The sequence below is a fragment of the Corynebacterium epidermidicanis genome (genome assembly GCF_001021025.1).
Taxonomy (GTDB): Bacteria; Actinomycetota; Actinomycetes; order Mycobacteriales; family Mycobacteriaceae; genus Corynebacterium; species Corynebacterium epidermidicanis.
On the sequence record NZ_CP011541.1, the window covers coordinates 804253 to 919595 of the forward strand.

The window sequence follows — 115343 nt, forward strand, 5'->3', positions numbered from 1 at the left end:
TCGACGTGTATGCCGACGTCTCCTTCACCTACGAACGGTTCTACAACCGGGTCCTGCGGCTAGCCAGCGAGCTGATTCGTCGTGGCTACCGCAAGGGCGATCGCATCGGGATCTGGTCCACCAACCGCTGGGAGTGGTTGGTTGTCCAGTGGACCTGCCATCATCTCGGCCTGGTTCTGGTGAACATCAACCCTGCGTATCGCCAGTCTGAGCTCAACTACGTTTTGGAAAAGGCAGGGGTGAAGTTGGTCTTCGCTGCCCGTCGATTCAAAGACTCGGAATACCGCACCATGCTCAACGAGGCCCGCAAGCAGCGGGGATCCCAGCTCAAGGAAGTCATCTACTTCGGCGGTTCGGAGTGGTACGACGCCATGCACGGCCAAATCGACGACCTGTCCGAGTACGTCGCTGAGGTAAAGAACACCGACCCGATCAACATTCAGTTCACCTCCGGAACCACCGGCTTCCCCAAGGGCGCGACCCTGTCGCACCGCAACATCTTGAACAACGGGTTCTTCGTGGGGGAGATGCTGGGCTACACCGAAGAAGACCGCGTCTGTGCACCGGTCCCGTTCTTCCACTGCTTTGGTATGGTGATGGCCACCATCGGCATCTTCAGCCACGGCGGTTGCTTGATTGTACCTGCTCCGTCGTTCAAGCCACGCGAGACGTTGATGGCAGTGCAAGCCGCGAAGGCCACCTCGCTCTATGGCGTGCCCACCATGTTCATCAAGGAACTGGAGGAGGCTCATGACCACGAAGAATACGGCTCCCCATATGGGCTGTCCACCCTGCGCACGGGCATCATGTCCGGTACTTCGTGCCCATCGAAGACCATGCGCGAGGTGATGGACAAATTCAATATGCAGGCCATCTCCATCTGCTACGGCATGACGGAAACCTCGCCGGTATCCTTCCAGACCCGCGCCGATGCGCCACTGGAAAAGCGCGTGAACACCGTGGGACAAATCATGCCGCACATCGAGTGCAAGCTTGTCGACGAAGACGGAAACACCGTCCCGGTGGGCACCCAAGGCGAAATCTACGTGCGCGGATACTCGGTGATGCAGGGTTACTGGGCGCACCCGGAGAAAACAGCAGAGGCTATCGACGAAGACGGTTGGATGCGCTCCGGCGACCTCGGCACCTTCGACGAGGACGGCTACCTGATGGTGACGGGTCGCTTGAAGGATATGCTGATCCGCGGCGGGGAAAACATCTACCCACGCGAAATCGAGGAGTTCCTCTTCACCCACCCAGACGTGGTGGACGCCCAGGTTATCGGCGTCCCGGACGACAAATACGGCGAAGAAATCATGGCCTGGATCATTCTGCAAGACGGCGTGGAATCCCTCACCGCCGAAGACATCGCCGAGTTCGCCCAAGGTAAGCTGTCTCGGCACAAGATCCCTAAGTACGTCCAGATCGTGGATTCCTACCCGATGACGGTGTCCGGAAAGGTCCGCAAGGTGGAGTTGCGCGAAATGGCCCCACGTGTATTGGGGTGGGTGTAAATGGATAAGGTGCGTGCAGATGTTCGCGAACTCATCGCGGACGTCATCGAAGACGGCATGACCATCGCCGTGGGCGGATTCGGGCTGTGCGGCGTGCCATTCCTGCTGATCGAGGCGCTTCGCGACGTGGGACGTCGCGACCTCACCGTCGTGAGCAACAACATGGGTATCGACGGCCAAGGCCTCGGCTTGCTGCTGGAAAACGGCCAGGTTAAGAAAGTACTTTCCTCCTACGTTGGCGAAAACAAGGAGTTTGCCCGACAGTTCCTCGCCGGCGAACTCGAAGTGGAATTTAACCCGCAGGGCACCTTGGCGGAGCGCCTCCGTGCCGGCGGAGCCGGAATCCCGGCTTTTTACACCGCTACCGGCGTAGGAACACTTGTTGCGGAAGGAAAGCCGACCGCCGAGTTCGATGGGCAGACCTATGTGCAGGAACGCGGAATCGTCGCCGATGTGGGTCTAGTGCACGCTTACCAGGGCGACCCCGCCGGAAACCTGGTCTATCGACGCACCGCCCGCAACTTCAATCCGCTGTGCGCAGAATCCGGGGTAGTGACCATCGCCGAGGCGGAATCCTTGGTGGGCATCGGGAACATCGACCCCGATCACATTCACACCGCGGGCGTGCATGTGGACCACATGGTGGTCACTGACCGTGACAAGCCGATCGAGCAACGCACAGTGAGGAGTAAGTAATGCCGTGGACTAGAGATGAAATGGCAGCTCTGGCTGCCCGCGAACTCAACGACGGTGACTACGTCAACCTCGGAATTGGCATCCCCACCATGGTAGCCAACCATTTGCCCCCGGGAGTGCACGTGGTGCTGCAAAGCGAAAACGGCATCCTCGGCATGGGGCCCTTCCCTTATGAAGGCGAAGAAGACCCCGACATCATCAACGCTGGTAAACAAACCGTCACGCTCATTGACGGCGCTGCCACCTTCGACTCCGCCACCAGTTTCGCGATGATCCGTGGTGGCAAAGTAAAAATGGCGGTACTGGGCGCGATGGAAGTTTCTCAAAGCGGTGACCTCGCCAACTGGATGATCCCCGGCAAGATGGTCAAGGGGATGGGCGGCGCGATGGACCTGGTCGCCGGAACACCACGAGTCGTGGTCATTACTGAACACGTCTCCAAAAACGGCACACCTAAGCTGGTCCGCGAATGCTCGCTACCGCTCACCGGGGTGGGCGTGGTCCAGCGCATCATCACTGACCTGGGGCTTTTCGACGTCGCGGAGGATCACCTCATCCTGAAGCGGCTCGCGCCGGGAGTCACGTTGATGGACATTGAGAAGAACACCGAAGCTGCCTATGTGGTGGAATTGGATGACGTCACCCCTGTTTAACAAATCTCGATAGGAATCCCGTAGTTCTACGCCCATCTTTGGCGCGCTCCGCTAGATCCGGCGGCGTGGGCCGGGCTCGGACCTACGGGATCTCGATTTTGTGGAGGCCATAATGAACAACTCTGCTTACTTCACCAGGCTGGATGCTGACAGTTTTCAACCCAATATCCATGCTGAAGGCGCGTGGTCGAAAGAGGATTACCATTTCGCCGCGCTGGCCGGCTTGCTTACCCATGTAATTGAAAAGTCGCGTGGAGATAGTCCATTGCAGCTTGCTCGCATCAATTTTGAAATTCTGGGGCGTCTTCCGTTTGGCCCCGCCACCACTGAAGTTCGGGTGATTCGCCCCGGACGCACCATTGAATTAGTGGAAGCTACTTGCACCCTCGCAGGTAGGACCGCGATCAGTTCGCGGGCCTGGTATCTCCACCCTTCAGATACTAACGATGTGGCAGCCTGTGACTTCCCTTCGCTGCCTGAACCCATGGCCTGCCCGGAACGAGATTTCGCGAGTGAGTGGCCGGGTGGTTTCATCGCTCAAATGCAGGCGCGGCAGGTGGACAAGCCCCGCGCCACCTGGCTGACCTCGCCAAATACTCTCGTAGCGGGTGACGAGCCCATCCCGGTTGCTGAGTTTCTCGCTCGTGTTGACGCCGCGAATGGGATCAATCCCCGGCAGTCTCCACGCGAGTGGGCGTTTCCGAATGTGGACCTCACGGTGCACCTTTTCCGGGAGCCAGACCCGAAGTGGACCGGCTTGGAAACGACGGTCACCTGGGGAGCGACCGGTGTTGGGCTCACCTCGTCGGTATTGCACGACATACATGGCCCAGTGGGTAGGGCTGAGCAGGCCTTGACCTTGCGTCGGATGTAGTCACCCGTTACTCCCACGAATGCGAGAAGGCACCGGTTTTTGAGCCGGTGCCTTTGGCGTCGACAGGCTAGCGGTTTGTCACCTTGCCGAAAGCTCGTGCGATCGGGGCGAGCAGCATCGGACGGGCCGCCCACACGGCGCCGACGGTAACGGCCAGCGCTAGGACGAATAGGCCAACTCCGAGCCACCCGCCGTCCGGGGTGGCAGCGAACATGTGTCCGAGGTTCTTCTTGAAGCCGGTGGCGAACACAAGGAACACGTGACTGATGATGAAGAGCACGAAGTAGAGCATGGTGGGGAAGTGCAGCTTGCGGGCGATTTCGACCGGGAAGAATTTCCAGGTAGTCGGCCACCAGTTGCTCATCCGGAAGCCGGTAGCTGCGGCGATTGGTGCTGCGATAAACACCGTGACGAAGTAGGCCACCTGCTGCAGGGCGTTGTAGTGGATCCAGCCGTTCTCGGCAGGCCAGTTCAGCGAGAGGTACTGCAGCGCAGCAGAAGCCATGTTGGGGAAGACCTCCCAGCTCGTGGGCACGATTCGCTTCCACTGGCCGGTTGCAAATAGCAACACCACGAAGATCACGCCGTTGAGGAGCCACAGCAAGTCCATCGAGGTATGGAACCAAATGGTCAAGCTGACCTTCTTGCCGGATTTCGACGTAAAGTACGCCTCCGGCTTGCGCTCGCGACGAATCTGAATTCCGGACCGGATGATCAGCGCCATGAGGAAGAAGTTGAAGAAGTGCGACCAACCAAGCCAAGCGGGCAGCCCCACAGGCGTGTTCTGCGGTGTTGGTGCAACGCCTGGGTAGCGGGTGATGAAGTCGTGGGCGGGGCCGTCGACAAGCCAGCGGGAGCCCAGTACCAGAGCGACGAGCACGACCAACGCTGCCAGCCCGATGCCCGCAGCCTTACCGACCCAGGCCGGGCGCGGCTCAGCCTGCTTCTCGACGCGCTGAGGTTGTCGAGTCGAGACTTGAGAGGCAGGTGGCGCCGTAGCTTCTTGCGGGGGCTCGACGACCGGGGGTTGCTTGTCGAGTTCGGCGGTGACTGGCACGGCAACCTGGGCGTGAGTGACCTCCGGCCAAGGGGCGCCACCAGGGGTCCGAGGCAGCCCTTGTCGCAGCGCAACTTCGGTGAGGGCGGTGTCGGCCGGCGCGGGGTTGGTCTGGACTTCTGGAGCTTCCGTCACCTGGGGTGCTGGTTCGCTGGAGGTTAGCAGCGCCACTGCAGTTTCGGGCCAGGCAGCCCCACCAGGTACTCGAGGTAGGCCTTGGCGGAGGGAGATCTCCCTGGTGACAGTGGGCGCTGAGGTTGTGACTGGTGCCGGAGCTGCGGTGGCCGCTGCCGGTGGGGCTTTCTGAGATTGAGCGGGCACGCGTACCTCGACACCCGCCGGTGGCCAGCCATCACCGCCAGGGACGCGTGGCAGACCTCGCCGAAGTGTTTGGGTAGTCATCGGCGGGCCTCGATCTCCGTGATGAGTTTCGGCACGATGTCAAAGACGTCACCGACGATGCCGAAGTCAGCAATGTCGAAGATGGGGGCTTCGGGATCCTTGTTGATCGCGACGATCGTCTTGGCGGTCTGCATACCTGCGAGGTGCTGGATCGCGCCCGAAATACCCAGCGCAACGTACAAGTCAGGGGAAACCGACACGCCGGTTTGGCCCACCTGGGCGGAATGCTCAATGTAGCCGGCATCTACTGCCGCGCGGGAGGCGCCGACGGCTGCACCCATGGCGTCTGCAAGTTGGCCCACGAGTTCAAAGCCTTCAGTCGAACCGAATCCGCGGCCGCCGGAGACGACCTTCTTTGCGCCTACCAGTGCTGGGCGGGAGGATTCTGCGAGGACTTCTTCGCGGGAAGCAACTGTGACCTCTCGGCGCTCTGAGGTGTTGACCTGCAGCGTTTCGACGGCCCCAGCCGCAGCTTCGGCGCGGGTATCCACGGAACCGAGGCGCAGCGTGATGATTGGAGCGCTGTGCGTGGCTGCGGAAGTGGCGGTGAATGCTCCGCCGAAGGCAGCATGGCGGGCGATAATGCCCTCGTCGTCGCGGTCAATACCTGTGGCGTCGGAAAGCACGGCCCGCTTGAGGCGCACGGCGAGACGACCAGCGAGTTCCTTGCTTGTGGACGAATGCGCCAAAACGATCGCTTCCGGATTGCTAGCCTGAACTGCGGCTTCAATCACATCAATGGCGGAGCCTTCGCCAGTGAAAATGGTGTGCGCCCCGAGCTCGCCAAGGTTTGCTGGTGCTTCGCCACGCACGACAACCGCATGCGGGGTGCCGATCACTGAAGCTGCGCCCAGCAGCTCGGCGGCTGGCTTCGGAGCGAGCGCGTCAATTACTACGAGAATGTTCATGAGAGTGCTCCTAAATCAGCTTGTTCTGGGCCAAGTAGTCGGCGAGCTGCGCTGCCGCGCTGCCATCGTCGGTGATCTTCGTGCCCGCCTGACGAGGAGGCTTCTCACCAACCTCGGTCATGATCGCGCGCGGATGGGTGAAGTCTTCCGCGTCCACCTGCAGGTCAGCTAGTGTGAGCACGTCGAACGGCTTCTTTTTAGCCGCCATGATGCCCTTGAAATTCGGGTAACGCGGATCTGCAAATGCCTCCGTAATCGTCACGAGTGCCGGCAGCTGTGCCTGGAGCTTCTCGACGCTTCCCTCTACGGCCCGTGTCCCCTCGACCTGAGTCTCCGCGACGGCTAGTTCGTTGAGTTCCGCAAGCAATGGAAGGTCGAGGTGCTCCGCGATCATCGCGGGCAGGATGCCGGCGTTGCCGTCGGTGGAGAGGTTACCGGCGAGGATGAGATCGTAGTTCTCTTTTTCGAGGGCCTTGGCTAGGGTTTCGGCAGTGAGTGTGAGGTCTGCGCCAAGGAGCTTGTCGTCTGTCACGGAAATCGCCTTGTCTGCGCCCATCGCTAGTCCCTTGCGGATGGCTTGGCCTGCTGCTTCGGGGGACATGGTGACGAGGTCAACCGTGTTCTCGCCTGGGATTTGCAGGGCGGCTTCAATGGCGCGTTCGCAGATCTCGTCTAGGACCTGCTCTTCGCCGCGTTCCCGCAGGCCGGTTTCTAAATTCAGGCGACGTTCGCCGTAGGTGTCTGGCACCTCTTTGACGAGTACTGCGATGCGCATCAGATCACTCCCTCAGCTAGTTCAGTTAATGGTTGTTAACTAATCTAGCTGATCATTTGTGACCTGGGCAACTATTTGGTTGAAATGTAGTGTGGGTTGGTGTGGAAATCGCGGGATGGGTGATTTGAGGGTTAGGTCGAACCAGCGATAGTGGCAATTCAGTGGTGGACTGAAGAGCATGTACCTTGATTGTGGTCACTGACGAGTGCCTTTCTTGGCGTCGCAAATTTGACCGCACTGTAGTGTCAAAAGACTCGCGACTTTGTGTCATGCGGTGTGGTCAAGTTTTTTGGTGGCACCGGAGCATGGCGGCCGCACGTGGCAAGCCAGTGGGGCCGCCTTTGGGGAGCCAGCCACCACGACCAACTACCACGACGAACCACCGGGGCAGACATGCCAGAAGGCCCCGCACCAATGTGGTGTGGAGCCTTCTAGAGGTTGTGCCGTGTCACGATTGTCAGCGGCACAAGCTCGCTGTGTTATCGATTAGCCCCAAGCTTGTACTAGGGGCAGAGCGTTTTTAGCCTTCAGCAGTCGACTTAACGGCTGGTGAACGGCAGGAGAGCCATCTCGCGTGCGTTCTTCACAGCGGTAGCAACCTGGCGCTGCTGCTGTGGGGTGAGACCCGTGACGCGACGAGAGCGGATCTTGTGGCGGTCGGAGATGAAAAGGCGAAGGGTATTGATGTCCTTGTAGTCGACCTTCTCAACGCCAGCTGCCTTGAGTGGGTTCTTCTTTGGGCGGCGGGACTGCTCGATCCGCGCCTTCTTCATGTTGGTGCGCTTCATTTTGGCAAATCTCCCTATTACCAGCTGGACTTACGGACGCCCGGCAGCTCACCGCGGTGAGCCATTTCGCGAACGCGAACACGGGACAGGCCGAACTTACGAAGGAAGCCGCGTGGACGGCCATCGGCTGCGTCGCGGTTGCGAACGCGGGATGGGGCAGCGTCACGTGGCTGACGGTTCAGTTCGAACTGAGCGTCGAGACGCTCTTCGTCAGTGGAATTTGGGTTCTTGATAATAGCCTTGAGCTCAGCGCGACGCTCCGCGTAGCGGGCGACGATTTCCTTGCGCTGCTCGTTCTTGGCGATCTTAGACTTCTTAGCCATAGATTATCGCTCCTCGCGGAATTCGACGTGCTTGCGGACTACCGGATCGAACTTCATCAGGGTGATGCGATCCGGGTTGTTACGCTTGTTCTTACGGGTGACGTAGGTGTAACCGGTGCCAGCCGTAGACTTCAGCTTGATGATTGGACGGATGTCATTACGTGCCATCGGTTAGATCTTCTCCCCACGTGCGCGGATCTGAGCAACAACGGACTCAATGCCGTCGCGGTCGATGACCTTCAGGCCCTTGGTGGACACGGTCAGGGTGATGGTACGGCCGAGGGAAGGCACGTAAAACTTACGACGCTGCACGTTGGGGTTCCAACGGCGAGACGTGCGTCGGTGCGAGTGCGAGACTTGCTTGCCGAATTGCGGCTTGCGTCCCGTTACTTGGCAAATAGCCGACATAACTTTCTTTCTCCTAGCCGCCCACTTGCGAACCGGATTAGAAGGTGCCGCGCCTTGAACCAAAAGGTCAAGGGGCACGCTTAAGTCGGCCGAAGAGGGCGAAAACGAATATTTCGACAACAGCAAGGGCAAACCTTACCGGTAAACAGCAAAAAAACCTAATTGCCTAGTGAAGCTCGCTTATCGACGCCCACCTCAACTCAACTTCATTATGTCTTGAGGGTGTCGATCGGCCCTCAGTCCTGCCGAGGATGCTTGTAAATATACCCCTTGGGGGTATAGGGTATGGGTATGCAGACCATTGAATTAGGCGTGACCGGTATGACCTGTACTTCGTGTTCAGGTCGGGTGGAACGCAAATTAAACAAGGTCGAAGGAGTCGAAGCGGCAGTCAATTTCGCCACGGAGACGGCGACAATCAGTTTTGATCCTGCTCAAACATCGCCCTCGGAGCTCATCGAGGTGGTGCGTAGGACTGGCTACGATGCCTTCGAGATGCAGTCGCAGTCTGAAGATCCCGGAGTGGATCCGCATTCAGATGCCAGAGATGGTGAGGCATCAGACCTTAAGGCACGACTGATCGCCTCGAGCGTCTTCGCTGTCCCAGTCATGCTCATCTCTATGATTCCTGCGCTGCAGTTCATGCATTGGCAGTGGGCTGTGTTGGCCATGGCCACGTACGTCTACCTGTACGGTGGCGCTCCATTTCATCGATCAGCGCTGATTAACCTGCGACATGGTTCGTTTACCATGGACACTTTGGTCTCCTTAGGTACGAGCGCGGCCTTCCTCTGGTCCCTATGGGCGCTGTTTATCGGCAACGCTGGCCATGCGGGAATGAAGATGCACATGCACCTCTTTCCGCGTGATACGACTATGGACGAGATTTACCTCGAGTCTGTCGCCGTCGTTATTGCTTTCCTTCTTCTCGGGCGGTGGTTTGAGGTTCGCGCCAAGGGAAGGTCCTCGGAGGCCCTGCGTGCACTATTAGATATGGGTGCGAAGGAGGTATCGCTGCTTCGCGATGGCGAGGAACACCGTATCCCCATCTCGCAATTACAAGTTGGTGACGAGTTCCTGGTGCGCCCGGGCGAGAAAGTCGCAACTGATGGGATCGTCGTCGAGGGCGCTTCCGCGGTCGATGAATCGATGCTCACCGGGGAGCCGGTACCGGTGGAAAAGGCGGCTGGGGACAGCGTGACTGGAGCGACGATCAATGCCTCGGGGCGGCTCGTCGTCAAGGCAACGCAGGTGGGTGAGTCAACCACTTTGGCACGTATGGCGCGCATGGTCACGCAGGCGCAGGCGCAGAAAGCGCCGGTGCAACGGCTGGTGGATCGGATCTCACAAGTCTTTGTCCCGACGGTGATCGCGTTGTCGCTGCTCACTTTGGTTGTCCATCTGCTGCTGGGCCACGGCATAGCCCCTGCGTTCACTGCTGCGGTGGCCGTGTTGATCATCGCGTGCCCGTGCGCGTTGGGTCTTGCGACCCCGACCGCATTGCTCGTGGGCACTGGGCGAGGCGCGCAGCTGGGGTTGCTCATTAAGGGGCCGGAGGTGCTGGAATCAACGCGCCGAGTAACGGCGATCCTGCTGGATAAGACCGGTACTGTTACCACTGGTCGGCTGGCGGTGGAGTCCGCCGATCCGCAGCTCCTGCAGCTGGCCGCGTCGGTGGAACAAAGCTCCGAACATCCCATTGCCAAAGCCATCGTTCACGCATGCGAGCTGCCTCTTTTATCAAGCACTGATTTTGAGTCGCTGCCTGGCCAAGGGGTGCGCGCGATCGTGGACGGCCACGAGGTGAGAGTCGAGCGGTCCGAAGGCGAGCTCGCTGTGGAGGGAACAACCCAGGTGGATGTGCTGGTCAACGGGGAGCTCCGCGGCTCTATTGTCCTGCGAGATGCGGTGAAGCCGGGGTCGGCATCGGCCGTCGCTAAGCTCAAAGTTTTGGGTCTCACGCCGTGGCTGCTGACCGGCGATAATGCCAGCGCCGCGCAAGTGGTGGCTGAAGAAGTGGGGATCGCGTCTGAGCATGTCATCGCCGGGGTGCGGCCCGAGGACAAGCTCGCTGAGGTGCGTCGTCTACAAGAGTCAGAGGTAGTTGCGATGGTAGGCGATGGGGTCAACGACGCTGCGGCGCTCGCCCAGGCCGACCTGGGGCTTGCGATGGGAGCCGGGACCGATGTTGCTATTGAGGCTGCCGACATCACCCTGATGAACAACGACTTGTCGTCAGTCGTGAACGCCTTGCGGTTGTCCCGGCGTACGCTCTCCACAATTAGAGGCAATCTATTTTGGGCGTTTGCCTACAATGTCGTTCTCATCCCGGTGGCTGCCGCCGGCTTACTTAACCCCATGCTTGCCGGCATTGCGATGGCATTTTCGTCCGTATTCGTGGTCAGCAACTCGCTGCGACTACGCAACTTCAAGGAGCAGTAACCCAATGGAACAGCATGGCTACGTGGGAGACAAGGAACGCTACCTCGCGCGCCTCAAGCGTATCGAAGGGCAGATCCGAGGCATCCATCGCATGATTGACGAAGATCAGTACTGCATCGACGTCCTCACCCAAATAAGCGCCGCACAATCCGCACTCCGAGGTGTGGGCCTTGGGCTTCTCGACGACCATATGCGACACTGCGTCGCCCATGCCGTGCATCAAGGTGGGGAAGAAGCCGATGTGAAGTTCAAGGAGGTCTCAGAAGCTGTCGCCCGGCTTGCGCGCTAGGGGCGGGCGAGCGGTGGCGGTGGCGCGTCGATAAGCAATTTCGTGCTGAAACCGCCAGCGTGTATAGTACTTGCGGTGCCGTTCGTACGGCTCTAAATTGTCAATCCCAACTCAGGCACGATCGGTAGTCCCATTAAGTGCTACGCAGAAGCGACCTGAAGTTCAATCCTGAGGGAATAAACATATGAAGAAGGATATCCACCCGGATTACCACCCAGTGGTCTTCCAGGATGCAGGTACTGGCTTCCAGTTCCTGACCAAGTCAACCGTAAAGTCTGATCGCACCGTGCAGTGGGAAGATGGCAACGAGTACCCACTCATCGTCGTCGACGTGACCTCTGAGTCCCACCCATTCTGGACCGGTGCACAGCGTGTCATGGACACCGCTGGCCGTGTCGAGAAGTTCAACCAGCGTTACGGTGCCCTCGCGCGCCGCAAGAAGAACAAGTAAAGAAGGAGGGAAAACAACATGGCAGTTCCAAAGCGTCGTATGTCGCGTGCAAACACCCACGCTCGTCGTTCCCAGTGGAAGGCTGACAATGTCGCCCTCCAGACCGTCAAGATCGACGGCAAGGAAGTACAGATTCCTCGCCGCCTGGTCAAAGCAGCTCAGCTCGGCCTTATCGACGTCGAGCAGTTCTAATTCCAGTCGCGCATAAAAGATGCGCGCGGAATAGAATTCCGCAGCCCAGGACTTTTCCTCACGGAGATGTCCTGGGTTTTGGTGTTTTTTGATGCTGGTGTTGGCCGTTGCGGTTGTTGGCCGTTTTGGGCTGCACACCTGCTAGGTCGTACTTCTGAAGCTCATCGACTCCGGTATGCCCGCGTCGGCAGACCCACGCCCGCAAACCCGCGCCGGCAAACCCGAATTTCCGATGTGCAGGGGTGGGTTCACCTCAGGTGTGCTCGTGGGTAACTCAAAGCAAAGCCGACTGTCGACGTCGAAAAGCGTCGTTTAACAGGTACTTCTTTCGAATGCCGGTATTGGTCGGGAACCTAGCATGAGCAGGGGCAATACCTTTGCCGACCGACTAAAGAAGTCTCCCAGATGGTTGGTTATTTTGGGTATTAACCGCATATACTGTTTTCTGTACTAATAGGTGGAGTTTGTTGTGGCCAAAATTTTTGGGCGCACGCTCCAGTCGACGTCAGGCAGAAACCACATGAAACTTCTCGTTGTAGACGATGAACAAGCCGTCCGAGAATCCCTTCGCCGCTCACTATCCTTTAACGGATACGAGGTCATTCTCGCGGACAATGGCGCGGCTGCTTTGGAAATGATCCATAAGGAGCAGCCGGATCTCGTCATTCTTGATGTGATGATGCCAATTCTGGACGGCCTGGAAGTCTGCCGCACTCTGCGCAGTGGTGGCGATAACCGTCCGATCCTCGTCCTGACCGCTCGAGATGGAGTGTCCGATCGCGTAGCCGGGCTCGATGCCGGTGCCGACGACTACCTGCCAAAGCCTTTCGCGTTGGAAGAGTTGCTGGCTCGCGTGCGGTCGTTGCTTCGTCGTTCGTTCACGGAATCGACCGATCATGAAGGCTCTTCCCAGCTGGAGTTCAAGGATTTGCGGATGGATACCGAAACCCGCGAAGTCTACCGAGGTTCCCGCCAGATCAGCTTGACGCGCACCGAGTTTGCGCTGCTGGAGCTTCTGCTCTCCAATCCTCGTCGCGTGCTGAGCCGCAATGTCATCCTCGAAGAGGTTTGGGGCTACGACTTCCCGACTTCCGGCAACGCCCTCGAAGTCTACATCGGCTATTTGCGACGCAAGACCGAGGCAGAAGGGGAGTCGCGTTTGATCCACACCGCGCGCGGCGTTGGTTACGTTCTCCGTGAGAGCGCGTAGTGATTCTGCGCAAGCCAATTGCGCTAGAGGATGATGCTAGCAATCGCAGTTGGCACAACAGTTCCTGGAGTAGGGCACCGCTTCGGTGGCAGCTAGCGATTGTTACGGCACTCATGGTGGCGGCGGCCGTCGGCATTATGACTATCGTTGCATATTGGACAGTGTCGACCTCCTTGAATCGCTCGGTGGATTCTCAACTGGAAAGCGTGGCCCGTTCCATGCTTTCTAGGTCCGTTGATCCGGCGTTCAATAAGCGCATCGAAACTGAAATTGAGTCTTTCAAGGCATATAACCCCGACACCAATATTTTGTATTTTCCTCCTGGCGCTTCTCGGGGTATTGGCGACAATATTCCGCTCGTCAATGAAGGTGAAGTCATTCGAGGGGAAATCCCGATTAGCTTCCGTAACCAGGGTGACCAGAGAGTTCTCGCGCTCAATAATGAAGTGGGAGCTACGGTCGTGCTGGCGCAAGACCTTGGTCCCACCTACGCCCTGGTCAGCTCCCTCGGCATGGTTTTGCTAATCATCGCTGGCCTCGGAACTTTGATGGCGATTGCCGCAGGCATGGTGGTCTCCACTACTGGCTTGCGTCCAGTGAGCCGCCTGCAGCGAGCTGTCGAACACGTCACGGAAACCGATTCTTTGGAACCTATCGAGGTGGTTGGGCGAGACGAATTGGCGCAGCTCACCCGCTCGTTCAACGACATGTTGGAGTCGCTCGAGGCTTCTAGACGTCGCCAGACCGAACTTGTCGCCGACGCCGGTCACGAACTCAAAACTCCGCTGACCTCTCTGCGCACCAACATCGAACTGTTGATGATCGTCTCGAACAGTCCGACGGCAACCATTTCCAATGAGGACCGGCGTGACTTGGAAAAGGATGTCATCGCTCAAATCGAGGAGCTATCCACGCTCATTGGTGACTTGGTGGACTTGGCTCGCGAAGACAGCCGGGTTCAAAATGCGGAATTCGTCGATCTCGGGGATACAATGTCGAATGCACTGGATCGCGTGCGTCGTCGACGCCCGGACGTCAAGTTCGACTTTGTGCGAACCGATTGGTATCTCTTCGGCGATTCCTTCGCGTTGGGACGTGCAGTCGTCAACCTCATGGACAATGCCGCAAAGTGGTCGCCGCCCAATGGTGTGGTTCGGCTCAACATGCAACCAATCAGCGATTCCGAAATCCATATCAGCGTCGCGGACTCTGGCCCCGGCATCCCGGCCGCTGACCGAGCCAAAGTGTTCGAGCGCTTCTTCCGTTCCGTGCAAGCGCGCTCGATGCCGGGTTCCGGCTTGGGACTATCGATTGTCAAAAAGGTGGTGGAGCGCCACCACGGCACGATCGAAGTGCTCGATTCCGATGATGGCGGCACGCTGATGCAAATCACGTTGCCTGGATCTGCCTCAGAGGCAATTATCCGAGCGCAGCATCCGGAGGAGAAGTTGGCCACGGAGCATTAGTTGAAAAACAAAAGTTCCTCACCTTTTCCAGGGTGAGGAACTTTTTTGCTCTCCGCAAAGTTCAACCAGGTAGGGTGCATAACGCCGTACAGCTAGTTAACAGCAAGTGTTCAGACAGGCTTTTATCGTGGCACAGTCCCAGACCAGCTCATGGAGGTTGGATTAAATCATGAATAATCAGCAGGATCCGGAAAACCCGGTTAACACGTCATTTCAGCCGACTTCCGGAGCTCCAACAGGAGGTCCTACGGAGCAGTACAGGGACAGCAGTGATCAGACGATGCCAGGAAAAATGGCCGATGCTCAGGGCACACCGCAGAACCCTTATGCGCATCTACGTGACGATGCCTACAATGCCTACGCCACACAAGTAAATACCGCGCAGTGGGAAGGGCAACCTGAAGCACAATCCATGGCCGGATGGCCAGCAACGGAATCTGCAGAGGTTCCCGCTGAACCAAAGTCGAAGCGCAAAGTAGGACTGGCTACCGCGCTCGGGCTCATGCTGGTTGCCTCCATTGGCACTGGGGTGCTCACCGCAGCGACAGTCGGCAAACCGAGCCATGTCACTCATGACTACAACGCATTGAATGAAAAGTCCGTGCCTCGCGCAGAGAATCTACCTGCTGGATCTGTTGAAGCTGTTGCGCAGCGGGTATTGCCTTCAGTGGTGTCCATCCAGGTCTCTTCGCGTCGCGGTTCCGGTGAAGGATCGGGATCCATCATCTCCTCCGATGGCCAAGTGCTTACCAACCACCACGTCGTCGGCGATGCCAAAAACGGTGGGCTGATCGAGGTCACCCTTAACGATGGGTCAGTGCACCCCGCGGACTATGTGGCCAGCGATGCCTCCACTGACATCGCCGTGATCAAGATCCGTGACGTTCAGGGCCTGCCAGTCCTCAAATTCGGCGACTCCTCACAGGTCGCAGTGGGACAAGAAGTAGTAGCGATTGGATCCCCGCTGGGCTTGTCAGCTACCGTGACGTCCGGCATCGTCTCCGCGCTGAACCGCCCGGTCCGTGCCTCGGGCGGCGAAGGCGGGGAATCTTCGCTCATCGACGCCATCCAGACCGACGCTGCGATTAACCCAGGAAACTCTGGCGGTCCACTGGTGGACATGGAAGGCAATCTCATCGGAATGAACTCCGTAATTGCGTCGTTAAGCTCGGGCAGCAGTGGGCAAAGTGGCTCTATTGGCCTGGGATTTGCGATCCCTGCGAACCAAGCGAAGCGCATCGCACAACAATTGGTGGAAACCGGACAGGTGAAACAGCCGGTGATCGGTGTGAAGGTCTCGCAGTCCTCGGAGTACCGGGGTGCACTGGTTGCCGAGGTGGATCCCAAGAGCCCAGCTGGTCAGGCAGGCGTGTCACGAGGGGACCTCGTCACCAAAGTGAACGACCGAGTGATTGATAATGCCGATGCATTGATTGCAGCGGTCCGTTCGCAGGAATTCGGGCAGACAATCACCCTGGAGATCATGAAGCCAGACACCAAGGAAACCCATACGATACAGGTCACCCTGCCACCGCAGTAGCTGGCGAGGGATGGTGGGGTACGCTTCCACTATCCAAGACGCGCTTTGCGGTCTACAGTCATAGTTGCTGAAATTAAAAAACAAAGAGCACGGATTAAAAGGACAACAACATGGAAACAGCTATCGACCCAACTCTTTCCGCGTCTGTCGCTGGGGACCTCTTGGATGACATAGCTGAGCCGGATCCCGAGTTTTTGCTCGCTACGGAAAGCCAAGAGGTACCGGCATCCGCCGTTCGACGTGCCCTGGTGGTATTGGTCGCTGATCACGAAGTTCATGCGGGTTCGGATGCTGACCGTCTCGTCTCGGAGCTGCTGGCGGAAGATGGATTCGCCGTCGATGCCGTCGTTGAGGTGAAGTCAAAGAAGTCGGCAATCCGGCAAGCCATCGAAACTGCCGTGGTTGGTGGAGCTGATTTGGTGCTCACCGTCGGTGGGGTAGGGGTAGGGCCCCGAGATAAGACTCCGGACGCAACCCGTGCCGTGCTGGATCAGTTACTGCCAGGTATTTCCCAAGCCCTGCGCTCCTCAGGACTGGCCTGTGGTGCAATTGATGCCTGCACCTCCCGCGGGGTGGCCGGCGTCTCTGGTTCCACAGTAGTGGTCAACTTGGCCGGCTCCCGCGCCGCCATTCGCGACGGCATGGCCACCCTCGGCCCCTTAGTGCACTTCGTCATTGACCAGCTGCAAACCACAACCGTCGACTAGCCGGGAGGTTCCGGGTGACCAAACAACAGTCCAACCCATCGTCGGACCACGAAGAAGTGCCCGCGCCGAAACGTCGACGTGCGGAGCGTAAATCCACCGCGGAATCCATCGACAGGTCGTGGGATAGCGCAGCTGCCGCCGAAATTTTTGCGAGCTCGGCTGACCCCACGGACCCGCGCCATAGCGACGACGTGGTGGTGGTCTTTGAAGAGGACGCAGCTACACCTGCTCCGGAGACCGCAAACGGCGAGCTAGACCGCGAATTTTGGGAAGAACAAAAGCCGCCACACTACTAGGCAGCTCTGAAAATACTCAAAGCGCGTGGGGCGACACCATGAATTAGGTGTCGCCCCACGCGCGTTTTGATAATTCTCGTACACACCCCGCTCGACAAGCGGTGTGATCAGAAAAACTAGATGTTGCGTGACTTCAGCAGGTCGCGGATTTCCTCGAGGAGTTCTGCCTCGATGGAAGCCTTTTCTTCTTCGTCTTCAACGACACCCTTGCGGGCCGCCTGACGCTCCTTGAACTTGTTCATGGGAGCAACCAAAACGAAGTAAACTACGGCGGCTACGAGCAGGAAGTTGATGGCGGCGGTGATGACGGCGCCGAAGTCCATGAAGGTGGCGTCGTTACCCGAAATGAGCTGGAAGCCAAGGCCCTTGACTTCGGAACCGCCCAGGACGGCGATCAGCGGGTTGATGAGGTGGTTGGTGAAAGCGGTGACAATAGCGGTGAAAGCGCCACCGATAACCACTGCGACAGCCAAGTCAATAACATTGCCGCGCATGATGAAGTCTTTAAAACCCTTGAGCATTCTAGTTTCTCCCGTGAAAAGCTTTTGAAAAAGTCTGGTGGCTTAGCGGCCACGCTCATTAGACCTTACTGGACGAAAGTGTCAAGGTGTCAACAAAAACCTAAAATAGTTTCGTTAAATTAATGGTTTTGCCCCTTGCGTGTGAGAGTTGTCACTAGGTGAGGTAACAATGACGGTCAGGGGGCTGCGTAGCGACGCCGCTGCTACCTGTTCACCCAGTGCCTGAGGCAACGCGACGATCACAGATCCAGCCGCCAGCGTGTCCTTTTCCTTCTCCGTGGCCAGGACAACGCGAGCCTGCGACGCAAGCACCTCAGTTTCCTTTTCAGAGGCATTGACCACCGATACGGTCACACCTGGATAGAGCAGAGCGGCTGTGGTTGGATCAGCCAGCTTAATGGGGACGAGGGCAAAGGGTTCGTAAGACGCTTCGCCCTCGGAATTGTGGCTGAGGGCGTCGGCAAGCTCGGTGCTGAGCACTGAGCGCGCTGAGACGGTGTCACCTGTTCTTAACGGATAGGCAGTGGTTTTGCCGATGGCATCGCTAGGAATGCGGAAGGTGTCGCCGGCAAAGCTATTCATTGGTGCCTGTGTGAGATGGCTGGCTTGTAAGACCTGCCCAGCGGGGATGTCTTGGGTTACGACGACCACCTCGGGGGTGGTTTCGAGGGCGGATCGCCAACCAAGGGCGACGGCTAAGACGCATAGGGCGAGGGCGAGTAGACGGCGGCCAAGGAGGGTGCGTTTGACGCCAGGGCTAATGTGTTGTTTCCAATTTATTGCGGTACGGGGGCTAGAAATTTTTGTCTTCATACCTAATTAGACTGCGTGAGCACCCTAAATCGATCCCGAAACGTGCAAGATCCCAGCTGGGGAGATGATTGCGTCGCATTGGGCGTCGTGTGGCTCGAGGGGCAGAGTGGGTAGAACTTCTTCGTCGAACACGATGGACGCGGTGGGGATCGGAGCGGGAAGCTGCGACAAAGCGATGTCGTAGAACCCGCCGCCTTTTCCGAGGCGGTAACCCTCGCGGGTTACGGCCAAAGCAGGGACGAAAATGAGGTCACACCCGGCCAAACCATCCGGGATTGCAGAACCGGTCGGCTCCAATAAATTGAAGCTGGCCAATCGGAGGCTATCTGGGCTGAGGTATGCCGCCCATTCCAACTGGCGTTGAGGCAAACACCGCGGAACAAGGACCTCTACGCCGGCTGTGCGGAGAACTTCGGCGAAGTCGCTTCCGCCTGGCTCGGTTCCGACTGGGATATAGGCCGCTACCCGGCGGAATGAATTATCGGCTAGTAACTGCAGGCAGTGCTGCTGAATGGCAAGATTGGCTTCCTCGTTGGAGACGGGATTGCGTTGTGCACGGGCGTCGAAAAGCTGGCGGCGTAGTACAGACTTTGGAGAACTCGGGACAGTCGGCATAACAGTGACTTTAGTGATAGTTGCAGTGTCGCTGAACAGAGTGTTGTAGGCACCCCTGTAGGCTAGGAAGTTATGACGCTTCCAATTGACGAGCATAAGCACGCGGTGAAGACGGTCGTCGTTCCCGCTGCCGGCATGGGCACCCGGTTCCTCCCGGCTACAAAGACGGTTCCGAAAGAACTGCTGCCTGTGGTGGACACTCCGGGTATCGAAATGATTGCCGAAGAGGCAGCTCAACTGGGGGCTACTCGCCTGGCTGTCATTACGGCTCCGAAGAAGCAGGGCGTACTCGCGCATTTTGACCCATACCCCGAGCTGGAGCAGACGCTCGAGGAACGTGGAAAGCAAGAGCAATTGGATAAGGTCCGCCGCGCCGCCAACCTGATCAAGGCGGTTCCGGTGGAGCAGGAGCAACCTCTCGGTCTGGGCCATGCGGTGGGCCTAGCCGAGTCCGTTCTAGACGACGACGAAGACGTAGTTGCCGTCATGCTTCCCGACGACCTCGTGTTGCCGATGGGTGCAATGGAAGAAATGGCCAAGGTCCGCGCACAATTCGGCGGATCTGTGCTGTGCGCTGTGGAAGTACCTCGCGACGAGGTGTGCAACTACGGTGTATTCGACATCGAGGAAATCGGTGTGGACAACGTCAAAAAGGTCATCGGCATGGTGGAAAAACCAGACGTGGACGACGCCCCATCGAACTTTGTGGCAACTGGCCGCTACCTTTTGGACCGCCAAATCTTCTCCGCGCTCAAGCGAATCAAACCTGGCAAAGGCGGTGAGCTGCAGCTTACCGACGCCATCGAGCTGCTCATCGAAGAAGGACATCCGGTTCACATCTTGGTTCACCGCGGGCGCCGTCACGACCTCGGCAACCCCGGTGGTTACATCCGTGCATGCGTCGACTTCGGCCTGAAGCATCCAACCTATGGCAAGGGGCTGCGCCACTACATCACCGAACTATTGGCGGAAGAGAACTAATCCGACATTCTGCGGACAAGATAACTAGCGTTAGTAGCTGAAGAATTCATCGCTGACACCCGTCCGCCTAACGTCCTCACAGTATCCCCAGGGAGGTTCCCATGCGTTCCGTTGAGCAACACCTGGCGTTGGTCACCGAAGCTGCGATCACGCCTGAGCCGGTACGCATTGCAATCGCGGAGGCACTTGGGCTGATGTGCGCCGAAGAAGTTCAGGCCGCGAAACCGCTGCCTGGATTTGCGCAAGCCGCCATCGATGGTTATGCCGTTCGCGCGGTGGACGTCGGCGGGATGAACGCGATCACCAATCGCAACAGCGATGAAACACAGCTCGCGCCTGTCGAGAAATCTCTGCCGGTAGTGGGGGAGGTGTCTGCAGGTTCCCAAAAACCACTCCGCTTGCAGCCAAAACAGGCTGTTCGGGTTCATACCGGCGCACCGCTGCCCTCGCTTGCCGACGCCGTGCTGCCCCTGGAATGGAGCGACCGCGGAGTCAAGCGAGTCACGGCCACTCGTCCTGTGCGCTCCGGCGAATTCGTGCGCAAAATTGGCGATGATATTCAGCCGGGCGACGTAGCCGTCACCGCTGGTTCGGTGCTTGGCGCAGCACACATCGGCCTCCTCGCTGCTGTTGGGCGCAGTAAAGTTCTGGTCTATCCGCGCCCTCGGCTGTCGATTATCTCTATCGGTGCCGAACTGGTCGACATTGACCGCGATCCGGGCTTGGGTCAGGTCTATGATGTCAATTCCTACGCCTTGGCTGCCGCGGCTCGCGAAGCCGGGGCACAAGTTCATCGTGTCGGCGTGGCGGAAGGTGAGCCACGTCGGTTGCTGGAAATCATCGAAGGTCAGCTGCTGCGCAGTGAAATCGTGGTGATCACTGGTGCGGTAGGGGGTGCTTCTGCTGCGCGCTTCCGTGAACTGTTGCGGGACTTGGGGCCGGTCGACACCACAAGGGTCGCAATGCATCCGGGCTCTGTACAAGGCTTCGGGTTGCTGGGCGAAAACCAAGTACCGACCTTTTTGCTGCCGGCAAACCCCGTTTCTGCTTTGGTGAGCTTCGAGGTGTTCGTTCGTCCCGTGGTGCGAGCGAGTTTGGGGAAACGCGCAATTCAACGCAAACGTGTCCGGGCCCGCGCACTCAACCCGATTTCTTCCAAGGATAACCGTCGCGGATTCGTGCGGGCCCGCCTGATGCGCGATGCCGAGACGCAGGATTACTTGGTGGAAGGCCTGGGTGCGGCTACCGGTGCGCCCGCGCACCTGCTCGCGGGCCTTGCCGACGCAAACGCCCTCATGGTGATTCCCGAGGCCGTCACTGAGGTGCGTCCCGGCGATGTCGTCGATGTCCTGTTCCTTTCGCAAAGCTAGTGACAGCCGGCTTGTTCCCCACGTTGTTTTCTGCCGGCGCGTCGCCACAGCCTCCCCATGCTCCTCGACACCCTGTGCATCCAGGCTGGCCAGAGGTCACTCCCACGGTGCTATTAGCCGATGGGGCGTCGTTAAGGCTGCGCCCGCTCACCCGGAAAGATGGAGCGCGGTGGCGGCAGCTGCGCTTGATGAACCAGGAACACTTGTTGCCCGTCGAACCGACCGTGGATTCGACGTGGGAAGCAGCTCACACAGTGGCTTCCTGGCGCACAATGATGCATTACTTGAAGAATAGTGCTGCCAACGGCGATATTGTGCCGTTCGCTATCGAGCTCGACCGCCAGTTCGTGGGCCAGTTAACGCTGGGCAACATTGTTCATGGGGTGCAAAAAGATTGTTGGATCGGGTACTGGGTGGACCACGCGATCACCGGGCGGGGGATTGCTAAGGCAGCAGTTGCACTCGGAGTTGATCACGCCTTTGGCAGGGTGGGGCTGCATAGGGTGACCGCAACTTATCTGCCCGCGAACCCGGCATCAGGAGCAGTGCTGGCAGCAAACGGCTTTACCCAAGAGGGAGTGTTGCGCCGGAACCTGCACATCAATGGTGCGTGGCAGGACCATCTCTTCATGGCGCTTGTTATTGATGATTTCACCACGACCGCCGTGGAACGGATGCGCACTGCCGGGGTTATTCGCACTTAGGGCGGGCACGGCTGGTGTTTCCTTCTGTGGTTCCGGCTCGGTTGAGGCCCTGAGATTTAGCTGCTAATCGGTGACGTTATCGGCGTGGCACCCCCAGCAACCTGGCACAAGCGCCTTAAACTTGGCACCAATCGTTGACTGCTTTTGTGAAGTCAGCCCGCGCAATGAGTGCAATAAGTATCGAAAAGCTTGGAAAGGTTGGGTGTAGCCCGCGTGTTAGGAACCCCTGTCCTCGGATTGATCGTGGTGCTGTGGCTTTTCGTCTTGGCGCCGATCGCTTTGCGCAGCCGAAAGCCCATCCGCCACACTAATGAGGCGTTTGAGGAAACCCGAGTTATCCACGAGGGTGGAGCTGAACTGCCGGTGTCACGACGTCGTCCGCGTCTTACCGCCGATGACATGCATATCTCCGATGAGCTGGACGAAGATTACGAGGTAGTCGACGATAGCGACATCCTCATCGATGAGCCAGCGGACAACGCGACACCATTCTCCAAGCTTGGCAACGCATTTTCGAAGATCAAGAAGCCGTCCAAAGCAGAGCCTGTTATCGACGGCGATGTGGTGGCCGAACTCCCGGCCGCCCAGCCTGCCGATGCCGATTCCCTGGACCAGCAGTCGGAAGGCGATGACATCGCGGCACAGGCGGAGCGAAAGGAGCCTGCCTTTGCCGAGTACGACGAGGATGAAGAAACCACCTACGCCTACGATGAGGCGTATACGAACCCAGCGGACTTCCTCCACGACAGCGCCGACTACGGCGAGGCGGTTTACCAGGCAGAAGAAGATGCTACCGACGACGAGTCGGCCGAGGATCCAGCCGAAGAAGCCGAGCTGACGGACGCTGACCTCGAGTTCGCTGCTCGACGACGCGGTCGGGGTGGTTACGATCCGGAAGCAGACGCGCTAGCTTCTTCGAATCGATTCCAGCGTCGCCAGCGCACGCTGATTGCGTTGGGGGTGACGCTCGTCGTCGCCACAGTGGTTGCTGTCGTTATGGGTGGAATGGCTTGGGTGGCCCCAGGCCTGGTCCTCGTGCTGACAGCTGCCTACCTGTTCGCGTTGCGTCAGCAGGTGCGGGCCGAGAACGAATTGCGCGCACGTCGAATTCGGCATATGCGGCGCGCTCGACTCGGCGTGCGCACCTCCGAAGACGCCGAGTTGGGAATGCCCTCCCGCTTGCGACGCCCAGGTGCGGTAGTACTCGAGCTGGATGATGACAGCCCCGACTTTGACTACCTGCCGACAGCCGAGCTGACCTACGATCACGACTCAGAAACAGGCAATGTTGTGGAGTTCACGCGCCCACGACGAGTCAGCTAACGCCACGTTTTCGCTCTTTGCAGCCAGCGCCCTTTCCGCATAGGGCGCTGGCTGCTTGCGGTTACAGGGCCGAGGGTGATTGTGCAGCGGAGTGCCAGCTGCGTAGCGCGAAGTGGTTGGCGGTAATCTATGGGGCATGGATAAACCGATTGTTCGCGATGGCATGTTGTTGCTGCTGCGCGCGGTATTGGGATTTATGTTTATTGCGCATGGCTGGGATCGGTTCTTTATCACTGGTTTGGTGGAAACGACCGGGCAGTTCAGCGCCTGGAATGTGCCGCAACCGAAGCTGTCAGCCTACCTTGCCGCGAGCACGGAACTCATCGGTGGTGCCCTCCTCGTTATCGGTCTGTTGACCACGTTCGTGGCGGGGGTTCTAGCGTTGTTGATGGCCTGCGCGCTGTATTTTGTGCATCTGCCACATGGCATCTTTGTGACGGACGGCGGAGTGGAATACACGGCTGTGCTTGTAGTGTCGCTACTGGTTATCGTCGTTTTTGGCTCGGGGCGTGCCTCCATTGACGAGGTTTTGTCCTAATGCTTTCCTGCGATCAAGTTCGGGCAGCACTGTCCGCCAGGCTGGACGGTGAGCCTTCGGGCTTGGACGACGCCCTTGCCGACGCCCACCTGTCCGGATGCGCCGAATGCCAGGCGTGGTTCGATCAGGCAGCGCACCTGAACCGCCAATTGGCATTTAGCTCCGCAGATACCTCGGATTTGGTGGCCCCAGATCTCAGTGCGAATATCTTGGCCAACCTGGGCACCGAAGCCACCTCCCGAAAATTTGTACCTGAGCAGCTCGTGTTAGCCCGAGTGTTGCTGGTAGTCATGGGGATGGTGTTCCTAGGCTGGGGCGTGCGGCACGTAGTCACGGCAGCCACCCCGGTGCCCTTTGCGGATCCCGCCTACATCGCTTTGCTTATCGACGTCGCGGCGATCCGAATGGCCTTTGGTTATGCTTTGTTCTTTGCCGCGTGGAAACCTCGCCTCGCCGGGGGCATGTTGCCCATTTTCGCGACCGTCACCATGTTTTCCCTCGGTTTTGGAATGCGAGAGGTTTTTGGGGGGAGTGTCCAGCCAGCTCAGGTGTGGGGGTGGATCCTTCATATTGTCAGCGTCTTGGTGTTGTTGTGGGCGTGGTTCGCCACCTTGGGCTTCGGCCGTGTTGGTCGCTCGGTGCGCTCTCTGGGGGCTCGGCCCGTCCCAGAAAACTAACAGGCCCACCCCGTGTTCGTGATGGGGTGAGCCTGTTGACGTGGCTGCGGACTATTTCCAGCTGCGCAGCCACATGATGTTTTCGTAATGTTGCTCGGTGATCTGGGTGCCGTAGAGGATGGGCGACCAATAGACGAAAGCCAGGAAGACCAGGCCGAGATAGCAAAAGACGAGTGTTTGGCCGATCGGGAGCTCGCGTCCCAAGCCCGGTACGCGCCAGGTTTTTTGGTAGTTCGCGATGTGGCCCAGAGTGAGGGCGATCATCACGATGGTGAAGGGGACCAGCGGTATGGCGTAGAAGAAGTACATCTGGCGGTCATACGCCATGATCCACGGAATGAAACCCGCGGCGAAGGCCACGAGCGGAACGATGTAGCGCCGATCGTGTCCGATGAAAACCCGCCACAGGGCCCAAAGGACGACGGGGACGGTTAGCCACCAGATCACGGGGGTGCCAAAGAGGTAGATCATTCGTCGGCAGGTGTCGGTACCGTCGCAGGAGAGGTTGGTTTGGGAGTAGTAGAGCACCGGACGGGCCGCCACCAGCCACGACCAAGGCTTGGAGTCCCAGGGGTGGGAATGGCCTGAAGAACTGGTCAATGACGCGTGGAACTTCAATACTGAGTCGTGGTAGTAGAACCAACCTGCCAAGGAATCCGGCAACATCTGCAAGAGGGAGTCCTCTTTGATGGTGCCGTTTACTTTCGCATGCCGGTACACCGAGGTTTCGGAGGCGAACCAGGCGCGCCAGGACCACACGTAGAGCAGGATCGGCACGATAACAAGCGAGGCGAACGCAGGCAGGCAGTCCCGCAGGAGGGTGCCGAGGAAAGGTTGTTGGATGCGGTAGGCGTGGCGAAGTCCCCAGTCCAGGCACACGCACAGCACACCAAAGAAGGCAATGTAATACAGGCCGGACCACTTCACGGACAGCGCTAAGCCGAGACAAATCCCGGCGGCGAAACGCCACCAGCGGAAGCCGAAGCGGGGGCCGAGTGGGGTTTGGTAGATCAGGTCGTCTAGATACGCGCGGTACATTCGCCTACGCATCTGGTCGTGGTCGAGGACGATGAAGTAGGCCGCTAGGACCACAAAGAGCACGAGGAAGATGTCCAACATGCCGAAGCGACCGGCGACGAGTAGCACGCCGTCGAAAAGCGCGAGCGTGCCGGCAAATGCCGCGACTGCCGTGGAGTTGCTGAGTCGGCGGGCGATGAGCAGGATGACCACGACGGTGAGGGTCGAAAAGAGTGCGGTCATGACGCGCCAGCCGAGTGGGGTGTAGCCGAAGACCATTTCACCCATCGCGAGAAGCTGTTTGGCTAGGGGAGGGTGAACGACCAGTCCGTAGGCTGGGTTCGATTCGATGCCGCCGGTGACGGGATCAATGAGTGATTCGACCATGTCCCAGGCCTGGGGGACGTAGTGCTTCTCGTCGAAGACGGGGGTGCCCTTGTCGGTGGCGCTGGTGAGCCCAACAAAGCGGGTGACGAAGGCGAAAACCGCGACGGTGAGGGTGACAGCCCAATCGACAGCCGTCCATACCACCCGTGAGGGCTCGGCAATATTGATGGTGTGGCTCCCACCGGGCAACATCGTGCTGCGACGGCTGCTAGAAAAACGAGCAGTCCGAGCGGCTTTTGATCGAGCAAGCAGAGTTATTGGCACGTTGCTTATATTAAGGAAGTTCGGCCGAGAATGTGGAATGCTTTAAGGAATGGAACCTCTCGCGCCCTTGCCACACGGAATTATTATCGCTGCGACCCCGCTGGGCAACATCTATGATGCCTCGCCGCGATTGCGGCAGGCTTTGGCCAGCGCAACTGTTATCGCGGCCGAGGACACCCGCCGGGCCCGCAATTTGGCGAGCGCGTTGGGCGTTGAGATCACTGGACAGATTATCTCCAATTTCGATCACAACGAATCTGCCCGGGTTGCGCAGTTACTTGAGCATGCGCGCACCGGTCAGGTCGTTGTGGTCACCGATGCGGGCATGCCTTCCGTGTCTGACCCGGGTTTTCCGCTAGTCGACGCAGCCCACGAGGCCGGGATTCCGGTGACATGTTTCCCAGGACCGTCCGCTGTTCCCACCGCGTTGGCGTTGTCGGGGTTGCCCGTGGGCAAGTTCGCATTTGATGGCTTTGCTCCGCGCAAGGCGGGGGCGCGACGCGCGTGGTTGGAGTCTCTGCGCAGCGAAACTCGAGCGGTGTGCTTCTTCGAGTCACCACACCGGATTGCCGAAACCCTTGCGCAAGCTGCGGAAATTTTGGGGGAGACGCGTCGCGCAGCGGTGTGCCGCGAGCTGACTAAGACCTATGAAGAGGTGCGACGAGGTGGCCTAGGAGAGTTGGCAGCGTGGGCTGCCGATGGCTTGCGTGGCGAAATCAGCGTGGTCATTGAAGGGGCGAGCGGAGAAAGCGAGCTTGATTTGGCAGAACTGGTTGCGCTTGGCTTAGAGCGAGTGCACGCTGGTGAGAAGGTCAAAACGGTAGCGGGGGAGCTCGCGGCCACCCATGGGGCCTCGAAGAAAGAGCTTTACGACGCAATTATCGCTGCGAAATAGACGTGAAGATAAGCAGTTGTTATGAAATTGCAACCCTCCCGACAGGAAAGTTGGAGGGGCCTGCGGATATCAAGATAACAGTTTTATAACTGTTGATGGTTTCTTCGGGTTAGCCCAGGGTAGGCCTTTAGAAATTTTTTGGCAATAGTGCCTTGGTTGCGGACAGTGAATATATGACATCACCGCAAAATAACCGCAGCGCACACGCGGAGTTGGCCACGGTGCTCGACAATGAGGAGCATCTTGACCCTTCCGTCCTGCGCCAAGATATCGACTACGCCTTTGACGACGACAATGCACCGCTGAACTGGCCGGTAGTCATTGCGGCCGCCGGTATCGTGCTCGCGGCCATCCTGTGGGGCCTCGGATGGCCCGGTGCTATGGCCGCTACTGCCACGAATGGCCTGAGATTTGTCGTCGAGAACTTCGGCTGGGCATTCGTCCTGTTCAGTACTGTCTTTGTGGTGTTTGTCGCTGCCATTGCGCTGTCCCGCTTCGGTTCAATCCGGCTGGGGCGCGATGACGAAGAACCGGAATTTTCCACCCCTTCCTGGATCGCGATGATGTTCGCCGCGGGCATGGGGATCGGCTTGATGTTCTACGGGGCCGCGGAACCGCTGACGTTCTACCGTAAGGGCGTGCCAGGTCACGAAGAACACGAGGTAGGCACCGCATTCGCCACCACACTCTTCCACTGGACGCTCCACCCGTGGGCCATGTACGCCCTCGTCGGCCTGGCATTGGCCTACGCCACCTTCCGCATGGGGCGCAAGCAGCTGCTTTCCTCGGCTTTCGTGCCATTGATCGGCCAAAAGCGTGCCGACGGCTGGTTGGGGAGAATCATCGACATCCTAGCTATCGTGGCCACGATTTTCGGCACTGCGTGTTCCCTTGGCACAGGCGCGCTGCAGATTTCCGCTGGGCTCAGCGCCTCGGGAATCGTCGAGGACCCTAGCATGAAAACCACAATTGCGATCGTCGCAGTACTCACGCTCGCGTTCTTGCTTTCCGCAATGTCCGGTGTTGGCAAGGGAATCCAGTGGCTGTCGAATGCCAACATGGCGCTCGCCGCCCTGCTCGCGATCTTCGTGTTCGTACTGGGGCCCACGGTTTCCATCCTGAACCTCATCCCAGGCAACATCGGCAACTACCTGGACAATTTCTTCGCCATGGCCGGCCGCACTGCCGAATCTGCGGATGGCACCGCCGGAGAGTGGTTGTCTAGTTGGACCTTGTTCTACTGGGTGTGGTGGATGTCGTGGAGCCCGTTCGTCGGAATGTTTATCGCCCGGATTTCTCGCGGACGTACCATCCGCGAATTCGTCATCGGGGTGCTCCTTGTTCCATCAGCTGTCACAGTGGTGTGGTTTTCGATCTTCGGTGGCGCAGCCATTAGCGCTGAGCAATCCGGCAAGTCCATCTGGGGAGACGGCAGCGCCGAAAACCAGCTGTTCACCCTGCTCCACCAACTGCCTGGCGGCCAGATCGCGGGAATCGTTGCGATGGTCTTGCTCGGCACTTTCTTCATCACCTCAGCCGATTCTGCCTCCACCGTCATGGGATCAATGAGCCAAAACGGCAAACTGGTAGCCAAGCCCTGGCTGTCCGCACTGTGGGGTGTGCTCACCGCGGTCATCGGATTGACCATGCTCGTAGCCGGTGGGGACGATGCACTTGGAAACCTGCAGAGCGTGACAATCGTGATGGCAAGCCCATTCCTCATCATCCTCGTGGCCTTGATGTTTGCCCTGGTCAAGGGGCTGGCGCAGGATCCGATTTACAAGGAAATCAAGGAACATCAAAAGTTCCAACGCCGGCTTGCACGGGAACGACGCATCCACCGGGAAATGGAGGCGCGTCGGGCGCGTGGCATTGGGCGTCGCAAAGCTGCGGAGGCTGGCGGCGCGCCCAAGCGCAATTCGCGCCCCTAACCTGCAGTGGCTGGGTGGCTGTTAGTAAGGTATTGGGCATGACAAAGTCTGTGCTCGTAGCTGTTGCCTGGCCGTATGCCAACGGACCCCGTCACATCGGACATGTGGCGGGTTTCGGCGTTCCTTCCGACGTTTTCGCGCGCTTCCAGCGAATGCGTGGCAACGACGTCCTGATGATTTCGGGCACTGACGAACACGGCACTCCGCTGCTCGTGCAGGCGGAAAAGGAAGGGGTGATGGTCCAGGAGCTGGCGGACCGGTACAACCGGCAGATCGTCGAGGATCTCGCTGGTCTGGGACTGACCTATGACCTGTTTACCCGCACGACCACCCGTAACCACTACGCGGTAGTGCAGGAACTCTTCCGCGGTCTGCACGATAACGGCTACATGATCAAGCAGACCACCTTCGGTGCCATCAGCCCATCCACGGGGCGGACCCTGCCGGACCGCTACATCGAAGGCACCTGCCCGATCTGTGGTGCTGCCGGTGCCCGCGGCGATCAGTGTGACAACTGTGGCAATCAGCTGGATCCGGCCGATCTCATCGATCCTGTGTCCAGGATCAACGGTGAAACACCAAAATTTGTGGAGACGGAGCACTTCCTACTCGACTTGCCTGCATTGGCGGGCGCGCTGGAGGAGTGGCTAAAGGAGCGTCAGGATTGGCGACCAAACGTCCTGAAGTTCTCCCTGAACCTGCTGGAAGACCTGCGCCCGCGCGCGATGTCCCGCGATATCGACTGGGGCGTGCCGATCCCACTCGACGGCTGGCAGGACAACAACGCCAAGAAGCTCTACGTGTGGTTCGACGCCGTGGTCGGCTATCTGTCCGCGTCGATCGAATGGGCCTACCGGGCAGGCCGCCCGGAGGCGTGGCGCGAATGGTGGACCTCCCCGGAAGCCGAGTCCTTCTACTTCATGGGCAAGGACAACATCACGTTCCACTCCCAGATTTGGCCTGCCGAGCTGCTGGGATACCGCGGTCTCGGCGCTTCCGGGGGAGAAGCGGGTGAACTGGGCGAGCTGCAGCTGCCCACCGAGGTCGTCTCCTCCGAGTACCTCACGATGTCCGGCTCTAAGTTCTCCTCATCCAAGGGCGTGGTCATCTACGTCAAGGACTTCCTGCGCGAGTTCGGTCCCGACCCGCTGCGCTACTTCATCGCTGTCGCAGGTCCGGAGAACAACGACACCGACTTCACCTGGGATGAGTTCGTCCGCCGCGTGAACAACGAGCTGGCCAACGGCTGGGGCAACCTGGTCAACCGCACCGTTTCCATGGCGCACAAGAACTTCGGTTGCGTGCCGACGCCCGCCGAGCTTACCGACGCCGACCAGCGCATTCTTTCCCTCGCCGCTGATGCCTTCGACGTGGTGGGCGATGCCCTCGAGCACAACCGGTTCAAGGTCGGCATCACCCACGCCATGCACGTGGTCGGTGAAGCCAACGCCTACATCGCCGAGATGGAGCCCTGGAAGCTCGCTAAGGATGAATCTCAGCGCGAGCGCTTGTCGACGGTCCTCTGGGTCGCACTCCAAGTGGTTTCCGACTGCAACACGCTGCTCACCCCATTCTTGCCGCACATTGCGCAGGCCGTGCATGAGACGCTGGGACGCGAAGGCGTATGGGCGGCAACGCCTCAGATCGTTGAAGTTCAAGACGACATGGACGTTGCCCCGGTCGGCGTTGGCTTACCTGAAGCTGGCCGTACCTACCCAGTCATCATGGGTGACTACGTCAACCAGCAGGCAGTATGGCAGCGGGTGCCGGTCGTGCCTGGTACTGAGCTGGCCAAGCCAAAGCCACTGATCGCGAAGCTTGAGCCAGAGCTCGGTGAGACTGGCCCGGAGTGGGCGCCGGTGGCGAAGTAAATCGTTGAACTAGACCGCGTACTGCTCCAGTGACAGGTCCTTAAGCTGAAACTCTTGTCGTTGCGATCCATGTGGCGCGCTTGATTCGTTCTCTCTGAGGTGCGGTTTTTCTGCACTGGGGCTTTGATTGGTCGTGCTGTTCCTCGACCTCAAGCTGCCCAAGTGGCTAGACTATTGTCTCGTGTCGAAGAAAAAGCCTCGCCCGATCCCTGTTCCTGCTGAGCCGATCCCTGGCCTGACCGATGCTCATACGCATCTCGCGTCGTGTGGGGCGCGGACGCCGGATGAGGTGATTGAGCTGGTGGATCGGGCCGTGGCGGCGGGCGTCGATAAGCTGTGCACAGTGGGCGACGGCCTGGCGGAAGCCGAGCTGGCGTTGAGTGCGGCGCAGCACCACGAGCGGGTGTACGCTGCGTGCGCGATCCACCCGACGCGCGCGAATGAGCTGGATCAGACGGCGCGGCATCGCCTGGATGAGATGGTCGCGGATCCGCGCTGTGTAGCCGTGGGGGAGACGGGCCTGGACACGTACTGGATCGATAAAAGTGAGGACTGCGCGCCGCTCGACGTGCAGGAAGAGGCGCTGCGCTGGCATATCGATCTCGCGATCAAGCATGACAAGGCGTTGATGATCCACAATCGAGAAGCTGATGCGGAGCTGATGCGCGTGCTTGCCGACGCCCCGGCGCCCCGAGCCACGATCCTGCATTGCTTTTCCTCCCCGTTGCCTGTCGCGGAGGAGGCGTTGGCGCGCGGATATGTTTTGAGTTTCGCGGGCAATGTGACGTTTAAGCGCAATGATGAGCTACGTGAGGCTGCGCGTATCGCGCCAGCAGGGCAATTGTTGATCGAAACGGATGCGCCATACATGACACCCGAGCCGTTCCGTGGCGCTCGGAACGAGTCATCGTTGATTGGGCATACCGCGCTGTGTGTTGCCCAGGCGCGTGGGCAGGATCCATTGGAGTTTGCCGAGATGGTGAACGTGACGTTTGACCGGGTGTATGGGCTCGAAGTGTGATTCTGCGGTGTCAGCAGCCTGCCAAGCTGGGTAAAGATTGTTGAAAATCCCACTTTAAGCGCAACCGAAGGCCGGGTTCTTAAACCGAAGAAATCCATGGTCGGGTGTGAAAGCTGTGGCGTTCTGTTAGTAAAAGAGGCTTAATGTCACCACTGTGATTTTCTATAAGTGCTGGACATTGCCGGTTTGTTACCGTATCGTGACGAATCATGGGCTTCCCGCCCAAGGTGGGTGCCCGCAGAAGACGAACCCTTGTCCTCGACTACAGATTTGAGATTTTCACCGTGGGATTGCACCAAAAATCACGCATTAACCGTTTGAACTCCGCAAACTCCGTGCCATTGCGCTTAGCGACGGGCGGAATGTTGGCCACCTTGCTGGTAGGCGGCGTCACGGCGGTCGGCCTGAAGAAAGATGTAGTCCTCGATGTCAACGGCGAAACCATCACGTTGACCACTCTCTCTGGAGATGTAAAGGGCGCTCTTGAGCAGGCTGGCGTGTCCATCCAAGCTCAGGATTTCGTGGCTCCTGCGCCTAGCTCCACGCTCAACAACGGCGAAACCATCAAGGTTCGTTCGGCCAAGCAGGTAGCCGTGGTGATCGACGGCGAAGAAAAGCAGGTCACCTCAACCGCACTTACCGTCGATGAACTCATGGAGGAGTTCGGCGGGGTCACCGCTGCGGACAAGATGAATATGCAGCTCGGTGAGAAGTTGCCACTTCAGGGTGCGGTGGTGGACGTCGTGAAGCCGAAGATCGTCAAGGTGGACAACGCTGGTACGGTGGCCTACACCGAGATCGCTGCCGAGACCGTCGGCGATGTGCTGGCGAAGCGGGGGATTGCATACGATTCTGACGACATCGTCACGCCAGCTCCTGATACTCGATTGGCCCCTAACGCCAACATTGCTGTGACCCGAGTCGAGGTCGCGGAAGAGAAGAAAGCGGAAGAATTCCAGCTTCCCGCCACGGTTGTTGAAGACCCAACGTCGTTTGTTGGTGAAGAAAAGCAGGAAAAGCCAGCCGTTGCGGGGAAGAAGGAAGTAACCCGCGAGGTTCGCAAAGAAAACGGCCAGGTAGTCAGCGAGAAGGTCGTTGGCGAAAAGGAAGTTTCCCCAGCTGTCCCCGCCGTGATTAAGAAGGGGACGAAGCCGAAGCCGACTGCTCCGGCGGTTGCGAACGGCTCCGTGTGGGATACCCTCGCGCAGTGTGAAGCAGGTGGCAACTGGGCGATCAACACCGGAAACGGCTTCTCCGGCGGTCTGCAATTCACCCCGTCCACCTGGCTAGCCTATGGTGGCGGACAGTATGCCCCACAAGCTCACCTGGCTACCCGCGAGCAGCAAATCGCGGTGGCGGAAAAGGTACAAGCTGGTCAAGGTTGGGGAGCGTGGCCTGCCTGTACCGCAAAGCTGGGGATCCGCTAACACCCTAGCGGGAAAGAAACCCCGGGGTGCTGTGACCGTGTGGCTCGGTTGTGCTGTGGCTGCGTGGGGTAAATTCTATTAATTATGGATACCCCTGCAGCAGCACACTTGCTTGGCCCGGTTGAGATTCGACAGCTGGCGGAAAAACTCGATGTCACGCCTACGAAGAAACTCGGGCAGAACTTTGTGCACGACCCGAATACCGTGCGGATGATTGTCGCTGCTGCCGAAGTCGATGCCGATGCCCACGTGGTTGAGGTCGGGCCCGGTCTTGGCTCGCTCACCCTCGCGTTGCTGGATACCGTCGCCGATGTGACCGCGGTAGAAATTGATCCGCGACTCGCAGCTGAGTTGCCGCATACCGTGCAGTGGCGGGCTCCGGATCACGCTGCCAAACTGATGATCATCCAAAAGGACGCACTCCAGGTCACGCACCAGGACTTTTCCTCGGCGGGCGCGCCGGAGCCCACGGCGCTGGTGGCCAACTTGCCTTACAACGTCTCAGTTCCTGTGTTGCTGCATCTCTTGGCGGAGTTTCCCAGTATTAGCCGCGTGTTAGTTATGGTGCAGGCTGAAGTGGCCGATCGGTTGGCAGCTCAGCCTGGTTCGAAGGTTTATGGCGTCCCAAGCGTCAAAGCGGCTTTCTATGGCGAGGTGCGGCGGGCCGGTTCGATCGGGAAAAATGTGTTCTGGCCTGCGCCGAAGATCGATTCCGGCCTTGTCCGCATTGACCGCTTCACTTCCCGGAACCAACCCTGGCCAATCACTCCAGAAACCCGCGCCCGTGTATTTCCACTCATTGACGCAGCTTTTGCCCAGCGCCGCAAGACCCTGCGAGCCGCCCTCTCGGGTCATTTCGGTGGCGGCGAAGCAGCCGAAGCTGCGCTGCATGCAGCTGACATCGACCCGAAGCTGCGTGGCGAGGTACTTTCAGTATCCGACTTCGTGCGGCTCGCTGGGGTGATCTCCTAATGCTCCTCGCTCGTGCTCACGCAAAAGTGAACCTGCATCTCGGCGTCGGCAAGGCGCGTGCCGACGGTTTCCACGAACTACGCACGATCTTTCAGTCGCTGTCGCTTTTCGACGAACTGTCGCTCAGCACCACGCTGGCAGAATCGCATGAGTTGACGGTGTCCGGGCTGGGGGCCGACCAGGTTCCCACCGACGGCTCCAATTTGGTATGGCGAGCCCTAGACGCGGTTGCTCAAGCGGCTGGAGTGACGGAACATTGTGCTGTGCAGCTCACTAAGGGGATTCCTACCGCTGGGGGCATGGCCGGGGGATCGGCGGATGCGGCCGCCGCGCTGCGCTTAGCAAACATGCAGTTGGGGCAGCCACTTTCGGAAGAACAGCTGCTGGCTATCGCCGCGGACCTGGGCTCGGATGTGCCGTTTACTCTGTTGGGGGAAACCATGATCGGCACCGGGCGTGGCGAGCAGCTCGTCCCAACGGAGTGTGCTGCCACCTTGCACTGGGCGCTTGCCTTCCAAGATCAGGGGCTATCCACCCCTGCGGTGTTCGCGACGCTGGATAAAATGCGCGAGGAGGACTCACAGCTCATCCCTTCCTTAGACACCAGTGCAGTAGAAAAGGCGCTGGCTGTCGGCGATGTGGCTGGGTTGGCCGGATTGCTGGCCAATGATCTGCAGGCACCAGCACTGGCGTTGCTGCCCCGGCTAGCCGATACCCTCGCGTGCGGTGAGGAAGCCGGTGCCCTCCGTGGCATCGTCTCCGGTTCCGGTCCCACCTGCGCTTTCCTGTGCGAATCGGCGGAAAGTGCCGAGGACGTCGCCGCAGCGATTCTTGGCGCCGGCGTGGCTAGTGGCACCGCTGTTGCTACGGGCCCTGCTCCTGGCGCTCACCTGCTCTAGGGGTTTGTGCTGGCTGCAGTAGAATGAGCGTCATCATGGCGAATCTCATTAATCTGGAAAATGTGTCAAAGACGTGGGGCCTTAAAACCCTTCTAGACAAGGTATCCCTCGGTATTCAAACGGGGGATCGCATCGGGGTGGTCGGTCTCAACGGCGGCGGCAAAACCACGCTGTTGGAGGTACTCACCGGAATTGAAAGCCCAGATGAGGGCCGAGTTTCGCATAATTCTGACCTGAAGATGGCTGTGGTGACGCAGCGCGCAAATTTGCGGGATGAGGACACCGTCGCGGACGTGGTTCTAAAACCCCTGGGCTTGCAGACCTTTGAGTGGGCGTCCAACGCTGCGGTGCGGGAGGTGCTTGGCGGGCTGGGGATCGTCGACCTGGGCCTCGACACCCCGGTCGGTAATCTGTCTGGTGGCGAGCGTCGCCGGACCAATCTCGCAGCCGCTCTCGTGCAGGATCTAGATCTGATCGTCTTGGACGAGCCGACGAACCACCTAGATGTCGAAGGCGTTCAGTGGCTGGCCAGCTACCTGCTGAAATCCAAAATGGCCCTGGTGGTAGTCACCCACGACCGCTGGTTCCTCGACACCGTCGCCACCAAAACTTGGGAAGTCCACGATGGTGTTGTCGACACCTATGACGGCGGGTATAACGACTGGACTTTTGCCCGCGCCGAGCGTGCCCGCCAGGCGGACGCGATTGAGCAGCGCCGCCAGAATCTGGCTCGCAAAGAACTAGCCTGGCTGCGACGCGGCGCACCTGCCCGCACCTCGAAGCCCCGCTACCGGATTGAGGCTGCCGAAGCCCTCATCGCGGATGTGCCAGCACCCCGCGATTCCGTGGAGCTGATGGCGTTTTCCAAGAAGCGCCAGGGGAAGGTGGTTATCGAGCTGGAAGACGCAACCATCGCGACCCCGGACGGCCGTGAGCTGGTCAAAGACCTCACGTGGCGGCTCGCTCCCGGCGAGCGCATCGGTCTGGTCGGCGTGAATGGGTCCGGCAAGACCACCTTGTTGCGCACTCTGGCTGGGGAGCACCCGCTCGAATCCGGCCGGCGCATTCAAGGCAAGACCGTCGAGCTTGGTTGGCTGCGGCAAGAGCTGGATGATCTCGATCCCACCCTGCGCCTTCTCGACGCCGTCGAGCAGGTGGCCACCTACGTGCAATTTGGCAAGAAAGAGATGTCGGCCTCCCAGCTCGCGGAACGCTTGGGATTTTCCGCGAAACGCCAGCGCACCCCGGTCGGCGATCTGTCCGGCGGCGAGCGACGCCGCCTGCAGCTCACCCGGGTGCTCATGGCTGAGCCGAACGTGCTGCTTCTCGACGAACCCACCAACGACCTGGACATCGACACCCTGCAGGAACTCGAATCGCTTCTCGACGGCTGGCCGGGCACCCTCGTGGTCATCTCCCACGACCGCTACCTCATCGAACGAGTCTGTGACTCGACCTGGGCGTTGTTCGGCGACGGCAAGCTTACGAACTTGCCGGGAGGAATCGAGGAATACCTGCGGCGTCGAGAAGCAGCTGCCGCCGATGTCGGCGGTGTGATCGACCTCGGCGAGAAGCGCGACCAACCCCAAGCCGCCGCACCGAAGGTCGATGCGGCCACCCACCGGCGCGTGCAAAAGGAGATGAGCGCGCTGGAGCGCAAGATGGAGAAGCTGCGCAACGTCGAGGCATCGCTTAACGACGACATGGCGGTCGCCGCCGAAGCAGTTGACACCGACAAGCTCACCGAGCTCAGCGCCCGGTTGCAGGAAACGCTAGCTGAGCTGGAGGAACTCGAAATGCAGTGGATGGAGCTCGGCGAGGAACTGGAATAGTTACTTCTGGCAGATCACCTGGCTGCCCTTCATTGCGCACACTTAGAAGCCGATCAGCTTTAACAAGGAACTGAACGCTCTGGAAAGCACGGCATCCTCGTTGGAGCTTATGGCAGATTGGCCGGACGTTTCGGTGGAGCAGACCTTCGCTGGCAGTAGTTGAATCGATGATGACAATGGGGAATTCGTTCCCTAAGCCAGGTTTGCGCAGGGGCTACGTAAAAGGTTTCGCGGAGTATTCCCTGGCGGGGGCCATGATAAATATGTTGTATTTATAAGTTAATCTGCGCATAACTCGGATATTCATCTTGAAATTGGTGTTTAGTAAGAAAAGTAGACAACCTACAAACTTTTAAGGCAAATGTAGTTGCCGTGTGATCCGCTAACATGCCGTGACCGGTGGAAATCTGATTGTAGAAGTACACTAGGCATCGGGAAAGGATGCGGAGGGTAGAAGATGGGTCTGGCGGAGAAGCCACGCATACTTTCGTTCTGGCGACGCTGGCGCCTCCACCCTTGGGGACTGATCCTGGGGGGAATCATGTTTGCTATTGCCGCCACGCCCTCTTTGTTGCCACGCGACTGGCAATTCCAAGCCGTAGCCAGCGGTTTCTCGGCTGCTTCTGGTTACGGCCTCGGAGTATTTCTCGATTGGAATTGGCGCAATTGGGGCAGGGAGGTAGGAGCCGTCTTCGGGCACAAGTTCCTGCGAGCCTTCGCCTTTGAAGAAGAGTATGCTGCGCTGAAGCAGCGTCTCCGATTCTCGGAACGGACAAAGTTTCGCATTGAGATGTCCCTGCTGGCAGCGGTGCTGGTGTGGGTCGCTTATATTTCGGTTTCTGCCGTTCGTTGGCAGAGTGAATTGCATGCATACATGGGGATGCCAGTGCATTTTGGTTGGGAGGCACTGGGGATTTTGCCTGTGGGGCTCGGCCTGTGGGCACTCGTTTTGTTGCTCGTGCACTGGGCGCTGGATTTGGGCAGGTTCGTTGCTCGAATCGCACCCGAGCGCTGGACAGCAGCCGCCCATTCGATCATCGCCGGCGTCGTAGCGCTCAGCCTCGGGCTCTGGCTTGTCGATTCCGTCATACCTGGCACTGTCATTCGCACATTTGAGGAAGGTGCGGCAGTAGCAAATGGTGAACCTGACCCTTCGCTGTCGCCGCCAAGCAACCCTCATCGCTCTGGGTCGGAATACTCCTTTAATCGATGGGACGGACTCGGGGCCCACGGTTCGCGCTTCATCAGTGCAGGCATGACTGCTACGGAAATTGAACAGGTTACTGGCGCCCCAGCCAAGGAACCAATTCGGCTATTTTCTGGGCTCAAGAACGGTGAAACCCCGCAGATCCAAGCGGACCTGTTAGTGGCCGAGCTCCATCGCACCAAGGCACATGAGCGCAAAGCGATCCTCATTTCAGGTACTACCGGCACTGGCTGGGTGAACCCCACAGCAGCGCAATCTTTCGAGCTGCTCTACGGCGGTGACACTGCCATCGTGGCCATGCAATACTCCAATTTGCCTTCACCAGTGCAGTTCATTTCTTCCAAACAGCTGGTTCACGAGTCTGGCAAAGCGCTCGTGGATACCGTAGTCGCCTGGCGAAATAGCCTCGCCGAAAATCAGCGTCCAGAGTTATACATCTTTGGTGAATCTCTGGGTTCTACCCAGGGTGAAGGCGCGTTTACAGGAGTGCGGGACATCACGCGCCAGGTAGACGGTGTTTTGTGGGTGGGTCCCCCGAATTCCAACGAACTGTGGGCATCGTTGAGTCTGCGTCGTGATCCCGGCACCCGCGAGGTCGCGCCGGAATTTGGTGGTGGCACCACCGTGCGGTTTGCGGAGAACTCGCGCCAGATTTCGGGCATGCTTCACGACGACGCCCCGTGGAACCGCCCACGTGTCCTGTTTATTCAGCACGCCACAGATCCGATTGTGTGGTGGTCGCCAAACCTGCTGTTCGAGCAGCCTGACTGGCTCAAAGAATCGCCGGGGATCGGGCGGCATCCGAGCATGAGCTGGCAACCGATCGTCACGTTCTGGCAGGTCACGCTGGACATGGCGAACTCGGTGAAGGTGCCCGACTATTACGGACACAACTACGGCACCGAGGTGCTAGACGGGATGGCGGCGATAACTGGATACGAGGGAGATGTGGAGCTGCTGCGTGAGGCGCTGCAGGCCAACTAGTAGTCTTAATAAACGTACTGACCTGCGTAGCAAGTGTTTTACTTGCGCGCTCATTGACCCTGTGGAGTGGAGTGGTGAACGTGGCCCGGCTCAGCTTGAAAACCATCGAGGAACGCGTCGAATCGCTGGGGAATCGCGAAAACTATGACCGTGAATTTATCTTCGAATTACTCGATGTTTTTGGTAAGCCGAAGGCAACGATCACCAGGCTTCGCTCCGGTTCCATCAACATTGCGCAGGACAAGGACAAAGAGGTTGGCCTGAAGAACACTGTCTACTTCCGGGAAAGCGCAGATGCGCTCGCCGAGCTTCAAACATTGCGTACCGAGCCACATGTAATTCGGTACAATCCTCGTTTCATTATCACCACGGACTTTGTCGAGCTGGTGGCCCTGGACATGAAGACCGGCGAGAACCTGCTGATTCCAATTCGAGATATTGCGCAGCACTTTATCTTCTTCCTGCCGTGGGCAGGCATGGAAAAGGCGCAGTATGCTGCCGAATCTCATGCGGACGTCAAGGCTGCTGAGCGCATGGGCAAGCTTTTCGACGAGCTGCTGAGAGCTAACCCAGACTTGACCTCAACCGATGAAGGTCGGCATGGTTTCAATGTGTTCTTCACGCGTCTGCTGTTTTGCTATTTCGCGGAAGATACTGGAATCTTCAAAGAGAACCAGTTCACCAATGCTGTAGGTTCGCACACCCACACGGACGGCTCAGATACCCGGGAATTCCTCGCTGAACTCTTCCTCGCACTGGATACGCCGAATGTAGGGGACAAGCCGAGCTACCTTTCTGGGTTCCCCTACGTCAATGGCCGGCTGTTCAGTAAGGATGCCCCGGTCAGCATCCCGACGTTCACCAAGCACGCGCGTGAAATCCTGATCCAGCTGGGAACCTTGCTGTGGCAGGAGATCAACCCGGACATCTTTGGTTCGATGTTTCAAGCGATCGTCAAATCCGAGCAACGCTCTGACCTGGGGCAGCACTACACCTCGGTGCCCAACATTCTCAAAACGATCGAGCCTCTGTTTTTGGATGAGCTCAAGCAGCTTTTCGACGCCGGCTATGACAGCCCCAAACAGTTGACGGCACTTCTGGCTCGAATCTCCCAAATTAAAGTGTTTGACCCTGCCTGTGGCTCCGGCAACTTCCTCATTATCGCCTACAAGGAACTACGCAAACTCGAACATGCGATCCTTGGCCGTCTCGCGGAGCTTGATCCAGCCAAATACAGTTCGATGGTAACTACGTCCCTGGTGAACATCGAAAACTTTTACGGCATCGAAATTGATGACTTTGCCACCGAAGTAGCTATCCTTTCCCTCTGGATTGCTAAGCACCAAATGAATAAGGATTTTGAAGATAAGTTTGGTGTCGCGATCCCACTCATTCCGCTGAAGGAAACCGGTCAAATTCGTGCCGGAAACGCTTGCCGAATCGACTGGAACGAAGTATGTCCAAATAATGGCTCTGATGAGATTTATCTGATTTCAAATCCGCCTTATGGTGGCTCGAAGAAGCTTGAACCAGAGCAAAAGGAGGATTACGATTTCATTTTTGGTTCCGAACCATATAACAAGAATCTCGATTACGTGGCACTGTGGTTTATCAAAGGGGCGCGTTACATTCAGGGCTCACTAAGTAAGGTCGCATTGGTCGCTACCAATTCCATCTCCCAAGGTGAGCATGTTTCTCTGATGTTTCCGTATATTTTCAATCTGGGTGTTGAAATTGGATTCGCTTATGCTTCGTTCAAATGGGAGAACAATGCAAAGAGAAATGCTGGGGTAACAGTTGTTGTAATCGGCCTGCGGAATAAATCGGATGATCCGAGATTTATTTTCGACTCGGGGATTTCGCGATTTGCTCAAAATATTAATGGCTACCTTTCGGATGCTCCAAATGTGGAGATCGTGCGACGCAAGTCTAATTTTAATGAGCATTTGCCGAAGATGGCCTTCGGAAGTATGCCAAGAGATGGGGGCAACTTAATTCTTTCGGAATCTGAATTTGAACAGCTGGTGAGTGGGAATAAAGAGGTTTTAAAGTTTATAAAGAAATTTATCGGAGCCGAAGATTTTATCAAAGGAAATGTTCGGTACTGTCTTTGGATTGAGGATAATCAGGTCGAGGATGCGATGGGAAATGCATTCATTCGTCAACGGTTGGATCGAGTGAGGCGAGAACGTGCCGCAAGTAAGGCTAGTAGTACTCGTTCATATGCAGACCGTTCGCATCGATTTGTGCAGATTTCATACAAACAAACTGATTCGATTATTGTGCCCAGTGTTTCGTCGGAACGGCGGGAATACATTCCGATTGGTTATTTAGATTCAAATACGGTGATTTCGAATCTGGCTTTTGCAATCTACGACGCCGAGCCATGGCTCTTTTCCCTGCTTACCTCGAAGATGCACATGGTGTGGGTTCGTGCTGTCGGTGGGCAATTGGAGACGCGACTTCGTTACTCTAACACCATCGTCTACAACAATTTCCCAGTGCCGCCATTGTCTGATGAAGTCAAGGAAGCACTCACCAAGGTGGCGCTCCGAGTGTTGGATGTGCGTGAGTATCACTGTGATCGGACGCTGGCTGAGCTCTATGACCGGGAGAAGATGCCGCAGGACTTGCGGGAGGCGCACCATGCCGTAGATAAGCTCGTTGATTCCCTCTATGGGGAACAGGTGTTCGATGATGAGTCTCGACTGTCTACTCTGTTTGCTATGTATGAGGAGTACATCGAGCGGGAAGCGCAAGAGCTGCTCGCCAAGAAATCGAAGGGTAAGAAGAAGTGATTACTCCGGGGCAAGGCGGCCGACATGCCGAGGCAAACATTGTCAATGTGGAATACGCGCAGGCGGGTACTTCGGTTAATACCAATGAGCTCGGCATGCGCGAGATGCAGCAGCGAGTATTTGAGGAGCGACATGCGCAGTATTTGCTGGTGAAGGCGCCTCCTGCGTCGGGTAAGTCGCGCGCGTTGATGTTCGTGGGCCTAGACAAGCTGTTTAATCAGGGGCGTCGAAAGGTCATCGTAGCGGTGCCGGAACGCTCCATCGGCGAGTCCTTTGCTTCCACCAAGCTCACACCCTTTGGCTTTTTCGCGGACTGGGAGGTAAAACCCGAGAACAACCTATGCACCCCGGGGACGAGCCAAAGCAAAGTGGATTCTTTTGTCTCGTTCCTTAACGGCCCAGATGCAGTGCTGGTATGTACACATGCCACCCTGCGCTTTGCCTTTGAAAAGCTATCCCCGAAAGAATTCGACGGCACCGTACTCGCAATTGACGAGTTTCACCATGTCTCCGCTGACATGGAAAGCAGCAAGCTTGGCGCTCTGCTACGCGAGGTAATGAAGGAATCCGACGCCCACATCGTGGCGATGACGGGATCCTACTTCCGCGGTGACTCCGTTCCGGTGCTATCCCCAGAAGACGAAGCGAAATTCACTCCGGTCACCTACAACTACTACGACCAGCTCAACGGTTACCAATACCTCAAATCGCTGGGAATTGGACATCACTTTTACGGCAACCAGTACCTTGAAGCGATTGGCGAAGTCCTCGACCTGGACAAAAAGACCATCATCCATATCCCGAACGTCAACTCCGGCGAGTCGACCAAAGAAAAACTCCAAGAGGTCGACTCCATCATTGACATTATTGGTGATGTCGTCTCGACCGATGACACCACTGGCATCATTTCCATTCGTAGGAAAGACAACAGTGAAATCCTAAAAGTTGCTGACCTGGTGAATGACGCTGATCAAAAGGCCCGCGCCAAGACGCTGCTGTATTTGACCCAGGTTGCTTCCAAAAACCGGGATGCCGTCGACATCATCATCGCCCTTGGCATGGCGAAGGAAGGCTTCGACTGGCCATTTGCGGAGCATGCGTTGACCGTTGGTTACCGCGCTTCGCTAACAGAAGTTATCCAAATCATCGGTCGAGTCACCCGAGACAGCGAAGGAAAAACCCACGCCCAATTCACCAACCTCATTGCCGCGCCGGACGCCACTCAAGGAGAAGTCGTTCTATCAGTCAACAACATGCTCAAAGCCATCACGGCCTCCCTGCTAATGGAACAGGTCCTTGCGCCCAACTTTGAGTTCAAGACCAAACACTCCGGCGACGATGCTGCACAGCCTGGTGAAATCAAAATCAAGGGCTTTAAAGAACCATCGACAGACCGAGTACGTCAAATCATTGAATCCGACCTCAACGACCTCAAAGCCACCATCCTGCAGGACGACACCTTTGCACGCGCAGCCGTCGGCAAGGTCGATCCGGAAACGACTAACAAGATTCTGATTCCAAAAATCATTCGTAAGCGGTACCCAGAACTATCGCCAGCGGAAGTCGAAGAAGTTCGCCAGCATGTGGTGGTTGACTCTGTCATCAAAAATGGCGAAGTTCGCAACGTCGGAGATCAGCGCTTCCTCAAAGCAGGAGACAAATTCGTCAACATTGACGAAATTTCCATCAACCTCATCGACTCCGTCAACCCCTTCCAACGCGCTTTCGAAGTCCTCTCCAAATCCGTCACACCATCCGTGCTGCGCCTCATCTCAGACGCAATCGAAACCGGTCGTATCACCATGACTGAGGAAGAAGCAATGCACCTCTTCCCGGCCATCCAGCAATGGGTTAAGGTCAACGGCAAACGCCCAGACCGCCGTTCAGAAGACCCAACGGAAAAGAGCTACGCCGAGGCAATCCTTGTGCTTCGAAAGATGAAGCAAAAGCGTGAACAGGAGAAACAACAATGAGCCTGTACGACGACTTTGACAAACTCCTCGAAAGCGACCTTGACGGTCTGCTCGACGAACCCGAAAAAGTAGCACCGGTCACCTCCCAAGACCGGCTCGAACGAGCATTCCTCGAAATCAACGAGTTCTATCGAGAGAACCGAGAAAAGCCAAGCTCAACCACCCGGAACATCTCCGAGCGTAAACTAGGTGCACGCCTCGACGGCATTTTGGCCAACCCCAACAAAATCGAAGCTCTAAAACACCTCGATGAATTCGCACTGCTCGAGCTTCCCGAGGCGCCCACAACCATCGACGAACTCAACTCCCTCGATGACCTTGACCTGCTCGGCGATGACTCGGGAATCTTTGACGTCGGCGCCCTTCCTGCCAAGCCAAGAAAGAACGAAGACGCCGCGAAACGCAAGCCTGCAAAGGACTTCGACAAATTCAAACCGCTATTTATTGATGTGCAGCAGAAACTAGAAGCCGGGGACCTCATTCTGGTTCCGTTCGGCGGAGTATCCACCATCGAACAGGGAAAGTTTTTCGTACTCGGTGGTCTGACCTGCTACATCGCTGAAGTAAAAGAGACCAAGCTCAAAGCAAACGGCGATCGCCTGCGTCCGAAGCAGCGACTCCGCGTCATCTTTTCCAACGGCACCGAGTCATCCATGTACAGGCAATCCCTAGCAATTCGGATGTACGAACAACAAGGCCGCGCCTTCGCCCAAACCTCATTCGACGAAACCGAAATCATGGACCCGGCAGTCATGACAGGGCACATCTACGTGCTCAAATCACAAAGCACGGACCCGCAAATCGCGGGCATGAAAGACCTATACAAGATTGGCTACAGCAGGACGGCCGTCGAAAAGCGCATTGCCAACGCCGCAACCGACCCGACCTATCTCATGTCACCCGTAGAAATCGTCGCCGACTACGAACTACAAGCCATCCGGCCATCGGCGCTGGAAAACCTCATTCACCGGGTGTTCGACAGCGCGCGCCTGCAACTTAGCCAAATCGACTTGGAGGGAAAGAACTACACCCCCAAAGAATGGTTCGTTGTGCCACTTACGGTGATCAATCAAGCCATCGACATGATCCGAACCGGCGACATCGTCGAAGTTCACTACGATAGGGAACTACAAAAACTCGTCCTCAACGAAGAACAGGAGCTTTTCCAATGATCCTCATCAACGTTAAGTACAAAGTCCGTCCAGAATTCGTCGATACCTTCCGCCAGGAAGTAGCTGCATTTACCGACGCCACCCGCGCCGAGGACGGCTGCCTGTTCTTCGACTGGTACCGTTCCACCGAGGAAGATGATGTATTTATCCTGGTAGAAGGCTTCAAGGACGATGCCGCGGAAGCGCATGTCAACTCCGAGCATTTCAAGCAGGCGTGCGTCGATATGCCGAAGCTGCTGGTGGAAACGCCGACCATCATCAATACGCTCATCCCGGGAAAGACTGAGTGGGATGAGATGGCTGAGTTTAAGGTCGAGAAGTAGTTCTTTCTCGTCCATGAGTGCAGCGCAGGCCAAAAGCAAACTTTAGGTTAACGGCGGGTAGACTTGCGGGTATGGGAAAAAAGGACGCAAACAAACCACCTAAGCTAGCCAAAGAAGCGTACGAGGCCGAGCTGAAGCGGCTTCAGGCTGAGCTCGTCGATATGCAGCAATGGGTGGTGGAAACCGGTGCCCGCGTGGTCATCATCATGGAGGGGCGCGACGCTGCCGGAAAAGGCTCCGCGATCAAACGCATCACCCAATACCTCAACCCGCGTACCTGCCGCATCGAGGCGCTGCCGGCCCCGAACTCTCGGGAGCAGGGGCAATGGTACTTCCAGCGCTACGTCGAAAAGCTGCCGACCGCCGGAGAAATCGTCATCTTTGACCGCTCCTGGTACAACCGCGCTGGTGTTGAGCGAGTGATGGGATTTTGCACCTCGCAGGAATACCGACGCTTCCTGCACCAAGCCCCAATCTTTGAGCGCTTGCTAGTTGAAGACGGCATCATGCTGCGCAAATACTGGTTCTCCGTGTCCGACGAAGAACAAGTCAAGCGGTTTAAATCGCGGCGGAATGATCCGCTTCGTCGCTGGAAGCTATCGCCGATGGATCTGCAGTCCATCACGCGCTGGGAAGATTACTCGCGCGCGAAGGATGAAATGTTTATCCATACCGACATTCCATCCGCACCGTGGTACACCGTGGAATCCGAAGACAAAAAGCGGTCCCGAATCAACGTGATCAGCCACCTGCTCTCCACGATTCCTTATGAGAAGATCGATCGTCCGTTGCCGGAGATCCCAGAACGCCCTGAATCGTCCAATGATTACGTGCGACCGCCTCGGGAAGAGTTCCGCTATGTGCCGGACGTGGCGGCACATCTGGAAGAAGACCGACTCGCAGAAACTAAAAAGCCTGGAAAGAAGTCCCACAAAAAGACCAAAAAATAGTTCCCGCGCTCCGACCGAACTCACCCCTTGGCACTGTTTGAAGCCGATACAGGTCCGCAAACTCGGGGACCATACCTCATCTTCAACCGCGGTATTTCCTTCTCAGGCAAGGTGCCAACCGGAATTCCGCCCCAAACCGCTCGTGGGATCTCCTGCCCCAACGGCGGGGGTGAAATCGAACGGAGAAAGCAAAAATTGCACTAAGCAGCGAAACAAACAACGCGAATTGGGCTTAAGCATGTCGCGTCGAAAAGCTAGTGCGGGTTGTTTTTCTGCACTTTCAGCCAAGTGATAAACCCCCACAATACAAACGCCCCGTAGACGACGTAGAGAAACGCCGAAGGGTAAAAACCGGCATGTAGGAGTAGCGGTACGCCGACGATGTCGACGCCGATCCAAATCAGCCAGAACTCGGTCCAGCCACGAGCCATTCCGTAAGTCGCCAATAGTGAACCGGTGAAGATCCAAGCGTCTGCCCATGGTCCCCACGAGCCCAGGGCCTGAAAAACCCATGCGCATGCCACCGTGCTGAATACTGCGAACACGACCATGCCAAGCCGCTCACGTGTGCTAGCCCAGCGTGGTCGCACCGCAGAGGCATCGGCGGCCGGCTCCGACACGATTGATCGAGCAGGATCCAGTTCCGTTTCCTCTTTGATTCCTTGACGTCTGGCAACAGACCAGGAATACCAACCGTAGGTGCTCACCACTAGAAACATCACTTGGCGGCCAGCTTGGCCGTACAAATCCAAATTCTGGGGTGTGGAGAACGCGCTGCCTAAAAACACCGTAAACAACAAAATGTTGCCGATAATTCCAATCGGCCACGCCCACACCACGCGTTTCATCCCACCGTAAGCGCTGGCGAGGCCAAAAATGTTGCCGATGATTTCTCTCCAGAGAATGGGCACGCCACCAATCATCAAAGTGGCACCTAGGAGTTGATTGAAGAGGTTCATTTCAAAGCTGAGGTTACCCGAAACCGTACTGGCTATGCTCGCCGACCACTGAGCATTCGCCCGTTAGAGCTTTGGGAAGCATCGGCCACCGACCGGGTAGTGCTTTGTCAGCGGGTGAACTCACCGCTGCGCACTAGTGCGAAAGTTTTACGAATGCGCTGTTCGAGCTGGTCGGTGGCTTCCATTGAGCCACTGTGCAGCAATTCGCTCTCGATCGCCGCTGCGGCTGTGTGGGCAGCTAGTTGGAAGGCCAGTTGAACCCTAAGGCGATCGTGGTCGGGGTAACGTGCATAGCACCGCTCCAGGAACCATTGCGTGAGCTCTTTCATTTCCGCAGGCACCTGCCCAGGGGACATGCAATCAACCTGTTGGCTGATCGTGAACAGCGCGGTGATGGTGCCACGCATGTTTTTATCGTGCAGGATCGTGTCGATCAAAATGAGCTCGATGGTGTCGAACAGGCTGGTCGTGGCTGGAATCCCTTCGGCTTTTGCAAGCAGAGCCTCAACGGATCCCCGCAAATATTCACCGAGCGCCTCTTCGCGGGACGCAAAGTAGTTATGAAAAGTCCGCGTTGAGACATTGGCTGCTTCGGCGATGGCCGCGACGGTTACTGCATCTGCACCATCGCGCATTGCGATTTCCGCTGCCGCAGCTGCAATTGCAGCACGAGTAGCTGCCTTTTTGGATTCGCGGAGACCAGCCATGAGTGTTGCGTTACCTGAACTTTCTGTAGCGGGGTGACACGGACGAGAGGTTAGTTCGAGGCCTGAATTCCGGCGCTTCGCTGGAGGCTTTCGCCCTCGATATCAACCTTGGGCAAGATCTTATCGATCCAGCTTGGCAGCCACCAAGCCCGTTCGTCGAGTAGAAACATTGTGGCTGGGATGATCATCATGCGGACCACGAAGGCGTCGAAAAGCACGGCCACGGCGAGGGCAAAACCCATGGTCTTGATGAAGACGGCGTCTTGAAGCATGAACGCGGCGAACACCGAGATCATGATGAGGGCAGCAGCCGTGACGACGCGCGCGCCGTGCTTGAATCCGTTGGAGGTCGCATTCCCGGCAGTCTTACCGTGCGCCCAGCCTTCACGCATGCGCGTGACGAGGAAGACCTGGTAATCCATCGCAAGGCCAAACACGAGTCCGATTAGCATGATAGGGAGGAAGGAAAGCAATGGTTGTGGGTCTTCGATGAGGCCCAGCCAACCTTCCTGGAAGAACCCGACCGTCACACCGAACGTCGCGGCTACAGAAAGAGCAAAGCCTGCAGCTGCAATGAGCGGCACCCAGATGGAGCGGAATACCAGCATGAGCACCAAGAATGCTAACGCAAGTACGATCGCCACATAAGGCAAGAGGACATCTTGGAGGCGCTGCGAGATGTCATCGAAAATTGGGGTGGCACCGGTGATTCCATACGTACCACCCGTTTCACTGTTGAACGCTGCGGCGTGCTCACGCAGTCGTGCCAGGGTCTCAGAAGCGCGTTCATCTGTTGCGCCAAACTGTGGGGTGATTAGCACCTGCGCGGTATCCAAGCTGTCTGTGGTCTTGACTACCTGTGCGTTGGCCACGCCTTCGGTAGTGGCAAAGGTTTCCACAGCCTTTGCGACGGCCTCTTGCCGGCCTTCCGGCTGGACGTCGGCTAGGTCAATGAGAGCGATCATCGGAGCATTTCGTCCTGGGCCGAATGCTTCCGCGGTCGTGTCGTAAGCAATGCGGGCAGGAGAACCAAGGTTGGCGCTGCCGTCAGTAGGCATGGCGAGGCGCAGGTTACCTGCGGGTATTGCCAGAAGCGCTAAGAAAGCTACGCCAGCAACAAGGTGGATAAGTGGGTGTTTGCGGATACGACGTACCCACTTGAGGCCCATGGTTGGTTTTTCGTCCTCTGGATCCGGAGCTTTAACAGCAGGCACCTTTCCAGCAAATGCCTTGGTCCCGAGCGCTCCCAGCAGAGCCGGCAGGAAACTCAAGGCCACTGCTACAGCAATAACGACGGTCGCAGCTGCAGCTAGCGCCATGGCAGATAGGAATGGAATGTTGATAATCGTGAGGGCCGTGAGCGCGATGATAACAGTGAGACCTGCGAAAACGACGGCAGAACCGGCCTTGCCCACAGCGAAGCCCATTGCCTCAGCGCGTTGTTCACGAGAGGTTCGTTTGATTGCCTGGGCAAGTTCGGCAGGGGAAAGGTCATTGCCAATCCGCGAGATCAATTCGCTACGGAACCGCGAAACGATGAACAGCGCGTAATCGATACCCACAGCCAGGCCGATCATTGAGGCAAGAGTTGGAGTCATATCGTTGATCGAGTCTGTAAAAGCCGTGCCCAGGGTGATGCCCAGCAGGCCGACCGCCACACCTACTACCGCAGAAATCAGAGGCATGCCTGCTGCGACAAAAGAACCGAAGGTGATCATCAGAACCAGGGCAGCGATTGCAAGACCAATGAGTTCCGATGCCCCACCTATGGCGTTGTTGCCCTGCATGACTTGGCCGCCGTAGGAAACGGTGATGCCGTCGCGTGGCTCGTCAAGGGTCTGCTGCAAATCAGCAAGGTCTTCTGAAGACACATCCATTGACGTTGCTGCATCGAAGGTCACAGATGCAATGCCCGTCCGGCCATCTTCGCTCAACGGGGACAGAACTTTGAAGTCCGCCTCGATCTGATCCGGAGGAACGCCTTGTGCAGCCTTTGCTTGGCTGAGCTGCTGTTTCATTCCCATCGCTGCCATCGCAGGCGAAACAAGCTGCTCTTTGCGAATTAGATAGTCTTTCGCTTGGAGGTCGCCCATCAGTGAGTTGACGGCATTCTTTTGTTCTTCGTCATTCAAGGTTTTCCCTTCGGGAGCCTGAATGACGATTTGTGCAGTTGGCTCGCTAGTTGGGTCAACACTGTCGGGGAAGCGTTCCTTCATTTTCTCTTGAGTCACCACGGAATCGAGGCCCGGAATAGAAAAGGAACTGCTCGTGTTTTTGGAAAAGGCAGTAGCACTTCCACCTACTGCTACGAGGATGATCAACCAGATGGCAAGGTATCTCCAGCGGTTGAGGTAGGCATTTTTGCCAAGCTTGTATAGGAATGAAGCCACGAAAGTATCCCCTTGGGTAGACGTTTGAGAAACATTGCACAGTCTATGCAAACTTGCATGATGGGTGCAACATTTAGGGGATGTGAGCTGTGAGCTGGAATTTTGGGCGTAAGTAGCCACGGACGTGCGGAATTGTGGCACACTCAACACTATGCAAAGAAAACGACATGAAACACGCCACGATGCTCCAGTGCGTGCATACGCTCAAGCATCCACGGGCATTCTTGAGCTCAACCGGCCCCGTGCGATTAACGCCATCAACGGCGAGATGGTAGATATCATCACGCCGGCGCTCGAGGACTGGCGCGATGACCCGGAGATCCATCGGGTGCTCATCTTCTCGAACTCCGAGCGTGGCTTCTGTGCGGGAGGGGACATTCGCGAAGTGCGAGACCACGCCATTGAAGGTGATCACGAGTTTGGGGATCAATATCTCCAGAAGGAGTACACCATGAATAAAATCATGGCGAATTTCCCCAAGCCGTACGTGGCGCTGATCGACGGCGTCGTGATGGGTGGTGGCCTTGGCGCCAGTGCCCACGGCAGCCACCGAGTGATTACGGAAAAGGCGTTCGCTGCAATGCCGGAGATGGCGATCGGCTTTGTCCCCGATGTGGGAATTTCCTACATGATGACGCACATGGTCGGCGAGGAAGGCCGGAAGATTCCGGCTCTTGCTACCTTTGCTGGCTTGACCGGCTACCGCTTAAGCGCAGCGGATATGCTCTACACCGGCTTGGCTACTCACTTCGTGCCGAGCAAAGACCTGGCGGAGTTCCAAGAAATGCTCATCGCGGAGTCTATTGATGAGGCGCTCGAAAAGTACGCGGGGGAATTGGACGAAGAACCGAGGATCCGCGAATTCCTGCCTGAGATTGAGGCATGCTTCAGCAAGGGGACGTGGGCGGAAATCGATGCCGCGCTGAACGAATGTGAAAACGAAGAATTCGTTGACCTGGTGCGTGACCTAATGAGCAACGCGAACCCGTCCTCGGTGGTTGCTTCGGCAGAGATGTACGCAGTGAACACCAAGGTGAGTACCGTCGAAGAAGCAATTCACAACGAATACGAGATCGGCTACCTGCTGCGACGCGAGCCGAACTTTGCGGAAGGCATTCGCGCGGTGTTGGTTGACAAGGATCGCAACCCCAGCTTCGTGCCTGCTACCTACGATGAAGTAGACGCTGCCAAGTACCACGCAGTATTGAACTAGCGATTTTCGGCTCGCAGGCGTACGTGCTCTAGGTACTCCTCGCGGGCCGCGTCTTGGTCGATGTCGCCTGCCGGTGGCTGGCTGAGCACAGCGTGGATAACTTCGCGGGTTGCCACCGGGACCGTGAATTCGGGGTGCTGTAGCAGCACCACGCGATAGGCCGTCGGGGTGAGCGGAATGAAGACATGCGTCCACACTTGAGAGGCTGCTTTGGCGCAGTCGATCAGGTTGAGCTTTTGGGCAACATCGAGTGGGACCTGCGGTCGGACAAACACGGGCATCGTGTGTTCCTGCCCAAAGTTGCGCAGGTGGCGGACTAGGGGACTATCAGCCCAGGTCCACAGCCCGTTGGAGACGTGTCCGAGTGGGATTCCAAGTTGGGGGAGTGCGGCAGCCAGTTGTGGGTTGCTGTTCACGCGGGCGTCGAAAAGCATTTGGTGCTCGCGGGAGAGGTAATAGCTGGTAGTGCGTAGTTCCTTGGTGGTGGTGTGTGGCGGTAGGGAGGCGAGCCCGCGACGAACGGCGAAAGCGGTGAGCTCGCGCGGAGTCGGATCCCACGGGCCATTGAGTAGTGCTTGTTGTGCTGTGCTGCGGCTGGGAGCGATGGTGAGCGCAAGGACTGTGACGTGGTCGTTGAAGGGGACGCGGATGATGGGGGCGTCGTCGCAAAGGGTGCGAGCAGCGGCGGTGAGTACGTCCAGGTTGATCGCCGGAGTGGGAGAATTGAGCTCGGGGATGTTGAAGCTGCTTGCTGCGGTGGCGGCTTGGGGAAGGTTCCAATGCCATTGGTCGTCCTGGATGGTGGCTACGAGTCGGGCTGGTACGTCGAGGTCGGGGTGCCCGGAGCGTCCGAAGCGCACGGTGAAGCCATCGTTGGTGCGAGCGACTTCGGTAGCGTTGACTGCACCGAGAAATTGATTGAAGTGAGCGTCAATGTCAGCTTGGTTAATCTTGCCGTCTTCGGCTAGCTCATTGAGGGTACGCGGGGCAGCTAAATGCACGTGAGTCAACTTCCATTGGTGTCTGCGGTATCTAGCAGCACAGCTCACATCGGGGCTGCATATTTGCTATTTGATCGGTCTCAGTATACTGGCCACGTCCCCGACCGCCCACCCGAGAAGGATAACCACATGTGGCACGCCGTGAGTTACGCGCTGATGGATTCCATCAATGTGCTCCTCATCGGTGTGATTGTGCTGCTTGGGGTAGTGTTGCCTCCCAGTGCACGGTATCGTCGCATCGCCACGTTGCTCGTGGGCGGGGATTGGCTGGGAGTTTTCTTGCTGTCGGTCCCGGTGCTGCTTTTGCTCGATTCGATCCGCTCGCGAGTGGAGGCTGCGCTGGCCTCACCCATCTTTGGTTGGGTGCTGATCGCGGTAGGCGTGGTCAGCGCGGTGATGACTTGGCGCGGCGGGGATTCTACTGCCCTCATGAACCGCATGCTGGGTCCTTTGCGGACTCCGACTTGGCGCACCGCTGCAGTTGGATTTGTGTTAGGGGTGGTGCAGTCGATCACTTCCTTGCCGTTCTTCGCCGGACTGGCCTATTTGAGCACTGGGGGCTTCTCGACGCCCGTTCGCTACCTGGGGCTCGTATTCTATGCCAGCCTCGCGCTGAGTTTGCCAGCGCTGACTGCGGTGGCGGTCGGTTTTGTCCGTGCCTACCCTGAATCTCCGGCCGGACGCGCCTTTGCATGGTCTCGGGAGAATGGCAGCCGGGTTTCCCAGTGGGCTGGCTACTTGGTGAGTGTGTGTTTGATTGTCATGGGGTGCACACACTTGTAATCTGTACTGCAATTAGCGATACAGATTGGAGATTGTGATGCAGCTTGACCCAAACTCGCCGATTCCCCTGTTTCAGCAGCTTCACGACGAAATCATCGCTGACATAGCGCGGGGAAAGCTGCCAAGGGGTACGAAGCTCAATTCTGTGCGGAAAGTAGCCGCCAATTTCGGTATCAATCCCGCCACCGTGAAAAAGGCCTACGACCTGCTGCAAAGCGAGGGGATTGTCGCGACCCACGGGCGCTCGGGGACCGTGGTGGTAATGGAGGGAACCCAGTCGCTACAGGACGAGCTCGTCGCCTTAGTCTTGCGGGCGCACGCCCAAGGCGTATCGACGGCGCAACTGCATGACATGCTCGATGCCGCTACTTCCGCCGCCTTTGTCGAGAAAGGCTGAGTTCTGATGGTTGTCGCTATGGCATTTGTTTTGGCGCTCGCGCAGGCAGTTTTGCCGCTGAGCTTGCTGTGGGTGGTTGATGGTCCTGCTCCGATCGGAGTGAGTGTTCCTCGTGCGCGTCTGGAGCATCCTGTGGTTCGGTACGCCGTCGCTAAGGCCCGGGCCTGGTTAATGTGGTGCGCGCTTGCGTCTGCTGTTGCTACGGCAGTGCTGGTGCTGGTTTCCCCGCAGCTGATTCCCGTAGCCACCATCGCCACAATGGTGTTGATCATCATGGGCTGGAACCGCTGTGGCCAGCGGATTCGAGCTGTGAAAAGGGCGGAGGACTGGTATGCGGATGTGCCAGTGGTGCTTCGTGGAGACGTGGTTGATTCCGAGGAGGAAGAACTACCAGTCAATTGGTGGGGTTTTTGGTGTGCTGGCGCGATAGTAATGGCAGGCGCAAGTTACTTGGGTGCGCGTTGGGATGAAGTGCCGGGTGAATTCGCTACGCATTTTGATGCGCACTTCCAACCGGATGCGTGGAGCACCAAGTCGGTCGGAAGCGTGTTCTTCGGGATGTTCTTTGCGGTGGGGCTCTTGCTTTTTCTCGGTGCTTTGGCGTGGATTGTTCGTGTCGCACCGTCGAGCTCTCGCACAGCTCATCAGCCGGAATCCCGCAAGCAAGCAGCCAAGATCAGGGCATCTACTGCTTCGGCATTGGGATGGATGTCTGCGTACCTGTGTGCTGGCTTGGTGTGCATGCAGCTGAGCATGTGCTTGCCTGACTGGCATGAGTATCAAAAACTCATTTCTGTGCTGTTTCTGATAGGGACTGTCGCAGGGGCAGTGGCTATGACGGTATCCCTAGCGAGGATTTCCGGCGGAGCTAAGAGGGGTGGGGTCGGAGCTTACGGGGACCGGCGCCAGATTCAAGACATGGGTACGGAGCCGCCAGATATGGACTCACATGTTGTGTGGGGAATGTTTTATTACAATCCTGATGATCCGGCGATATTCGTGGAAAAGCGATTGGGCGTTGGATGGGACTTCAACTACGGTCGCTGGCCGGGAAAGATTTTTGCGCTGTTCACAGTGCTCATTCTCATTGCGACGTTGGCAGTTGCCCTGTTCTAGCTGCTTGGTCTGAAAAGCCTTTAACGCGACGATCGGAAGGGTATTTTCCAGACTTGCTCGTCGAGAAGGAACATGACTGCGGGCAGAATTGTCATGCGCACCAGGAAGGCATCCAGCAGGATTGCGGTGGCTAGCGCGAAGCTCATGGTTTTGATGAAGGCGACGTCATGCAGCAGGAATGAGGAGAAAACCCCCACCATGATGAGGGCGGCTGCGGTGACAACGCGCACGCTGTGTTTGAAGCCGTTCGCTACGGCGTTTCCAGCGGTCTTGCCGAAGTCCCAACCCTCTCTCATACGGGAAACGAGAAAGACCTGGTAGTCCATTGCTAGCCCGAATACAAGACCCACCAGAATGATCGGCAGGAAAGAGATAAGCGGTTGCGGATCGCTGACCAGCCCGAAAGCACCGTGTTGGAACAGTGCCACTGTGATCCCAAATGTGGCAGACATGGACAGCAAGAAGCCAATCGTCGCGATGAGTGGGATCCACAGCGACCGAAACATGATTCCCAACAGCACAAATGCCAAGGCAAGCACGATGGCCAGATATGGGATCAATGCTTGCTTGAGCAGGATAGTCAGATCCACGAATACGGCCGTCATGCTGGTCACGCCGTAGCTAGCGTTTGTCGACGCCTCCACCTGTTCAGCGTTTTCCCGCAAGCGATGAACGATGCTGGCTGCGCGCGGATCTGTCGCGGAATATTTCGTGGTGACCAGCAACTCTACGGTGTCTAGGGTGTCGGTGCCTCGGACGGCTTGGACATGTTGGACGCCGTCGATTTTCCGAATCTTGCTGCCGACCTGCAAGATGGTTTGTTTGCGTTGGTCCTGTGGCACTTCAGCAAGATCAACGAGTGCCACCATTGGGTAGTTGCGCCCGGGGCCAAATCCACGTTCGATCATGTCTGCTGCGGTCCGCGTAGGGGTACCTAGCGGTGCGGTGGAATCTGTAGGCATTGCTACTTGCATGTCGCGGGCGGGCAGCGCGCAGAGTGCGAGAAAGAGAACAGCTGGGATGAGGAAAAGCGCTGGATGCTTACGGATGGCGCGTACCCAACGCAGCCCAAAAGTGGGACGTTCGTCCTCCGGGTCTGGGGCGCGGAAGATGGGCAGCGGCCGGCTGAAGGTCTTTCTTCCGCACCAAGCGGTGACCGCGGGTAGGAACGTGAGGGCAATCGCTACCGAAATTGCCACGGTGCTGGCTGCGGTGAGGGCGAGCCCACTGAGGAAGCTGATGCGGAAAACACAAAGCGAGGCCAGCGCCACGACGACTGTTGCGCCAGCGAAGATGATGGAGCGACCTGCCGTCGATACGGCGATGCCCATGGCGTCGGCAAAGGCGGCTTTAGGCAGTTCTCGGAGGTGCTCGGCACGCTCTCTTGGTGAGATGTCATAGCCCGTTTTTCGCACGAGTTCGCTGCGGAAGCGGGCGAGGACGAAGAGGGAATAGTCAATCCCTACCGCGAGCCCGAGCATGATCGAAAATGTCGGTGCTAGGAAGTTCACCGAGGCAGTGTGACGTGCTGCCAGCGCGATGCCCGCGATACTCAGTAGGATGCCAAAGACGGCCGTGGTGAGCGGAATTCCTGCTGCCAGTAGGGAACCCAGGGTCACGGTGATGACTAGCGCGGCGATCAGGAGTCCAATAGCCTCCGATTCCATGTTGAATTGCTGGGCGGTGTCGCCATCGGAAAACGGCCCACCGGAGTAACCCACGGCGAATTCAGGGCTGTTGAACTGCGCTAAAGTGTCCGCAGCCTTGTCGACGACCTCGTCCGGGACTTTCCCATCCGGTCCGAGGTCGAGTGTTATTTCAAAGATCCCGGTGTCGTTGGCGTTGTTGACAGGCGAGATATTTCGGAAGTCTCCTTCGATGACGCTCGAAGGCAGGCCGTACTGCTTTTCTTCACGAAACACCCGCTCACGCAGCTCATTCGCGCGCTCCTGAGGTGTGTTGATCGGGGCATCTTTGGTGATCCCCGGTAACTCCCGCAGCGCGGCTATCAGTTGCGCTATGCGTTGGGCATGGTCGGGATCCGCGAGCGTTTCACCCTCAGGAACCTGGATGATGACTTGAGCTGTGCTTGTCGACGCCGACGGCCCGACCGGCGGGAATCGCTCATCCATCTTCGCTCGCGTTTGTGTGGCGGGCAGTTGTGGCAGGGTGAAATCCGAGCTAAATGAAATGGGGGAGGACAGCACTACCGTGAGCAGGACGCCAAAAAGTACGAGCCAGATACCGCTCATGAGACCTCGATGGCGATAGCTCCCGGAGCCAAGTCTATAAAGCAGACCCGATAGCACTGCTAGTCCGTCCTTTTGGTCATACGAGTTTATGGAATCGTTATAAACTTACCGGCCACTCTAGCTCGGTGAAAATCCCAGACAAAACCTACCCCTTTTTTAGCTGGGTGGCAGGTTGAAGGGCGCATCCTGGAAAAGCGTCGAAAGCTCAAGTTGTTGTCATCTCACTAAGTGGTGTTGAGTCGATCCCAATTGCCCTATATCAGGGGTAGTTTCCATGACTTCTCGAAAGTATGGAACGGTTCGGTGGGCTCGCGAAGTCTAATGCAAGTGAGGGGGTTTGCACTTATGATGAGGTTCGGCGTTTCGGATTGACAATTCCACGAGGGGGGAACGTGCGTCGCCGATCTTCATTTTGGGTACAGGTCACCTCAGGTGCCATTATGGTCACCGCTTGTTCAGTTATTCTTGCCGGTTGCCGTCTCGAAGAAAGCTTGTCAGAGGTGGGTACGCCCCCATCGACGGAAGCGGCTGCGACCGCTGGCTTGCCGACGGTTGACCTATCGACGGCCGCTTCTTTCGATCCCAAAGCTCCTGGCTTCCGAATCGTAGATCCATGTTCGGAAATTCCCGAAGACGTTTTGCGGGAAGCCGGATTGGGAAAGCGTTCGGAGATCACGCACGAGCCTGGAGCTTTGCATCGATTCTGTGCGTTCTCGGTAGATTCGGGAGAGAGATTTCCAGACGGGGCCAACTTGGCTGTCAATATTGGAACTCGTCAAAGGGCGGAGTCGGTGGGGGAACCTGTAAAGCTTCCGCTAATTACGGAAATTCCGAATGCCTATCAGTTTCGCATGGCAAAAGGAGACAAGGCGCAGTGTTCTTCAGTGGCACAGACTTCAGGCGGTCAATTTAGTGCTGGTTTCATTGATCGGAATAAGAGGATGACTGAGCAAGAAGTGTGTGATCGTTCCTTGGCGCTGTTGGAAAAGTTGTATCCGATTGTGGAAGGAATTGCTCGGAATGGATCGTCTAGAAATCAACAAAGAAGTATTTCGTAATCAAGTAAACGAAATAGATGGAATTTCCAAGAGTGCCATAGAGCTGCAAAATGTCGAAGTTAACGGCACCATCTCCGCCGCCTACTCCGAGGTTTCGGGGCTTGACCAGATGGGTTCTTTTCATGGCGCGGTGGTGGATGGGGGCGTCGGTTCTGCTGTTACGACACTGCAGAAGTATGCGCAGCAGGTCGGTTGGTTGCGTGACGGATTGTTGGCGACGGAGCAGGTGCTGCTGGGGCAGGAGGATATCGTTGATCGTGCTGTGCAGATCGCTGACTTGGGCGGGGTGGTAAGCGGTGAGGCAGAATTGTTTCCGCAGCGGCCCGATGTCGTGTTTGAGGATTTTGACTTTCCAGTTCCTGTGGTCAGTATTCCATCGAGTTTGGCGGAACTAAGTTCAGCGTTTTCGTCCACGGATTCCTCAGCGGTGGGGACGACCGCCGAGGTTTGGCGGGCGATGGGGAAGAATGCGTCCCAACTGGCAGAAAGCATTCGTACAACTGCGTGGGACATGGATGAAATCAATAAGGCCCGGGCTATCGAACGAGCAGTAGATCATGCGTTGGACATTGCGGATGGCGCCGACAGGTTCGCGGTGAATGCTCAGGTGATGGCCTCGTCGGTGGAAGCAATGGGGGCCGTGGAGCAGGCTGGGGCTTTCCATGTTGCGCTTGCTGAGCTTGCGTTGGCATTCATCGAGGATCCGTTGGAGCGCGCCGAAGCGGAGCGTGCGTTCTTGGATGACTTTATGGGTTCTACCTTTCCGGCTGCCGTGGAGTCGGTGGTGCCTACTCTGCGCAACTTGATGGACTTTAACGCTGCAGGCAATCGGGGAGGAACGATCAACCTGGCGATGAGCGACATAAATGGCAACGGCGGGCTTCCTGGAGTGCAGTTAATTCAGGCTGGATCGCAACAGTTGCAGGGGTTGATTAATGATCCCCGAGGAATGTCCGCAAGCTCGTTCGGGCAGATTAGCCAGCAGGCTGCCGAATTGGCTGGAGTGGGTGGAGTCGGGACTCAGGCTGCGTCGGTCACCGCACCGCCCACGCTGGGAGGGATGTCATCGAGTGTTCCTACTATGACGCAACCAGCCAATGGCTTGTCGGCAGGTCTACCCCAGGGGTTTGGTTCTGGGAATTCTTCGGGCTTGATGCCTGGTCTAATTGGTGGGGCAGCTGGCTCGCGCGGGGCTGCAAATGTCGGCACTAGAGGTGCAGGAATCGGCACGGTTTCATCGGGCATGGGCACCACGGGTGCACATTCCGGGTTGCCAGCCATCGCAGGTAGCAATCCAGGTGGCACGTTTGCAAATGCGAATCCGCTGATGTCGGGCATGCTGCCTGCCCAAACCATGGGAACCGATGGTCGCGGTGCCACGGATGTGCGAGGGTTTGGCGCGGGATCTGCATCACGGCGTCGAGAAGAGCAGCGTGGTGGAGGCTCCTCCATGGCGGGCGCAGGAGCAGGTTTGGGGCAGGGGGCTGCTGCTGGGGCGTTGGGTGCGGGCGTCGGTGCCTTGGGTGCGGGGGCGCTCAGTGCTGGTGCCGCGCCGATGGGAGCGAGCGCGGCGGGTGCAGGTTCCGCGGCTGCTACCGGCCGCAGCGTGGCTCCCTTTGGCGGGATGCCGATGGCCGGTGCTCCGCAAGAAAACAAGCGGTCCAAGGTGAAGTCCGTGACCAGCCCGCTGGAGGACGAAGGGAACATGAAAGCTCTGCTCGGTGATCTCCCGCCGGTTGTGCCTGGAGCCATCGGCGCCTGGGCTAGGAGCTAGCTGCAAAACCAGTTCGGGCTAGTCGGCCACCAGCGGTTCCATGGTGAGTTCCGGGTGTTCCTTTTCGATAAAGGCCAGTTTCCATTTGTCGCCGAACAGGGCGATGAGCTCGCCGTCGGTACGCGTGAAGATTTCCACGCCCCGCTGGCGGCCGAGCTCCGCGGCGGAAGCTGCGTCGGTGCGACGTGCCACGGAATATGGGATCGGTTCGGTGACCGTTTCAACGTTGTATTCGTTTTCCATGCGGGCCTGCATGACTTCGAACTGCATCGGGCCCACGGCGGCCATGACTGGGGCAGCGTCGCCACGCAGGTCATTGCGCAGGATCTGGACCACGCCTTCGGCAGCCAGCTGGTCGAGCGCCTTGCGGAACTGCTTGTATTTGCCCAGGGACTTCGCGCGCAGGATCCGGAAGTGTTCGGGCGCGAACTGTGGCATCGGTGGGAACTGGACCTTGTTGCCTTCGTAGATGGTGTCGCCAGGCGCAAGCGATCCGGCGTTGACCAGGCCGACAATGTCACCTGGGTACGCCGTTTCCACGGTGGATCGGGTGCGACCGAAGACCGTCAGCGCGTACTTCGTCGAAAAGCTGCGGCCCGACTGTGCGTGGGTGACCTGCATGCCTCGGTCAAACTCTCCGGACACGATGCGCATGAAAGCCAGCGAGTCGCGGTGGTTCTTGTCCATGCCTGCCTGAACTTTGAACACGACGCCGGAGAAGGAATCCTCGATCTCGCGGGACTCGTCGAAAGTGCCGGTAGCTGCTGCTACTGCTTTCGGATCTGACGCACGCCCGCGTGGCGACGGCGCCAGCTCGCACAGCGTATCCAGGATCTGATGCACGCCGAAGTTCAGCATGGCGGAGGCGAAAATCGTTGGTGACGTCACGCAGGTTTCAAAAAGCTCCTGGTCATGGACAGCGCCGTCCATCGTCATGAGTTCCACTTCTTCGACGGTCGCATCCCAGGCTGATCCTTCCCGAGAGGCCGCCTCATCAGGAGAATAGTGCTCCTCCGGCGCAATCGTGGAGCCACCGGCGGTGCGCAGGAAGTGAATGTATTCGTCTACTTCGCCATCGGGTGTGATGCGGGCCAGACCGCGGAAGTCACCAGCTTCGCCCACTGGCCAATACATGGGGGTTGGTTGCAGCCCGATTTCGGACACGATCTCGTCGACAAGCTCAAGCGGTGTGCGGCCTGGGCGGTCCCACTTATTGATCACCGTAACGATAGGAAGGCCACGCGCTTTACAGACCTTGAACAGCTTGAGGGTCTGCGGTTCGAGGCCTTTGGATGCGTCGACGAGCATGACCGCGGCGTCAACAGCAGTGAGCACACGGTAGGTGTCCTCGGAGAAGTCCGCGTGACCTGGGGTGTCCACCAGGTTGATCATGTATGGTTCGCCGGTGTGGCCCTCCGGCGCGTACTCAAACTGCAACGCGGAGGAACCGATGGAAATACCGCGTTCCTTTTCCATGTCCATCCAGTCCGAGACCGTGGACTTACGTCCCGCCTTGCCGTGCACCGCGCCGGCTTCCGAAATGACGTGCGCATGCAGCGCCAGCGCCTCCGTCAGCGTGGATTTACCCGCGTCCGGGTGGGCAATTACGGCGAAGGTACGGCGGCGCTGGGCCTCGGCGGAAACAGAGCTCATGAAAGTTAAGGATAGCGGGTTGCACTCGCAAGGACTAAAAAGGAATACATGTCTGTTCTTTCCGAGCTGTCCGTGCCCATCATCGCGGCTCCCATGGCTGGCGGGCCTTCAACGCCAGAGCTTGTCGACGCCGTCTCCCGGGCCGGAGGCTTCGGCTTTATCGCCGGTGGCTACCTCACCGGTACCGTGCTAGAGCGACAAATGCGCGCAGTCAAGGCTGATTCTTTCGGGGTAAATCTCTTTTATCAGCGCTTGGAACCGATCGATGATGAAGCTCTTGGAGAGTATGCGCAGCGGATTTACCCGCTGTACCTTAACCAAGGTAAGGACGTTCCGAAATACCAAGAAGTCGACGAATCCGATCGGCTGGCCGAGAAGTCGGGGTTTGTCCATGCTTTTGCGCCGTCGGTACTCAGCATGACTTTTGGTATCGAGCTACCAATTCTCATTGACGAACTCCACAAGCGAGACATTGAGGCGTGGGTGACCGTCACCAACCCTGCGGACGCTAAGAGCGCTGAAGCTTATGGAGCAGACGCCATTATCGTCCAAGGCGCCGAAGCTGGCGGACACCGCAGTACCTTTTCCATCCACGCACCCGCCGATCCACGGCATCATCTGGAATTGCTCCGCGAAATTAAAGTGGGGATCCCCATGGTTGCGGCAGGCGGTATTGCTACCGCACAGGACGTCAAGGCAGCGCTGGACTCGGGTGCTGCTGCCGTGTCGTGCGGCACCGCCTTCTTACTGGCAGATGAGGCTGGGACAAGTGAACTGCACCGACGTGCGATTAAGGAAGCCAAAGCACATGGCGGTGTCACGAGCGTGACTCGCGCCTACTCAGGGCGCCTCGCGCGCGGAATCGAGACTCAATTCATGCGAGATAACGCAGATGCCCCCGCAGCTTACCCGCACATCAACGTGCTGATGGGCGAGCTACGGCGCACGACCACTGATCTCAATTATGTGGCTGCCTGGGCTGGGGTGAACTTCGCATTGGCAGAAGAAGCGCCGGCAGAGGAAATTGTGCGCAAACTGATGGATTTCTAGGGCGTCGAGAAGCCGTAAGCTCCTGGCGGGAATGCCCCCGGCACACGAACCTTAGAGTGAAATGCGAGCTTGGCCACATCGGCTCCGTTCGAGGGGCAGGGATTGTTGCGTTAGCCTGCCTGGATGCCGCGGAAAGTTCGGATTAGGGTAGCGATGCGACCACCAAATTGGGGGTAAGACAAAAATGGGGAAACAAAACCGGTAACTTAACATATGTATGCCTTTACTTCGGCAGTACACTCGAAACCGTTAGACGAGACACCCTTCGGAGGAAACCCCCATGACGGAGCAACAGCCAATCGCTCAACAGGACTGGAATGAGCGCATTGAAATCGCAGAGAAGATGATCCCGCTGATCGGCAAGCTGCGTCGTAACAACAACGTTGTTACCTCCATTTACGGGCGCCTGCTCGTGGGAACCTCCGAGATCGACATCATCAAGGCACACCGCTACGCTCGTCGCATCACCGACGCAGAACTTCCACTCACCCAGACCCTTCCGATTCTCGAAGAGCTCGTGGAAATGGATCTTGGCACCGCATCCATCGACTTGGGTGCACTAGCTACCAAGTTCGAGTCTGAGGGTGGCGACCTGCGCGCGTTCCTGGACCGCGAGCTCGAATCGGTCATCGGCAGCGCTGACAAGACCCCACAGACCGACATCGTCCTCTACGGCTTCGGCCGCATCGGCCGCCTGCTGGCCCGCATCCTGCTGGCTCGCCAGGCTATGTACAACGGCCCACGCCTGCGCGCCATCGTCGTCCGCAAGAACGGCGACCAGGACCTCGTTAAGCGTGCGTCCCTGCTGCGACGTGACTCCGTGCACGGTTCCTTCGACGGCACTATCTCCGTCGATGAAGAAAACTCGATCATCTGGGCAAACGGCACCCCGATCCAAGTCATCTACTCCTCCGACCCATCGACCGTTGACTACACCGAATACGGCATCAACGACGCGATCGTCGTGGACAACACCGGTCGCTGGCGTGACCGCGAGGGCCTCGAGCAGCACCTCAAGTCCAAGGGCGTTGCGCGCGTTCTGCTGACCGCGCCGGGCAAGGGCGACATCAAGAACATCGTGTACGGCGTGAACCACGCCATGATCTCGGATGATGACCGCGTCCTTTCCGCAGCGTCCTGCACCACCAACGCCATCACCCCGGTGCTGAAGGTCCTGGAGGACAAGTGGGGTGTTGAATACGGTCACGTCGAGACCGTTCACTCCTTCACCAACGACCAGAACCTGATCGACAACTTCCACAAGGGTTCCCGCCGTGGCCGTGCCGCCACCCTGAACATGGTGCTCACCGAAACTGGCGCTGCAAAGGCTGTGTCCAAGGCCCTGCCTGAGTTCGAAGGCAAGCTGACTGGTAACGCAATTCGTGTTCCTACCCCAGATGTCTCCATGGCAGTCCTGAACCTCAACATGAAGTCCGACGTCACCGTCGACGAGGTCAACGACTACATGCGTCAGGTGTCCCTCACCTCTGAGCTGCGCCAGCAGATCGACTACATCAAGTCCCCAGAGGTAGTTTCCACCGACTTCGTTGGTTCCACCCACGCAGGCGTTGTCGACGGCCTGGCCACCATCGCCAAGGGCAAGCAGCTCGTCCTCTACGTCTGGTACGACAACGAGTTCGGCTACTCCAACCAGGTCATCCGCATCGTAGAAGAGATGGCTGGAGCCCGTCCGAAGGTGCTGCCAGCTCGCCTGCCACTGTCTGAGGTCTAAGCTTTAGTTGGTGCGAGCCGCGCCCAGCCGTTAGGGTTGGGCGCGGTTTTTTGCTTTGCGACGCCCAGTTGCAGCGGAGGTTAAGTAGGGAAGCGTGTGCCTTCTGATTCCCGAATTCCACAATGTCGTAGGCCTTGAAGCCAGTATTTACTGTGTTCTGGCAGCCGTAGCCCGCTCGATGTCGTCCCTTCGGTGTAGTCGGACTACCGCTTTGGGATTTTATTCATTAAAAAACGCTGCTCTGCGTAGTCGGACTACGCTGAAGCGACGACATAGCACTTGTGCAGCAAATCCGCACAGCCAGTGACACCTTCGCCGGACACTTTTGCTTAAACCCGATTTAGCGTTTCTTGGTCAAGATATGCCAGGCCAGTGTCGCCAACGCTGCGATCAGCGGTGCCCAGAGCGGGGCTGACCAGATGATGTCGTAGCTGTCGGTTAGAACTGTTAGTAGCGCGCCACAGGCCCAAAAGACTAGGCAGAGGGTGAAAAAATCAACACATACTTGCGCATGTCTTCTTCCTAGTGGCTGTGGACGGCATTTTGAGCGAATTGCAGGCCGCGCTCCACAATTAATTCCGCGCCGTCGGCTGCTGTTGCGCATATCGCCCCCAGGTCCGCTTGTTCCGAAGCCGAGAAGTTTCTTAGTACGTAGTCCGCGGGGTCTTGCCGTCCCGGTGGGCGGCCGATGCCAACGCGTACGCGCAGGTAATCTTTCGTGCCTAAAGTCGACGACGTTGAGCGCAGCCCATTGTGCCCGTTTTCGCCACCGCCCTGCTTGAGGCGAACCACACCAAAATCAAGGTCCAGCTCGTCATGCACCACGATAACCTGAGCCGCAGGGATCTTGAAGAAGTCGCATAGCGCTCGAATGGGGCCACCGGAGAGATTCATGTACGTGCGTGGTTTAGCCAGGACGATTTTGGCGTCGCCAAGCCGGGCTTCGATGATGTCTGAATTGGACTTCTTGTGAGTGGAAAAGGAGCCCTGGTAGCGCGAGGCGAGCTCGTCGAGGACCATGAAACCGACATTGTGCCGGGTGGTCTCATACTTTGCGCCCGGGTTGCCGAGGCCGACGATCAAGAATGGTGCTGGCATGACATCCATTGTTCCATACTAGGAATGCGGAAAGCCCGCCGCTCCCAGCACAATGGGAGGCGACGGGCTCAAGCCAGGGGCAGAATTACTCTGCGGACTCTTCAGCCTTCTCGGACTCTGGAGCGTCTTCGACGACGCCAGCTTCTTCAGCAGCCTCGTCAGCTTCAGCTTCGTTGTCCTCAGGAGCGACGAAGTTGACGATCAGGGTCTCAGAATCGGCAGCGAGCTCGATGCCGGAAGGCAGCTCGAGGTCAGCAGCGGAGATCTGGTCGCCGACAGCCTTGCCGTCGATGTTGACGGTGATTTCTTCTGGGATGTCCATAACGCCAGCGGAAACGAGGATGGTGTCTGCGTCCTGCATGACCATGGTGCCTGGAGCTGGCTCGCCAGCGAGTACTACAGGAACCTCAACCTCAACGGTTTCGCCCTTCTTGATGGCGAGCAGGTCAGCGTGGTCGATCTCCCAAGTCAAAACGTTCTGGTCGACGTGCTTGATCATGGCCAGCTGCTTGTCACCTTCGATGTCCACGGAGATAACAGCGTTGGAGCCGTGTTTACGGACGATCTTGGTGAATTCGATGCGGTTCACGGTGATGTGAATTGGCTCGAAGCCCTTTGCGTAGATGACAGCAGGAACGAGACCTGCAACGCGGGCACGGCGAGCGAATCCCTTGCCGAATTCCTTGCGTGGGCTTGCGGAAATTGCAATTGCTTCGTTAGACATAATGCCTCCAAAATTGTGTTAGAAGGCCGCTAGACAAAACAAAAGCCTGCGGCCAACTCGCGGAATGTTGTCATCGTCGAGTTTTCGCAGGCTTAAAGTAGAGAAAACCATCGCGTCGATAACGGCCCAGATTAGGTGCCCTCGCCGAGACTGCGCAATATTATCACGATCGCGCGGCGCCAAGCAATTTCAAGGTGCGAAGCTGTCCTTGTGGAGTGGGGGACGCAAGGGTGGTGATCACTTCGTCTGCTTGGACGCGTTGGGCGAAGCGATCGATGTATTCGGATACATCTTCTGCCGTGCCAACTGCGGTGTACTGCAGCATGGTGCGTACCTGTTCGGCGGCCGGTGAGGCCATGAGCAGCTGCCGGTCTGTGTCGGTGAACTTCCGATTACGCCCCACCAGGGCTTCAACTCGCAGCTCAAAGGTTTGGTTTGCTTCGACCACCGCTTCTTCTGCTGTATCCGCCGCGATGGAGTTGAGCGCTGCGATGAAGTACGGCTCCGGATGACGTTCACTGGGCTGGTAGCTTTCCCGGTACAGCCGAGCAGCGGTCTCCAAGTGTGTCGGCGCGAAGTGGGAAGCAAAGGCGTAAGGAAGCCCGAGCTGCGCGGCCAGCTGTGCGCCGAAGCGCGAGGAACCCAAGATATAAAGCGGGACCTCGGTGCCGTGGCCTGGGTAGGCATTTACTTGGGAGTCATCGCGATTGTTGCTGAGGTAGTCCTGCAGCTCGAGAACATCCTGCGGGAAGCTCTCCGCGGCGGCGGGGGAGCGTCGCAAAGCGCGCAGCGTGACCTGGTCGGTGCCGGGAGCACGCCCGAGGCCCAGATCGATGCGGTCGCCATGAATGGTGGCAAGGGTGCCGAATTGCTCCGCGATGATCAGCGGGGAGTGATTGGGGAGCATGACACCGCCAGAGCCCAGCCTTATCGACGTCGTATGGTCAGCCACGTGTCCGATGAGGACCGCGGTAGCCGAGGACGCGATCGTGGCCATGTTGTGGTGCTCGGCGTACCAGACCCGAGTGAAGCCTTGCTTTTCCGCCTCCTGCGCGATCTGCACGGAGTTGTCAATGGCATCCTTAATGTTTGCGCCCTTGCGGACGTGGACGAGGTCAAGGATGGAAAGTTTTGTCATGAGAAACCTCTCGTAGCAGCAAGGACAAGCGGGACCGGAACGCCCATTGGGGTTGGCGCGCGAAACTCGTCGCCCGGGGTCGGTCGACGATGAGTACAACACTCGGTGGTTAGAAAAAATTCCCGGCAGCAGAGTTGCTGTCGGGAATTCAATATGACCAGGGGTGTTTAGGCTTGGCCTTCGAAAAGGGTGGTTACGGAGCCATTCTCGAAGATTTCCTTGATAGTGCGGGCCAGCAGTGGCGCGATCGAAAGCACCGTCAGGTTGTCCCAGCCTTCGGTGGACTGTGGCAGGGTGTCGGTGGTGATGATTTCCTTTGCACCACACTGCGAGAGGCGCTCGCGGGCAGGGTCGGAGAAGACACCGTGGGTGCAGGCGATGATGACATCACTGGCGCCGGCTTCGCGGAGCACCCCGACAGCTCCGGCGATGGTGCCGCCGGTGTCAATCATGTCGTCGAGAAGCACACAGGTCTTGCCTGCTACGTCGCCGACGACGCGGTTAGCCACGACCTGGTTAGCCACCTCGGTGGAGCGGGTCTTGTGCACGAAGGCCAGCGGGGCGTCGCCCAGCGTGTTGGCCCACTTTTCCGCCACCTTCACGCGGCCGGCATCCGGGGAGACCACACAGAAGTTGTCCAGGGAGTAGTTGGACTTGATGTAGTCCGTCAAAATCGGCATGGCGTGCATGTGATCGACGGGGCCGTCGAAGAAGCCCTGGATTTGGTCGGTGTGGAGGTCGACAGACACGATGCGGTCTGCGCCGGCTGCCTTCAAGAGGTCTGCGATCAGGCGGGCAGAAATTGGCTCGCGGCCGCGGTGCTTCTTGTCCTGGCGAGCGTAAGGGTAGAATGGCAAGATTGCGGTGATGCGCTTGGCAGATCCACGCTTGAGGGCGTCGATCATGATGAGCTGTTCCATGAGCCACTTGTTCAGTGGTTGGGTGTGGGACTGAAGCACGAATGCGTCAGAGCCACGGACAGACTCTTCAAAGCGGACGAAGATTTCGCCGTTGGCGAAGTCACGGGCGGTCATCGGGGTGAGTTCTACGCCGAGTTCGCGTGCCACGGCCTCACCGAGTTCTGGGTGCGCGCGACCCGAGAACAACATGAGGTTCTTGTGGCTTTCAGTCCAATGTGCAGACATGTTTTGCTGCTTAGCCTTCCTGATCGGTGGTGTCGGCATCCCGCTGCTGAGCTGCGGCTGCGGCTTCAGCTGCCGGAGTTCCTGGTCGTTTCTTTTGGACCCAGCCTTCGATGTTGCGCTGGCGACCTCCGGAGACGACAAGTGCTCCTGGCGGGACATCATCTTTAATAACTGTACCCGCTCCAGAATAAGCACCATCACCGATGGTCACTGGTGCGATGAACATGGTGTCCGAACCAGTGCGGACATGCGAGCCTACGACAGTGTGATGCTTGTTCACTCCGTCGTAGTTCACAAACACGGAAGAAGCACCGATGTTGGAGTGCTCGCCGATGGTGGCATCGCCAACATAGGTCAGGTGTGGCACCTTGGAGTGGTCGCCGATCTGGGCATTCTTGGTTTCTACGAATCCGCCCAGCTTGCCGTGGGCTCCGAGTTTGGTGCCCGGACGCAAGTAGGTGAACGGGCCGACGCTTGCTTCGGTGCCGATTTCGGAGTCGATGGCGTGCGTGCGAACTACCGACGCGCCGTCGCCGACCACCACGTTAACCAGGGTGGTATCTGGGCCGATCTCACAATCGTTGCCGATAATGGTGCCGGAACGCAGCTGGGTACCAGGATGGATGATGACATCCTGGCCGATTTTCACGTCGACATCAATGAAGGTGGTGGCAGGGTCGATCAAGGTAGCGCCACCGCGCATCGCCTGCTCTCGCAGTCGGCGGTTCATCTCGGCATTCATCGCTGCGAGCTGTACGCGGTCATTGACACCGGCGATCAGCATGGCATCATCAAGCCGGTAGCCGCGCACGATTTTGCCTTGACGACGTGCAATCCCGACAACATCAGTGAGGTAGAACTCGCCCTGCGCGTTGTTGGTATCCAGCTTGGTAACCGATTCCCGAAGCAAAGCCGCATCGAACGCGTACACACCGGAGTTAATTTCGGTGATGGCACGTTGCTCGTCGGAGGCATCCTTTTCTTCCACGATGGCTTCCACGCCTTCGGCATCACGCACGATCCGGCCATAGCCGGTGGGGGAGTCAAGCGTAGCCGTCAGCACGGTTACGGCTGCGTCATGGGAGTGCTCGGCAATAAGTCCTGTGAGCACTTCGCCGTTGAGCAGCGGAACATCCGAGGTGGTGACCACTACGGTGCCGTCGAAATCTGTCGGCAGAGCCTCCAAGCCACATGCCACAGCATGACCGGTGCCGTTTTGTTCTTCCTGGATGGCGGTCTTGACTTCGCTCACCGAAAGTTTGGGCGCCTCCGCCTCGAGAGCCGGAATGACCTGGTCACGGCAGTGGCCGACCACAGCAATCAGGTGTGCTGGTTGGGTGGCTGCGGCGGCGTGCAGCGCGTGGGCGAGCATGGTGCGTCCGGCCACTTCGTGCAGCATTTTTGGCTTCGCGGATTTCATGCGAGTGCCCGCGCCTGCAGCAAGGATGATGACGGCAACCTGTTGGGTTGAAGCGTCAGACATAAGGCTCCGATCTGGAAGATTAGTCGAGTTTTACCCTAATAAAAGTACCGCAGACCGCCCCAGTTTGTGGCCGGCTACACCGAAATAGCACGAGCTTTTCGGCGACCTTCAAACTAACAGCGGCTTTTTAGCGACTGACGTCGACAAGCTTCCGGCCCCAGACCGTACCTACGATTCCCATACCTGCCAGGAACAAAAGTGCAGCATCGGGACCGAAGTGAGAAATTCCGCCCGAAATGAGGCCGGCGAACAGCAAAACGACACCCAGAACTGTGTTCGCGACTGCCACATAGCGAGTGCGTGTCGCCCCTTCGGCCATATCAACGACGTAGGTTTTCCGCGCTACTCGGATCGCGGTGTGCACCAGGTGAATCCCAAAGAAGCCGACTGGCATGATCCAGTTGTTAACCGTCTGCGAGGCGAACTGATCGCAGACGACGAGGCCGATCAGAATTGCCGACGCCACCAAAGAGCCCACCGTCATCACGCTTTTCGACGACTTATCCGACCACACTCCCGAAATCCGACCGCCAATAATCGCAGCCACGCCGGATGCCAGTAGGAAACTGCCGAGCCCGGATGGGGCGAGCATGACCACGAATGTGGGGGAAAGCGCCGAGACTAAAAGCAAGGAACGCACGATGACAAAGGTGCGGAATTGTCTATCTGTTGCCAGTAGTTCCCAGCTGTCCTTGATCCAGTTATTGGGGGCTTCTTCTTTTGGTTCGTCGCCTGGTTCGTCGATGGTTTTGAAAATCAGGCCGGCAACTAGCCATGCGAGAGCCGAAAGAATGATCAGACCCACGAGGATTGGGATGGGTGGTTGCTTGCCTAGAAACATTAAAAAGACGCCAATGGCTACCACTGATATTCCGCCCACCATGGTGGCAGTGCCGGTGATAGTTCCGCGTCTACCCTTGGCGATCGTTCGCCCTTGGACGTCTTTGGATGCGATGGAACATAGTGCTCGACCGCCAGCCAGGATGCTCAGCAAGATGATGGTGGCAAGTCCCAATGCGTGACCCGTGGTGAGCAACGCAGCGATACCAATCCCCGCAGCCGCCACAGCCTGCACAATCGAGCCCCATACCCAAACGAGCTTTCGGGAAGGCTGTCGAACTACCCACGGCGTCAAGGCTGCCTGCGGGAGCATGGAACCGGATTCTCGGATGGGTACAAGCATCGCGGCATAGAACGACGGGGTGCCCGAAGCAGCCAAAATCCAGGGCAGCACTGTCTTGGCCGCGACTACTTGGTCGCCAATGCTCTGCAGGCCGTTCGCCCAGATAAAGCGCCGGGCGTTGTAGTCTTCGTTTGGAAGCTTTTCAGTAATCATCGAAACCAATTGTGCCCCACCGGATAGATCCGATGGGGCACCAGGTGAGCGAGGCTCACCATCAGTGTTGCAACTTACGCTGTGATTAGTGCGTTGTGCTATGCGTTGCGACGGCGGATGAGGAAAACGCCGGCTGCTGCGGTGATTGTGGCAACTGCGAGCAGACCTGCGACGGAAGGGCCGGTGTTGGCGAGGACCTTCTTGCCGGCAGCTGGGGCAGTGCCCTGCTTGGCAGCCGGAGCGGCAGCCTGCTTAGCTGGGTCGATGCCCTTCTGTGGACCCTTGGCTTCAGGTGCCTTAGCTGGGTCGATGCCCTTTTCAGGACCCTTGGCTTCAGGTGCCTTAGCTTCTGGAGCCTGTGCAGCAGGCTTTGGCGCCTCTGGAGCTGGCTTGGTGTCCTTCTGCGAAGAGCCAGTTGCGCCGGAGCTCAGAGCAACTGCGCCACCTGCGAGGGTAGCAGCACCGAGGACTCCGAGAGTGATCTTGCCTTCCTTGCTCAGAGAGGAACCTTCAGCTGGCTCCTTGGTCTTGGTGGTAGAAGCAGGAGCGGAGTTTCCAGGTGTTGCGGTGGTTGGTGCTGGTGCTGCGGTGGTAGGAGTGGAACCATCAGGGCAAGTACTGCCCGATTGCAGTGCTGCAACGGTCACAGGAAGAGTTTCTACGTTAGTAGCGACGGTAAACGTCACGGATACGTTGAAGGTGCCAGTGGTGGTTGGGGTGCCAGAAATGGTTTGAGTATCAAAAACAAATTGCATGCCAGAAGGAGGCCTGTCATGGAAGCAATCTTGGTAGAATCACCATTAGTGAGGTAAGCGTCAATTTCTGCGCTGGCACTACATCCAGCGTAGAGGTTAGCTTGTTGAGCTACAGCAGGCGAAGTGAACAGTGAAGCCACAGTGGCTACAGATAGGGCGCTCACGGCAAGTTTGGACCGAAAAGACATTAGTTCTCCTTGAAAAGTGAAAAGCCAAGGACAAGCGGTATTTTTTCACTTAGAGGCAACTATCGCAGCGCAATTATTATTGTTGATCTTTCAATGAAAATAGATAGCAGAAGTGCTGTAGTTTACATTCTGGTCAAATACTGAGAAAAGGTAGAAATACTCTCCGGCCATATTTGGTCTAAGGGGATATTTTTTGTGAGTAAAACAATTATGAAAAAGTGTCGCTATTGGTCGCATTTCGTAGTGCAGATACTGGTTGGGGTCTGATTTTCATTGTGGTTGATGATCGCAAGTCGTCTGACCGAATAGGGCTATGTTTGAGTGACCTATTTGTTTGCGGGTGAGGCTCGCGGAAGGCCCTCGATGTTGCTCATTTTTTGCAGTTTTGGGCAAATTCAAAGGCGTTCGGCGAACGAGTTAAGCAAAAGAAAAGTGTGTACCGGAATCGTGATGCCCCCAGTTCAAGCACGCGAAATCCGGGTTGTGTTGCGCGCGTAGGGCATTAGTCCCCTCCAACACGCTCGATATCGCGATTTTTGTGCTCGGGCTGCGGCATCCGCACGTGATGGGGTGGGGCGGTGTAGAGAAAACCGACCCTCCTGCTTAGAGTTCGCTGGGCTTATGTAGGAGCAAGGCACCGCCAGATGGCGGTGTAGCGGTGAGACTTTCGATGCTTCCTCCACCCATAGGTCACCCCAAAGAATGTGGTGGTATTCCGCCAATTCTACGACCGGATCACCGCCATGTCACAACTGCTGCGATCGCAGCGAGAGCTGGTGTGGCCGCTGGGAATACGGCGCATTCGCATAAGTTACCGTTTTGGCCGAATCTCAGAAAACCATGCCGACCAGCTTGCATGTGTCAACGCTTTGCCGACCGGGCGCAGTGTTTAGGTACGCCAGTTTTCGGATGCGTCCCCTGGAGGTGGCACAGGTGCTAGTCAGTACTTCCGAAGTAGGAGTACTACCACGGAAGTACGACCTAGCACTCGTGCAGTAAATCCACATGAGCAACGACATCCCAACCGGACACATATGTCTTTACTTAATCCGACAAAGAGCCCATGGATGGGTTAAGTAAAGAAGAGTGTGTCTCTGATGCGTGTTTTCCGCAACATAGTGGGCCTGAGGCTAGTGTTTGTTGTTGTTTGGGTGCGTTACCTCGCTCGATGTCGTCCCTTCGGTGTAGTCGGACTACCGCTGTGGGGTTTTATTCATTAAAAAACGCTGCTCTACGTAGTCGGACTACGCCGAAGCGACGACATAGCACTTGTGCAGCACACCCGCACCGCCGAAGACATCCCAACCGGACACACTTTTCTTTACTTACCCACATGGATACCAAAAAACCCGCCAAACTGACCTAAAAGGCCAGCTCAACGGGCGTTTTTGTGTTGCTTCCCCACCAGGACTCGAACCTAGAATGACGGTACCAAAAACCGGAGTGTTGCCAATTACACCATGGGGAAACGCGCAGCTAAACCGAGCTCTGTGAAGAACGCTGTCTGCGACGCTTTAAGCATAGTACCTCATTGTCGTCGATAAGCGAACATTGCCCCGCTAGCAGCAGCTTTTCGTCAAGTGGAACGGATGGGTTGGAACAGCCTGGGCGCGGAAAGCTGCATGTATTGGTTAGTTACCTGCTCGGTGGTTAATGTGGTGATCATGGGTAGACAGCGAATGACTGGTGAGCAGCGTCGCGAGCAGCTGATCTCGATCGGTCGGACGCTTTTCGCAGAACGTGGGTTCGATGGTGCGAGCGTTGAGGAAGTGGCGGCTCGCGCAGAAGTTTCCAAGCCCGTGGTGTATGAACACTTCGGGGGCAAAGAAGGCTTATATAGTGCCGTGGTCGACCGAGATATGCAGGCGTTGGAACAGACGATGACGCAGTCGCTGGCACAGGGGACCGCTCGGCAGCGTATCGAATCGGCGGTTTTGGCGTTGTTAACTTTTATTGAGGAAAACTCCGACGGCTTCCAGATCTTGGTGCGCGATATGTCGCAACCTGCGGATCCGCAGTCGGGTTTGAGCCCTCGCACGTACTCCACATTGCTCAATGACATCGTCGGGCAGGTTAGCCACATTTTGGCGGAGTCATTTCGGCAAAAGGGCTATGACCCCCAGCAGGCCGTTCTCTATGGTCAGGCGCTGGTCGGGATGATCTCGATGACATCCCAGTGGTGGCTGGATAAGCGGGAGCCCTCTAAAGAAGTCGTCGCTACGCACATCGTTAACCTATGTTGGAACGGGTTGGCCCGCTTGGAAAAGAATCCGCAATTATCGCAAGGAGAACACTGATGGCGCAGACCCCCATGCTGGCAGGGCTGCTAAAAGTAGCAGCTTCTGACCCGAAGCTGAAGGGGCTATTGGAAAACGTCGGTACGCAGCGCCTGCATATTGAGGCCAAACATCAAGCGTTGCCGTGGACTGTCGCCACGTTGGCGCACCGCGCTCCCGTTCTCGTGGTCGTTGCTACTGGGCGTGAAGCCGAAGACCTCACTGCCGAGCTGCGTGCGATTCTCGGCGACGCCGTCGCTTGGTTTCCGTCCTGGGAGACCCTGCCGCACGAACGGATGAGCCCGGGCGTAGATGTCGTCGGCCGGCGCGCCGAGGTGCTCGCACACCTTAACCAACTCAAAGTTGTAGTCACCGCAGCTCGCGGGTTCGCCCAGCCAGTGCTCAAACAGGACTACCAGCCGCTCCAGGTAACGGCGGGCCAAGACTACGACTTCGCGACACTAACCCGGGAACTCGTCCACCGCGCGTACTCCCACGTAGACATGGTGGCAAAGCGCGGACAATTTGCGACCCGTGGCGGCATCATCGACGTGTTCCCAACCACCGCGGACCATCCGGTGCGACTGGAATTCTGGGGCGATGAAGTCACAGATATTCGTGCCTTCGCGGTCGCCGACCAGCGCGCAATCCCGGACATGAGCTACACATCCGTGGACATCTTTCCAGCCAGGGCGCTGCTTATCGACGACGCCGTCGCCAAGCGCGCAGCCGACCTGGCAGTTGCGCATCCCGGGAATCCAGCCCTCGTCGAGCTGCTGACAAAGGTGTCCGAAAAGCAACCGGCAGAAGGCATGGAAGCCCTTATTCCGGCGCTTACTGATGCGGACATGGTGGCATTGCCGGACGTGATGCCCGCGGGCACGCACACCTTGCTCGTGGACCCGGAAAAGATTCGCACCAGAGTCGCCGACCTGGAAGCAACCGACCAAGAATTCCTCGCGGCCGGTTGGGAAGCCGCTGCCATGGGAGCTGATGGCCCCGTCGCAGTGAGTGGCCTTGACCTAACAGCTAGTTCCTACCGATCATTCGAGTCCCTGCTGCTCTCCAGCGAAATCACTTGGACGTTCGCTCCGGAAGGCATGCTCGTCGCTGATGCAGCAGATACGTTGCCACTTGACTTCGAGGCGGCACCGGCTCCCCGTGGTGATCTCAAAGAGATCGACACGTTGATGGCGATGTTGCTCGCGCACACTACCGCCGGTGGACGCGCAGCGTTTGTTGCTCCTGCGCAGGGTGCCATCAAGCGGATGGTTGACCGCTTCAAAGAGAAGGGCATCCCCACCAAGGTGGCTACCGCAGGGTGGCAGCCTACTGCTGGGGAAGTGACTCTCTACCAGGCGCTTTCACACAACGGCTTGGTTTTCCCTGGCGCACAGCTTGTAGTTGTCACCGAAACTGACCTGACCGGCAACCGCGTGGGCGATATTGCGGGAGCGAAGCGTCGACCAGCCAAGAAGCGAAACCGAGTTGATCCGCTGGCGCTGAAAACCGGCGATCTGGTGGTGCATGAGACGCACGGTATCGGACGATTCCTGAAAATGACCGAGCGGACCATCAACACCGGTGATGGCACGTCGCGTCGGGAATACCTGGTGCTGGAATACGCGTCTTCGCGGCGCGGCGGCCCGGCTGACCAGCTGTATGTCCCCATGGATTCCCTTGACCTGCTGTCAAAGTACGTAGGCGGGGAAAAGCCGGCGCTGTCCAAGATGGGTGGTGCGGACTGGAAGAACACGAAGAAGAAGGCCCGCGCCGCGGTTCGGGAAATTGCGGGCGAGCTGGTTGAGCTCTACGCCAAACGTCAAGCCGCGCCTGGCCACGCATTCGCGCCGGACTCACCGTGGCAGGCCGAGATGGAAGACAACTTTCCGTTCGTGGAAACTGAGGACCAGATGCTTGCCATCGAGGCTGTGAAAGCCGACATGGAAAAGCCGGTGCCGATGGACCGCGTGGTGGTCGGCGACGTTGGCTACGGTAAAACCGAGGTCGCCGTGCGCGCAGCATTTAAAGCGATCCAAGACGGAAAACAGGTGGCGGTGCTCGTGCCGACGACCCTGCTCGCACAGCAGCACTTGTCAACATTTGAGCAGCGTATGGAGGGTTTCCCGGTTACTATCCGTGGCCTTTCCCGCTTTACTTCAGCCTCCGAGTCGAAGGAAACCCTAGCTGGACTCCTCGACGGCACCGTCGACATCGTCATCGGTACCCACCGCCTCCTCCAAACCGGCGTGCACTGGAAGAACCTCGGACTGGTCATCGTGGACGAAGAGCAGCGCTTCGGCGTGGAGCACAAGGAACACATCAAAGCCTTGCGCACCGCCGTCGATGTGCTCACCATGTCTGCCACCCCGATCCCGCGCACCCTGGAGATGTCGATGGCCGGCATCCGCGAAATGTCGACCATTCTGACCCCGCCGGAGGACCGCCACCCCGTGCTCACCTACGTGGGCGCACAGGAAGACAAGCAGGTCGCCGCGGCTATTCGACGCGAGCTGCTTCGCGACGGCCAGATCTTCTATGTCCACAACAAAGTTTCTTCGATTGAAAAGAAGGCCCGCGAGATCCGCGATCTGGTGCCGGAAGCCCGCGTCGTCGTGGCGCACGGCCAGATGTCCGAGGAACTTCTCGAACAAACAGTGCAGGGTTTCTGGGATCGCGAGTATGACGTCCTCGTGTGTACCACCATCGTGGAAACCGGCCTGGACATCGCGAACGCGAACACATTGATCGTCGAAAATGCGCACCATATGGGCCTTTCCCAGCTGCACCAGCTGCGTGGCCGCGTGGGGCGCTCCCGCGAGCGTGGCTACGCCTACTTCCTCTATCCGAAGGGGATCACCCTGACGGAGACGTCGTACGATCGTCTTGCGACCATCGCCCAAAATAATGACCTGGGCGCTGGCATGGCCGTGGCGATGAAAGACCTCGAAATGCGTGGCGCCGGCAACGTGCTGGGCGCTGAGCAGTCCGGCCACATCGCGGGCGTCGGCTTCGATCTCTATGTCCGTCTCGTCGGCGAGGCCGTGGAAGCGTTCCGAGCGATGGCCGACGGCAAAGTCCTCGATGCCACGGATAAAGAGCCCCGCGAAATCCGCGTTGACCTGCCTGTCGACGCCCACATCCCGGAGTCCTACATCAACTCCGAGCGCCTGCGGCTCGAGGTTTACCGCAAATTGGCATCTTCCACTTCCGAGACTGACTTGCAGTTGGCCGTTGAAGAAATGGAAGACCGCTACGGCCCGATCCCGGTCGAAGTATCCCGGCTGCTTGCGGTTGCCCGGCTGCGCCACATCATGCGCGCCGCGCGTCTTACCGATGTCGCGATCCAGGGCACCCGCATCAAGGTTCACCCCGTCGAGCTGCCGGATTCTAAGCAGGTGCGCCTGCGCCGTCTCTACCCAGGCTCGACTTACCGCGCGGCGGCCCAGGCAATTCAGTTGTCGATTCCGAAGGCCGGCAACGGCATGGGAGCACCGCAGCTTCGCGACGTCGAGCTGCTCCAATGGGTAGCCGACTTCATCGCCGGGATGTTTGATGTACCGGCGGTGTCGGTGTCTGGCGGAGATTCATCCAAGAAGGACCGCGTGATTTCAGTAGGGGACTAGGGTGCGAGAGCTGCCAGTGGGAAGGTGATGACGCCGTTCTCAAACTTCCTCGTCAAGCCGGTACCAGTGAAGACGGCCATAAAAGCAGGTTGTTTGGTGGTATCGATTGACTGAGATACCCGAGGCAGCTTCAGCGCAGCTGCCTCGGCGGCCCCGCCGCCGAGTTTCACCTCGATGGTGGCCCATCTTTCGTCGGGAAGCGTAAGAATGGCATCGATTACGTTGCCATTTGAATCAAGGAAATGGTTGAGGCTACCGCCGAGGGCTTCAACCGTAACAGCCAGGTCATGGAGCACTGTTGCTTCAAAAATGAAGCCTGCGGTCTGCAGGTCTGCGAATAATGCCGGTGGCGTGGCTCTGAGAACCGCGGTAGCCAGCGAAGGGTCAGCTAGCACATACTTCGGAGATCGGCGTAGGTTTGCACGATTCTTCAGCGAACCGGACCATGGGGGGATCGCTTCAACAGCAAACAATCGCTCGAGAATCCCGGTGTAGCGGGACACAGTCTTGTAATTGATGCCAGGGGCAATTGTTTGCAGGTCAGCCGCGATTTTAGTCAATGTGACCTCGGCCGCTGTCGAAAATCCAAGGTACGTATTGTTTGCCGAGCACAGAGCTGGTTTCCAAACCAGCCACAAAATCTAGCGCCCAAATTGTGGACCTGCTAAGTGATAAATAGTGGCCTCCCCATCCCAATGAATCGAAAGGCCACGTCTCTTTCGGCGTTTCCTAACGCCCCGAGATGATTGCCAAACCTTCGCTGGTGAACTCGTTCAGGTACTCCCGGCGACCAGTTGCAGCCATGAGCAGGGCCAACATTTGGCCTTCGATGGCGGGACCTTCGCCAAACGACCAGTCTGTGTCCGTCGCCTTGAGCTGCACGCCTGCAATGCGCGATTTCGTGCCGATGAGCAGGTTGGAGTTTTTGTAAAAGTCCAAGACCTGCGTTAACAGTTCGATTGGGTAGTCCTGCTCGATGCCTAGCGGACGGCGAATGTCCTCAGCATGCACGATAGCTTCGCCGAGCCAGGAATCGACCGGCCCCGGCGGCGTCGACTCGGAATCCAACACCTCGTTGAAACGGCCGAGAACCGCAGCGCCGGATCCTTCGGACAGTCGCACAACCTCGCCAGCCTGCATCTTTGCCATGTTGAAGCCGTTCATCGCGAACATTCCGAAGAACTTTAGTGGGTTCATTTGGGCTGTTGAGGTCATGTGGGCGACGAGATTCTTGACGGTCCAGCCGTCGCAAAGCGACTGCGTATTCCACTGTTCTTCGGTGAGGTGTGGCGAGGTCGGTGGCCAGCGCACGGCGTTCTGCAGCGATGGAGATCCAGATCGGGTTGGTCATGATTTTTTAGCTTAGGTGAGCTGTCAACGATCTGCCGGGTTCGTTTCGAGGGTAACTAAGGCTTATGTTTCGGGAAGCGGTCCGATATGGTTTAAGCGCGGTGTTTGCCGCGGGTGTAGTCATTCACTGCCTTGTCGCTGGGAAGCATCCCGCCGGATACGCAGCCTTCGGCCTGTTCCGCGGTGGTCGGGCAGCACAATTGGTAGCCCAGGTGTCCTGCGCCTTCTTCGTCTCTTTGCTGTTCTTAGGCTAGGGCTGGCCTACGTCCTCAACGGGAGAGGACTTTCTGAAGAACCGCCTCGGTAGCCTGATCATGGTGGCGTTGACGCTGCCGGTGACCAGGCAGCATCAACGCCCCGGATCGTTAAAAGTGTCCGGTTTGCCGGAATTGGGCGTCCAGGGCCGCGGAAAGCCGAGGATTGGGAACGACGCATGCGACAGCTGCAGCAAAACGGATGCCACCGCTGTTGCTTGATCCGGAGATTGTGTCTGCGCAACGCGCGGCATCAGCGGCTGCACCTGACCATCCCCACAGTGGGCTGAGGTAACCCGTGGAGTAGAACGAAGCGAACATCGTTGCTCCAACACTCTGATGGAGCGCATTGGTAGAGCCCTGCAAAGACTGATTGAGTACAGCGCCGAGGGGATCGGTGCGGAATTGGTCGCGGTCTGCGGGGGATAGGTGGGAGGACATGCCGTCGGGCAAGCTGGAGCCTTGGGCGAGCGCTGGGGCGGTGCCAGCCGAGATGGCCAGACCCGCAGCAAGCGCGCTGGTGCACAGGGAACGGAGCAAGGTATTCGTCATGAATGCCAAGCATAAATGATTACCTGCTCCTTTTCAGGGTAAAACTATTAGTTCGCGTTTGGCTGGGCTAGAAATCAATCCACGGTTGGGAAAGGAAATCGAAGAAGAAATTGCCCACAAATGCTGCCAAGGACGTCCCAATCACAATGCTTGGCACGGCTATCATTCCAGCCTGTGCGAAACTCAACCAGCGTAGCGTCGCGCGGCTTGCCCCTATTGCCCATAGTTTTTGCTGGTCAGAACGCTGCTCGAGTTGTGCAAGCGCGACAACCAAGAACAGAACTCCCAGGATGAACAGCAGCCCTAGAGCTGCCATGAGGAATGAGACCAGCGCTACACTGCGACTTTGGTCGGCGGCGCCAATCTCCATCCCGGAGGTTTGGCTCATCCGGTGGAGTTTGAGTTGCTGGAGGGGCCCTGGTGCTTTTGGATACAGACTTGCGATGTAGCCAGTGGGTAGCTCCGCGGCGGGCACTGAGCTCAGTTTGCCTGGCTTTTCCAGCCCCATCTCAGCTGTCGAGACCGTCTCGCCCTGACGCAAACGTTGCTTGATCGCCTCCCGAGTAGAGGGATCGACGGTGAAATAGTCGACAATCTCCGGTTCCGCAACGATATGGTAGGAGGTCAATCCGAGGTCATACCAAGCAGTTTGGCCAGAGTAGCCATCATGTTCGTTGGTGTCGTAGATGTCAACCCTCTTTCCGAAGTCGCCGGAGAGGCTGTCCAGCACCTCGCTGAAGTTGGTCGGAGAGCTAACCGCAACGTTGGCTTTCGCGATGACCCCAGTGGACAGCGCTTTGTCTCCGAAACCTACGTATGGCAGAGCTGTCGCAAGGGTGCCAATGCTCAGAGTCGCAACCGTGATTGCTCCGATGGCAGCGCTCGTCCGACCAGCATTTCGGTAGGCATCTCGAGCAGACAAGCGCAGAATGGGAGGAAATTTCGCAGACATCACCCGCAGGATTGAGACGATTGCCGGCCCCAGCAGGAATGCGCCCAAACTGATTACAGGCAAGCACAGGAGAATCCCGATGTTTTGCTCGAACAGCAGCAACAGCCCCGCTAATACCAGGATTGGCCCTGAGAACAACTGAATGGCCGTAAATCTCGTGTGGGCGCGCTTGCTGAGGCGTAAGGGGAGTTGGGCGGCCAGCAGCGTGCTCAGCAGGGTGACGGCTGCCAGCATCAGCCCGAATTGCCAGCTGAAGGTCGCTGGCTCGCCGACGATGAAACGCATGCCGGCCTCAGTTAATGGCCAGGCGAGAACCAGGCCAAGAGTGGCGCCTATGAAACCTAGCAAAGCGCCTTCCCACAGCAATATCCCAGTGATGTAGCTGGTACGAGCGCCGATGTAGGTCAATTGCTCGGAGACATGACGGAGCCGTCGATGTGCGATCGCAAAGAGTGGGGTGGTCAGCGCCGCTGTGAAGATCAAAATGAGCCCAAAAAATGACAGCGCCATCGTAGCCCCGATGGGATCGCCGAAAAAGGTGGTGACAAATTTCCACAATGGTGGTGGTGGCTTTTGTGCTTCTTCAATGTAGATCCCACTTAATCGGAATTCTTGCGGCCCCACTGGCTGCGAGGTGGCCCACCAGTGCGAATTCGCGGGCCCCATGTCCTTGGCGTCAGCGTAGTTGCCAACCAGGTTGCTCGGATAGCGCAGGTCGTGGACGGTTAGTTCTTTGCCATTGACTGTGACGGAATCGCCAGGAGCTACCGCTAATGCTCGGGCTACATCCCGTGGGATGATGACGGTGCCTTCTGGCGGTGCGTCTTCTGTGAGTGCGGTGAAGTACTGGACCACCGTCTCGCCATTGGCCACGACTTCTCCTTGGCCGCGGTAGGCGGGTGTGAAATCGGGTCGCGGTGGCGTGCTGGACAGCGCGTAGGAGTAGTAGTTTTCCGGGTATTCCTCGATGACGAATGCGGTGTGCATCATCGAGAAGAAACTGGTCACGATGAGCGTCGGCAAAGCGAGCAAGAAAATTGTCACGAGTGAGTGTTTAGGGTGCGCACGGAGGTCCCGAATGGCTAGCCGGATCATTGAATCTCACCATCCTTGAGCCGGAGGGTGCGATCCGCAAAAGCGGCCAGGCGCGGTTCGTGGGTGACAAAAAGCCCGGATGCACCGGTGTCCACCTTGTTACGAATCAGACGCATAACTGAATCTGAGGTTGCGGTATCGAGCGCGCCGGTGGGTTCGTCGGCAAGCAAAACGCTGCGGGTCCCGATGAACGCGCGTGCGATGGCGGCACGTTGTTGTTCGCCACCGGAGACTTCCGGAGGGAATTGATCCGCTATGGGCAGCAGCCCCAATTCGTCCAGCTCCGCGAGCGCTTGCTCGCGAGCAGTCGCACGTTTGATGCCAGAAATCTCTAGTGGCAGTGCCACGTTTTCGGCGATGGTGAGCGTTTCAATCAGGTTGTAGTTCTGGAAGACGAAGCCAAGTCGGTCGCGACGCAGGTCGGCTCGCTGGTTTGGGGTTAAGGTGCTGCAGTCGAGGTCGTCGATAAGCACGGTGCCGGAGGTAGGCACTTCGAGCAGTCCAGCGATGCGCAGGAGAGTGGTTTTCCCCGCGCCTGAAGGGCCCATAATGGCGATGAGCTCGCCGGGTTCGACAGTGACGTCGACGTTTTTCAGGACGGTGCGCTTGCGCGATCCGTCCAGATATTCGTGGCTGATGTTGCGTAGTTTCATGACAGTGCCTCCAGGTAGTCGAGCCAGCGGGCTTCGCCTTCGAGTTGGAAAATGTGGCGCTGTCGGAGCAATTCGGCGGCGCCTTCTGCGGGGGTGCGGTTCAGCTCGCGAAGTTTGGTCATGGTGGCCTCGCGCTGAGCTTTGATGAGGGGTGCTCGGTCTCGGGCGAGGGCCATTTTGATCACCAAGTCGTCGCGATCATCCGCCGGCTTTTCGACGGGCCGTTGCCACCATTCGTCAAGTTCGGCGGTGCCGGCATCCGTGATGGTGAAAATATCGGCCTTGCCTTCTCGCCCGCAGACTTTGATGAGTTGGTCTCGTTCTAGCCGTTTGATCGTTTGATACACCTGACCGATGTTGAGCGGCCACGTGTGGTGAGTGCGTTCGTGAAAGGTGCTTTGGAGTTGAGCTGAGCCTTGGGGGTGTTCTGCTAGCAGGCTCAGCAGGGCAAATTTGATGGACATAGCGGATCTCCTTACTCGGTAAGTTACCAGGTAAGTTTTGGGATGTCAATGGGTGGCTGGGAAGTGGAGGAAAGAAAATGCCCCGGAGTGAAATCCGGGGCATCAGTGTTTTGTCGAGGTCAAGCGAAGCTCAAGGTCCCCGAGGTCAAACCATAGATGGCATAGCAACTGCCTAGGATAACCAACGCCACGACTACCCATTCAAAAGTGTTGAAAATGCGATCGCCAGACTTGATGCGAGTCCACACATATGGGATGAGGCCGGGCACCACGAGCAGGCAGCCTAACAGCAGGTAGCGAGGATCGGCGGCGTAGAACAGCCATAGTGAGTACACCAAGGCGACGGCGCCGATGAGCAGGTGACGACGGTTATCGGACGCGGATACTACTGGGCCGGAATCGTCGAAACGCGTGCCAGCGTGCGGGTGTGTCATGCCCCGGCCCCGGGTAGCGAGCAGCACGAGGTAGAGCGCGGAGAATACGTAAGGAAGCATGTACATGATGGTGGCCAGCTGCACCATGAAGGAATAGGTGGCCTCGTTCATGAAGAACACCACAACGCAGATTTGGATCACGATCGTCGATACGAGCTGCGCCGCCACTGGGGCACCAGCGCGGTTGACGCGGCCAAACCGGGCGGGAAGCAGCCCATCAATGCCCATGAGCAAGATCGGCTCAGCGCACAACATTTGCCAAGAAACGTAGGCGCCTAGCACGGAGAACATCAGACCGAGGGAAACCAGCGCGCCACCCCACGGGCCGACCACGTGCTCTAACACGGCTGCCAGGGAGTTGTCGGAAAGTCCAGCTAGCTCCTCCTGGGTCATGACGCCGAAAGAGAGCGTGGTGACGGTTACTAGAAGGGCAAGCACGGAGAAGAAGCCGATAACGGTAGCACGACCGACGTCTCGACGGGTCCGAGATTGCTTGGAGTAAACAGACGCACCCTCGACGCCGATGAAGGTCCACACGGTAAACAGCATGAAAGCTTTGATTTGATCCATGACCGAGCCGGACCCACCGTTGCGTCCCCAGATATCCAAGGTGAATTTATCCCAGCTAAAGCCAAGGAAGGCCACCAGGATGATGAAGGCCAGGATCGGCAAGATTTTTGCCACGGTGGTGACCACGTTCATCAGGGCCGCCTGTTGGATCCCGCGGGTGAGCATGAAGAAAATCACCCAGGTCAGAATCGACACTGCGATGCCGGAGGTCCAGCGGTTTTCGGTGGAGAAGAATGGGATGTAGTGTCCGAGCGTGGAGAAGAAGAGGGTCGCGTAGCCCACCTGAGCGATGACGGAGCCTAGCCAGTAGCCCCAAGCGGAGGCGAATCCCACGAAGTCGCCAAGTCCTGCTCGGACGTAGGAATACACGCCGGAATCAAGGTGCGGCTTACGTAGGGCCAAAACTTGGAAGACGAAGGCGATGGAGAGCATGCCGATGCCTGCGATAGCCCAGCCAATGAGCATCGCGCCCGGGGCTGCCACTGAAGCTGCATTTTGTGGCAAAGCGAAGATGCCAGCACCCACCGTCGAGCCGATAATGAGGGAAACTAGTGTCCACAAGCTCACGGTGTTGTTGGTCGATTTTTGTTCAGTCACGACTAATGAGAGTAGGGCCCAAAGCAATAAAGTCTACAATCGTGGCAGTGTGATTCTCGTGGTGAGGGGCGGTTTTCTGGGGCCTTCAGCCGTGTGGGGGTGATGGTAGGAACGGGGGCCGAAAACCCTATGTAGCAGCATTAAACAGACTTTAGGAGATCTTAATATGGATGGTCAAAGCGGTCAGGGTTGCGCAACTCGACCCACCCAACCGGACCTTAACTATGTGAATAAAATTATCGACGCGGTGGAAGTAATGTCGCGCGCCCTCGAAATTGGCGAATGGGAACGCTCCATGACCCACCTCAGCCTCTTGCCATTCCTCGTTGAAGAAGCCGCAGAGTTCGCTGACGCCGTGCGTGCACATCACCAGCACGCCACTGCAGACTCGGAACGCGAGCTCAAAAACGAACTTTCCGACGTCCTACTCCAAGTCCTTTTTCACGCCGAGCTAGCCCGTCGCCGAGGTGCCTTCGACATTGGTGATGTTGCCCAGGCGTTCGTCGATAAGCTGCAAGCACGCGCTCCTTATCTTTTTGACGGCACCTCGGAAATCGTCCAAGTGGCTGAGCAAGAGCGACTGTGGCAGCTTGGCAAACAACGTCAACAGTAGTGCCCGGCTAAGATGTTTCGCTATGGGTTCAAAGGCGCGCAAAGCATTCGGCTGTGGCTGTGGCACGATCTTGGCGATCGTCACGGTCATCGCTTGCGTCGGCTGGACGCTGTCGCTGCTCAATGGCCCCAACCCGATCCGGACGCTGCAGCCGGTCCCGGATAACGTGCCCCCGGCGGGTGGGGTAGAGGTCCCGCTTATCGACGTCCAGGCGCCCGGACGCACCTCGGCCAAGCTGAAATTCTGGGCCGAACCACTCTCGGCAGACACGGGAATCTCGATCGCTGCGCTCCAGGCATATGGCAATGCCGAACTTATCGCAGCGCAATCCTGGCCGAACTGTCACCTGCGGTGGAATACTCTCGCTGGGTTGGGTCAGGTAGAAACTCGGCACGGTACCTACTCTGGGAAAATCTTTGGTGGCAGCAAGATCGACGCGGACGGGAATGTGGCACCACCCATCATCGGAGTGCCACTCGACGGGTCCCCAGGATTTGCCAAAATTGCCGACACTGACGGCGGCGCTCTCGACGGTGACACCGAACATGACCGGGCAGTGGGGCCGATGCAGTTCATTCCAGAATCCTGGAAACGTTACGGTCGCGATGCCAATGGCGATGGTAAAGCCGATCCACACAACATCGACGACGCAGCCGTTTCCGCGGCTAACCTACTGTGCGATCACGATCGAGACCTCGCGACCCCGCAAGGGTGGACCGCTGCGGTGAGGTCCTACAACCAATCAGACAAATACTTGCGCGACGTGCGCGACGCTGCCGCTGCCTACGCATTACGGCAACCCGCCAGCTGAGCCGGGGCCCGCTGCCTACGCATTACGGCAACCCGCCAGCTGAGCCGGGGCCCGCAGCCCACCCCCATTAGCGCACCACGGGAAGTGAAATAGCCCGCGCACATGGCCGGAGGAAGTATTTTCGTGTCACAATTGAACTATGCGTGCCTCGACGGCGCGTGGCTAAACAATCAACCTTGAATTGGCTTAGGAGGCCTACAGTGGCTGAAATCATGCACGTTTTTGCTCGTGAGATTATGGATTCCCGCGGCAATCCCACCGTCGAAGTTGAAGCAGTTCTGGAGAACGGCGCACACGGACAGGCTGCTGTTCCATCTGGAGCTTCCACCGGCGTTCACGAGGCTCATGAGCTGCGCGATGGTGGCGACCGCTACCAGGGCAAAGGCGTGCTGAAGGCTGTTGAATTTGTCAACGAAGAAATCGCTGACCACATTGCAGGTTTGGAAGCTGACGACCAGCGCACTGTCGATCGCATGATGATCGAACTCGATGGCACTCCTAACAAGTCTCGTCTGGGCGCAAACGCTATCCTCGGTGTTTCTATGGCCGTGGCCAAGGCTGCTGCAGACGCGGCAGATTTGCCACTATTCCGCTACATCGGTGGCCCGAACGCGCACATTCTTCCTGTGCCAATGATGAACATCCTCAACGGTGGCGCCCACGCTGACTCCGGCGTCGACGTTCAAGAATTCATGATCGCTCCAATCGGCGCCGAGACCTTCAAGGAAGCACTGCGCATGGGCGCAGAGGTGTACCACACCCTGAAGTCCGTCATTAAAGCTAAGGGCCTGTCCACCGGCCTTGGCGACGAGGGCGGCTTCGCACCGTCCGTTGAATCCACCAAGGCAGCCCTCGACCTCATCGTCGAGGCTATCGAGAAGGCGGGCTACAAGGTTGGCGAAGACATCGCCCTGGCCCTCGACGTCGCTTCTTCCGAGTTCTTCAAGGACGGCAAGTACCACTTCGAAGGCGGCGAGCACACCGCTGAAGAGATGTCCAAGGTTTACGAAGAACTCATCTCCCAGTACCCAATCGTCTCCATCGAAGACCCACTGCAGGAAGACGACTGGGAAGGCTACACCGCCCTCACCGCTGCCATCGGCGACAAGGTCCAGATCGTGGGCGACGATTTCTTCGTGACCAACCCAGAGCGCCTTGCTGAGGGCATCGAGAAGAAGGCTGCCAACGCGCTATTGGTGAAGGTCAACCAGATCGGTACCCTGACCGAAACCTTCGACGCCGTCGAGCTGGCTCACCGCAATGGCTACCGCACCATGATGTCGCACCGCTCCGGTGAAACCGAAGACACCACCATCGCTGACCTCGCAGTTGCTCTGAACTGCGGCCAGATCAAGACCGGTGCTCCGGCACGCTCCGAGCGCGTAGCTAAGTACAACCAGTTGCTGCGCATCGAGGAAATGCTCGCTGAAGACGCAGTCTACGCTGGTCGCGACGCATTCCCACGCTTCAAGTAAAGCACTATAGTTCGAAATAGCCACCCGTTTTTGAACTGGCCCCCGAAAGTTGGACTGGTTTAATTCTAGGCGGTTTGGGTTTCAAGGGTCTGGTTCCGATAGTGCATCGGGGTCAGGCCCTTGAGTCGTTGTTGGATGCGTTCGTGGTTGTACCAGTAGATGTAGTCATCGAGTGCGTGGTAGAAGTCATCGAGGCTGGTAAATGTTTCACCGTGGTACATCTCTGTCTTGAGGTGCCCGAAGAAGTTTTCCATTACCGCGTTGTCGTAGCAGTTGCCTTTCCTTGACATTGACTGCACACCACCAATGCTGTCGATGAGGTTGCGCCAGCTGGAATGCTGGTACTGGAATCCTTGATCAGTGTGCACCAGTAAACCTTTTCCTGGTGATTGTTGTGCGATGGCATCACGCAAAGACTGTGACGTCAATGCGGTATTCGGTGAGGTAGACACGCTATACGACACGATCGAGTGATCGTATAGGTCCATGATCGGCGAAAGATAGACCTTGGTGCCAGCGACCCGAAACTCCGTGACATCACTTACCCACACCGTATTTGGTGTATCCGGTGTGAAGCATCGATCCAGCACGTTCTTGGCGATGTGGCTGACAGTGCCTTTGTACGAGTTGTACTTCTTTTTCACCCTGACCTTGGACTTCAGTCCTAACTCGTCCATGAGTTTATAAACTAGCTTGTGGTTAACCGCCCACCCTTGCCGTTGGAGTTGAGCATGCACCCGCCGGTAACCATAACGACGGTTCATCCGCTGAAAGATGTCACGGATTGCCTGCTTAAGCTGGGCATGCTTATCAGCTGCAGTGAGGCGTTGTTGGTGATAGTAAAACGTCGACCGGGCAAGACCTGCCGCAGCAAGCAGATCCTCCAGCCGGTGGTCTGACTTGAGGATGACGATAGCCTCGACCTTTAACCTCGTCGCTGGTTCCTCAAGTCCCGCAATTTTTTTAGGTATGCGTTTTCTGCCCGCAATTTCTCTACCTCGCGGCGCAGCCGATCCTCCTCGGTCACTGTCTTCGTAGGTGAACTGCCCTTGGGTCGTCCTTTTGGCTTCGGTCGCAACGCCTCATCTCCACCTGCACGCCAGGCACGCACCCAACTCGAGACAAGCTGGTCGGAGGACAACCCGAACTCGCGGGCAAGATCCATCTTCGACTCACCAGCAATGAAGCGATCGACGACTTCCTTCTTCACCTCGAAGGAAAACTGCTGCTTGGTTGGTTTTTCCACAAGACACAGCTTGCCATGAAGCTTGAACCGGCGTTCAAGCTTTCGCACCGGATCACGAGCGACACCAAGCCGGCGTGCCGCTGCTTTATAACCCAAGCCTTGTTCAAACAAGTCAACGAGCTGCTCTCGCTGCAGCTTGCTCAGAGAACTTCGTGCCCTCAAAGAAATACTCCCCACTAGTTAGAAACTGATTTCTCAGTCCAACTAATGGGGAGCAGTTCATTTTTCGCGGTGGCTATTTTGTCTTTTCCAGGTGCGGACACAGTGGCAGCACAGACACACCCGCCCGCCCAACACGTAACCAGGCTACCTACGACGACTAGGATGGCAGGGGTGACATTCAAGTTCGCCAACACCCGAGTTCCAGTGGCCAACCAACGGCAGCGCACCCCACGTCCGGGGCGTGCCGTAGGTCCGACCAAAAAAAACCGGAAAATGCGCTTTGGCGTGCTTGAATTGGGCGTGGCGCTCTTTGTCATGCTGCTGTTTCTACTGACCATCGCAATCCCGCTGCGCAACTACTTCGAACAGCGCAACGAAATCAAGCGAGTGTCGGCGGCGATCGTCCAGAAACAACAGCGTAAAGAAGACCTCCTCGGCGAACTGGAAAAGTACCGTAATGAGGCTTATGTGCAAGAACAAGCCCGCAACCGGCTTGGTGTCATCGCGCCGGGCGAAGTCGCTTTCCGCGTTCTTGACCCACAAATGCAAAAAGAAGATTCAGTAACCACGCGTGAAGCAGCAAATGGAGAGACGCAACAGCCGTGGTTTGATACTTTGTGGGGCGCAATTTCGACTCCGGAACAGGAAGTATTAACGGGAGAAACCCCGGCACCTGCACCCGAAATGCATATGCCGATCAAGCCAACTGCGCCCGTCGAAAAGCCAGCGGAGCAAGCCCCCGAGGTGCCTGCTAACAATCCGCCAGCAGCTCCCGGCCAGTAGTGGTGTGTAAGAATAGTCTGCATGACTGTTTCTCAAGCTGATCTTGCCGCGGTAGCGGAGCAACTTGGTCGAGAGCCGCGCGGCGTCGTAGAGATTTCCTACTACGCCCCAGACGGCACCCCTGGAGTGGTGAAGACCCATCCTCGACTGGATGACGGCACCCCTTTCCCAACCCTGTACTACTTGACAGATCCGCGCCTGACCTCCGAGGCTTCGAGGCTAGAGGTCGCCCACGTGATGAAGTGGATGCAAGCTCGACTGCAAGATTCGGCCGAGCTCCAGGCGGATTATCAGGCGGCCCACGAGCACTTCCTGGCCGAACGCAACAAAATGGAAGATCTGGGAACTGATTTTTCCGGCGGGGGCATGCCTGATCGCGTTAAATGCCTTCACGTTCTGATCGCATACGCCCTGGCAGAGGGGCCAGAACGGGTCCGCTTTGGCACCGAGGCTGTCGCTTTGGCCGCCGAGCACGCGGGTCTGCGCGGAACCGCGATTCCACAAGATTGGCCGACCTTGGCCGACTTAGGCATCGACATCAACCAGTTTGACTTCACGCACGCCGAGGTGAAGGGCGAGCCGAAGGGCGAGGTCGACTAGCATGGGGCGATTTGCTGCCGTGGACTGCGGGACGAACTCGATCCGCCTGCTCATCAGTGATAATTCCTCTGGAGAATTCGTGGATGTGGTGCGTGAAATGCGCATCATTCGCCTGGGCGAGGGTGTCGATGCCACCGGGGAAATCTCGGCCGCTGCGCTCGAGCGGGCCCGTGAGGCGCTGCAAGACTACGTCACCACCATGAAACAACACGGCGTCGAGGCCGTGCGAATGGTGGCAACGTCAGCGACCCGCGATGCCCGAAACCGGGCAGACTTCATAAGCATGACCGCCCAACTTCTCGGCGAGATCCAGCCAGGAGCACAAGCGGAGGAGATCACCGGCGAGGAAGAAGCCAAGCTTTCATTCCTCGGCGCAATCGCCGACCTACCAAGCGACCTTTCCCCGGTATGCGTCATTGATTTGGGAGGTGGCTCGACGGAATTCATCGTTGGGACACGCGCCGGAGAAGTGCTAGCCGCCAAATCGGTGCAGATGGGTTGTGTGCGGCTCACCGAGCGGTTCATGCAGTCGGACCCGCCCGTAAACGAAGAGATCGCTACCGCCCGCGCTTACGTCGACGACCGACTCGCTGAAGTCGTTGAAAGTGTGCCGCTTGCCGACGCCCAAGCTTTCGTCGGTGTCGCCGGAACCTTCACTACACTGTCAGCTCTTGCCCAGGGGCTCGAAGAATACGACCCCGCCTACATACACGGCTCTGAGCTGCGTTTCGACGCCTCCCGGATCCTCACCCAAAGCCTCATCGGCGAAACAGCCGCGCTCCGGGCTGCCCATCCTGTCATCCACCCCGGCCGAGCCGACGTCATCTCCGGGGGCGCAGTCGTGGTCGAGGAAATCATGTCATTAATTAGTCAAGAGACCGGGCTTTCCCAGATGATCATCTCGGAAAAAGATATCCTTGATGGCATCGTAATGGGCTTGGCTAGCTAAGGATAGCTGCAGGTTTCCACTTTCCCCGGGGTGGTTTTCCCGCCTAAGGGTGGTGTGCACTAAAGTATTTTCCAGGTTCAGGTACGCCAGCTGCGATTTGCTGTCGACGTGCCGTACGCCGAGGATTGGGCAGGTAACTGCCCTCAGCGCGCTGGCAGGTGACTGCCGGTTGCACAAGCCCCTATAGCCCAATTGGCAGAGGCAGTGGACTTAAAATCCATTCAGTGTCGGTTCGAGTCCGACTGGGGGCACAACTAAAAAGCCAGGTCAGAATGTGTTTCTGGCTTGGTTTTGTCGTTCGCGACGGAGTTTTGGGGTTAAGTAAGAAAAGTGTGTCCAGTTGACTTCTCGCCGGCCGTGCGGACTTGCTGCACAAGTGCTATGTCGTCACTTCGGCGTAGTCCGACTACGTAGAGGACCGTTTTTGTGGGTGAATAGAGTGCCACGGCGTAGTCCGACGACTCCGAAGGGACGACATAGAACGGTCTACAGCTCCCAGATAACAAAAATGCTGATTCTAGGCCTACTACATTGCGGAATTCGCGAATCAGAGCAACACTCTTTTATTTAACCCGGGTCTTAACGGAGGTTTCCTTATGAATCACGCTGAGGTATCCGATCCTGCTTAGCCGCTTGACTCTTGCTCGTCATTCCCGTCTATGAGCAATCCACAAGCACTTCGCACTTCAAAGAGTTGCGTCAGCAACTCTATTGAGCCGTCAATTTCGTGGCACCTGCGGTTCCATCAAAACTGAGAACACGAAGAGCTTTTCTTAAAAAACTTCTGGCATTGTGCACCGAATCGGGAACTTTCATTCACTACCCTTCGTTGTACTCAGTGTGATGCCCGAGAGAAGTGGGATCACCGAAGTTGACTTTTAAGTGAAAGGACCCGAGCGACGTGCGAAGCAGCAATCCTGTCTTTAGTTCGCTGACCAAGACCAAGAGCGCTGTGAACCATGGCTTTCCGCAGGCTGGTTACAACCCTTACGGTCAGTATGTAGACCCACGTACCCCGCAGATGTCTCGAGAGCGGGCGATGACCGTAGACGACATCATCTCCAAAACCGGAATTACCGTTGGCGTTATCATTGCATTTGCGGTGGCCAACTTTGCACTTGCTTTGGTGAGCCCCGGGCTGACAATGTTGCTGACGATGGTCGGCATGATCGGTGGATTCATCACCGTGCTGATCAGCTCGTTTTCTAAGTCTTACGGTTCCCCAATCGTGACCATTGCTTACGCCATTTTCGAAGGACTCTTCGTTGGTGGTATCTCCCTGGTATTGTCCGGCTGGATGGTCGGTGGGACTGACGCTGGTGTGCTGATTGGCCAGGCAGTTGTTGCTACGCTGGGTGTTTTCGTAGGCATGCTGTGGGTCTACAAAGCTGGGGTAATCCGAGTAACACCAAAGTTCACTCGCTTCCTGATGGGCGCCCTGATCGGCGTTGTCGTGCTTTCGCTGGCAAACCTCGTTGGTGCCATGTTCTTCGGATTCAACCCACTGCGTGGCGACGGCCCGATGGCAATCATCTTCTCCCTCGTCTGCATCGTGTTGGCAGCACTGAGCTTCCTGCAGGACTTCGACGCTGCTGACCGCCTGGTACGCTCCGGTGCTCCAGCGAAGATGGCTTGGGGTGTGGCACTAGGGTTGGCTGTCACCTTGGTATGGCTCTACACCGAGATCCTGCGCCTCCTGAGCATCTTGCGCAATAACTAGCAGTACTCACACTGCAAGAACAATGGCCCGCCGCGAAATTTCGCGGCGGGCCATTCGCTGGTCAAACAAAGAAAAGTGTGTCCGGCCGATGTATCGCCGGCCGTGCGGACTTGCTGCACAAGTGCTATGTCGTCACTTCGGCGTAGTCCGACTACGTAGCGCAGCGTTTTCTTGATGAATAAAGGCCCACAGCGGTAGTCCGACTACACCGAAGGGACGACATAGAGCGGTCTAAAGCACCCAGACAACAGTAGATGTTGGTTTGAGGCCCACAACGTTGCGGAAATTACGAATCAGAAACACTAAGTTTTTCTACTTAACTCCCATCCGCATCAACCGGGCGCGGCGGATATTAGCGGCAGCAAAAGCGCAGCAGCTCCCACCGCAGCTAGCGGGGCTACAAAACCTAAGGCTGCATCGGCTGTTCATCCAAAGTTATTCGGGTGAACACCAGCCCAGGAGGAGCCAGGAAAGGGTCCGAAAGGGCCACTGCGTGGTTGGGGGTGCGCGATTCCTGGCCGGGCTCGTCCACGCTCACGAGGGTGCCCCTGCCGCGAGCGCCATCTTCAGACCAGTGCGACCATTCGATGTCCACGAGTTCCAAAGAATCGTCGGAGCACTTGAGGGAAATGACCGTGGGTTTCTGGAGTGGTGCCCCAATGCAATCGATATACCCAGGCACGGCGACAGACTGAGTGGTGACTGTTTCTGTAGCCACTGGCGTCATCTCGCTGCTGGCTAGGGGAGTTGGTTCCTGCGCCGTGCTGCAGGCAGAAACAGCGAAGCCTGCGCCGATGAGGGCGCAGGCCGTCGATAAGCGGTGGAGCATTACTTGTTGGCCGCTGCTTCCTTTTCTGCGCGAAGGCGGGCGAACTTGGCGGAGTCATAAGGCTCGGCGGAGACAATCGTTACCTTGATGGTGGCGCCGTTTGGTGCCTGGTATTCGACGGTGTCGCCTTCGCGAGCGCCCACCACTGCAGCGCCCAGTGGGGCCTGCTCGGAGTAGGTCTCCAGATCTGGGTTCTCGGAGGCTGCAGCGCGCGTACCGATCAAGAACGTTTCCTTTTCGTTCTTGTCGCCGTTGTAGTACACGTGCACCACGGAGCCGACGTTTGCTACGCCATCTTCGACACCTGCGCGCTCGGTGGTGGAGTTAGCCAGGATCTCGGAGATCTGCTTGATGCGGGCCTCTTCTTGATCCTGCATTTCGCGGGCTGCGTCGTAGCCAGCGTTTTCTTTCAGGTCGCCTTCTTCGCGACGCTCGTTAATTTCAGCGGCCACAACCGGGCGGTGTGCAATCAGCGCATTGAGCTCTTCTTCGAGCTTGGCTTTGGTCTCTGGGGTGATGTATTGCTTCTGCAGCTCAGCCATGTGTTCCCTCCCGGGAGAAAAGTTCGCGATCTATAGAAATGAAAACCTAAAAGATTCAGGCTCAGCGGTCGGCCTGAAAACAAAATTAAGGACCATGAGGTGCTGAGCCTGCAAGTCGTTCACATGTTAGCACAGCCAGCACCCGCAGATCCTGGCGCGGTACGGCAAAGGCGCCCCTAGCTTATCGACGCCCCTATGGCTTGAGATAACTTGGCATCTCAGTAGCGCAGCCGTAGACCTTCGCTGCTACTGGAAGATCCCGGGTGGGGATATCAACCTTGAATCGCTGCACCTTGTTGCCGCCGGGTTCGATGACAAACTCTCGGCGCCCGATTTCAGCTTTGTCGTAATTCATTGCGGTCACGATGCAATAGGAGGCCACGTCGACATCGTCTCGGTTGACATCTACTTCTACATTTAGGGTCCGGTCATCTACGCGGACAAAGTTGGCGGTCGTGGCGCTGACCGTGATCGAGGTGACCTTTTGGTAGTACTGATAGACCACTACACCAGCGGCAATGAGGAAAATGATGGCCCCGATTGCCACGATTGGCCCGGTGACTCCACGGCGCTGCGGCGCTTCGTACTGGGCGCGCGGGCGGGTGGTACGGCGAGAATCTGGGGTGCTCATCTGCGGATTTCAGTCCTTGGTTGGTGGCTACAACTCGTATCGATACCTTATCCTAGCTAACGCCTTTGCGGCCAAGACGGCTACGATAACAACTGATACCGCTGGGTATTTGTCAACAAGACTGTTTAGGACAGAAGGATTCCCATGAACGATGCGAGTGGCCTCCGTTTGATAGCCATTCATGCTCACCCTGACGACGAAGCTAGCAAGGGTGCCGCCACCATGGCACGCTACGTCGCTGAAGGTGCGGATGTCATGGTTGTGACCTGCACCGGGGGTGAACGTGGGAGCATCCTCAATCCGGCGATGGATAAGCCCGGGGTGTTGGAGAACATTCGGGCGGTTCGTCGCGAGGAAATGGCAAATTCGATGCGGGCGCTTGGAACCCAGCACCGCTGGCTCGATTACGAAGATTCCGGCTTGCCGGAAGGTGATCCACTGCCACCGCTTCCGGAAGGGAGCTTCGCTCTGGCTGACACTGACCTGGTGGTGCGGGACCTGGTAGCAATCATGCGTGAGTTCCGGCCACACGTCATCATCACGTATGACGAAAACGGGGGATACCCGCACCCAGACCACCTGAAAGTACATGAGGTTTCCATGCGCGCCTGGGAAGTATGTGGAGATCCTTCGTATGCGCCCGAGCTTGGAGAGGCATGGGAGCCTAAGAAGCTGTATTACACGCACGGCTTTATCCGTCAACGGTTGCAGATGTTCCACGACGTAGCCATCGCCGAAGGCAAGCCCAGCCCGTACACCGAGATTCTGTCCCGGTGGCGTTCCCTGCAAGGCGACCTGATGTTGCGGGTGACCACCCAAGTTTACTGTGCGGACTTCTTTGAGCAACGTGACCAGGCTTTGCTTGCTCACGCTACCCAGATCGACCCAGCAGGCACTTTTTTTGCTACTCCGGTGGACGTGCAGCGTAAACTGTGGCCGACGGAGGAATTCGAGTTGGCGGCCACCCGGGTATCTACTTCACTTCCCGAAGACGATCTCTTTGCGGGGCTTCGTGACCAGCCAACACAACCATTGGAGCAGTAATGGATATCTTGTACTTGGCGCAACAACAAACGACGCCACTTGGGCCGGAGTTCGGTAAAGCGTCACCCATTGGCCTGCTGATCATCGTCGCATTGGCGTTCATCGTGATCTACCTCGGCTGGGCATTTGCACGTCGCCAGAAGCGGTTGGCGCGTCGACAAGCATTCGCAGAGGCTCGTGGCCTCAACGTCTTCGACGAAAAGCTTATCGACGAAGCAATGGCCGCCGAAGGTCTCCTCGGCAAAGATAAAAAGCACTTGATTTAGTTCCACAGCGGACGAAAATCTGCTAACCTAGCGAACATGTTCTTTTGGCGATTTTATTTTGGCAAGGCTTGCGGCGCGCCCACGCTGCATCGTCTGCTGATGCAACATTAACGCCTTAAGACGTACCGCAAGCCTTAAACAAGCAGTCCTGCTTTTTCACTTTACGCAGAAAGTGAAAATGCTCAGGGGCTGCTTTTTTGTTTGCAATTTTTTCTTTTTGTCCCAAGGTCTAAGGAGTGTTGAGTTTCAATGAGTGCACCGGTTTCGTTGCAGGATGCGGCGTCGACAAGCAATAGGCGAGTGATAGCGTTCCACGATTTACCCAGTCCCGCAGAGTTGTTGGCACAGCTGCCGCTGAGCGTGCAGCAGGCCGCGAAGGTGGAGCGGGATCGCCAAGAAATTGCGGACATTTTTGCGGGTGAGGACGACCGCCTCGTCGTAGTAGTTGGCCCGTGTTCGATCCACGATCCCAACGCTGCCCTCGAATACGCACACCGCTTGGCGCCCCTGGCCCAGCTGCTTTCCGACGACCTCAAGATCGTCATGCGGGTGTACTTCGAGAAACCGCGAACTACGATCGGATGGAAAGGGCTCATCAACGACCCGCATCTGGACGGCACCTACGACATCGCCTACGGGCTGCGGCTAGCTCGACAAGTGGTTGTTGACGTGCTCAATACTGGGTTGCCAGTTGGTTGCGAGTTCCTCGAACCGAACAGTCCCCAGTACTACGCTGATGCGGTGGCATGGGGAGCAATTGGGGCCCGCACCACGGAATCACAAGTACACCGACAATTGGCATCCGGGATGTCCATGCCGATCGGATTCAAAAACGGAACTGACGGCAACGTTCAAGTCGCCGTCGATGCAGTGCAAGCCGCCAGCCACCAGCACTTCTTCTTTGGCACCTCAGATGAAGGACACCCCGCAGTGGTAGAAACCGCAGGTAACGACAACTGTCACATCATTCTGCGCGGGGGCACCAGCGGACCCAACTACTCGCCGGAACACATCGCTGCTGCCGAGGAGTCCATGTCTGCCGGCCAGCTACGGGAGCGTCGCCTCATGATCGATGCCTCCCACGCCAACTCCAACAAAGACGATGAGCGACAACTCCTCGTCCTTCGCGAGATTGCCCAGCATATCGCCGATCCGGACGCTGCGACTGCGCATTCGATCGCCGGAGTGATGATCGAATCATTCCTCGTCGCAGGGGCCCAAAAGCTCGACCCGGCGAAACTCCGCAAGAACGGCGGCGAGGGACTAGCTTACGGGCAATCTGTGACCGACAGATGCATCGATATCGCTAGTACCGTGGATGTACTCGAAGAACTCGCCCAGGCCGTTCGCACTCGACGGGCTGGAAAGCGCGACTTGGCACAGCCTTCAGGTGACGACCAGTAACGAGGACCGATGCCGGGACTAACTGGTAGTAGTTGGCGGGTTTGGTGGTGGATGCGTGGGTGCTTGGTCGGTCTGGAGGTCTCGGCGGCTTCACAAGTACTGCATAGAGGGTTTGCAGCCCTCCCGGTCCTCCCGGTCCTCCCGACACCTGCCGCCCCAGCCGGCCCAACCGACACCAGCCGTCCCAGCTCAACCGAGCAAGCGGACGAAGACCAAAGTGCGTGCACTAGCGAGAAAACGGTAGACTATCCGGTGTGAAGCTGCTGTCTAATTTGTTGTATCCGCTGTATGAGTCCCGACTTGCGCGTGAAGTTCGTGGGCTCAAACAGCCTAAGCACATTGCGGTGATGTGCGACGGCAATCGACGGTGGGCTCGGGAGGCAGGTTTCACCGATGTTAGCCATGGCCATAGGGTAGGGGCTAAGAAGATTGGCGAGATGGTGCATTGGTGCAAAGACACCGATGTGTCATTGATCACGGTGTACTTGCTTTCTACTGAGAACCTTGGTCGCGAATCCTCTGAACTGCAGTTACTCTTTGATATCATTGTCGATGTCGTTGCCGAATTAGCTGCCCCTGAGTTGGGGTGCAAGGTGCGCTTGGTGGGGCATCTGGATCTGTTGCCATGCGATGTTGCTGAGCGCTTGCGTACAGCTGCTTCGGGCACGGAAGACAATGACGGCATTACTGTCAACGTTGCCGTTGGCTATGGTGGCCGACAAGAAATTGTTGATGCGGTGCAAAAACTCGTCGCTGAATATGTCGAAGCGGGAGTTCCTGCCGAGGAGCTGGCGCAAAAGGTGAACGCTGAAGGCATTTCTAAGCACCTGTACACTTCGGGGCAACCGGATCCGGATTTGGTCATTCGTACCTCGGGTGAACAGCGACTTTCTGGCTTCCTGCTGTGGCAGGCTGCATATTCCGAAATTTGGTTTACTGACACTTACTGGCCGGCGTTTCGTCGCATTGATTTGCTCCGGGCGCTGCGCGAATATTCCTCGCGAAGCCGTCGGTTTGGCAAGTAGCAGACGATCTAAGGAGCATGGTCATGTCCGTAGTTGTCGCTTTCCATTCGTTCTATGGTTCGAGCAAAGAGTATGCGGAGGAATTCGCACGTCGACATAACGTATCGGCGCACCCTTTAGATGACGCCCCTGAGGCCCTCATTGCCGATCCGCAGAGCCCGTTGGTAATTTTCGCCGCGAACCACGCCGGGATGAACGCCGGGGCGAAATTCTTCAGCGAACACCTAACCGAGCTGGACGGACGTCGATTAGCGCTGGCCACGGTGGGCATGACTTTGCTTGACGACGTCCGTGCCAGCGATCCCATGGCCCGAACTTTGGGCGATGCCAAAGACGCTGTCCAGCGTTTCTACCTGCCTGGACGGATGAACTATTCGGAGCTTTCCAAGGTGCACAAGGCTACAATGTGGACGATGCACCAGATGCTCAAAGCGAAGAAGACTCGCACCGCCAATGAACAAGCCATGTTCGATGACTACGACCGAGACGTATCCCGCATGGACTTCGCTGAGCTCGATGCCATCGATCAGTGGCTGGCAGACGGCGCTTAGATCTTTCGCATCCGCACGTTTTCTACCTCGTGGTTGGAGCCCTTGAATAGCTGTAGGGATGCCCGCACTCGCGTCGGCAGGATGTTCTCGACGAGGTTCGGCAGGTTCACTGATTGCCAGATTTCCCTGGCTTCTCGACGCGCCGTTTCATCACCCAGGTCGGCATAGTGCGAAAAGTGCGCGCCGGGCTTGGAAAACGCTGTCTTCCGGAGTTCGAGGAAGCGCTCGATGTACCACCGTTCAATATCGCTCGTTCGAGCGTGGACATAGATTGAAAAGTCAAAGAGGTCGCTGACCATGAGCGTCGGCCCAGTTTGGAGAACGTTCAGTCCTTCAAGGATGAGGATGTCCGGACGGTCAACCGTGATGAACTCGCCAGGAACCCGGTCATACAAGGTGTGGGAATACACCGGAGCTTTTACGGCAGGCTTCCCAGATTTCACGTCCGTGACAAAACGCATCAGCGCTCGCTGGTCGTAGCTCTCCGGGTAGCCTTTGCGGTTCATGATTCTCCGCCGATTGAGTTCCTCCGCCGGCCACAGGAAACCATCAGTGGTAACCAAGTCCACCCGCGGGTGGGTGTCCCAGCGCTGGAGGAGCACTTGGAGGAGTCGGGCGGTGGTAGATTTGCCCACAGCGACCGAGCCGGCGATTCCGATAATGAACGGGACGTTTTCGGAGCGGGACTCTAGGAAGGTGTCGGTGGCGTCGATAAGCCCTTGCCTGGCCTGCACCTGCAGATGAATGAGGCGGGAAAGGGGCAGGTAAACTTCGGCAACTTCCTGCAGGTCGACGTTCTCGCCGAGACCCCGCAGCGCAACAACTTCGCTCGCGGTGAGCACCTGCGGCATGTTTTTTCGCAGGTCGCGCCACTGCGGGCGGTCAATTTGCAGATAGGGGCTGATGTCGTGCGGCCGAGGCATGACAACCATTGTGCCCTCATGCATGACCAGAGTGCAGCGTTACCCCGGCTTTTCCCGCAAAGGTGGGGGATAAAACGGGTTTTTTGCCCAGATTAGGAGGTTCTAGCGACTGCCGTTGCGGAAGGTCGCTAAACTGGTGCTATCCGCTCCGCGCCATACCGGCGTGGATTTCTGCCGAAAAGAAGGGTTGACGGCGCCTGCCATGACTTCTGCCTCCTCAAACGACGTAATGAATCAACCGCTGGACCAGCTCGATCCGGACGTAGCTGCCGCCATTAAGGCTGAACTTGGTCGCCAGCGTGGCACCTTGGAAATGATTGCCTCGGAAAACTTCGTGCCTCGCGCGGTGCTGCAGGCACAGGGTTCGGTACTGACCAACAAGTATGCTGAGGGCTACCCAGGCCGTCGCTACTACGGTGGCTGCGAGCATGTCGACGTGGTGGAAGACCTCGCCCGCGATCGTGCTAAGGCAGTCTTTGGCGCCGAGTTCGCCAACGTCCAGCCACACGCAGGCGCGCAAGCCAACGCCGCGGTGCTGATGGCCCTTGCAAACCCTGGTGACAAGATCATGGGCCTGTCCCTGGCTCACGGTGGTCACCTCACCCACGGCATGAAGTTGAACTTCTCGGGCAAGCTTTACGACGTCGTCGCTTACGGAGTCGATGAGCAGACCATGCGCATCGACATGGACCAAGTTCGCGAGCAGGCGCTGAAGGAAAAGCCACAGGTTATCATCGGTGGCTGGTCTGCATATCCTCGTCATCTGGACTTCGAGGCTTTCCGCTCCATCGCTGACGAAGTAGGAGCAAAGCTGTGGGTAGACATGGCTCACTTCGCTGGCCTCGTTGCTGCTGGTCTGCACCCTTCTCCGGTACCACACGCCGATGTTGTGTCCACCACTGTGCACAAGACGCTGGGTGGCCCACGTTCCGGCATGATCTTGGCTAAGCAGGAATACGCGAAGGCCCTGAATTCTGCTGTATTCCCAGGTCAGCAGGGGGGCCCATTGATGCACGCTGTTGCTGCAAAGGCAGTGGCGATGAAGATCGCCGGTTCAGATATCTTCAAGGACCGCCAGCAGCGCACCATCGACGGTGCCCAGATTCTGGCCGAGCGCCTTTCCGCAGCTGATTGCCAGCAGGCAGGCGTCTCGGTGCTCACCGGTGGTACTGATGTCCACCTGGTGCTGGTTGATCTACGCAACTCTCAAATGGATGGCCAGCAGGGCGAGGATCTCCTTCACGAGATCGGCATCACCGTCAACCGAAACGCTGTGCCTAATGACCCACGCCCACCAATGGTCACCTCCGGCCTGCGTATCGGTACCCCAGCTTTGGCTACTCGCGGCCTGGACGAAGCTGCGTTCACTGAGATCGCAGACATCATCGGCACCGCGCTCGCCGCAGGTAGCTCTGCTGATGTCGCGGCGCTGCGCGCTCGGGTAGAGAAGATCGCCGCCGACTTCCCACTGTACGAAGGCCTCGAAGACTGGAAGCTGCTCTAGCCTTCGGGTTTCCCGCATAAGAATTGGGCCTCCGGTGGGTTTTTCCGTCGGAGGCCATTTGACGTTCTCAGCGGCTAGGTATGCTCCGCGAAGACTACTCGTCGCTTGCTTCAGCGCCTTCAGATTCAGCACCTTCCAAGCGCTGGTTGGCGAGGTCGGTGCGTGCCTTGCGGAGCCATTCTGGTTGGTCCGCGAGTAACTCTTTGATCTCCTTCGTGGTCAGCGGGCGGTCAATGTCATTACGCTTGAGGGCCGCGATGGTGATACCCAGGCGTCGGGCCACCTCGGGGCGCGGGTGCGGACCTTCTCGGCGAAGTTGTGCGAGCCATTCTGGGGGATTGTCTTGCAGGGCCACGAACTCGTCATGGGTGAGAGCGGTGCGCTGAAACTCCTCAGGCGTTGCTGGTAGGTACAGGCCGAGTTTTTTAGCGGCCGTTGCTGGTTTCATTGCGGTTGCGGATGGCGCTCGCAGCATGTTGTCTTCATTCACAGTGTTCACGGTAGCATCTAGCCCATGACTACTGCACAGCCGTTGACCATCGCATTCGTCAAGGGGACTGCCCCGAGCAAGTGGTTCGACCGCTTTAATGAGCGCACCGATTACCCACCGTTGCAGGCGCGCGAGTCCGACGACCCCTGTGCATTGCTTATCGACGGCACGGTGACAGCTGCGCTGATCCGCCTGCCGGAGGCTCGTCTCACTGACGATTTCCATCAGGTTGTGCTGTATGAAGAACAGCCGGGCATTGCCGTTCCTAAGGAGTCCGAGCTGACGCTGTTAGACAGCATTTCTCGGGCGGATATTGCTGGCGAGATCATTAACTATGAGCCTGCTGGCGCAGTCGACGTTAAGGCAGTGCGAGAGGCCATTGGTGTGGTGGCGGCTAATGTGGGCGTCGTTATAGCGCCCCGACCCTTGTTGCGGAGTGTTTCGTCGAAGCAAACTGAGCATCGTGATTTTTCTGACGGCGTTTCCACGACGATCGCCTTGGTCTGGCGTAAAGCCGATGATTCCGACATGATGCAGGATTTTGTGGGGATCACTAAGGGGAGAACGGCGCAATCCAGCAGGCAGCAAGCGCAGCCGAAGAAGAAAGCGAGCGAAAAAGCCAAGGCCAAGGTGCAGGCGCGCAAGCTTGTGGCGTCGAAAGGCAAGGGGAGTAAGGGACGCAAGGGGCGTCGTTAAGCCGGAGTGACAACCGTTCACCAAGGGTTCATCTCACAACCATGTAAGTTCAACCTGAGGCCGTTAGCCTGTGGGTGTCGAAGGCAGAGGGGAAGCTGCCCGGCCACTGCCTACCGGTAGCTGGTACCGGCGAAAGCCGGAAGGCGGTGCAACATGACGGCAAAGTCACCGTTCCTGCTGGGTACCCAGCAGGAGGTGAAGGGAGCCCAAGACCATGCGGGAAAACGTCGCAGCAACCACCATCGATCTAGCTCGAGATGGACACCAGCCAACCCCAACACGCACCTACGTTATTGATACGTCTGTGCTGCTCAGCGATCCGTGGGCGTTGCGGAAATTCGCAGAGCACCAAGTGGTGGTGCCCCTGGTGGTGATCAGTGAACTTGAGGGAAAGCGGTATCACCCGGAGCTCGGGTGGTTTGCTCGCCAGGCGCTGCGTTACTTGGAGGATTTGCGTCAAACCTACGGTCGTCTCGATCAACCAATCCCAGTCAACACCGACGGCGGGACAATTCAGATCGAGCTCAACCACACTGACCTGTCGATCCTTCCGGTAGCTTTCCGCGATGCGGAAAGCGATCACCGGATCCTTGCTTGCGCCCTGAATTTTCAGCGCGAAGGCCGCGAAGCGGTGCTCGTCACCAAGGACGTGCCATTGCGTGTGAAAGCAGGCTCGGTGGGCCTGCCAGCCGATGAATACCATGCGCAAGATGTCGTGCTCACCGGTTACACGGGCATGGACGTCCTGGATATCGATTCCACCACCATCGACGAGTTGTATCGCGATGGCGAAGTTGATCTCGAAGGCGAAATTACCCGCCGGGGTGTCGACGTGGCAGACCTGCCTATTCACTGCGGACTCACCCTGGTGTCGCCCTCCCAATCGGCGCTGGCGCGGGTCACCACACAGGGGCAAGTACGACTGGTGCGTGGCGACGCCTCCGCCTTCGGTGTCCATGGCCGCTCCGCCGAGCAGCGTATAGCCCTGGACCTACTCCTGGACCCAGAGGTAGGCATCGTGTCCGTCGGTGGCCGAGCTGGAACAGGTAAATCGGCGCTCGCGTTGTGCGCCGGCCTCGAGGCAGTGTTGGAACGCGGTGAGCACAAGCGAATTCTGGTTTTCCGTCCGCTATATGCAGTAGGCGGTCAGGATCTCGGTTACCTGCCGGGGTCGGAATCCGAAAAGATGAATCCGTGGGCGCAGGCAGTGTTCGACACGCTCGAAGGCCTGGTCAGCGACAACGTGATGGAAGAAATCCTTGCCCGCGACCTCATCGAAGTCCTGCCGCTCACACACATTCGTGGTCGCTCCCTCCACGACTCGTTCGTCATCGTCGACGAAGCCCAATCCTTGGAGCGCAACGTTTTGCTCACCGTGCTTTCCCGGCTCGGCAAGGACTCGCGGGTGGTGCTCACTCACGACGTGGCGCAGCGCGACAACCTGCGGGTTGGGCGTCACGACGGCGTGCAGGCAGTGATCGAGAAGCTGAAAGGTAACGAGCTATTCGCACACATTACCCTCCAGCGATCCGAGCGTTCACGTATCGCTGAGCTGGTAACCGACCTGCTAGAGAGCAGCTAGAGCCGGCGCGACCCCACTCAGGGTTGTCCCTGACCCCAAGGGGGTAGGGACAACCCTACTTTTGTCTCTACAAGTTGTTTGTCTGTTTTGGCGCGACCTACCTTGGAACTATCAATACCGAATTTCGAGAAAACTAATGGGAGCGCACATGGCAGGGTTGAAAATGACACGCCGCACCGCGGCGGTGTCCGCAGGCGTGGTCGCAGCACTCGTCGTCGCAGGTGGTGGTGCTTATGCCGCATTGAGCCCGAAGAATTCACACCCGGTCATCCAAACCGCGGATACCGCAGTGGTTGCGGTACGCGACGTGGAGGAAAAGATTCAGACCACCGGGCAGGTGAACCCAAAGAAGAAGACGGCCGTCACGGCGTCGATTAGCAGCCCGGTAACAGCCCTAAAGGTGGCGGTTGGTGACCGCGTGAACCCCGACCAAATCCTTGCGGAGCTCGATACTACCGCGCTCCAGCGCAGCATCGAGCTGGAAGCCGCTACCAAGGCGAGTGCGCAAGCAACTAGCTCCGGACAGGTGGCAACAGCACGTCAGCAGTATCAGCATTCGCAGCAAATGTACTCCCAGGGGCTCTCGCCGGAAATCAATAATGCTGTCGCAGCGCAAGCACAGGCCGAGGCTGCCGTCGCGGCTGCCGAGCGTGACTTCGCAAACAAGCAAAACAAGCGTGCTGAGGCAACCACCCCAACGCTGGTAGAACAGCAGCATGCCGTCACAGCCGCCCGCGATGAGCAGCGTGATGCGGCAGTCGCGCTCGCACGCGCGAACGCAGCCGCCCTGTATTCCGTGGTGATGGCAGAGGCTGCCACCCCTGACCATCCGCTCGATATCAATTCAGCGGAGGAACGCCTCGCGCGCGCCGACCGCGGCCTCGCCGACACGCAACAAAGCTACCAACGCGCGCTTGGCGATGTCGATGCGGAACTCGCAGAGTCGCAAATCAAGGTTGCCGAAGCGCATCGACAAGCATCTGAGGCAGCACTCGCCGTCGAAAGTGCACGGCTAAGTACCCTCCACGACCTGGACACGCAGCGGGTCGCGATGGAGGAGGCTGAAAACACCGCCAACGCAGCCGGATTGACTAACGACGTCACTGCTCGCCACGCTCAGCAGGATCTCGGCAAGGCACAAGTTCGTAGCCCGCATGGCGGCGTGGTCACCGAGTTGGCAGCAGTGGAAGGTGCGCCGAGCGAAGGTCCGTTGATGACCGTGGCCGATGATTCGCAGTTGATCGTTCGCGCGCTGGTGAAGGAAGCCGATGTGGCTCGCATTAAGGCTGGTGATTCCGTACGCTTTAGCACTCCGGCGACGAAAGACAAGAAGTTCACCGGGACCGTGGTCAAGGTTTCCCCAGCTGCTGCCGGCGCTTCAGGATTCACCGGAGCCGGGGCAGCGGCGGCAGGAGCGGGAAGCGGCACTCCGGCCGGCACCTCCGATGGGAACCAAAAAGTGGAATTCCCGGTCGAAATTGCTGTAACCGGGGACCGTGACGGCCTGATGCTTGGTTCGACGGCGAAGGCCGACATCGTGGTCAAACAGCAATCTCACGCGTTGGTGGTGCCTCGGGAAGCGGTTGTCGATTCCGGATCAGGCTACGAAGTAACCGTGCTGGAACCCGACGGCGAAAATTTCCGCGTCACAAAACTTCCCGTCACCGTGGTGGCACAGACAGATTTCGATGCAGCGGTCGCTGCCACGGAACTTGAGGAAGGCACCCGAGTGCTCACTGATCCTCGCAAATACGAAGATAAGGTGGGCCAGGTAGTGAGCATGCAGGATGCCGGCAAATGAGCGAACTCATTGAACTCCGCGGCATCACCAAGACCTTCAATCCCGGCCAACCTAGCCAACTGACCGTGTTGAAGGGCGTGGACCTAAGCATTAGTGACGGCCAGTTCCTATCAATCGTGGGTGCATCCGGCTCCGGGAAGTCGACCCTCATGAACATTATCGGGCTACTCGATCGCCCCACCACTGGAACCTACTATCTGGAAGGCACCGATGTGCTGAGCAGCACGGATAACGAACTAGCGGCGTTTCGAAGCACCCAGATCGGTTTCGTGTTCCAGAACTTCAATCTGATTTCCCGCATCGATGCCCTACGTAACGTCGAATTGCCGATGATGTATGCCCGAGTGGATCCCAAAACCCGGCGTGAATATGCTTCCCACCTGCTGGAACTGGTTGGGATGGGGGAGCGACAGCATCATCTGCCAAATGAGTTGTCGGGCGGGCAAAAGCAGCGTGTGGCGATCGCTCGGGCGCTGGCTAACCGTCCGAGCCTCATTCTTGCTGATGAGCCCACTGGCGCTCTGGATACTGCCACCGGACGGATGATCATGGATCTCTTCCTCACGCTGAATGAAGAACACCGCACCACGATCGCGTTGATTACCCACAATCCGGAGCTTGCCGAAGAAACCCAGCGGGTGGTCACGATGCGGGATGGGGAAATCACGGAGGTGCCGGCATGCGCTTGAGTGAGTCCATTTCCTTGGCGCTGAGCAGCCTGCGGACGGGTAAGCTCCGCTCGATGCTCACGTTGCTGGGCATCATCATCGGCATCGCCAGCGTGATCACGATCATGACATTGGGCACTGCGCTCAAAGCACAAACTTTTGGGTCGTTGGACAGCCTCGGAATTAACGATCTTGGAGTCCAGGTGCAAAGCCGCAAAGAAGCGGAGGATTCTCAATCCGAGTACCTCTACAATCCGCAGCCTATCGACGATGTCGATGCACTCATCAACGATCGCCATGTCCAAGCCTTAAAGCAGCAGTTTCCGCATGAAATCACCGGAATTAGCGCGACAGGCCGGGGCAGCGGGAGTGGTGATGCTGAGGTGGTGGGTGCTGCGCAGCGGACACTGGCGGACAAAGTAGCTAAGACTTCCGTGTCCCCGGTCAACGCGGATTTCATGACGGGTGCCGGTTTCGAGATCGCACACGGTCGTGCACTCAATGCCCAAGACATTGCCGAGGAGCGACACGTCGCGGTGCTCAGCCCGAAAACCTTTGCCGATCTTTTTGACAGTGATTCGCAGCGAGCTCTGGGTTCGGAAATCCGCTTCACGTCAGACACAGGTTCGCTATCTTTGCTGGTGGTGGGCATTTCGGAGGATCCCAAGGGCGGTTTGTTGATCGGGGATATCTCAGAGCCCAAAATCTTTGTCCCGTACCCGCTGCAGATGGCGTTTAGCTCGGAATACAGTGGAGTGCAGCGTGCCGACGCCTACGATGCACTCAACATTCGGGTCGCCGCTGGGGTGGACAAGGACCGATTCAAGAGCGAGCTGCAGCGCTATTTCGATCGCTTCTACGCAGAGAATGACAAATATCTGGTCAAGGTTTCCGACAACAAGAGCGAATTGAAGTCCCTGCAGAATGTTCTCGACACGATCAGCGTGGTGGTGGCCGCCATCGGCGGGATCTCGCTGATGGTGGGTGGCATAGGGGTTATGAACGTCATGCTGATTACTGTGACGGAACGGACCCGAGAGATCGGCATCCGTAAGGCGTTGGGAGCGCGCAGTCGGGATATCAAGACTCAGTTTGTGGTCGAAGCCATGATCGTTTGTTTGGTAGGTGGCATCATCGGAGTGATCTTGGGTGGGGCAGTGGGGATGCTTGGCTCCCAACTAATGGGGACGTTTGTCTTCCCGCCGGTCGGTGTAGTCCTCGTGTCCTTGCTGTTCGCGATGGGAATCGGGCTGTTTTTCGGTTACTATCCAGCAGCGAAGGCCGCGAAGCTTAACCCGATTGAAGCACTGCGCTACGAATAACAACAACTAAGGCCCGGCGCCCGGTAGCTAGCGAAAAGCTGTCCGGGGCCGGGCCTTATCGTTCGAAGACGTCGCGAGCCGAAACTAGGGTTAAGAAAAGTGTGTCTCCGATTCGTGATTTCCGCAGCGTTGTGGGCCTAAAATCGGTTTTATTGTTCGCTGGGAGCCGTAGCCCGCTCGATGTCGTCCCTTCGGTGTAGTCGGACTACCGCTGTGGGATTTTATTCATTAAAAAAACGCTGCTCTACGTAGTCGGACTACGCCGAAGCGACGACATAGCACTTGTGCAGCACACCAGCACGGCCGACGACACGCCGACCGGACACACTTTTCTTTACTTAACCCAGAAACTAAGAGCTCTGATCGACCTCGGTTAGGGTCGGAGGTACCGAATCCGTAGTGGTTGTACGCAATGGCTCGTGCTTGATGAAGAACAACATTACGAATGCCAGCACAACCAGTGGCATCACGTATAGGAACACTGGCGTGAGGGCGTCGTTATAGGCGCCGATGAACACATCCTTGATCGGTGCAGGCATCTGTTGAATGAGATGCGGGGTGACCGATTCAGAATCCAGCTGCATCGCACCAGCTGCCTCGGGTGGCATTTGGGCCATCGCTGCTGGTAGTCGTTCGGCCATGAGGTCTTCCAGGTTGCCAACAAAGAGTCCACCGACCAAGGCGGCACCCAGGGAAGAACCAATCTGGCGGAAGTAGTTGTTCACAGCTGTAGCGGAACCGACGACAGCTAGTGGCAGGGTGTTTTGCACAATGAGCACCAGCACCTGCATCGCTAGACCCAGCCCGGAGCCCAGAATGAACAGGTAAATGCCGATCTCCCACATCGTCTTTTCTGGGGTCAGGGTGTGGAACAGCACTAGCGAACCAAGAGTAACGACCATGCCGACGATCGGGTACATCTTGTATGTGCCCACTGCGGAAATCCGCTGGCCAGACCAGATCGAAAAGCCCATCATGCCGACCATCATCGGGATCATCATGTAGCCTGCTTCGGTGGCGTTAATTCCATGAACCATCTGCAGGTACGTCGGGAGGTAGCCCAGAACACCGAACATGGTAATGCCGAGAACGAGACCGACGGCCGTCGTTAAGGCAAAGTTGCGGTTGGCGAAGAACTGCATCGGGATCAGTGGGTCCTTGGCGCGCAGTTCGACGACAACCAGGAGCGCACCACCGATCACTGCGGTAGCGATCAAACCGAGGATTGTGGGCGAGGTCCACTCGTAACGCGAGCCACCCCAGGTGGTGAACAATACCAGGGCGGTCGTTGCCACAATCGCAAAAATAGTGCCCAGGTAATCCCAGGTGAATGGGACTTTCTTCTTCGGGATGCGCAGTGTCCATAGGGTGATGCCGATGGCGATGAGACCGAGTGGGATGTTGATCCAGAAGGCCCAGCGCCAACCCGGTCCTTCAGTGAACCAGCCACCGAGAAGCGGGCCGAGAACTGCGGAAAGCCCGAAGACGCCGCCCATGACACCCATGTATCGTCCACGTTCGCGGGCGGGGATGACATCGGCAATGATGGCTTGGGAAAGGATCATCAAGCCACCGCCGCCGATGCCCTGAACGGCACGCCCCAGGATCAAAAGCGCCATGGAATGTGCCAGTCCGCCAAGGACCGATCCAATCAGGAAGATCACAAGTGCCCCGACCATCAGGCCTTTGCGGCCAAGTAGGTCGCCCATTTTGCCGTAGATAGGCAACATGATGGTCTCCGCTAGCAGGTAGCCAGTGATCACCCACATCATGTGGTTAACGCCACCTAGGTCGCCCACGATGGTGGGCAGGGCGGTGGAGAAGATCATCTGGTCAAGTGATGCCAACAACATGGACACCATCAGGGCAGTCATGACCCACTTCGCGGTGCGACGTTCCTCGGCCGTCATAGTAGACGGAATCTTTTCCCGTTTCTTCCGCTTTGCTTTAGTGGGCGAGGAATCGGCTGCACTGGCCGTCTCGATGGAATGACTCACGAAATTGTTTCTTTCAGTTCGGTTTCGGTGACAAATACCAGGACGGCTGCAGAAAGCACAGCTAGTGGCATCAGAATCAGGAAAATGGGGGTGAGGGCGTCGTTGTAGCTGATCTGGATCGCCGAACGTAGCACCTCTGGCAATTGGGAAACTAATCCAGGGGTGAGACGATGGCTACCGCTACCGCTGCTGAAATTTTCCGCAAAAGGTGCGGCCGCTGGTCCCATTTGTTGCAACGCCGCCGGGATGGAATCGGCCAAGGAAGAGGTTAGCCGAGAAGTAAACAATCCGCCGACCAACGCAGCTCCCAAGGAACCACCGATTTGTCGGAAGAAGTTATTGGCGCCGGTAGCGGTGCCAACTTGGGTGATCGGGAAGGAATTCTGCACGATCAGGGTAAGGATCTGCATGGCCGAACCCAGCCCGACGCCGAAGACGAAGAAATCAAGTCCGACGCGGTAGAGGGAGTCATGGGCGTCGAGAAGAGAAAGCAGCACCATGCCCACTGCAGTGATGAGCAGCCCGGCGATCGGGTAGCGCTTGTACTTACCGGTGCGGGAGACCAAGTTCCCCGTGAGGATGGAGGTGCCCATGAGGCCGACCATCATCGGAATCATCATCAACCCAGCGTTGGTTGGCGTGAGGGAGTGCACCATCTGGAGGTAAGTAGGCAGATAGCCCAATGCCCCGAACATAAACACGCCGATAGCCAGCGACGCGATAGTAGTAAGCACGAAATTCCGGTTTCGGAAGTAGCTCATCGGGACCAGTGGGTTCTTGGCGCGCAACTCTACGATGACGAATACCGCGCCCAAAATGATGGTGCCGGCGATCAGGCCCAAGATCGTAGGAGAGGTCCAGGCGTATTCGTTGCCACCCCAAGTGACCAGCAAGATCAGGCAGGTGGTGGCGGAAGCCATGAAGGTAGCGCCAAGGTAGTCGAAAGTGCCTTGGCGTGGGCGCTTAGGCAGCTTGAGGAAGATGGCGATGCCAATCAACGTCAAGAGACCGAGCGGGACGTTGAGCCAGAGGCCCCAGCGCCAACCTGGGCCGTCGGTAAACCAGCCACCCAGCACGGGGCCGAGCACGGAGGACACACCAAAGACCGAGCCCATGATGCCCATGTATTTGCCTCGTTCTCGGGCAGAGACCACTTCCGCGGTGATGGACTGCGACAAAATCATCATGCCGCCACCAGCAACACCTTGCATCGCGCGGGCGAAGATAAGCACTGCCATTGAATTGGCCAGGCCACCGACAAGTGAGCCGGCCATGAACAGGGCAACGACGCCCATGAACAGGTATTTGCGGCCGAGTTGGTCACCCAGCTTGCCGAAGATCGGCAAGGAGATGGTTTGCCCCAGCAGGAATGCTGTGATTACCCAGGACATATGGTTAACCCCGCCGAGTTCGCCAACGATCGTTGGCAAGGCGGTGGAAAAGATCATTTGCCCCAGCGAACTCATGAGCATGGCAAGCATCAATGTGCCGACGATCAGAGGGATTTTTGGTGCTTCGCCCGTCACCGGGCTGGTTGGGTTGGTGTCAGTCGTTGTGGTCATAGGTCACCGCCCTTCGCGGAATAGTTGTCGGAATAAACTGAGTGCGTTTTCGCTGTGGACTTCTACCGAATTGGCGTCTGGACCTGCACTAATCCAGTACTTGTAACCCATCTGCAGCGACTGGACGGCCACGCTGACAACGAGTTGGGCCTCTTGCTCGATGGGAATTTCAAGTCGACGCTGCTCCGGGTAGCGCGCGAGGTAATCCTCGACTGCGCGGTGGATTTGGGCGTGGCTTGCGGTAAACGTGTGCAGGCGGGCGTAGGCGAGCTCAGGGTGGTCGCGCTTAATGGCTTTGCGACGTTCCACCACCTTGCTCAATCCGGAGCCGGCAGTTGCAGATTCAGGTAGGACGAGAAAGCATAACTGCAGTACAGCGAGGAATAGATCATCGTGAGGGGACTGGAGGAATTCACTGACCGCCTCGTCAGTGAGCTCACGGGGTGGTTGTCCCATCACAGCGGTTTCTTTGCTGTCGACGTAGTTGAAGAACGTTCGCCGAGAGATCTGTGCTGCGGCGCAGATGTCTTCTACGGTTACGGTGTCATAGCCATGCTCTTCGACGAGCGCAGTTGCGCTTTCTTCGATCGCTGCCAGTGTTGCGCGGCGTTTTTGTTCTCGAAGACTTGATGACATAGCTACAAAAGCTAGTCCGTTTTTGCACGGAGTGCAAATTTGCACTGAGTGAAATTATTGCTATGGAAGCGAGGGAGTGAGATAGCGCACACGTGATGAGTAAGGAGGCGTACGTGGGTAGTCGAGTTAGGAAAACTGAAGCCGGCCCCCGAGGAGGACCGGCTAGTTTGCTGGAAGGATTCGAGTATTGGAATCGGTGTGGTCAGTGGTGTCCTGGTTCTTCAACGTTGACCACACCGTATGGCCAAAATGTGGCCCTAGGACACCCCTACGGTGTGGTGAAGTTGTGGCAACCATGTGGAATGTAGCGCCCATGTGAATGCAGATCCCAAACGGCACCCGCCCTTCGGTAATCTAGCGGTGTGGGGCAGAGGACAGCGTAGTGAATCGGATGCTGTCGCCTGGTGCCAACTGGGCGCTGTGGTCCGAGGATCGGCGGGTGAGTACGCCGATCACAGGGTAGCCGCCAGTGACGGGATAGTCGGGGCCGAAAATGACGGGATTGCCATCGGGGGGCACCTGAATTGAGCCTCGGACCATGCCCTCGCTAGGTAGTTCGCGTGTCGCGTCGAGGCGGCGCAATGGGATTTCGGCGTCGAGACGCACGCCAATCCGGTTGCTAGCTGCGTTTACCGTAAATGTTTGATTGAAGAAGTCCTGCTGCGACTGTTCGTCGAACCAACCTTGACGAGGCCCCGGAACCACGGACAAGGTGTGTACTTTGGTCTCTTTCCACAAGGTTGGGAGGTTGCGCAGCGCGGGCCACCACGCGACTTCCGCGATCGCATTGCCGGTGGGGATCTCATCGCCCGGCGCCAAGGGGGCCGGACCGATGTTGGACATTACGTCCGTGGAGCATGACCCAAGCACCTGGAATGCAGCAAAGCCACCGCGGATGCCGAGGTAACCCCGCAACCCAGTGCGGGCCATCTTAATAAACACTCGTTCACCTGCAACGATATCGACGATCTCATTAGAGTATCCCATGCGTTGGGTGCCGTCTGGCCGGGTAATTGTGAAGGGCGCTCCCATGCCGGTCAGGATGATGTGGGCGTCGTTAAGCGCTTCGAATTCGAAGGATCCCATCAAGATCTCAATGACCGGTGCGAAGGGGTCGTTGCCGAGTGCATGGTTGGCGCGGACGGCGCTCATGCGGTCGAAGACGCCGGAGGGGGCAACGCCGGTGCCTGCCAGGCCGAACCGGCCGGCGTCTTGCAGTAGCGCTTGAGGTCCTGTTTGAATAACGCGGATCATTGCGCAACCTCCACAAATTTGACGGTGTCACCGGGCAAAATCGCGGCTGGGCGTTCGGTGCGGGCGGTGTCCCACATCTTTGTGGTAGTCGTGCCGATCAATTGCCAGCCTCCTGGCGATGGCTGCGGGTAGATTCCGGAAAACTCGCCAGCCAGTCCAACCGCACCAGCAGGGATGTTTGGGCGCGGCGAGGACAGCCTAGGGGCGTTACCTAATGGCTGGTCGGCTACTAAGTAGGCGAATCCGGGGGCGAATCCGCCAAAGGCCGCAGTCCACACTGCCGCTTGGTGCTTTGCGACGAGTGATTCCGCGCTCATTCCCAGCGCTTCAGCTACTTGGGCGAGGTCGGGACCGTCGTAGCGCACTGGGATTTCGATGGTGCGGTGTGCATCGTTCGTGGACCCCACCGGCTGGCTCACGTCGATCGCTGCCACGCGGGCAGCTACGTCTTTGGGGAGCGCGCGCTGGGTATCCAGCATGATCAACAAAGTGTTCGCTGCGGGGACCAAATCGATGATGCCTGGTAGTTGCCAGGAAGACACTGCCTCCTTGATTCGCAGCACGGTGAATAGGGCGTCGAGACCGGAGCTCTCAGTGTCCTCATCTGTGATGTCGATGAGGATTGCCTGTTCGCCACATGGATTAATCTGCATGTCGCACCTCGATCTCGCGAGCGTTAAGTTCGGAGATGATTTGCTTGACCAGTGCCAACGCTGCTGGATTGTCCCCGTGGACACAAATGGAGTCAGCGTGCACCATAATCGGAGAACCCGTGACCGAGGTTATTGGCGACTGTGTAGCAAACGCGATCGCTTGAGCAGCTGCGACTTCTGGATCATGGTGCACAGCACCCTCTTGGCTTCGTGGTACCAGGGTTCCTTCAGCAGTGTAGGCGCGGTCAGCAAATGTTTCTGAAAGGACTTTTAGTCCAGCATTGGCAGCCCACTCCAGGACAGGTGCGCCAGCAAGGCCCATGAGGGCCAGGTTTGGGTCAGCGTCTTTGATGCCTTGAATGACGGCCTGAGC

The 115343-nt window shown here is 57.7% G+C and carries 104 protein-coding genes, 2 tRNA genes and 1 pseudogene (2 of these 107 only partly in view); 63 read left to right on the forward strand and 44 right to left on the reverse strand.

The window, feature by feature from the left end:
* The 4 genes from CEPID_RS03780 to CEPID_RS03795 all read left to right on the forward strand — a co-directional run.
* Positions 1 to 1514, forward strand: the 3' portion of a protein-coding gene (locus tag CEPID_RS03780) for an AMP-binding protein (RefSeq protein ID WP_047239827.1). The gene continues 193 nt to the left of window position 1, outside the view; only the last 1514 of its 1707 coding nucleotides appear in the window; its start codon lies beyond the left edge, outside the window; the stop codon is at positions 1512 to 1514.
* Positions 1515 to 2210, forward strand: coding sequence for a CoA transferase subunit A (locus CEPID_RS03785; protein WP_047239828.1), 696 nt, complete (start codon positions 1515 to 1517; stop codon positions 2208 to 2210).
* Complete coding sequence (locus tag CEPID_RS03790; protein ID WP_047239829.1) at positions 2210 to 2863, forward strand: CoA transferase subunit B; 654 nt, start codon at positions 2210 to 2212, stop codon at positions 2861 to 2863. Before CEPID_RS03785 ends, CEPID_RS03790 begins: the two co-directional genes overlap by 1 nt.
* Before the next feature lie 112 nt (positions 2864 to 2975).
* A complete protein-coding gene (locus CEPID_RS03795; protein WP_047239830.1) occupies positions 2976 to 3737 on the forward strand; it encodes a thioesterase family protein in 762 nt (253 codons plus the stop codon).
* Between the two features lie 67 nt (positions 3738 to 3804).
* On the opposite strand, the gene CEPID_RS12855 is transcribed toward CEPID_RS03795, so the two are convergent.
* The 7 genes from CEPID_RS12855 to rpmB all read right to left on the reverse strand — a co-directional run bounded on the left by CEPID_RS12855 (position 3805) and on the right by rpmB (position 8398).
* The gene (locus CEPID_RS12855; protein WP_047239831.1) at positions 3805 to 5196 is read right to left on the reverse strand and encodes a cytochrome b/b6 domain-containing protein; all 1392 of its coding nucleotides are present in this window, start codon (positions 5194 to 5196) and stop codon (positions 3805 to 3807) included.
* Positions 5193 to 6104 (reverse strand): electron transfer flavoprotein subunit alpha/FixB family protein, encoded by a 912-nt coding sequence (locus CEPID_RS03805; RefSeq protein ID WP_047239832.1) that lies wholly within the window; start codon positions 6102 to 6104, stop codon positions 5193 to 5195. Before CEPID_RS03805 ends, CEPID_RS12855 begins: the two co-directional genes overlap by 4 nt.
* Before the next feature lie 10 nt (positions 6105 to 6114).
* A complete protein-coding gene (locus CEPID_RS03810) occupies positions 6115 to 6879 on the reverse strand; it encodes an electron transfer flavoprotein subunit beta/FixA family protein (protein WP_047239833.1) in 765 nt (254 codons plus the stop codon).
* A 539-nt stretch (positions 6880 to 7418) separates the two neighbouring features.
* Positions 7419 to 7667, reverse strand: coding sequence for a 30S ribosomal protein S18 (rpsR, locus tag CEPID_RS03815; RefSeq protein WP_047239834.1), 249 nt, complete (start codon positions 7665 to 7667; stop codon positions 7419 to 7421).
* Positions 7668 to 7684: 17 nt separating this feature from the next.
* On the reverse strand, positions 7685 to 7990 hold the full coding sequence (gene rpsN, locus CEPID_RS03820; protein WP_047239835.1) for a 30S ribosomal protein S14: 306 nt from the start codon (positions 7988 to 7990) through the stop codon (positions 7685 to 7687).
* Positions 7991 to 7993: 3 nt separating this feature from the next.
* Positions 7994 to 8158 (reverse strand): 50S ribosomal protein L33, encoded by a 165-nt coding sequence (rpmG, locus tag CEPID_RS03825; RefSeq protein WP_003846451.1) that lies wholly within the window; start codon positions 8156 to 8158, stop codon positions 7994 to 7996.
* A 3-nt stretch (positions 8159 to 8161) separates the two neighbouring features.
* Positions 8162 to 8398, reverse strand: coding sequence for a 50S ribosomal protein L28 (gene rpmB / locus CEPID_RS03830; protein WP_047239836.1), 237 nt, complete (start codon positions 8396 to 8398; stop codon positions 8162 to 8164).
* Positions 8399 to 8689: 291 nt separating this feature from the next.
* Between rpmB and CEPID_RS03835 the strand changes: the two genes are divergently transcribed.
* The 9 genes from CEPID_RS03835 to CEPID_RS03875 all read left to right on the forward strand — a co-directional run bounded on the left by CEPID_RS03835 (position 8690) and on the right by CEPID_RS03875 (position 16991).
* The gene (locus CEPID_RS03835; RefSeq protein WP_236684289.1) at positions 8690 to 10840 is read left to right on the forward strand and encodes a heavy metal translocating P-type ATPase; all 2151 of its coding nucleotides are present in this window, start codon (positions 8690 to 8692) and stop codon (positions 10838 to 10840) included.
* Between the two features lie 4 nt (positions 10841 to 10844).
* The gene (locus CEPID_RS03840) at positions 10845 to 11129 is read left to right on the forward strand and encodes a metal-sensitive transcriptional regulator (RefSeq protein WP_047239838.1); all 285 of its coding nucleotides are present in this window, start codon (positions 10845 to 10847) and stop codon (positions 11127 to 11129) included.
* 184 nt (positions 11130 to 11313) lie between these two features.
* The gene (locus CEPID_RS03845; RefSeq protein ID WP_047239839.1) at positions 11314 to 11580 is read left to right on the forward strand and encodes a type B 50S ribosomal protein L31; all 267 of its coding nucleotides are present in this window, start codon (positions 11314 to 11316) and stop codon (positions 11578 to 11580) included.
* A gap of 18 nt (positions 11581 to 11598) precedes the next feature.
* Positions 11599 to 11772, forward strand: coding sequence for a 50S ribosomal protein L32 (gene rpmF, locus CEPID_RS03850; RefSeq protein ID WP_047239840.1), 174 nt, complete (start codon positions 11599 to 11601; stop codon positions 11770 to 11772).
* A gap of 520 nt (positions 11773 to 12292) precedes the next feature.
* Positions 12293 to 12982: a response regulator transcription factor gene (locus CEPID_RS03855; protein WP_047239841.1), complete on the forward strand. Its 690-nt coding sequence runs from the start codon at positions 12293 to 12295 to the stop codon at positions 12980 to 12982.
* 137 nt (positions 12983 to 13119) lie between these two features.
* On the forward strand, positions 13120 to 14448 hold the full coding sequence (locus tag CEPID_RS03860; RefSeq protein WP_236684290.1) for a HAMP domain-containing sensor histidine kinase: 1329 nt from the start codon (positions 13120 to 13122) through the stop codon (positions 14446 to 14448).
* Positions 14449 to 14617: 169 nt separating this feature from the next.
* A complete protein-coding gene (locus CEPID_RS03865; protein ID WP_407921605.1) occupies positions 14618 to 15988 on the forward strand; it encodes a S1C family serine protease in 1371 nt (456 codons plus the stop codon).
* Positions 15989 to 16098: 110 nt separating this feature from the next.
* Positions 16099 to 16695: a MogA/MoaB family molybdenum cofactor biosynthesis protein gene (locus CEPID_RS03870; protein ID WP_047239842.1), complete on the forward strand. Its 597-nt coding sequence runs from the start codon at positions 16099 to 16101 to the stop codon at positions 16693 to 16695.
* Positions 16696 to 16709: 14 nt separating this feature from the next.
* Entirely contained in the window at positions 16710 to 16991 is a 282-nt protein-coding gene (locus tag CEPID_RS03875) for a hypothetical protein (RefSeq protein WP_047239843.1), read from the forward strand.
* 116 nt (positions 16992 to 17107) lie between these two features.
* Here the strand turns inward: CEPID_RS03875 and mscL are convergent, their stop codons facing one another.
* The 3 genes from mscL to CEPID_RS03890 form a co-directional block, all read right to left on the reverse strand.
* Positions 17108 to 17512: a large conductance mechanosensitive channel protein MscL gene (gene mscL / locus CEPID_RS03880; RefSeq protein WP_047239844.1), complete on the reverse strand. Its 405-nt coding sequence runs from the start codon at positions 17510 to 17512 to the stop codon at positions 17108 to 17110.
* Positions 17513 to 17626: 114 nt separating this feature from the next.
* On the reverse strand, positions 17627 to 18325 hold the full coding sequence (locus CEPID_RS03885; RefSeq protein WP_083984367.1) for an SAF domain-containing protein: 699 nt from the start codon (positions 18323 to 18325) through the stop codon (positions 17627 to 17629).
* Positions 18326 to 18349: 24 nt separating this feature from the next.
* Positions 18350 to 18940 carry a 5-formyltetrahydrofolate cyclo-ligase gene (locus CEPID_RS03890; protein ID WP_047241329.1) on the reverse strand — a complete coding sequence of 197 codons (591 nt, stop codon included), beginning with the start codon at positions 18938 to 18940 and terminating at the stop codon, positions 18350 to 18352.
* Positions 18941 to 19012: 72 nt separating this feature from the next.
* Between CEPID_RS03890 and CEPID_RS03895 the strand changes: the two genes are divergently transcribed.
* The 6 genes from CEPID_RS03895 (at position 19013) to CEPID_RS03920 (ending at position 24533) form a co-directional block, all read left to right on the forward strand.
* The gene (locus CEPID_RS03895) at positions 19013 to 19921 is read left to right on the forward strand and encodes a UTP--glucose-1-phosphate uridylyltransferase (protein WP_047239846.1); all 909 of its coding nucleotides are present in this window, start codon (positions 19013 to 19015) and stop codon (positions 19919 to 19921) included.
* Between the two features lie 101 nt (positions 19922 to 20022).
* Positions 20023 to 21291 carry a molybdotransferase-like divisome protein Glp gene (glp, locus tag CEPID_RS03900; protein ID WP_047239847.1) on the forward strand — a complete coding sequence of 423 codons (1269 nt, stop codon included), beginning with the start codon at positions 20023 to 20025 and terminating at the stop codon, positions 21289 to 21291.
* Positions 21291 to 21995: a GNAT family N-acetyltransferase gene (locus CEPID_RS03905; protein ID WP_407921606.1), complete on the forward strand. Its 705-nt coding sequence runs from the start codon at positions 21291 to 21293 to the stop codon at positions 21993 to 21995. The genes glp and CEPID_RS03905 overlap by 1 nt, the downstream gene beginning before the upstream one ends.
* A gap of 213 nt (positions 21996 to 22208) precedes the next feature.
* Positions 22209 to 23318 (forward strand): divisome protein SepX/GlpR, encoded by a 1110-nt coding sequence (gene sepX, locus CEPID_RS03910; RefSeq protein ID WP_047239849.1) that lies wholly within the window; start codon positions 22209 to 22211, stop codon positions 23316 to 23318.
* A 136-nt stretch (positions 23319 to 23454) separates the two neighbouring features.
* Positions 23455 to 23856 carry a DoxX family protein gene (locus CEPID_RS03915; protein WP_047239850.1) on the forward strand — a complete coding sequence of 134 codons (402 nt, stop codon included), beginning with the start codon at positions 23455 to 23457 and terminating at the stop codon, positions 23854 to 23856.
* Positions 23856 to 24533, forward strand: a complete 678-nt coding sequence (locus CEPID_RS03920; RefSeq protein ID WP_047239851.1) for a zf-HC2 domain-containing protein — start codon at positions 23856 to 23858, stop codon at positions 24531 to 24533. The genes CEPID_RS03915 and CEPID_RS03920 overlap by 1 nt, the downstream gene beginning before the upstream one ends.
* Positions 24534 to 24584: 51 nt before the next feature.
* Here CEPID_RS03920 and CEPID_RS03925 read toward each other — a convergent pair whose 3' ends face one another.
* Positions 24585 to 26129, reverse strand: coding sequence for a dolichyl-phosphate-mannose--protein mannosyltransferase (locus CEPID_RS03925; protein WP_047239852.1), 1545 nt, complete (start codon positions 26127 to 26129; stop codon positions 24585 to 24587).
* 121 nt (positions 26130 to 26250) lie between these two features.
* On the opposite strand from CEPID_RS03925, the gene rsmI reads away from it, so the two are divergent.
* The 14 genes from rsmI to ppk2 all read left to right on the forward strand — a co-directional run bounded on the left by rsmI (position 26251) and on the right by ppk2 (position 46456).
* Positions 26251 to 27096, forward strand: coding sequence for a 16S rRNA (cytidine(1402)-2'-O)-methyltransferase (gene rsmI, locus CEPID_RS03930; protein ID WP_047239853.1), 846 nt, complete (start codon positions 26251 to 26253; stop codon positions 27094 to 27096).
* Between the two features lie 173 nt (positions 27097 to 27269).
* Positions 27270 to 29027, forward strand: a complete 1758-nt coding sequence (locus CEPID_RS03935; RefSeq protein WP_047239854.1) for a BCCT family transporter — start codon at positions 27270 to 27272, stop codon at positions 29025 to 29027.
* Between the two features lie 38 nt (positions 29028 to 29065).
* Positions 29066 to 30898 carry a methionine--tRNA ligase gene (metG, locus tag CEPID_RS03940; protein ID WP_047239855.1) on the forward strand — a complete coding sequence of 611 codons (1833 nt, stop codon included), beginning with the start codon at positions 29066 to 29068 and terminating at the stop codon, positions 30896 to 30898.
* Positions 30899 to 31079: 181 nt separating this feature from the next.
* On the forward strand, positions 31080 to 31919 hold the full coding sequence (locus tag CEPID_RS03945) for a TatD family hydrolase (RefSeq protein WP_047241330.1): 840 nt from the start codon (positions 31080 to 31082) through the stop codon (positions 31917 to 31919).
* Positions 31920 to 32203: 284 nt separating this feature from the next.
* On the forward strand, positions 32204 to 33346 hold the full coding sequence (locus tag CEPID_RS03950; RefSeq protein WP_047239856.1) for a resuscitation-promoting factor: 1143 nt from the start codon (positions 32204 to 32206) through the stop codon (positions 33344 to 33346).
* An 84-nt stretch (positions 33347 to 33430) separates the two neighbouring features.
* Positions 33431 to 34318, forward strand: a complete 888-nt coding sequence (rsmA, locus tag CEPID_RS03955) for a 16S rRNA (adenine(1518)-N(6)/adenine(1519)-N(6))-dimethyltransferase RsmA (RefSeq protein WP_047239857.1) — start codon at positions 33431 to 33433, stop codon at positions 34316 to 34318.
* Entirely contained in the window at positions 34318 to 35217 is a 900-nt protein-coding gene (locus CEPID_RS03960) for a 4-(cytidine 5'-diphospho)-2-C-methyl-D-erythritol kinase (protein ID WP_047239858.1), read from the forward strand. The genes rsmA and CEPID_RS03960 overlap by 1 nt, the downstream gene beginning before the upstream one ends.
* Positions 35218 to 35252: 35 nt before the next feature.
* On the forward strand, positions 35253 to 37049 hold the full coding sequence (locus CEPID_RS03965; RefSeq protein WP_047241331.1) for an ABC-F family ATP-binding cassette domain-containing protein: 1797 nt from the start codon (positions 35253 to 35255) through the stop codon (positions 37047 to 37049).
* Positions 37050 to 37590: 541 nt separating this feature from the next.
* A complete protein-coding gene (locus CEPID_RS03970) occupies positions 37591 to 39240 on the forward strand; it encodes an alpha/beta hydrolase (RefSeq protein ID WP_158408019.1) in 1650 nt (549 codons plus the stop codon).
* Positions 39241 to 39320: 80 nt separating this feature from the next.
* Positions 39321 to 42038, forward strand: a complete 2718-nt coding sequence (locus CEPID_RS03975; protein ID WP_047241332.1) for a DNA methyltransferase — start codon at positions 39321 to 39323, stop codon at positions 42036 to 42038.
* Positions 42035 to 44011 carry a DEAD/DEAH box helicase gene (locus CEPID_RS03980; RefSeq protein ID WP_236684291.1) on the forward strand — a complete coding sequence of 659 codons (1977 nt, stop codon included), beginning with the start codon at positions 42035 to 42037 and terminating at the stop codon, positions 44009 to 44011. Before CEPID_RS03975 ends, CEPID_RS03980 begins: the two co-directional genes overlap by 4 nt.
* A complete protein-coding gene (locus CEPID_RS03985; protein WP_047239860.1) occupies positions 44008 to 45183 on the forward strand; it encodes a GIY-YIG nuclease family protein in 1176 nt (391 codons plus the stop codon). The genes CEPID_RS03980 and CEPID_RS03985 overlap by 4 nt, the downstream gene beginning before the upstream one ends.
* Positions 45180 to 45506, forward strand: coding sequence for a putative quinol monooxygenase (locus CEPID_RS03990; RefSeq protein ID WP_047239861.1), 327 nt, complete (start codon positions 45180 to 45182; stop codon positions 45504 to 45506). Before CEPID_RS03985 ends, CEPID_RS03990 begins: the two co-directional genes overlap by 4 nt.
* A 71-nt stretch (positions 45507 to 45577) precedes the next feature.
* A complete protein-coding gene (ppk2, locus tag CEPID_RS03995) occupies positions 45578 to 46456 on the forward strand; it encodes a polyphosphate kinase 2 (protein WP_047239862.1) in 879 nt (292 codons plus the stop codon).
* Positions 46457 to 46710: 254 nt separating this feature from the next.
* Here ppk2 and CEPID_RS04000 read toward each other — a convergent pair whose 3' ends face one another.
* The 3 genes from CEPID_RS04000 to CEPID_RS04010 form a co-directional block, all read right to left on the reverse strand.
* Entirely contained in the window at positions 46711 to 47415 is a 705-nt protein-coding gene (locus CEPID_RS04000; RefSeq protein WP_047239863.1) for a nicotinamide mononucleotide transporter family protein, read from the reverse strand.
* Positions 47416 to 47522: 107 nt separating this feature from the next.
* On the reverse strand, positions 47523 to 48122 hold the full coding sequence (locus tag CEPID_RS12425) for a TetR/AcrR family transcriptional regulator (RefSeq protein WP_052843363.1): 600 nt from the start codon (positions 48120 to 48122) through the stop codon (positions 47523 to 47525).
* 50 nt (positions 48123 to 48172) lie between these two features.
* Positions 48173 to 50512 carry an MMPL family transporter gene (locus tag CEPID_RS04010; protein ID WP_047239864.1) on the reverse strand — a complete coding sequence of 780 codons (2340 nt, stop codon included), beginning with the start codon at positions 50510 to 50512 and terminating at the stop codon, positions 48173 to 48175.
* 151 nt (positions 50513 to 50663) lie between these two features.
* Between CEPID_RS04010 and CEPID_RS04015 the strand changes: the two genes are divergently transcribed.
* On the forward strand, positions 50664 to 51725 hold the full coding sequence (locus tag CEPID_RS04015) for an enoyl-CoA hydratase/isomerase family protein (RefSeq protein ID WP_047239865.1): 1062 nt from the start codon (positions 50664 to 50666) through the stop codon (positions 51723 to 51725).
* Here CEPID_RS04015 and CEPID_RS04020 read toward each other — a convergent pair.
* Positions 51722 to 52726, reverse strand: coding sequence for a DUF6882 domain-containing protein (locus CEPID_RS04020; protein ID WP_047239866.1), 1005 nt, complete (start codon positions 52724 to 52726; stop codon positions 51722 to 51724). The genes CEPID_RS04015 and CEPID_RS04020 overlap by 4 nt on opposite strands.
* A 129-nt stretch (positions 52727 to 52855) precedes the next feature.
* Here CEPID_RS04020 and CEPID_RS04025 point away from each other — a divergent pair, with 129 nt between their 5' ends.
* Genes CEPID_RS04025 through CEPID_RS04035 form a run of 3 tightly spaced genes read left to right on the forward strand, consistent with a single transcriptional unit; the run spans position 52856 to position 55022 of the window.
* Positions 52856 to 53509, forward strand: a complete 654-nt coding sequence (locus CEPID_RS04025; RefSeq protein ID WP_047239867.1) for a sulfite exporter TauE/SafE family protein — start codon at positions 52856 to 52858, stop codon at positions 53507 to 53509.
* A 37-nt stretch (positions 53510 to 53546) separates the two neighbouring features.
* A complete protein-coding gene (locus tag CEPID_RS04030; protein WP_052843365.1) occupies positions 53547 to 53906 on the forward strand; it encodes a GntR family transcriptional regulator in 360 nt (119 codons plus the stop codon).
* Between the two features lie 18 nt (positions 53907 to 53924).
* Entirely contained in the window at positions 53925 to 55022 is a 1098-nt protein-coding gene (locus tag CEPID_RS04035; RefSeq protein ID WP_144413443.1) for a DUF5808 domain-containing protein, read from the forward strand.
* 20 nt (positions 55023 to 55042) lie between these two features.
* On the opposite strand, the gene CEPID_RS04040 is transcribed toward CEPID_RS04035, so the two are convergent.
* A complete protein-coding gene (locus CEPID_RS04040; protein ID WP_047239869.1) occupies positions 55043 to 57274 on the reverse strand; it encodes an MMPL family transporter in 2232 nt (743 codons plus the stop codon).
* Positions 57275 to 57666: 392 nt separating this feature from the next.
* Between CEPID_RS04040 and CEPID_RS12860 the strand changes: the two genes are divergently transcribed.
* Both CEPID_RS12860 and CEPID_RS04045 read left to right on the forward strand, forming a co-directional pair.
* Positions 57667 to 58332: a DUF3558 family protein gene (locus tag CEPID_RS12860; RefSeq protein ID WP_158408020.1), complete on the forward strand. Its 666-nt coding sequence runs from the start codon at positions 57667 to 57669 to the stop codon at positions 58330 to 58332.
* On the forward strand, positions 58295 to 60106 hold the full coding sequence (locus tag CEPID_RS04045; protein ID WP_047239870.1) for a hypothetical protein: 1812 nt from the start codon (positions 58295 to 58297) through the stop codon (positions 60104 to 60106). The genes CEPID_RS12860 and CEPID_RS04045 overlap by 38 nt, the downstream gene beginning before the upstream one ends.
* 18 nt (positions 60107 to 60124) lie before the next feature.
* On the opposite strand, the gene CEPID_RS04050 is transcribed toward CEPID_RS04045, so the two are convergent.
* Complete coding sequence (locus CEPID_RS04050) at positions 60125 to 61759, reverse strand: peptide chain release factor 3 (RefSeq protein WP_047239871.1); 1635 nt, start codon at positions 61757 to 61759, stop codon at positions 60125 to 60127.
* Positions 61760 to 61807: 48 nt separating this feature from the next.
* Here CEPID_RS04050 and CEPID_RS04055 point away from each other — a divergent pair, with 48 nt between their 5' ends.
* Positions 61808 to 62809, forward strand: a complete 1002-nt coding sequence (locus CEPID_RS04055; protein WP_047239872.1) for a nitronate monooxygenase — start codon at positions 61808 to 61810, stop codon at positions 62807 to 62809.
* Positions 62810 to 63089: 280 nt separating this feature from the next.
* Positions 63090 to 64541 carry a glyceraldehyde-3-phosphate dehydrogenase gene (locus CEPID_RS04060; protein WP_047239873.1) on the forward strand — a complete coding sequence of 484 codons (1452 nt, stop codon included), beginning with the start codon at positions 63090 to 63092 and terminating at the stop codon, positions 64539 to 64541.
* 522 nt (positions 64542 to 65063) lie between these two features.
* On the opposite strand, the gene pth is transcribed toward CEPID_RS04060, so the two are convergent.
* The 8 genes from pth to CEPID_RS04100 all read right to left on the reverse strand — a co-directional run bounded on the left by pth (position 65064) and on the right by CEPID_RS04100 (position 73876).
* Entirely contained in the window at positions 65064 to 65648 is a 585-nt protein-coding gene (pth, locus tag CEPID_RS04065; RefSeq protein ID WP_083984369.1) for an aminoacyl-tRNA hydrolase, read from the reverse strand.
* Between the two features lie 76 nt (positions 65649 to 65724).
* Entirely contained in the window at positions 65725 to 66363 is a 639-nt protein-coding gene (locus CEPID_RS04070) for a 50S ribosomal protein L25/general stress protein Ctc (protein WP_047239874.1), read from the reverse strand.
* Positions 66364 to 66526: 163 nt separating this feature from the next.
* Entirely contained in the window at positions 66527 to 67501 is a 975-nt protein-coding gene (locus CEPID_RS04075; protein ID WP_047239875.1) for an LLM class flavin-dependent oxidoreductase, read from the reverse strand.
* A 167-nt stretch (positions 67502 to 67668) separates the two neighbouring features.
* Positions 67669 to 68646, reverse strand: a complete 978-nt coding sequence (locus CEPID_RS04080) for a ribose-phosphate diphosphokinase (protein WP_047239876.1) — start codon at positions 68644 to 68646, stop codon at positions 67669 to 67671.
* Between the two features lie 10 nt (positions 68647 to 68656).
* On the reverse strand, positions 68657 to 70129 hold the full coding sequence (gene glmU / locus CEPID_RS04085) for a bifunctional UDP-N-acetylglucosamine diphosphorylase/glucosamine-1-phosphate N-acetyltransferase GlmU (RefSeq protein WP_047239877.1): 1473 nt from the start codon (positions 70127 to 70129) through the stop codon (positions 68657 to 68659).
* Positions 70130 to 70256: 127 nt separating this feature from the next.
* A complete protein-coding gene (locus CEPID_RS04090; RefSeq protein ID WP_047239878.1) occupies positions 70257 to 71465 on the reverse strand; it encodes a hypothetical protein in 1209 nt (402 codons plus the stop codon).
* Between the two features lie 98 nt (positions 71466 to 71563).
* Positions 71564 to 72220, reverse strand: coding sequence for a hypothetical protein (locus CEPID_RS12430; protein WP_052843367.1), 657 nt, complete (start codon positions 72218 to 72220; stop codon positions 71564 to 71566).
* Positions 72221 to 73804: 1584 nt separating this feature from the next.
* Positions 73805 to 73876, reverse strand: a tRNA-Gln gene (locus CEPID_RS04100).
* 196 nt (positions 73877 to 74072) lie between these two features.
* On the opposite strand from CEPID_RS04100, the gene CEPID_RS04105 reads away from it, so the two are divergent.
* A complete protein-coding gene (locus CEPID_RS04105) occupies positions 74073 to 74705 on the forward strand; it encodes a TetR/AcrR family transcriptional regulator (RefSeq protein ID WP_047241338.1) in 633 nt (210 codons plus the stop codon).
* Complete coding sequence (gene mfd, locus CEPID_RS04110) at positions 74705 to 78310, forward strand: transcription-repair coupling factor (RefSeq protein ID WP_407921607.1); 3606 nt, start codon at positions 74705 to 74707, stop codon at positions 78308 to 78310. The genes CEPID_RS04105 and mfd overlap by 1 nt, the downstream gene beginning before the upstream one ends.
* On the opposite strand, the gene CEPID_RS04115 is transcribed toward mfd, so the two are convergent.
* Both CEPID_RS04115 and CEPID_RS04120 read right to left on the reverse strand, forming a co-directional pair.
* Positions 78307 to 78870, reverse strand: a complete 564-nt coding sequence (locus tag CEPID_RS04115) for a DUF4143 domain-containing protein (RefSeq protein ID WP_158408021.1) — start codon at positions 78868 to 78870, stop codon at positions 78307 to 78309. The two genes, mfd and CEPID_RS04115, sit on opposite strands and share 4 nt — an antisense overlap.
* A 169-nt stretch (positions 78871 to 79039) precedes the next feature.
* The gene (locus tag CEPID_RS04120; protein ID WP_236684292.1) at positions 79040 to 79621 is read right to left on the reverse strand and encodes a maleylpyruvate isomerase family mycothiol-dependent enzyme; all 582 of its coding nucleotides are present in this window, start codon (positions 79619 to 79621) and stop codon (positions 79040 to 79042) included.
* A 104-nt stretch (positions 79622 to 79725) separates the two neighbouring features.
* On the opposite strand from CEPID_RS04120, the gene CEPID_RS04125 reads away from it, so the two are divergent.
* Positions 79726 to 79914: a hypothetical protein gene (locus CEPID_RS04125; RefSeq protein ID WP_047239879.1), complete on the forward strand. Its 189-nt coding sequence runs from the start codon at positions 79726 to 79728 to the stop codon at positions 79912 to 79914.
* 111 nt (positions 79915 to 80025) lie between these two features.
* Here the strand turns inward: CEPID_RS04125 and CEPID_RS04130 are convergent, their stop codons facing one another.
* The 5 genes from CEPID_RS04130 to CEPID_RS04150 all read right to left on the reverse strand — a co-directional run bounded on the left by CEPID_RS04130 (position 80026) and on the right by CEPID_RS04150 (position 85231).
* Entirely contained in the window at positions 80026 to 80466 is a 441-nt protein-coding gene (locus CEPID_RS04130; protein WP_047239880.1) for a hypothetical protein, read from the reverse strand.
* 67 nt (positions 80467 to 80533) lie between these two features.
* The gene (locus CEPID_RS04135) at positions 80534 to 82462 is read right to left on the reverse strand and encodes an ABC transporter permease family protein (protein WP_158408022.1); all 1929 of its coding nucleotides are present in this window, start codon (positions 82460 to 82462) and stop codon (positions 80534 to 80536) included.
* A gap of 47 nt (positions 82463 to 82509) precedes the next feature.
* Entirely contained in the window at positions 82510 to 83166 is a 657-nt protein-coding gene (locus CEPID_RS04140) for an ABC transporter ATP-binding protein (protein ID WP_047239882.1), read from the reverse strand.
* Entirely contained in the window at positions 83163 to 83630 is a 468-nt protein-coding gene (locus CEPID_RS04145) for a PadR family transcriptional regulator (protein WP_047239883.1), read from the reverse strand. Before CEPID_RS04145 ends, CEPID_RS04140 begins: the two co-directional genes overlap by 4 nt.
* 119 nt (positions 83631 to 83749) lie before the next feature.
* Positions 83750 to 85231: an amino acid permease gene (locus CEPID_RS04150; protein WP_083984371.1), complete on the reverse strand. Its 1482-nt coding sequence runs from the start codon at positions 85229 to 85231 to the stop codon at positions 83750 to 83752.
* Between the two features lie 226 nt (positions 85232 to 85457).
* Between CEPID_RS04150 and CEPID_RS04155 the strand changes: the two genes are divergently transcribed.
* From CEPID_RS04155 to eno, 3 genes are all read left to right on the forward strand, one after another.
* Positions 85458 to 85844 (forward strand): MazG nucleotide pyrophosphohydrolase domain-containing protein, encoded by a 387-nt coding sequence (locus CEPID_RS04155; protein WP_236684293.1) that lies wholly within the window; start codon positions 85458 to 85460, stop codon positions 85842 to 85844.
* 22 nt (positions 85845 to 85866) lie between these two features.
* Positions 85867 to 86655, forward strand: a complete 789-nt coding sequence (locus CEPID_RS04160) for a lytic transglycosylase domain-containing protein (protein WP_047239885.1) — start codon at positions 85867 to 85869, stop codon at positions 86653 to 86655.
* A 200-nt stretch (positions 86656 to 86855) separates the two neighbouring features.
* Positions 86856 to 88130, forward strand: coding sequence for a phosphopyruvate hydratase (eno, locus tag CEPID_RS04165; RefSeq protein WP_047239886.1), 1275 nt, complete (start codon positions 86856 to 86858; stop codon positions 88128 to 88130).
* A gap of 65 nt (positions 88131 to 88195) precedes the next feature.
* On the opposite strand, the pseudogene CEPID_RS12865 reads toward eno, so the two are convergent.
* A pseudogene (locus CEPID_RS12865) lies at positions 88196 to 89429 on the reverse strand (IS3 family transposase); the annotation flags it as partial.
* Between the two features lie 280 nt (positions 89430 to 89709).
* Here CEPID_RS12865 and CEPID_RS04180 point away from each other — a divergent pair.
* The 5 genes from CEPID_RS04180 (at position 89710) to CEPID_RS04200 (ending at position 93590) form a co-directional block, all read left to right on the forward strand.
* On the forward strand, positions 89710 to 90321 hold the full coding sequence (locus tag CEPID_RS04180) for an FtsB family cell division protein (protein ID WP_052843372.1): 612 nt from the start codon (positions 89710 to 89712) through the stop codon (positions 90319 to 90321).
* 21 nt (positions 90322 to 90342) lie between these two features.
* Complete coding sequence (locus CEPID_RS04185) at positions 90343 to 90921, forward strand: DUF501 domain-containing protein (protein ID WP_047239889.1); 579 nt, start codon at positions 90343 to 90345, stop codon at positions 90919 to 90921.
* 1 nt (position 90922) lies between these two features.
* Complete coding sequence (locus CEPID_RS04190; RefSeq protein WP_047239890.1) at positions 90923 to 91870, forward strand: Ppx/GppA phosphatase family protein; 948 nt, start codon at positions 90923 to 90925, stop codon at positions 91868 to 91870.
* 177 nt (positions 91871 to 92047) lie between these two features.
* Positions 92048 to 92121 (forward strand) — tRNA-Leu (locus CEPID_RS04195).
* A gap of 650 nt (positions 92122 to 92771) precedes the next feature.
* Positions 92772 to 93590 (forward strand): Bax inhibitor-1/YccA family protein, encoded by an 819-nt coding sequence (locus CEPID_RS04200; RefSeq protein WP_047239891.1) that lies wholly within the window; start codon positions 92772 to 92774, stop codon positions 93588 to 93590.
* A 406-nt stretch (positions 93591 to 93996) separates the two neighbouring features.
* Here the strand turns inward: CEPID_RS04200 and CEPID_RS04205 are convergent, their stop codons facing one another.
* The 3 genes from CEPID_RS04205 to CEPID_RS04215 form a co-directional block, all read right to left on the reverse strand.
* Positions 93997 to 94419: a hypothetical protein gene (locus CEPID_RS04205; protein WP_052843373.1), complete on the reverse strand. Its 423-nt coding sequence runs from the start codon at positions 94417 to 94419 to the stop codon at positions 93997 to 93999.
* The gene (gene greA / locus CEPID_RS04210; RefSeq protein ID WP_047239892.1) at positions 94419 to 94961 is read right to left on the reverse strand and encodes a transcription elongation factor GreA; all 543 of its coding nucleotides are present in this window, start codon (positions 94959 to 94961) and stop codon (positions 94419 to 94421) included. Before greA ends, CEPID_RS04205 begins: the two co-directional genes overlap by 1 nt.
* A 193-nt stretch (positions 94962 to 95154) precedes the next feature.
* Positions 95155 to 95592 carry a DUF4307 domain-containing protein gene (locus CEPID_RS04215; protein ID WP_047239893.1) on the reverse strand — a complete coding sequence of 146 codons (438 nt, stop codon included), beginning with the start codon at positions 95590 to 95592 and terminating at the stop codon, positions 95155 to 95157.
* A 144-nt stretch (positions 95593 to 95736) separates the two neighbouring features.
* Here CEPID_RS04215 and mca point away from each other — a divergent pair, with 144 nt between their 5' ends.
* From mca to CEPID_RS04240, 5 genes are all read left to right on the forward strand, one after another.
* The gene (gene mca, locus CEPID_RS04220) at positions 95737 to 96636 is read left to right on the forward strand and encodes a mycothiol conjugate amidase Mca (protein ID WP_047239894.1); all 900 of its coding nucleotides are present in this window, start codon (positions 95737 to 95739) and stop codon (positions 96634 to 96636) included.
* Complete coding sequence (locus tag CEPID_RS04225; protein WP_047239895.1) at positions 96636 to 96902, forward strand: hypothetical protein; 267 nt, start codon at positions 96636 to 96638, stop codon at positions 96900 to 96902. The genes mca and CEPID_RS04225 overlap by 1 nt, the downstream gene beginning before the upstream one ends.
* Positions 96903 to 97151: 249 nt before the next feature.
* Positions 97152 to 98306, forward strand: coding sequence for a 3-deoxy-7-phosphoheptulonate synthase (locus CEPID_RS04230; RefSeq protein WP_047239896.1), 1155 nt, complete (start codon positions 97152 to 97154; stop codon positions 98304 to 98306).
* 254 nt (positions 98307 to 98560) lie between these two features.
* Positions 98561 to 99331: an isoprenyl transferase gene (locus tag CEPID_RS04235; RefSeq protein WP_047239897.1), complete on the forward strand. Its 771-nt coding sequence runs from the start codon at positions 98561 to 98563 to the stop codon at positions 99329 to 99331.
* 23 nt (positions 99332 to 99354) lie between these two features.
* A complete protein-coding gene (locus tag CEPID_RS04240; protein WP_047239898.1) occupies positions 99355 to 99882 on the forward strand; it encodes a flavodoxin domain-containing protein in 528 nt (175 codons plus the stop codon).
* Here the strand turns inward: CEPID_RS04240 and coaA are convergent.
* Positions 99879 to 100805: a type I pantothenate kinase gene (coaA, locus tag CEPID_RS04245; protein WP_047241343.1), complete on the reverse strand. Its 927-nt coding sequence runs from the start codon at positions 100803 to 100805 to the stop codon at positions 99879 to 99881. The two genes, CEPID_RS04240 and coaA, sit on opposite strands and share 4 nt — an antisense overlap.
* 202 nt (positions 100806 to 101007) lie before the next feature.
* Here coaA and glyA point away from each other — a divergent pair, with 202 nt between their 5' ends.
* Positions 101008 to 102309, forward strand: coding sequence for a serine hydroxymethyltransferase (gene glyA, locus CEPID_RS04250; protein ID WP_047239899.1), 1302 nt, complete (start codon positions 101008 to 101010; stop codon positions 102307 to 102309).
* Between the two features lie 94 nt (positions 102310 to 102403).
* Here glyA and CEPID_RS04255 read toward each other — a convergent pair whose 3' ends face one another.
* A complete protein-coding gene (locus CEPID_RS04255; RefSeq protein WP_144413542.1) occupies positions 102404 to 102757 on the reverse strand; it encodes a DUF5997 family protein in 354 nt (117 codons plus the stop codon).
* A gap of 66 nt (positions 102758 to 102823) precedes the next feature.
* Between CEPID_RS04255 and CEPID_RS04260 the strand changes: the two genes are divergently transcribed.
* From CEPID_RS04260 to CEPID_RS04280, 5 genes are all read left to right on the forward strand, one after another.
* Positions 102824 to 103495: a type 2 periplasmic-binding domain-containing protein gene (locus CEPID_RS04260; RefSeq protein WP_047239900.1), complete on the forward strand. Its 672-nt coding sequence runs from the start codon at positions 102824 to 102826 to the stop codon at positions 103493 to 103495.
* A gap of 214 nt (positions 103496 to 103709) precedes the next feature.
* The gene (locus CEPID_RS04265) at positions 103710 to 105077 is read left to right on the forward strand and encodes a PhoH family protein (protein ID WP_083984373.1); all 1368 of its coding nucleotides are present in this window, start codon (positions 103710 to 103712) and stop codon (positions 105075 to 105077) included.
* A gap of 148 nt (positions 105078 to 105225) precedes the next feature.
* Positions 105226 to 106878 carry an efflux RND transporter periplasmic adaptor subunit gene (locus CEPID_RS04270; RefSeq protein ID WP_047239901.1) on the forward strand — a complete coding sequence of 551 codons (1653 nt, stop codon included), beginning with the start codon at positions 105226 to 105228 and terminating at the stop codon, positions 106876 to 106878.
* The gene (locus CEPID_RS04275; protein WP_047239902.1) at positions 106875 to 107567 is read left to right on the forward strand and encodes an ABC transporter ATP-binding protein; all 693 of its coding nucleotides are present in this window, start codon (positions 106875 to 106877) and stop codon (positions 107565 to 107567) included. The genes CEPID_RS04270 and CEPID_RS04275 overlap by 4 nt, the downstream gene beginning before the upstream one ends.
* The gene (locus tag CEPID_RS04280; protein ID WP_047239903.1) at positions 107558 to 108868 is read left to right on the forward strand and encodes an ABC transporter permease; all 1311 of its coding nucleotides are present in this window, start codon (positions 107558 to 107560) and stop codon (positions 108866 to 108868) included. The genes CEPID_RS04275 and CEPID_RS04280 overlap by 10 nt, the downstream gene beginning before the upstream one ends.
* A 350-nt stretch (positions 108869 to 109218) precedes the next feature.
* Here the strand turns inward: CEPID_RS04280 and CEPID_RS04285 are convergent, their stop codons facing one another.
* The 6 genes from CEPID_RS04285 to CEPID_RS04310 form a co-directional block, all read right to left on the reverse strand.
* The gene (locus CEPID_RS04285) at positions 109219 to 110778 is read right to left on the reverse strand and encodes an MDR family MFS transporter (RefSeq protein ID WP_083984493.1); all 1560 of its coding nucleotides are present in this window, start codon (positions 110776 to 110778) and stop codon (positions 109219 to 109221) included.
* Between the two features lie 83 nt (positions 110779 to 110861).
* Positions 110862 to 112427: an MDR family MFS transporter gene (locus CEPID_RS04290; protein ID WP_047239905.1), complete on the reverse strand. Its 1566-nt coding sequence runs from the start codon at positions 112425 to 112427 to the stop codon at positions 110862 to 110864.
* Positions 112428 to 112430: 3 nt separating this feature from the next.
* A complete protein-coding gene (locus CEPID_RS04295) occupies positions 112431 to 113063 on the reverse strand; it encodes a TetR/AcrR family transcriptional regulator (protein ID WP_047239906.1) in 633 nt (210 codons plus the stop codon).
* 354 nt (positions 113064 to 113417) lie between these two features.
* Complete coding sequence (locus CEPID_RS04300; RefSeq protein ID WP_047239907.1) at positions 113418 to 114317, reverse strand: 5-oxoprolinase subunit C family protein; 900 nt, start codon at positions 114315 to 114317, stop codon at positions 113418 to 113420.
* A complete protein-coding gene (locus tag CEPID_RS04305) occupies positions 114314 to 114970 on the reverse strand; it encodes a 5-oxoprolinase subunit B family protein (protein WP_047239908.1) in 657 nt (218 codons plus the stop codon). The genes CEPID_RS04300 and CEPID_RS04305 overlap by 4 nt, the downstream gene beginning before the upstream one ends.
* On the reverse strand, positions 114960 to 115343 hold the 3' portion of the coding sequence (locus tag CEPID_RS04310; RefSeq protein WP_047239909.1) for a LamB/YcsF family protein. Its footprint extends 375 nt past the window's final position; 384 of the gene's 759 nt are visible here — the last part of the coding sequence; the start codon falls outside the window, past its right edge; the stop codon is at positions 114960 to 114962. Before CEPID_RS04310 ends, CEPID_RS04305 begins: the two co-directional genes overlap by 11 nt.

Coding starts and splice junctions, on each gene's coding strand:
- CEPID_RS03785 (WP_047239828.1), top strand. CDS start 1,515: ATGGATAAGGTGCGTGCAGATGTTCGCGAACTCATCGCGGACGTCATC.
- CEPID_RS03790 (WP_047239829.1), top strand. CDS start 2,210: ATGCCGTGGACTAGAGATGAAATGGCAGCTCTGGCTGCCCGCGAACTC.
- CEPID_RS03795 (WP_047239830.1), top strand. CDS start 2,976: ATGAACAACTCTGCTTACTTCACCAGGCTGGATGCTGACAGTTTTCAA.
- CEPID_RS12855 (WP_047239831.1), bottom strand. CDS start 5,196: ATGACTACCCAAACACTTCGGCGAGGTCTGCCACGCGTCCCTGGCGGT.
- CEPID_RS03805 (WP_047239832.1), bottom strand. CDS start 6,104: ATGAACATTCTCGTAGTAATTGACGCGCTCGCTCCGAAGCCAGCCGCC.
- CEPID_RS03810 (WP_047239833.1), bottom strand. CDS start 6,879: ATGCGCATCGCAGTACTCGTCAAAGAGGTGCCAGACACCTACGGCGAA.
- rpsR (WP_047239834.1), bottom strand. CDS start 7,667: ATGAAGCGCACCAACATGAAGAAGGCGCGGATCGAGCAGTCCCGCCGC.
- rpsN (WP_047239835.1), bottom strand. CDS start 7,990: ATGGCTAAGAAGTCTAAGATCGCCAAGAACGAGCAGCGCAAGGAAATC.
- rpmG (WP_003846451.1), bottom strand. CDS start 8,158: ATGGCACGTAATGACATCCGTCCAATCATCAAGCTGAAGTCTACGGCT.
- rpmB (WP_047239836.1), bottom strand. CDS start 8,398: ATGTCGGCTATTTGCCAAGTAACGGGACGCAAGCCGCAATTCGGCAAG.
- CEPID_RS03835 (WP_236684289.1), top strand. CDS start 8,690: ATGCAGACCATTGAATTAGGCGTGACCGGTATGACCTGTACTTCGTGT.
- CEPID_RS03840 (WP_047239838.1), top strand. CDS start 10,845: ATGGAACAGCATGGCTACGTGGGAGACAAGGAACGCTACCTCGCGCGC.
- CEPID_RS03845 (WP_047239839.1), top strand. CDS start 11,314: ATGAAGAAGGATATCCACCCGGATTACCACCCAGTGGTCTTCCAGGAT.
- rpmF (WP_047239840.1), top strand. CDS start 11,599: ATGGCAGTTCCAAAGCGTCGTATGTCGCGTGCAAACACCCACGCTCGT.
- CEPID_RS03855 (WP_047239841.1), top strand. CDS start 12,293: ATGAAACTTCTCGTTGTAGACGATGAACAAGCCGTCCGAGAATCCCTT.
- CEPID_RS03860 (WP_236684290.1), top strand. CDS start 13,120: ATGACTATCGTTGCATATTGGACAGTGTCGACCTCCTTGAATCGCTCG.
- CEPID_RS03865 (WP_407921605.1), top strand. CDS start 14,618: ATGAATAATCAGCAGGATCCGGAAAACCCGGTTAACACGTCATTTCAG.
- CEPID_RS03870 (WP_047239842.1), top strand. CDS start 16,099: ATGGAAACAGCTATCGACCCAACTCTTTCCGCGTCTGTCGCTGGGGAC.
- mscL (WP_047239844.1), bottom strand. CDS start 17,512: ATGCTCAAGGGTTTTAAAGACTTCATCATGCGCGGCAATGTTATTGAC.
- CEPID_RS03885 (WP_083984367.1), bottom strand. CDS start 18,325: ATGAAGACAAAAATTTCTAGCCCCCGTACCGCAATAAATTGGAAACAA.
- CEPID_RS03890 (WP_047241329.1), bottom strand. CDS start 18,940: ATGCCGACTGTCCCGAGTTCTCCAAAGTCTGTACTACGCCGCCAGCTT.
- CEPID_RS03895 (WP_047239846.1), top strand. CDS start 19,013: ATGACGCTTCCAATTGACGAGCATAAGCACGCGGTGAAGACGGTCGTC.
- glp (WP_047239847.1), top strand. CDS start 20,023: ATGCGTTCCGTTGAGCAACACCTGGCGTTGGTCACCGAAGCTGCGATC.
- CEPID_RS03915 (WP_047239850.1), top strand. CDS start 23,455: ATGGATAAACCGATTGTTCGCGATGGCATGTTGTTGCTGCTGCGCGCG.
- CEPID_RS03920 (WP_047239851.1), top strand. CDS start 23,856: ATGCTTTCCTGCGATCAAGTTCGGGCAGCACTGTCCGCCAGGCTGGAC.
- CEPID_RS03925 (WP_047239852.1), bottom strand. CDS start 26,129: ATGTTGCCCGGTGGGAGCCACACCATCAATATTGCCGAGCCCTCACGG.
- rsmI (WP_047239853.1), top strand. CDS start 26,251: ATGGAACCTCTCGCGCCCTTGCCACACGGAATTATTATCGCTGCGACC.
- CEPID_RS03935 (WP_047239854.1), top strand. CDS start 27,270: ATGACATCACCGCAAAATAACCGCAGCGCACACGCGGAGTTGGCCACG.
- metG (WP_047239855.1), top strand. CDS start 29,066: ATGACAAAGTCTGTGCTCGTAGCTGTTGCCTGGCCGTATGCCAACGGA.
- rsmA (WP_047239857.1), top strand. CDS start 33,431: ATGGATACCCCTGCAGCAGCACACTTGCTTGGCCCGGTTGAGATTCGA.
- CEPID_RS03960 (WP_047239858.1), top strand. CDS start 34,318: ATGCTCCTCGCTCGTGCTCACGCAAAAGTGAACCTGCATCTCGGCGTC.
- CEPID_RS03965 (WP_047241331.1), top strand. CDS start 35,253: ATGGCGAATCTCATTAATCTGGAAAATGTGTCAAAGACGTGGGGCCTT.
- CEPID_RS03970 (WP_158408019.1), top strand. CDS start 37,591: ATGTTTGCTATTGCCGCCACGCCCTCTTTGTTGCCACGCGACTGGCAA.
- CEPID_RS03985 (WP_047239860.1), top strand. CDS start 44,008: ATGAGCCTGTACGACGACTTTGACAAACTCCTCGAAAGCGACCTTGAC.
- CEPID_RS03990 (WP_047239861.1), top strand. CDS start 45,180: ATGATCCTCATCAACGTTAAGTACAAAGTCCGTCCAGAATTCGTCGAT.
- ppk2 (WP_047239862.1), top strand. CDS start 45,578: ATGGGAAAAAAGGACGCAAACAAACCACCTAAGCTAGCCAAAGAAGCG.
- CEPID_RS04000 (WP_047239863.1), bottom strand. CDS start 47,415: ATGAACCTCTTCAATCAACTCCTAGGTGCCACTTTGATGATTGGTGGC.
- CEPID_RS12425 (WP_052843363.1), bottom strand. CDS start 48,122: ATGGCTGGTCTCCGCGAATCCAAAAAGGCAGCTACTCGTGCTGCAATT.
- CEPID_RS04015 (WP_047239865.1), top strand. CDS start 50,664: ATGCAAAGAAAACGACATGAAACACGCCACGATGCTCCAGTGCGTGCA.
- CEPID_RS04025 (WP_047239867.1), top strand. CDS start 52,856: ATGTGGCACGCCGTGAGTTACGCGCTGATGGATTCCATCAATGTGCTC.
- CEPID_RS04030 (WP_052843365.1), top strand. CDS start 53,547: ATGCAGCTTGACCCAAACTCGCCGATTCCCCTGTTTCAGCAGCTTCAC.
- CEPID_RS04035 (WP_144413443.1), top strand. CDS start 53,925: ATGGCATTTGTTTTGGCGCTCGCGCAGGCAGTTTTGCCGCTGAGCTTG.
- CEPID_RS04040 (WP_047239869.1), bottom strand. CDS start 57,274: ATGAGCGGTATCTGGCTCGTACTTTTTGGCGTCCTGCTCACGGTAGTG.
- CEPID_RS04045 (WP_047239870.1), top strand. CDS start 58,295: ATGGATCGTCTAGAAATCAACAAAGAAGTATTTCGTAATCAAGTAAAC.
- CEPID_RS04050 (WP_047239871.1), bottom strand. CDS start 61,759: ATGAGCTCTGTTTCCGCCGAGGCCCAGCGCCGCCGTACCTTCGCCGTA.
- CEPID_RS04055 (WP_047239872.1), top strand. CDS start 61,808: ATGTCTGTTCTTTCCGAGCTGTCCGTGCCCATCATCGCGGCTCCCATG.
- CEPID_RS04060 (WP_047239873.1), top strand. CDS start 63,090: ATGACGGAGCAACAGCCAATCGCTCAACAGGACTGGAATGAGCGCATT.
- pth (WP_083984369.1), bottom strand. CDS start 65,648: ATGGATGTCATGCCAGCACCATTCTTGATCGTCGGCCTCGGCAACCCG.
- CEPID_RS04070 (WP_047239874.1), bottom strand. CDS start 66,363: ATGTCTAACGAAGCAATTGCAATTTCCGCAAGCCCACGCAAGGAATTC.
- CEPID_RS04075 (WP_047239875.1), bottom strand. CDS start 67,501: ATGACAAAACTTTCCATCCTTGACCTCGTCCACGTCCGCAAGGGCGCA.
- CEPID_RS04080 (WP_047239876.1), bottom strand. CDS start 68,646: ATGTCTGCACATTGGACTGAAAGCCACAAGAACCTCATGTTGTTCTCG.
- glmU (WP_047239877.1), bottom strand. CDS start 70,129: ATGTCTGACGCTTCAACCCAACAGGTTGCCGTCATCATCCTTGCTGCA.
- CEPID_RS04090 (WP_047239878.1), bottom strand. CDS start 71,465: ATGATTACTGAAAAGCTTCCAAACGAAGACTACAACGCCCGGCGCTTT.
- CEPID_RS12430 (WP_052843367.1), bottom strand. CDS start 72,220: ATGCAATTTGTTTTTGATACTCAAACCATTTCTGGCACCCCAACCACC.
- CEPID_RS04105 (WP_047241338.1), top strand. CDS start 74,073: ATGGGTAGACAGCGAATGACTGGTGAGCAGCGTCGCGAGCAGCTGATC.
- mfd (WP_407921607.1), top strand. CDS start 74,705: ATGGCGCAGACCCCCATGCTGGCAGGGCTGCTAAAAGTAGCAGCTTCT.
- CEPID_RS04125 (WP_047239879.1), top strand. CDS start 79,726: ATGTTTCGGGAAGCGGTCCGATATGGTTTAAGCGCGGTGTTTGCCGCG.
- CEPID_RS04130 (WP_047239880.1), bottom strand. CDS start 80,466: ATGACGAATACCTTGCTCCGTTCCCTGTGCACCAGCGCGCTTGCTGCG.
- CEPID_RS04140 (WP_047239882.1), bottom strand. CDS start 83,166: ATGAAACTACGCAACATCAGCCACGAATATCTGGACGGATCGCGCAAG.
- CEPID_RS04145 (WP_047239883.1), bottom strand. CDS start 83,630: ATGTCCATCAAATTTGCCCTGCTGAGCCTGCTAGCAGAACACCCCCAA.
- CEPID_RS04160 (WP_047239885.1), top strand. CDS start 85,867: ATGGGTTCAAAGGCGCGCAAAGCATTCGGCTGTGGCTGTGGCACGATC.
- CEPID_RS04185 (WP_047239889.1), top strand. CDS start 90,343: ATGACTGTTTCTCAAGCTGATCTTGCCGCGGTAGCGGAGCAACTTGGT.
- CEPID_RS04190 (WP_047239890.1), top strand. CDS start 90,923: ATGGGGCGATTTGCTGCCGTGGACTGCGGGACGAACTCGATCCGCCTG.
- CEPID_RS04205 (WP_052843373.1), bottom strand. CDS start 94,419: ATGCTCCACCGCTTATCGACGGCCTGCGCCCTCATCGGCGCAGGCTTC.
- greA (WP_047239892.1), bottom strand. CDS start 94,961: ATGGCTGAGCTGCAGAAGCAATACATCACCCCAGAGACCAAAGCCAAG.
- CEPID_RS04215 (WP_047239893.1), bottom strand. CDS start 95,592: ATGAGCACCCCAGATTCTCGCCGTACCACCCGCCCGCGCGCCCAGTAC.
- mca (WP_047239894.1), top strand. CDS start 95,737: ATGAACGATGCGAGTGGCCTCCGTTTGATAGCCATTCATGCTCACCCT.
- CEPID_RS04225 (WP_047239895.1), top strand. CDS start 96,636: ATGGATATCTTGTACTTGGCGCAACAACAAACGACGCCACTTGGGCCG.
- CEPID_RS04230 (WP_047239896.1), top strand. CDS start 97,152: ATGAGTGCACCGGTTTCGTTGCAGGATGCGGCGTCGACAAGCAATAGG.
- CEPID_RS04240 (WP_047239898.1), top strand. CDS start 99,355: ATGTCCGTAGTTGTCGCTTTCCATTCGTTCTATGGTTCGAGCAAAGAG.
- coaA (WP_047241343.1), bottom strand. CDS start 100,805: ATGCCTCGGCCGCACGACATCAGCCCCTATCTGCAAATTGACCGCCCG.
- glyA (WP_047239899.1), top strand. CDS start 101,008: ATGACTTCTGCCTCCTCAAACGACGTAATGAATCAACCGCTGGACCAG.
- CEPID_RS04255 (WP_144413542.1), bottom strand. CDS start 102,757: ATGAAACCAGCAACGGCCGCTAAAAAACTCGGCCTGTACCTACCAGCA.
- CEPID_RS04260 (WP_047239900.1), top strand. CDS start 102,824: ATGACTACTGCACAGCCGTTGACCATCGCATTCGTCAAGGGGACTGCC.
- CEPID_RS04265 (WP_083984373.1), top strand. CDS start 103,710: ATGCGGGAAAACGTCGCAGCAACCACCATCGATCTAGCTCGAGATGGA.
- CEPID_RS04270 (WP_047239901.1), top strand. CDS start 105,226: ATGGCAGGGTTGAAAATGACACGCCGCACCGCGGCGGTGTCCGCAGGC.
- CEPID_RS04275 (WP_047239902.1), top strand. CDS start 106,875: ATGAGCGAACTCATTGAACTCCGCGGCATCACCAAGACCTTCAATCCC.
- CEPID_RS04280 (WP_047239903.1), top strand. CDS start 107,558: ATGCGCTTGAGTGAGTCCATTTCCTTGGCGCTGAGCAGCCTGCGGACG.
- CEPID_RS04285 (WP_083984493.1), bottom strand. CDS start 110,778: ATGACGGCCGAGGAACGTCGCACCGCGAAGTGGGTCATGACTGCCCTG.
- CEPID_RS04290 (WP_047239905.1), bottom strand. CDS start 112,427: ATGACCACAACGACTGACACCAACCCAACCAGCCCGGTGACGGGCGAA.
- CEPID_RS04295 (WP_047239906.1), bottom strand. CDS start 113,063: ATGTCATCAAGTCTTCGAGAACAAAAACGCCGCGCAACACTGGCAGCG.
- CEPID_RS04300 (WP_047239907.1), bottom strand. CDS start 114,317: ATGATCCGCGTTATTCAAACAGGACCTCAAGCGCTACTGCAAGACGCC.
- CEPID_RS04305 (WP_047239908.1), bottom strand. CDS start 114,970: ATGCAGATTAATCCATGTGGCGAACAGGCAATCCTCATCGACATCACA.